This window comes from Idiomarina aquatica (genome assembly GCF_004362895.1).
Classification (GTDB): Bacteria; Pseudomonadota; Gammaproteobacteria; order Enterobacterales; family Alteromonadaceae; genus Idiomarina.
Genome location: NZ_SNXI01000001.1, coordinates 173,015 through 288,357, shown reverse-complemented (window position 1 = coordinate 288,357; position 115,343 = coordinate 173,015). Strand labels below are relative to the sequence as shown.

The 115,343-nt window shown below is 47.9% G+C and carries 118 protein-coding genes and 5 tRNA genes (2 of these 123 running past the window's edge); 52 read left to right on the top strand and 71 right to left on the bottom strand.

The genetic code is table 11. The features are described from left to right. Positions 1-94, bottom strand: partial view of a site-specific integrase gene (locus DEU29_RS01475; protein WP_133538455.1) — the 5' end (the start) only. It extends 1,151 nt beyond the left edge of the window; 94 of the gene's 1,245 nt are visible here — the first part of the coding sequence; the start codon lies at positions 92-94; its stop codon lies off the left edge, out of view. 244 nt (positions 95-338) lie between these two features. Here DEU29_RS01475 and DEU29_RS01470 point away from each other — a divergent pair, with 244 nt between their 5' ends. Continuing rightward, on the top strand, positions 339-1,352 hold the full coding sequence (locus DEU29_RS01470; RefSeq protein WP_133538454.1) for a DNA-binding protein: 1,014 nt from the start codon (positions 339-341) through the stop codon (positions 1,350-1,352). Between the two features lie 103 nt (positions 1,353-1,455). On the opposite strand, the gene DEU29_RS01465 is transcribed toward DEU29_RS01470, so the two are convergent. After that, positions 1,456-2,133 (bottom strand): DUF5623 domain-containing protein, encoded by a 678-nt coding sequence (locus tag DEU29_RS01465; RefSeq protein WP_133538453.1) that lies wholly within the window; start codon positions 2,131-2,133, stop codon positions 1,456-1,458. Between the two features lie 112 nt (positions 2,134-2,245). On the opposite strand from DEU29_RS01465, the gene DEU29_RS01460 reads away from it, so the two are divergent. From DEU29_RS01460 to DEU29_RS01445, 4 genes are all read left to right on the top strand, one after another. Further along, the gene (locus DEU29_RS01460) at positions 2,246-2,731 is read left to right on the top strand and encodes a small multi-drug export protein (protein ID WP_068811893.1); all 486 of its coding nucleotides are present in this window, start codon (positions 2,246-2,248) and stop codon (positions 2,729-2,731) included. A 149-nt stretch (positions 2,732-2,880) separates the two neighbouring features. Beyond that, positions 2,881-3,039 (top strand): DUF3817 domain-containing protein, encoded by a 159-nt coding sequence (locus DEU29_RS14250; RefSeq protein WP_371827787.1) that lies wholly within the window; start codon positions 2,881-2,883, stop codon positions 3,037-3,039. A gap of 104 nt (positions 3,040-3,143) precedes the next feature. Continuing rightward, positions 3,144-3,698, top strand: coding sequence for a TetR/AcrR family transcriptional regulator (locus DEU29_RS01450; RefSeq protein ID WP_068811892.1), 555 nt, complete (start codon positions 3,144-3,146; stop codon positions 3,696-3,698). A 24-nt stretch (positions 3,699-3,722) separates the two neighbouring features. Next, complete coding sequence (locus DEU29_RS01445; RefSeq protein WP_371827786.1) at positions 3,723-4,991, top strand: ISL3 family transposase; 1,269 nt, start codon at positions 3,723-3,725, stop codon at positions 4,989-4,991. Here the strand turns inward: DEU29_RS01445 and DEU29_RS14040 are convergent. Beyond that, positions 4,960-5,712, bottom strand: a complete 753-nt coding sequence (locus DEU29_RS14040; RefSeq protein ID WP_208107590.1) for a hypothetical protein — start codon at positions 5,710-5,712, stop codon at positions 4,960-4,962. The two genes, DEU29_RS01445 and DEU29_RS14040, sit on opposite strands and share 32 nt — an antisense overlap. 334 nt (positions 5,713-6,046) lie before the next feature. Here DEU29_RS14040 and DEU29_RS01435 point away from each other — a divergent pair, with 334 nt between their 5' ends. Together DEU29_RS01435 and DEU29_RS01430 are read left to right on the top strand one after the other, a co-directional pair. Further along, a complete protein-coding gene (locus DEU29_RS01435; RefSeq protein WP_133538452.1) occupies positions 6,047-6,418 on the top strand; it encodes a GNAT family N-acetyltransferase in 372 nt (123 codons plus the stop codon). Positions 6,419-6,571: 153 nt separating this feature from the next. Beyond that, positions 6,572-6,997, top strand: a complete 426-nt coding sequence (locus DEU29_RS01430) for a nitroreductase family protein (protein ID WP_243734411.1) — start codon at positions 6,572-6,574, stop codon at positions 6,995-6,997. Positions 6,998-7,047: 50 nt separating this feature from the next. Here DEU29_RS01430 and asnS read toward each other — a convergent pair whose 3' ends face one another. Further along, complete coding sequence (gene asnS / locus DEU29_RS01425) at positions 7,048-8,448, bottom strand: asparagine--tRNA ligase (RefSeq protein ID WP_133538450.1); 1,401 nt, start codon at positions 8,446-8,448, stop codon at positions 7,048-7,050. 114 nt (positions 8,449-8,562) lie between these two features. Here asnS and DEU29_RS01420 point away from each other — a divergent pair, with 114 nt between their 5' ends. Further along, complete coding sequence (locus tag DEU29_RS01420) at positions 8,563-8,922, top strand: hypothetical protein (RefSeq protein ID WP_133538448.1); 360 nt, start codon at positions 8,563-8,565, stop codon at positions 8,920-8,922. A gap of 9 nt (positions 8,923-8,931) precedes the next feature. On the opposite strand, the gene bioA is transcribed toward DEU29_RS01420, so the two are convergent. Beyond that, positions 8,932-10,236 (bottom strand): adenosylmethionine--8-amino-7-oxononanoate transaminase, encoded by a 1,305-nt coding sequence (bioA, locus tag DEU29_RS01415; RefSeq protein ID WP_133538446.1) that lies wholly within the window; start codon positions 10,234-10,236, stop codon positions 8,932-8,934. Positions 10,237-10,392: 156 nt separating this feature from the next. Here bioA and bioB point away from each other — a divergent pair, with 156 nt between their 5' ends. The 7 genes from bioB to DEU29_RS01380 all read left to right on the top strand — a co-directional run bounded on the left by bioB (position 10,393) and on the right by DEU29_RS01380 (position 17,239). After that, positions 10,393-11,430 (top strand): biotin synthase BioB, encoded by a 1,038-nt coding sequence (gene bioB / locus DEU29_RS01410; RefSeq protein ID WP_133538444.1) that lies wholly within the window; start codon positions 10,393-10,395, stop codon positions 11,428-11,430. Continuing rightward, positions 11,390-12,514, top strand: a complete 1,125-nt coding sequence (locus DEU29_RS01405) for an aminotransferase class I/II-fold pyridoxal phosphate-dependent enzyme (RefSeq protein WP_133538442.1) — start codon at positions 11,390-11,392, stop codon at positions 12,512-12,514. Before bioB ends, DEU29_RS01405 begins: the two co-directional genes overlap by 41 nt. Continuing rightward, positions 12,511-13,305: a methyltransferase domain-containing protein gene (locus DEU29_RS01400; RefSeq protein ID WP_133538440.1), complete on the top strand. Its 795-nt coding sequence runs from the start codon at positions 12,511-12,513 to the stop codon at positions 13,303-13,305. The genes DEU29_RS01405 and DEU29_RS01400 overlap by 4 nt, the downstream gene beginning before the upstream one ends. A 21-nt stretch (positions 13,306-13,326) precedes the next feature. Next, positions 13,327-14,004 carry a dethiobiotin synthase gene (gene bioD, locus DEU29_RS01395; RefSeq protein WP_133538438.1) on the top strand — a complete coding sequence of 226 codons (678 nt, stop codon included), beginning with the start codon at positions 13,327-13,329 and terminating at the stop codon, positions 14,002-14,004. A 65-nt stretch (positions 14,005-14,069) separates the two neighbouring features. After that, complete coding sequence (htpX, locus tag DEU29_RS01390) at positions 14,070-14,948, top strand: protease HtpX (RefSeq protein ID WP_133538436.1); 879 nt, start codon at positions 14,070-14,072, stop codon at positions 14,946-14,948. Positions 14,949-15,044: 96 nt separating this feature from the next. Continuing rightward, positions 15,045-16,403, top strand: coding sequence for a class II 3-deoxy-7-phosphoheptulonate synthase (locus DEU29_RS01385; RefSeq protein WP_133538434.1), 1,359 nt, complete (start codon positions 15,045-15,047; stop codon positions 16,401-16,403). 38 nt (positions 16,404-16,441) lie between these two features. After that, positions 16,442-17,239, top strand: coding sequence for a DUF1338 domain-containing protein (locus DEU29_RS01380; RefSeq protein ID WP_133538432.1), 798 nt, complete (start codon positions 16,442-16,444; stop codon positions 17,237-17,239). Positions 17,240-17,261: 22 nt separating this feature from the next. Here the strand turns inward: DEU29_RS01380 and ppsR are convergent, their stop codons facing one another. Continuing rightward, entirely contained in the window at positions 17,262-18,071 is an 810-nt protein-coding gene (ppsR, locus tag DEU29_RS01375) for a posphoenolpyruvate synthetase regulatory kinase/phosphorylase PpsR (protein ID WP_133538570.1), read from the bottom strand. Between the two features lie 111 nt (positions 18,072-18,182). Between ppsR and ppsA the strand changes: the two genes are divergently transcribed. Further along, the gene (ppsA, locus tag DEU29_RS01370; protein ID WP_133538430.1) at positions 18,183-20,549 is read left to right on the top strand and encodes a phosphoenolpyruvate synthase; all 2,367 of its coding nucleotides are present in this window, start codon (positions 18,183-18,185) and stop codon (positions 20,547-20,549) included. Between the two features lie 41 nt (positions 20,550-20,590). Then, a complete protein-coding gene (gene ydiJ, locus DEU29_RS01365) occupies positions 20,591-23,620 on the top strand; it encodes a D-2-hydroxyglutarate dehydrogenase YdiJ (RefSeq protein ID WP_133538428.1) in 3,030 nt (1,009 codons plus the stop codon). A 4-nt stretch (positions 23,621-23,624) separates the two neighbouring features. Here the strand turns inward: ydiJ and DEU29_RS01360 are convergent, their stop codons facing one another. The 6 genes from DEU29_RS01360 to DEU29_RS01335 all read right to left on the bottom strand — a co-directional run bounded on the left by DEU29_RS01360 (position 23,625) and on the right by DEU29_RS01335 (position 29,751). Next, positions 23,625-24,659, bottom strand: coding sequence for a Glu/Leu/Phe/Val family dehydrogenase (locus DEU29_RS01360; RefSeq protein ID WP_133538427.1), 1,035 nt, complete (start codon positions 24,657-24,659; stop codon positions 23,625-23,627). 137 nt (positions 24,660-24,796) lie between these two features. After that, positions 24,797-25,954 (bottom strand): cupin domain-containing protein, encoded by a 1,158-nt coding sequence (locus DEU29_RS01355; protein ID WP_133538425.1) that lies wholly within the window; start codon positions 25,952-25,954, stop codon positions 24,797-24,799. Continuing rightward, positions 25,951-27,321 carry an adenylosuccinate lyase gene (gene purB, locus DEU29_RS01350; RefSeq protein ID WP_133538569.1) on the bottom strand — a complete coding sequence of 457 codons (1,371 nt, stop codon included), beginning with the start codon at positions 27,319-27,321 and terminating at the stop codon, positions 25,951-25,953. Before purB ends, DEU29_RS01355 begins: the two co-directional genes overlap by 4 nt. 46 nt (positions 27,322-27,367) lie before the next feature. Continuing rightward, complete coding sequence (gene hflD / locus DEU29_RS01345) at positions 27,368-27,988, bottom strand: high frequency lysogenization protein HflD (protein ID WP_133538423.1); 621 nt, start codon at positions 27,986-27,988, stop codon at positions 27,368-27,370. After that, entirely contained in the window at positions 27,985-29,115 is a 1,131-nt protein-coding gene (gene mnmA / locus DEU29_RS01340; RefSeq protein WP_279513203.1) for a tRNA 2-thiouridine(34) synthase MnmA, read from the bottom strand. The genes hflD and mnmA overlap by 4 nt, the downstream gene beginning before the upstream one ends. Positions 29,116-29,157: 42 nt before the next feature. Then, positions 29,158-29,751, bottom strand: coding sequence for a pseudouridine synthase (locus DEU29_RS01335; RefSeq protein WP_133538420.1), 594 nt, complete (start codon positions 29,749-29,751; stop codon positions 29,158-29,160). Positions 29,752-29,829: 78 nt separating this feature from the next. Between DEU29_RS01335 and DEU29_RS01330 the strand changes: the two genes are divergently transcribed. Next, the gene (locus tag DEU29_RS01330) at positions 29,830-30,636 is read left to right on the top strand and encodes a hypothetical protein (protein ID WP_133538418.1); all 807 of its coding nucleotides are present in this window, start codon (positions 29,830-29,832) and stop codon (positions 30,634-30,636) included. 14 nt (positions 30,637-30,650) lie between these two features. Beyond that, positions 30,651-31,478: a glucosaminidase domain-containing protein gene (locus DEU29_RS01325; RefSeq protein WP_133538417.1), complete on the top strand. Its 828-nt coding sequence runs from the start codon at positions 30,651-30,653 to the stop codon at positions 31,476-31,478. On the opposite strand, the gene ttcA is transcribed toward DEU29_RS01325, so the two are convergent. From ttcA to DEU29_RS01270, 11 genes are all read right to left on the bottom strand, one after another. Further along, on the bottom strand, positions 31,475-32,380 hold the full coding sequence (gene ttcA / locus DEU29_RS01320) for a tRNA 2-thiocytidine(32) synthetase TtcA (protein WP_208107594.1): 906 nt from the start codon (positions 32,378-32,380) through the stop codon (positions 31,475-31,477). The genes DEU29_RS01325 and ttcA overlap by 4 nt on opposite strands. A 72-nt stretch (positions 32,381-32,452) precedes the next feature. Next, entirely contained in the window at positions 32,453-33,379 is a 927-nt protein-coding gene (uspE, locus tag DEU29_RS01315; protein WP_133538413.1) for a universal stress protein UspE, read from the bottom strand. Between the two features lie 85 nt (positions 33,380-33,464). Beyond that, positions 33,465-34,118, bottom strand: a complete 654-nt coding sequence (locus DEU29_RS01310; RefSeq protein WP_243734410.1) for a sulfite exporter TauE/SafE family protein — start codon at positions 34,116-34,118, stop codon at positions 33,465-33,467. Beyond that, complete coding sequence (gene ccoS, locus DEU29_RS01305; protein WP_133538411.1) at positions 34,099-34,302, bottom strand: cbb3-type cytochrome oxidase assembly protein CcoS; 204 nt, start codon at positions 34,300-34,302, stop codon at positions 34,099-34,101. Before ccoS ends, DEU29_RS01310 begins: the two co-directional genes overlap by 20 nt. Further along, entirely contained in the window at positions 34,299-36,701 is a 2,403-nt protein-coding gene (locus DEU29_RS01300; RefSeq protein WP_133538410.1) for a heavy metal translocating P-type ATPase, read from the bottom strand. Before DEU29_RS01300 ends, ccoS begins: the two co-directional genes overlap by 4 nt. 18 nt (positions 36,702-36,719) lie before the next feature. Then, positions 36,720-37,217: a FixH family protein gene (locus DEU29_RS01295; RefSeq protein ID WP_133538408.1), complete on the bottom strand. Its 498-nt coding sequence runs from the start codon at positions 37,215-37,217 to the stop codon at positions 36,720-36,722. A gap of 57 nt (positions 37,218-37,274) precedes the next feature. Further along, positions 37,275-38,225 carry a cytochrome-c oxidase, cbb3-type subunit III gene (ccoP, locus tag DEU29_RS01290; RefSeq protein WP_133538406.1) on the bottom strand — a complete coding sequence of 317 codons (951 nt, stop codon included), beginning with the start codon at positions 38,223-38,225 and terminating at the stop codon, positions 37,275-37,277. Further along, positions 38,218-38,412 (bottom strand): cbb3-type cytochrome oxidase subunit 3, encoded by a 195-nt coding sequence (locus DEU29_RS01285; RefSeq protein ID WP_133538404.1) that lies wholly within the window; start codon positions 38,410-38,412, stop codon positions 38,218-38,220. The genes ccoP and DEU29_RS01285 overlap by 8 nt, the downstream gene beginning before the upstream one ends. Beyond that, positions 38,412-39,023 carry a cytochrome-c oxidase, cbb3-type subunit II gene (ccoO, locus tag DEU29_RS01280; protein ID WP_133538403.1) on the bottom strand — a complete coding sequence of 204 codons (612 nt, stop codon included), beginning with the start codon at positions 39,021-39,023 and terminating at the stop codon, positions 38,412-38,414. The genes DEU29_RS01285 and ccoO overlap by 1 nt, the downstream gene beginning before the upstream one ends. Positions 39,024-39,035: 12 nt before the next feature. Then, positions 39,036-40,472, bottom strand: a complete 1,437-nt coding sequence (gene ccoN, locus DEU29_RS01275) for a cytochrome-c oxidase, cbb3-type subunit I (protein ID WP_133538401.1) — start codon at positions 40,470-40,472, stop codon at positions 39,036-39,038. Positions 40,473-40,623: 151 nt separating this feature from the next. Beyond that, on the bottom strand, positions 40,624-42,264 hold the full coding sequence (locus tag DEU29_RS01270; RefSeq protein WP_133538399.1) for a methyl-accepting chemotaxis protein: 1,641 nt from the start codon (positions 42,262-42,264) through the stop codon (positions 40,624-40,626). A gap of 208 nt (positions 42,265-42,472) precedes the next feature. On the opposite strand from DEU29_RS01270, the gene DEU29_RS01265 reads away from it, so the two are divergent. After that, entirely contained in the window at positions 42,473-42,703 is a 231-nt protein-coding gene (locus DEU29_RS01265) for a fasciclin domain-containing protein (protein ID WP_243734408.1), read from the top strand. 384 nt (positions 42,704-43,087) lie between these two features. On the opposite strand, the gene DEU29_RS14090 is transcribed toward DEU29_RS01265, so the two are convergent. From DEU29_RS14090 to DEU29_RS01255, 3 genes are all read right to left on the bottom strand, one after another. Continuing rightward, positions 43,088-43,435, bottom strand: coding sequence for an efflux RND transporter permease subunit (locus DEU29_RS14090; RefSeq protein WP_243734407.1), 348 nt, complete (start codon positions 43,433-43,435; stop codon positions 43,088-43,090). Beyond that, positions 43,395-44,543 (bottom strand): efflux RND transporter permease subunit, encoded by a 1,149-nt coding sequence (locus DEU29_RS01260; RefSeq protein WP_243734405.1) that lies wholly within the window; start codon positions 44,541-44,543, stop codon positions 43,395-43,397. The genes DEU29_RS14090 and DEU29_RS01260 overlap by 41 nt, the downstream gene beginning before the upstream one ends. Positions 44,544-44,823: 280 nt before the next feature. Then, positions 44,824-45,387: an FMN-dependent NADH-azoreductase gene (locus DEU29_RS01255; protein ID WP_133538397.1), complete on the bottom strand. Its 564-nt coding sequence runs from the start codon at positions 45,385-45,387 to the stop codon at positions 44,824-44,826. 120 nt (positions 45,388-45,507) lie between these two features. On the opposite strand from DEU29_RS01255, the gene DEU29_RS01250 reads away from it, so the two are divergent. Further along, a complete protein-coding gene (locus DEU29_RS01250) occupies positions 45,508-46,419 on the top strand; it encodes a LysR substrate-binding domain-containing protein (protein WP_133538395.1) in 912 nt (303 codons plus the stop codon). Positions 46,420-46,463: 44 nt separating this feature from the next. Here the strand turns inward: DEU29_RS01250 and DEU29_RS01245 are convergent, their stop codons facing one another. After that, a complete protein-coding gene (locus tag DEU29_RS01245; RefSeq protein ID WP_133538393.1) occupies positions 46,464-46,796 on the bottom strand; it encodes a DUF3693 domain-containing protein in 333 nt (110 codons plus the stop codon). Positions 46,797-46,954: 158 nt separating this feature from the next. Between DEU29_RS01245 and DEU29_RS01240 the strand changes: the two genes are divergently transcribed. The 12 genes from DEU29_RS01240 (at position 46,955) to fabA (ending at position 56,358) form a co-directional block, all read left to right on the top strand. Beyond that, positions 46,955-47,290: a hypothetical protein gene (locus tag DEU29_RS01240; protein WP_133538391.1), complete on the top strand. Its 336-nt coding sequence runs from the start codon at positions 46,955-46,957 to the stop codon at positions 47,288-47,290. A gap of 8 nt (positions 47,291-47,298) precedes the next feature. Further along, positions 47,299-47,532 (top strand): hypothetical protein, encoded by a 234-nt coding sequence (locus DEU29_RS01235; RefSeq protein WP_133538389.1) that lies wholly within the window; start codon positions 47,299-47,301, stop codon positions 47,530-47,532. Then, a complete protein-coding gene (locus DEU29_RS01230; RefSeq protein WP_133538387.1) occupies positions 47,529-48,614 on the top strand; it encodes a phage/plasmid replication protein, II/X family in 1,086 nt (361 codons plus the stop codon). The genes DEU29_RS01235 and DEU29_RS01230 overlap by 4 nt, the downstream gene beginning before the upstream one ends. Next, a complete protein-coding gene (locus DEU29_RS01225) occupies positions 48,601-48,975 on the top strand; it encodes a DNA-binding protein (RefSeq protein WP_133538386.1) in 375 nt (124 codons plus the stop codon). The genes DEU29_RS01230 and DEU29_RS01225 overlap by 14 nt, the downstream gene beginning before the upstream one ends. 1 nt (position 48,976) lies before the next feature. After that, positions 48,977-49,195 (top strand): hypothetical protein, encoded by a 219-nt coding sequence (locus DEU29_RS01220; RefSeq protein WP_133538384.1) that lies wholly within the window; start codon positions 48,977-48,979, stop codon positions 49,193-49,195. Positions 49,196-49,435: 240 nt separating this feature from the next. Continuing rightward, positions 49,436-49,648 (top strand): hypothetical protein, encoded by a 213-nt coding sequence (locus DEU29_RS01215; RefSeq protein ID WP_133538382.1) that lies wholly within the window; start codon positions 49,436-49,438, stop codon positions 49,646-49,648. A 92-nt stretch (positions 49,649-49,740) separates the two neighbouring features. Further along, positions 49,741-51,240 (top strand): virulence factor TspB C-terminal domain-related protein, encoded by a 1,500-nt coding sequence (locus DEU29_RS01210; RefSeq protein WP_133538380.1) that lies wholly within the window; start codon positions 49,741-49,743, stop codon positions 51,238-51,240. Then, positions 51,240-51,605 (top strand): DUF2523 family protein, encoded by a 366-nt coding sequence (locus tag DEU29_RS01205; RefSeq protein WP_133538378.1) that lies wholly within the window; start codon positions 51,240-51,242, stop codon positions 51,603-51,605. The genes DEU29_RS01210 and DEU29_RS01205 overlap by 1 nt, the downstream gene beginning before the upstream one ends. Before the next feature lie 69 nt (positions 51,606-51,674). Then, positions 51,675-53,018: a zonular occludens toxin domain-containing protein gene (locus tag DEU29_RS01200; protein WP_133538376.1), complete on the top strand. Its 1,344-nt coding sequence runs from the start codon at positions 51,675-51,677 to the stop codon at positions 53,016-53,018. A gap of 282 nt (positions 53,019-53,300) precedes the next feature. Further along, positions 53,301-53,699, top strand: a complete 399-nt coding sequence (locus tag DEU29_RS01195; RefSeq protein ID WP_133538374.1) for a hypothetical protein — start codon at positions 53,301-53,303, stop codon at positions 53,697-53,699. 160 nt (positions 53,700-53,859) lie between these two features. After that, positions 53,860-55,770, top strand: a complete 1,911-nt coding sequence (locus DEU29_RS01190) for an AAA family ATPase (RefSeq protein WP_133538372.1) — start codon at positions 53,860-53,862, stop codon at positions 55,768-55,770. A 75-nt stretch (positions 55,771-55,845) separates the two neighbouring features. Further along, positions 55,846-56,358: a bifunctional 3-hydroxydecanoyl-ACP dehydratase/trans-2-decenoyl-ACP isomerase gene (gene fabA, locus DEU29_RS01185; RefSeq protein ID WP_133538370.1), complete on the top strand. Its 513-nt coding sequence runs from the start codon at positions 55,846-55,848 to the stop codon at positions 56,356-56,358. A gap of 72 nt (positions 56,359-56,430) precedes the next feature. On the opposite strand, the gene rmf is transcribed toward fabA, so the two are convergent. The 5 genes from rmf to rlmKL all read right to left on the bottom strand — a co-directional run bounded on the left by rmf (position 56,431) and on the right by rlmKL (position 62,829). Next, on the bottom strand, positions 56,431-56,607 hold the full coding sequence (gene rmf / locus DEU29_RS01180; protein WP_133538369.1) for a ribosome modulation factor: 177 nt from the start codon (positions 56,605-56,607) through the stop codon (positions 56,431-56,433). Between the two features lie 179 nt (positions 56,608-56,786). Further along, positions 56,787-58,520, bottom strand: coding sequence for a DUF3466 family protein (locus DEU29_RS01175; RefSeq protein WP_243734402.1), 1,734 nt, complete (start codon positions 58,518-58,520; stop codon positions 56,787-56,789). Positions 58,521-58,523: 3 nt separating this feature from the next. Further along, complete coding sequence (gene uup / locus DEU29_RS01170) at positions 58,524-60,467, bottom strand: ATP-binding cassette ATPase Uup (protein WP_133538368.1); 1,944 nt, start codon at positions 60,465-60,467, stop codon at positions 58,524-58,526. Continuing rightward, positions 60,464-60,694 carry a glutaredoxin family protein gene (locus DEU29_RS01165; protein WP_133538366.1) on the bottom strand — a complete coding sequence of 77 codons (231 nt, stop codon included), beginning with the start codon at positions 60,692-60,694 and terminating at the stop codon, positions 60,464-60,466. The genes uup and DEU29_RS01165 overlap by 4 nt, the downstream gene beginning before the upstream one ends. An 11-nt stretch (positions 60,695-60,705) precedes the next feature. Continuing rightward, positions 60,706-62,829 (bottom strand): bifunctional 23S rRNA (guanine(2069)-N(7))-methyltransferase RlmK/23S rRNA (guanine(2445)-N(2))-methyltransferase RlmL, encoded by a 2,124-nt coding sequence (gene rlmKL / locus DEU29_RS01160; RefSeq protein ID WP_133538364.1) that lies wholly within the window; start codon positions 62,827-62,829, stop codon positions 60,706-60,708. A 188-nt stretch (positions 62,830-63,017) separates the two neighbouring features. Here rlmKL and DEU29_RS01155 point away from each other — a divergent pair. Beyond that, positions 63,018-63,094 (top strand) — tRNA-Met (locus DEU29_RS01155). Between the two features lie 50 nt (positions 63,095-63,144). Here the strand turns inward: DEU29_RS01155 and DEU29_RS01150 are convergent. The 16 genes from DEU29_RS01150 to DEU29_RS01075 all read right to left on the bottom strand — a co-directional run bounded on the left by DEU29_RS01150 (position 63,145) and on the right by DEU29_RS01075 (position 84,504). Further along, positions 63,145-63,702 carry a cell division protein ZapC domain-containing protein gene (locus tag DEU29_RS01150; RefSeq protein ID WP_243734400.1) on the bottom strand — a complete coding sequence of 186 codons (558 nt, stop codon included), beginning with the start codon at positions 63,700-63,702 and terminating at the stop codon, positions 63,145-63,147. 90 nt (positions 63,703-63,792) lie between these two features. Then, positions 63,793-64,809 carry a quinone-dependent dihydroorotate dehydrogenase gene (pyrD, locus tag DEU29_RS01145; protein WP_133538363.1) on the bottom strand — a complete coding sequence of 339 codons (1,017 nt, stop codon included), beginning with the start codon at positions 64,807-64,809 and terminating at the stop codon, positions 63,793-63,795. Positions 64,810-64,828: 19 nt separating this feature from the next. Then, positions 64,829-69,673 carry an NAD-glutamate dehydrogenase gene (locus DEU29_RS01140; RefSeq protein WP_133538361.1) on the bottom strand — a complete coding sequence of 1,615 codons (4,845 nt, stop codon included), beginning with the start codon at positions 69,671-69,673 and terminating at the stop codon, positions 64,829-64,831. A gap of 220 nt (positions 69,674-69,893) precedes the next feature. Further along, positions 69,894-70,121, bottom strand: a complete 228-nt coding sequence (locus DEU29_RS01135; RefSeq protein WP_133538360.1) for a DUF2835 family protein — start codon at positions 70,119-70,121, stop codon at positions 69,894-69,896. Positions 70,122-70,168: 47 nt separating this feature from the next. Further along, complete coding sequence (pepN, locus tag DEU29_RS01130; protein WP_133538358.1) at positions 70,169-72,778, bottom strand: aminopeptidase N; 2,610 nt, start codon at positions 72,776-72,778, stop codon at positions 70,169-70,171. Between the two features lie 26 nt (positions 72,779-72,804). Next, the gene (nhaC, locus tag DEU29_RS01125) at positions 72,805-74,271 is read right to left on the bottom strand and encodes a Na+/H+ antiporter NhaC (RefSeq protein WP_133538356.1); all 1,467 of its coding nucleotides are present in this window, start codon (positions 74,269-74,271) and stop codon (positions 72,805-72,807) included. Positions 74,272-74,283: 12 nt separating this feature from the next. Continuing rightward, a complete protein-coding gene (locus tag DEU29_RS01120) occupies positions 74,284-75,666 on the bottom strand; it encodes a sodium-dependent transporter (RefSeq protein WP_133538354.1) in 1,383 nt (460 codons plus the stop codon). Positions 75,667-75,791: 125 nt separating this feature from the next. Next, complete coding sequence (gene prc, locus DEU29_RS01115) at positions 75,792-77,867, bottom strand: carboxy terminal-processing peptidase (protein ID WP_133538352.1); 2,076 nt, start codon at positions 77,865-77,867, stop codon at positions 75,792-75,794. Between the two features lie 30 nt (positions 77,868-77,897). After that, positions 77,898-78,566: an RNA chaperone ProQ gene (gene proQ / locus DEU29_RS01110; RefSeq protein ID WP_133538350.1), complete on the bottom strand. Its 669-nt coding sequence runs from the start codon at positions 78,564-78,566 to the stop codon at positions 77,898-77,900. Continuing rightward, positions 78,559-78,849, bottom strand: coding sequence for a hypothetical protein (locus tag DEU29_RS01105; RefSeq protein WP_133538349.1), 291 nt, complete (start codon positions 78,847-78,849; stop codon positions 78,559-78,561). The genes proQ and DEU29_RS01105 overlap by 8 nt, the downstream gene beginning before the upstream one ends. Before the next feature lie 5 nt (positions 78,850-78,854). After that, positions 78,855-79,325 carry a GAF domain-containing protein gene (locus tag DEU29_RS01100; protein ID WP_133538347.1) on the bottom strand — a complete coding sequence of 157 codons (471 nt, stop codon included), beginning with the start codon at positions 79,323-79,325 and terminating at the stop codon, positions 78,855-78,857. Next, positions 79,325-79,633 carry a YeaC family protein gene (locus DEU29_RS01095; RefSeq protein ID WP_133538345.1) on the bottom strand — a complete coding sequence of 103 codons (309 nt, stop codon included), beginning with the start codon at positions 79,631-79,633 and terminating at the stop codon, positions 79,325-79,327. The genes DEU29_RS01100 and DEU29_RS01095 overlap by 1 nt, the downstream gene beginning before the upstream one ends. A gap of 10 nt (positions 79,634-79,643) precedes the next feature. Continuing rightward, entirely contained in the window at positions 79,644-79,973 is a 330-nt protein-coding gene (locus tag DEU29_RS01090; RefSeq protein WP_133538344.1) for a hypothetical protein, read from the bottom strand. A 138-nt stretch (positions 79,974-80,111) separates the two neighbouring features. Next, on the bottom strand, positions 80,112-81,791 hold the full coding sequence (locus DEU29_RS01085) for an alanine/glycine:cation symporter family protein (protein WP_133538343.1): 1,680 nt from the start codon (positions 81,789-81,791) through the stop codon (positions 80,112-80,114). Between the two features lie 51 nt (positions 81,792-81,842). After that, positions 81,843-82,970, bottom strand: coding sequence for a M14 family metallopeptidase (locus tag DEU29_RS01080; RefSeq protein WP_133538342.1), 1,128 nt, complete (start codon positions 82,968-82,970; stop codon positions 81,843-81,845). Between the two features lie 88 nt (positions 82,971-83,058). Then, on the bottom strand, positions 83,059-84,504 hold the full coding sequence (locus tag DEU29_RS01075; RefSeq protein WP_133538341.1) for a glyceraldehyde-3-phosphate dehydrogenase: 1,446 nt from the start codon (positions 84,502-84,504) through the stop codon (positions 83,059-83,061). A gap of 113 nt (positions 84,505-84,617) precedes the next feature. Between DEU29_RS01075 and DEU29_RS01070 the strand changes: the two genes are divergently transcribed. Continuing rightward, entirely contained in the window at positions 84,618-85,436 is an 819-nt protein-coding gene (locus DEU29_RS01070) for a DUF2989 domain-containing protein (protein ID WP_243734397.1), read from the top strand. On the opposite strand, the gene msrB is transcribed toward DEU29_RS01070, so the two are convergent. After that, complete coding sequence (gene msrB / locus DEU29_RS01065; protein ID WP_133538340.1) at positions 85,411-85,827, bottom strand: peptide-methionine (R)-S-oxide reductase MsrB; 417 nt, start codon at positions 85,825-85,827, stop codon at positions 85,411-85,413. The genes DEU29_RS01070 and msrB overlap by 26 nt on opposite strands. 95 nt (positions 85,828-85,922) lie before the next feature. On the opposite strand from msrB, the gene pyk reads away from it, so the two are divergent. Further along, positions 85,923-87,353 (top strand): pyruvate kinase, encoded by a 1,431-nt coding sequence (pyk, locus tag DEU29_RS01060; RefSeq protein ID WP_133538339.1) that lies wholly within the window; start codon positions 85,923-85,925, stop codon positions 87,351-87,353. Positions 87,354-87,369: 16 nt separating this feature from the next. Here pyk and DEU29_RS01055 read toward each other — a convergent pair whose 3' ends face one another. Genes DEU29_RS01055 through DEU29_RS01040 form a run of 4 tightly spaced genes read right to left on the bottom strand, consistent with a single transcriptional unit; the run spans position 87,370 to position 90,853 of the window. Further along, positions 87,370-88,215, bottom strand: a complete 846-nt coding sequence (locus DEU29_RS01055) for a DUF6279 family lipoprotein (RefSeq protein WP_133538338.1) — start codon at positions 88,213-88,215, stop codon at positions 87,370-87,372. Next, on the bottom strand, positions 88,216-89,043 hold the full coding sequence (locus tag DEU29_RS01050) for a LytR/AlgR family response regulator transcription factor (RefSeq protein ID WP_133538337.1): 828 nt from the start codon (positions 89,041-89,043) through the stop codon (positions 88,216-88,218). Continuing rightward, positions 89,040-90,131: a sensor histidine kinase gene (locus DEU29_RS01045; RefSeq protein WP_133538336.1), complete on the bottom strand. Its 1,092-nt coding sequence runs from the start codon at positions 90,129-90,131 to the stop codon at positions 89,040-89,042. Before DEU29_RS01045 ends, DEU29_RS01050 begins: the two co-directional genes overlap by 4 nt. A 23-nt stretch (positions 90,132-90,154) precedes the next feature. Beyond that, positions 90,155-90,853, bottom strand: a complete 699-nt coding sequence (locus DEU29_RS01040) for a flagellar brake domain-containing protein (protein WP_133538335.1) — start codon at positions 90,851-90,853, stop codon at positions 90,155-90,157. Between the two features lie 78 nt (positions 90,854-90,931). Between DEU29_RS01040 and DEU29_RS01035 the strand changes: the two genes are divergently transcribed. Further along, on the top strand, positions 90,932-92,704 hold the full coding sequence (locus tag DEU29_RS01035) for a M61 family metallopeptidase (RefSeq protein WP_133538334.1): 1,773 nt from the start codon (positions 90,932-90,934) through the stop codon (positions 92,702-92,704). On the opposite strand, the gene DEU29_RS01030 is transcribed toward DEU29_RS01035, so the two are convergent. The 3 genes from DEU29_RS01030 to DEU29_RS01020 are packed head-to-tail and all read right to left on the bottom strand — an operon-like array spanning position 92,701 to position 95,100. Then, on the bottom strand, positions 92,701-93,549 hold the full coding sequence (locus DEU29_RS01030; RefSeq protein WP_133538333.1) for a M23 family metallopeptidase: 849 nt from the start codon (positions 93,547-93,549) through the stop codon (positions 92,701-92,703). The two genes, DEU29_RS01035 and DEU29_RS01030, sit on opposite strands and share 4 nt — an antisense overlap. Next, the gene (locus DEU29_RS01025; protein ID WP_133538332.1) at positions 93,542-94,426 is read right to left on the bottom strand and encodes a 6-carboxytetrahydropterin synthase; all 885 of its coding nucleotides are present in this window, start codon (positions 94,424-94,426) and stop codon (positions 93,542-93,544) included. The genes DEU29_RS01030 and DEU29_RS01025 overlap by 8 nt, the downstream gene beginning before the upstream one ends. A 35-nt stretch (positions 94,427-94,461) precedes the next feature. Then, positions 94,462-95,100, bottom strand: a complete 639-nt coding sequence (locus tag DEU29_RS01020) for a LysE family translocator (protein ID WP_133538331.1) — start codon at positions 95,098-95,100, stop codon at positions 94,462-94,464. 69 nt (positions 95,101-95,169) lie between these two features. On the opposite strand from DEU29_RS01020, the gene DEU29_RS01015 reads away from it, so the two are divergent. The 8 genes from DEU29_RS01015 to DEU29_RS00980 all read left to right on the top strand — a co-directional run bounded on the left by DEU29_RS01015 (position 95,170) and on the right by DEU29_RS00980 (position 102,470). Next, positions 95,170-96,057 (top strand): LysR family transcriptional regulator, encoded by an 888-nt coding sequence (locus DEU29_RS01015; RefSeq protein ID WP_243734395.1) that lies wholly within the window; start codon positions 95,170-95,172, stop codon positions 96,055-96,057. Between the two features lie 21 nt (positions 96,058-96,078). Next, on the top strand, positions 96,079-96,729 hold the full coding sequence (alkB, locus tag DEU29_RS01010) for a DNA oxidative demethylase AlkB (RefSeq protein ID WP_133538330.1): 651 nt from the start codon (positions 96,079-96,081) through the stop codon (positions 96,727-96,729). A gap of 71 nt (positions 96,730-96,800) precedes the next feature. Beyond that, positions 96,801-97,337 carry an acyloxyacyl hydrolase gene (locus tag DEU29_RS01005; RefSeq protein WP_133538329.1) on the top strand — a complete coding sequence of 179 codons (537 nt, stop codon included), beginning with the start codon at positions 96,801-96,803 and terminating at the stop codon, positions 97,335-97,337. Positions 97,338-97,362: 25 nt separating this feature from the next. Further along, positions 97,363-98,154, top strand: a complete 792-nt coding sequence (gene dkgB / locus DEU29_RS01000; RefSeq protein ID WP_133538328.1) for a 2,5-didehydrogluconate reductase DkgB — start codon at positions 97,363-97,365, stop codon at positions 98,152-98,154. 2 nt (positions 98,155-98,156) lie between these two features. Further along, a complete protein-coding gene (locus tag DEU29_RS00995) occupies positions 98,157-100,583 on the top strand; it encodes a YdbH domain-containing protein (protein ID WP_133538327.1) in 2,427 nt (808 codons plus the stop codon). A 26-nt stretch (positions 100,584-100,609) separates the two neighbouring features. After that, positions 100,610-100,804 carry a YnbE family lipoprotein gene (locus DEU29_RS00990; RefSeq protein ID WP_347813144.1) on the top strand — a complete coding sequence of 65 codons (195 nt, stop codon included), beginning with the start codon at positions 100,610-100,612 and terminating at the stop codon, positions 100,802-100,804. 18 nt (positions 100,805-100,822) lie between these two features. After that, positions 100,823-101,188 carry a YdbL family protein gene (locus DEU29_RS00985; RefSeq protein WP_133538326.1) on the top strand — a complete coding sequence of 122 codons (366 nt, stop codon included), beginning with the start codon at positions 100,823-100,825 and terminating at the stop codon, positions 101,186-101,188. A 10-nt stretch (positions 101,189-101,198) separates the two neighbouring features. After that, positions 101,199-102,470: an MFS transporter gene (locus tag DEU29_RS00980; RefSeq protein ID WP_133538325.1), complete on the top strand. Its 1,272-nt coding sequence runs from the start codon at positions 101,199-101,201 to the stop codon at positions 102,468-102,470. Between the two features lie 31 nt (positions 102,471-102,501). Here the strand turns inward: DEU29_RS00980 and DEU29_RS00975 are convergent, their stop codons facing one another. The 5 genes from DEU29_RS00975 to DEU29_RS00955 all read right to left on the bottom strand — a co-directional run bounded on the left by DEU29_RS00975 (position 102,502) and on the right by DEU29_RS00955 (position 106,019). Further along, positions 102,502-102,951 carry an energy transducer TonB gene (locus DEU29_RS00975; RefSeq protein WP_133538324.1) on the bottom strand — a complete coding sequence of 150 codons (450 nt, stop codon included), beginning with the start codon at positions 102,949-102,951 and terminating at the stop codon, positions 102,502-102,504. A 132-nt stretch (positions 102,952-103,083) separates the two neighbouring features. Further along, positions 103,084-103,425 (bottom strand): hypothetical protein, encoded by a 342-nt coding sequence (locus DEU29_RS00970; RefSeq protein ID WP_133538323.1) that lies wholly within the window; start codon positions 103,423-103,425, stop codon positions 103,084-103,086. Between the two features lie 242 nt (positions 103,426-103,667). After that, positions 103,668-104,822, bottom strand: coding sequence for a hypothetical protein (locus DEU29_RS00965; RefSeq protein WP_133538322.1), 1,155 nt, complete (start codon positions 104,820-104,822; stop codon positions 103,668-103,670). An 81-nt stretch (positions 104,823-104,903) separates the two neighbouring features. Beyond that, positions 104,904-105,269, bottom strand: a complete 366-nt coding sequence (locus DEU29_RS00960; RefSeq protein ID WP_133538321.1) for a cupin domain-containing protein — start codon at positions 105,267-105,269, stop codon at positions 104,904-104,906. 81 nt (positions 105,270-105,350) lie between these two features. After that, positions 105,351-106,019: a hypothetical protein gene (locus DEU29_RS00955; protein ID WP_133538320.1), complete on the bottom strand. Its 669-nt coding sequence runs from the start codon at positions 106,017-106,019 to the stop codon at positions 105,351-105,353. A gap of 211 nt (positions 106,020-106,230) precedes the next feature. On the opposite strand from DEU29_RS00955, the gene DEU29_RS00950 reads away from it, so the two are divergent. After that, positions 106,231-106,605 carry a hypothetical protein gene (locus DEU29_RS00950; protein WP_166635856.1) on the top strand — a complete coding sequence of 125 codons (375 nt, stop codon included), beginning with the start codon at positions 106,231-106,233 and terminating at the stop codon, positions 106,603-106,605. 151 nt (positions 106,606-106,756) lie between these two features. Here DEU29_RS00950 and DEU29_RS00945 read toward each other — a convergent pair whose 3' ends face one another. Further along, positions 106,757-107,059: a hypothetical protein gene (locus tag DEU29_RS00945; RefSeq protein ID WP_133538318.1), complete on the bottom strand. Its 303-nt coding sequence runs from the start codon at positions 107,057-107,059 to the stop codon at positions 106,757-106,759. After that, a complete protein-coding gene (locus tag DEU29_RS00940) occupies positions 107,059-107,640 on the bottom strand; it encodes an alpha/beta hydrolase (RefSeq protein ID WP_243734393.1) in 582 nt (193 codons plus the stop codon). Before DEU29_RS00940 ends, DEU29_RS00945 begins: the two co-directional genes overlap by 1 nt. Before the next feature lie 434 nt (positions 107,641-108,074). Here DEU29_RS00940 and DEU29_RS00935 point away from each other — a divergent pair, with 434 nt between their 5' ends. Further along, entirely contained in the window at positions 108,075-108,395 is a 321-nt protein-coding gene (locus tag DEU29_RS00935; RefSeq protein ID WP_133538316.1) for a DUF962 domain-containing protein, read from the top strand. 91 nt (positions 108,396-108,486) lie between these two features. Here DEU29_RS00935 and DEU29_RS00930 read toward each other — a convergent pair. The 8 genes from DEU29_RS00930 to DEU29_RS00895 form a co-directional block, all read right to left on the bottom strand. Continuing rightward, positions 108,487-108,573, bottom strand: a tRNA-Leu gene (locus DEU29_RS00930). A gap of 25 nt (positions 108,574-108,598) precedes the next feature. Beyond that, positions 108,599-108,672, bottom strand: a tRNA-Cys gene (locus tag DEU29_RS00925). A gap of 6 nt (positions 108,673-108,678) precedes the next feature. After that, a tRNA-Gly gene (locus DEU29_RS00920) sits at positions 108,679-108,754 on the bottom strand. A 96-nt stretch (positions 108,755-108,850) separates the two neighbouring features. Then, positions 108,851-109,399, bottom strand: coding sequence for a CDP-diacylglycerol--glycerol-3-phosphate 3-phosphatidyltransferase (pgsA, locus tag DEU29_RS00915; protein ID WP_133538315.1), 549 nt, complete (start codon positions 109,397-109,399; stop codon positions 108,851-108,853). A 26-nt stretch (positions 109,400-109,425) separates the two neighbouring features. Beyond that, on the bottom strand, positions 109,426-111,249 hold the full coding sequence (gene uvrC / locus DEU29_RS00910) for an excinuclease ABC subunit UvrC (RefSeq protein WP_133538314.1): 1,824 nt from the start codon (positions 111,247-111,249) through the stop codon (positions 109,426-109,428). Then, a complete protein-coding gene (locus DEU29_RS00905; RefSeq protein WP_133538313.1) occupies positions 111,233-111,895 on the bottom strand; it encodes a LuxR C-terminal-related transcriptional regulator in 663 nt (220 codons plus the stop codon). Before DEU29_RS00905 ends, uvrC begins: the two co-directional genes overlap by 17 nt. A 198-nt stretch (positions 111,896-112,093) precedes the next feature. Beyond that, a complete protein-coding gene (locus DEU29_RS00900) occupies positions 112,094-112,888 on the bottom strand; it encodes a thioesterase family protein (RefSeq protein WP_133538312.1) in 795 nt (264 codons plus the stop codon). A gap of 234 nt (positions 112,889-113,122) precedes the next feature. Then, positions 113,123-113,214 (bottom strand) — tRNA-Ser (locus DEU29_RS00895). Positions 113,215-113,511: 297 nt separating this feature from the next. Here DEU29_RS00895 and DEU29_RS00890 point away from each other — a divergent pair. From DEU29_RS00890 to DEU29_RS00870, 5 genes are all read left to right on the top strand, one after another. Beyond that, positions 113,512-114,183: a Bax inhibitor-1/YccA family protein gene (locus tag DEU29_RS00890; protein WP_133538311.1), complete on the top strand. Its 672-nt coding sequence runs from the start codon at positions 113,512-113,514 to the stop codon at positions 114,181-114,183. 79 nt (positions 114,184-114,262) lie between these two features. Next, positions 114,263-114,604 carry a DsrE/DsrF/TusD sulfur relay family protein gene (locus DEU29_RS00885; protein ID WP_243734390.1) on the top strand — a complete coding sequence of 114 codons (342 nt, stop codon included), beginning with the start codon at positions 114,263-114,265 and terminating at the stop codon, positions 114,602-114,604. A gap of 12 nt (positions 114,605-114,616) precedes the next feature. After that, positions 114,617-114,928 (top strand): DsrE family protein, encoded by a 312-nt coding sequence (locus tag DEU29_RS00880; RefSeq protein WP_133538309.1) that lies wholly within the window; start codon positions 114,617-114,619, stop codon positions 114,926-114,928. Next, entirely contained in the window at positions 114,925-115,179 is a 255-nt protein-coding gene (locus tag DEU29_RS00875) for a hypothetical protein (protein ID WP_133538308.1), read from the top strand. Before DEU29_RS00880 ends, DEU29_RS00875 begins: the two co-directional genes overlap by 4 nt. A 9-nt stretch (positions 115,180-115,188) precedes the next feature. Continuing rightward, a protein-coding gene (locus DEU29_RS00870) for a TusE/DsrC/DsvC family sulfur relay protein (RefSeq protein WP_133538307.1) crosses the window boundary here: on the top strand, positions 115,189-115,343 show its start. Its footprint extends 175 nt past the window's final position; the window shows 155 of its 330 coding nt (coding positions 1-155); the start codon lies at positions 115,189-115,191; its stop codon lies beyond the right edge, outside the window.

Below are 115,343 nucleotides of genomic sequence, written 5' to 3'. Positions count from 1 at the left end.
CCCAGTGCGCCTCGAAGTGCTCTATGGCCGACTGATAACTGCGCCGGGTATTCTCCCGGGTTGCAGCGTGCAGATAGCGATCCAAATTACTCATGGCGTCCTCATTCGCTCAGTACAGTTGACGGCTCAGTTTGACCATCGGTGCTCTGTACTGCTTAGTCGCTTATTCTCGTTTATTACGTATCAGAATAGCCGATAAATCAATAAGAAACAGTCTAACCCATCATAATTTCAGATTATCTATTCTTAAAAACACTTAAAATTAGACAAAATAAAAATATCGTTTAGTATGTAAATACATAGTACATACTACAGTATGAAATTGCGGGGAAACTATAATGGCCAGAGGCGGTATTACGAAAAAGTCAGTAGAGCAGGCGCGCAATGCGTTAATCGCCCGGGGCGAATCAGTGTCGATTGATGCGGTACGTATTGAACTCGGCAACACCGGCTCAAAAACAACGATCCACCGTTACTTAAAAGAGTTGGAAACCGATGACGACAAAACGGCACTCTCAGCGTCGTTGAGTGATGAACTTATCGCGTTGGTCAACCAACTCTCCAGTCGCCTTAAAGCCGAGGCGAATCAGACACTGGAAGCGCAAGAGGAGCGGCACAGCGAGCAGGTGAATGCCTGGCAGGAGCGATTCGAGCAACAAAGTCAGGAGCTCCTGGCCACGCAAACGCATGTTGAGGAGCTAATGCAAACGTTGCAACAAGCCGAGCAGCACCAGCAGCAACTTCGAGAGATAAACCATCAGCTGGAAGTTGAGAATGAGCGACTCCAATCCGATCTGTCCTCACAGAAACAACGCCTGTCTGAAAAAGATGATCGTATTGCGTCTCTGGAAGAAAAACACACACAAGCCCGGGAAGCATTAAATCACTATCGCGATTCGGTCCGTGAGCAACGAGAGCACGAGCAGCGGCGCTACGAGCGAGACGTTCAGGGGCTGCAAAGTGAGGTCGCTGAGCTGGAGCAAACCTTGACTGCACGGCAGCACAGTTATTCAGAGCTGACGCAACGCAATACTCAACTCGAAACTCAATTGGCGGAGCTTAAGAGACACTACGATGCCGTATACCAGGAAAGTCGAAGTTCGGAAGCTCGGCTATCCGAGTTAAAACAACAGTACGACCGACTGGAAGCCCGGTTTGCAGGCGTAACGAGCGAACTACAAGGTGCCCACGACAAACAGGAGAGCTTACAAACGTCGCTCACGGAGCTCACAAAAGAAAAACAGGCATTAAAGCATGAGTCAGTGCAACTTAACGCGGTTATCGAGACGCAAAAAGCAATGATTGAACAGTGGTTCAATACCAAGACGCCGCAAAAACCGCGCCCGTCATAGCCCGGGTTTTGGAACAATATTGTTGTGAGTTGTCTTCGTAGATAGAGCGCCACCCACGTTTGGTTGTGAGCGGCCTTTAACTAAACCGTTCTGTCGATAATCGTTATTGAAGACTGGAGGTGAGCTTAATGGACGTGTCAATTTTCCCCATCATTTTTCGTAACGGCTCGCAATCAACATAAGACTCCGATAACCTTATTTTCAACGCTTGCAGCAGGTGAATAACCCCTTTCGACGAAGAGGCTTGCAAAACAAGCGGATCATCGTCATCGATACCACTATAGTAGAACAGCTCAAACGTATCAGTTATATCTTGTTCATATTCAGAAAAGAACCAATCTTCCAATTTACTTTTGATCGATGACAGCCGGCGATTAACATCAATGGGCTTTGCAGCAGACTGCTCAATAGCCTTTATCAGTCGTGCAACAAACTGATGAGACTCAATCGGCATAACGGCGTTTGGTCGTCGTTCGTTATGCGACGAGCCCCAACTTACCATGGGTCGCGTTTTACTCCCTGACGCTCGGTATATGGTACCTTTCGCGACGGCTCTTTTCTTATCCTGAGGGGTAATACAAAGGGGGCTGAAAAAGGTCTCATGGCCGTTGGCGGATGTACCGTCCCAATTGTCTTTCGTTAGTGGAGAGGGGATGTTGTCAATTTTCGCCATTAAGGCACTAATATCGTAGCCTGTCGATGCATCTGTTGCGATAAACAGGCTCGACATACCTGGATAATACAGGGTAACCGGAATATCTGGTTGATTTGTCAGGTGCATCGCGGCTCGATCTTGCTCCACACCGGAAGAACTGATTGCTTGAAAGGATTTCCTCTTGCAAACATACCGTCCGTACGGTATTGTTCGTTTTTTTTGACGAGAAAGATCAAATATGAATGAGTTAATGCTGTACTTGGGCGTATTCATAGGAGCTGCGACACCTGTACTTGAAGTATGGCTAGCCGTCCCGTTGGGTGTATTAGCTGGCTTACCTTGGTTGCCTGCGGCGTTAGTTGGCTTTGCGGGCAACCTTATTACCTTGTTGCCAGTGATTTATGCTGGAGAGAAAATAAAATCCTGGATTAAGCGCTGGCGCAAAAAAGCACCATCTGAGGGTGTTGATGATGTCGCGGATGAAAAATCTCGAAAGCGAGTGATTTTTGAGCGATTCGGCGTGCCTGGTTTAGCTTTCCTTGGGCCGTTCTTGATTGGAGTTCACGCTGCTTCGGCTTTTGCTATAGCTTCGGGAGCTAATAGAAGAAATGTTGTTATCTGGTTTTCGGCTTCGATATTAATATGCTCGCTTGTATTTGCCATATTAGCTAACTTGGGGCTTGCAAGTTTCGTCGAAGGTCGAGCATTGCCGTTTGTGAGTTGACACGAAGTTTTTGATTTTTTTAACCCAAAGTTTAAGCCAGAAGTATAGGTAAATCACAAATGAAATCATGTCATCGAATAAAGAAGCTAGAAGGGATAGGACGGCTTTTCGCTATCGTTTGCCTGTTTGAAGGATTGACATAGGCAGGCCTGCTGATCGGAATGTTCCTAAAGTACGCAACTGCGACCACCGAGCTCGGTGTATGGCTATTCGGGCGTTTGCATGGCGCCGCATTCCTGTTCTACGTAGTTATTGCAATCCTTTCTACCCGACGCCTGCTGCATAGACTGCCGCAGCAAACTGTGTAGGCAAGCGATCCCCATGTTTAACCAGCGGACGGGGCACGAGCTCTCCACATTTTCGTTAATTTTCGTATTAAGAAGAAAAAGTTAACAGATACCAAGAGGTGCCAATGGAATCCTATCGCAGGAAAAAACAGCCAGAACTTGTAAAAAAGCAACTTATAGAAGCAGGGGTTTCTATTGCGCTCAAGCGTGGTTTGGCCGCAGTGACAGTCCAGGGTGTATCTGAAATGGCTGGGGTTACAAAGGGCGGGTTCTTGCATCACTTCCCCTGTAAAAAAGATTTAATACTGGCAATGTTCAATGATTTACTTTTTTCAGTTGAAAGAGACTTAGAGCAACACATGGCTGAGGATCCTGAAGAGTACGGATCATTTACACGTGCATATATTGAATTTTCAATGGCTTCAGCGTGGGATGGAATGCATGACAGAAGGACGGCTTTAGCAGTACTTTCTATTGGTGAATCAGAACTTCGTTCGATTTGGGCAAGCTGGTTCAACAAGATGCAAAGAAAACATTTTCAGACAGATGGGGATGATCACTTAGCTATAACAAGATTAACTGTTGATGGATTATGGATGGCAACATTGTCTGATATAAATCTTCCAAATATAGGAAAGATACGAGAAAGTCTGCTCGATGCTACGCGCAAGAGGGGCTGACTGATTGTGATCGGTTCTGCCAACATAATCCACTTGTCAACATACCAAGTACTGGACTGCCGACACACCGACGAAGACATGCACTTCCAAGTGGACGCGCCTGATCCAATCGCCTGCGAGGACTGCGGCGTGATGGGTGAGCTCGTGCGGTTCGGTAAGCGTGATGTTCCTTATCGGGATCTGCCCATTCACGGCAAGCGGGTCACCCTTTGGGTGGTCCGCCGTCGGTACACCTGCCGGGCCTGCAAGACCACCTTCAGGCCCCAGCTACCGGAGATGGTGGATGGCTTCCGCATGACGCTGCGGCTGCATGAGTACGTGGAGAAGGAATCCTTCAACCACCCCTACACCTTCGTGGCGGCGCAGACCGGCTTGGACGAGAAGACGGTACGCGATATCTTTAACGCCCGCGTCGAGTTCCTGGGGCGCTGGCACCGCTTCGAGACGCCTCGCATTCTGGGCATCGATGAGCTGTACCTGAACAAGCGCTACCGCTGCATCCTGACCAACATCGAGGAGCGAACCCTGCTCGACCTGCTGGCCACCCGCCGTCAGGACGCGGTGACCAACTACCTGATGAAGCTCAAAGACCGGCAGAAGGTCGAGATCGTCAGCATGGACATGTGGAACCCCTACCGGGCAGCGGTCAAGGCGGTGCTGCCACAGGCCCGCATCGTGGTCGATAAGTTCCATGTGGTGCGTATGGCCAACGATGCGCTGGAGAAGGTGCGCAAGGGCCTCAGAAAGGAGCTGAAGCCCTCACAGAGCCGAACCCTTAAGGGAGACCGGAAAATCCTGCTGAAACGCGCTCACGAAGTCTCAGACCGGGAGCGCCTCATCATGGAGACCTGGACAGGCGCATTCCCGCAACTGCTGGCCGCCTACGAGCACAAGGAGCGCTTCTACGGCATCTGGAATGCTACCACACGGCCCCAGGCAGAAGCCGCCCTGGACGAATGGATAGCCACCATCCCGAAGGGCCAGAAGGAAGTCTGGAGCGATCTGGTCAGGGCGGTGTGTAACTGGCGCGAAGAGATCATGATCTACTTCGAGACGGATATTCCCGTCACCAACGCTTACACGGAGTCCATCAACCGATTGGCCAAGGACAAGAACCGTGAAGGGCGTGGTTATTCCTTTGAGGTGATGCGGGCACGAATGCTCTACACCACGAAGCACAAGAAGAAGGCCCCGACTGCGAAGGTCTCTCCGTTCTACAAGAAAACCATCGGTTACGGACTGCCGGACTTCGCAGAGGAACTCAACTACGGGGTCGATCTATCAACCATCTGAGGGAGGTATCAGGTTGGTGGGGTGAAGGTGCCCCATCAACCATTAAATCCGTATACCCATAATACATACCTGACCACTTTGAGGCCTTTAGGTACCAATTATGCTCTTTAGCCCATGCGGCTCGTTTACCATCAACGATTGCATCAATATAAGGCTCATCAACCAGGATAAACTGCCCGAGAGCAGGATCATACCAATGAGAGGCGTGATCAGATTGAGGCAGTCGGTTGTTATGCTCTCTATCCGGGTAAGCCGCGGTGTGATCCCTGCTCGGTTTTAACCCCGTGGCTTCGATAAACCTTAACACTCTGACCGCTTTACAAATCAGCTCTATTGCTTCGTCTTGTGAGGAGCAAACATCGTCATGGACAAAAAGATCCGGCGTAGCCAGCCTAAACCTTCCCAGCGAATTGGCAATTTTCAATTCATTTTTAGTGGCTAATTCGAGTAAAGGTATTGAAAGCTCAATTTCTAATACTTCTCGACCCGTTTTGCGGCGTTGCCGATCATACCAATAGCTAGTAAAAAATAATGGGTAGCCCGACTTGAGAGTCGATGAGCTTTCGAGCTGGTTACGTGCATGTGCAAAGTTTTCAAAAAAAGCATTTCGAGCAGCAATATCTAATGCTTCGTGATGAGGTACGCTTTTCGCTTTTTTTATTTGCTTGGCAAGACGCTTGATGCCACCAATGGTTGATGGGCGAATAGTTTCGTTCAACATTTTCTATCTCCCGGCTTGTCTACTAGCGTCGCTCGTCAACCGCTCAACAAGCCCGATATAAAATATTGAGCTAATGTGGTAACAGTAAAAATAAAGTAGTGCTTCATAAGCTTTGCAACGACGAGCGGCTGGCTCCTACCAAGAGCAACCTTTTATTTATAAGCCAAAGACAAAGATAATGCAACACGATCTATAGCCAACGTGTTTGTCAGATTAACGAATCAGAGCACGGTTCTTGGGTGATCAGTTCGCTTTATAGTTACTGCGGCAAACCATATGGTATATTCGTTACTAAGTGAATTTTAGCTGTTAACAAAAAATACAGGCTGATTGCATGCAATACATTGTAAAACATCGAGAGTTTTCAGACCTTCACGGTCGCTTTAATGTACAAACTATCAGCGCGCACGGACCATCAATCAGGCTCGGGTACCTAAACTGGACGATTGAAGACGGGGTTATGCACATTGATGATTTATTTATTAATGAAGCTCACCGTCAATACGGAATTGGGAGTGACCTGGTAGAGACTCTGCTTAATCTAGCTGATTTGAAAGGAGTGCATGAGGTCTGTGGGCTTGCTGATAGAGACAACGCCAGACTACGCAAATTTTATGAGCAGTTTGGTTTCCACTTTGATGAAGCTCCCAATAACCATGGACAATTGCCATTTAGATTGCATTTTGTTGACGCCGATGAAAGTTAGATTAGGCCGTATCTACCGCTTTCATCGCAAAGCATCGCAAAGCATCGCAAAGTGTCTTAAAATTCCCGGCTAATTCCATTTGAGATCGACTAATTTCCAAGAACACACCTTATAAAGTATAAACTCTTTAATTAACAATTAATTAAGCTGGATTTGGCGAATTCTGTACAAATCCCGGCTTACCCTCATATTTATCAACAGGCAGCAAGACTTAATAACTTTTCCAGTGAACGGGTCGAGCAGGCCGGACAAATTCCGTTTCGCGCGCCAATGATTATCGCCACTTGTCTACGTTATGTCGATAACGAAAAAGTACCCCGTCATGAACAATATGCGACTGTTGCCTGTGCCACCATGGCAATGCAGCAGGCATGTTTCGCGATGGGACTGGGTGCAATTTGGCGCACCGGCTGGTTGGCTGAAGATGACTATGTGCGGGAACAACTTGGCTGTGGTGTCGATGACGAGGTGGTTGGCTTTTTATATGTTGGCACGCCAGCTGTGCCAACGCCGGTCAAGCCAGAGCAGCAAGCCGAACCGTTTTTTATTAATGGCGCTGATATCGTACGCAGCGAATAGGTACAAAAAAAGCCGGCGTAGTTGCCGGCTTATAGCGAAAACCCGTGCTGTTAGAACTGTGCAGATTTAGGTGCTCGCGGGAACGGAATGACATCACGAATATTTTGCATTCCCGTTACATATGCTACCAGGCGTTCAAAGCCCAGACCAAAGCCGGCATGAGGGACGGTACCATAGCGACGTAAGTCACGGTAAAAGCCGTATTCCTCTTCTGGCAGATCCATTTCGGCAATGCGCTTATCAAGTACGTCCAGGCGCTCCTCACGTGCACTACCGCCAATAATTTCGCCAATACCCGGCGCTAATACGTCCATTGCGGCGACAGTTTTACCGTCTTCATTTTGGCGCATGTAGAACGCTTTAATATCACGCGGGTAGTTCTTCAGAATAATGGGTGCGCCAACGTGTTCCTCGGCCAGGTAACGTTCATGCTCTGACTGCAAGTCAACTCCCCATTCAACCGGGTACTCAAACTTCTTACCACAGTTTTTAAGGATCTCAATAGCGTCGGTGTAATCCATATGCACGAAGTCAGCATCAACCATCTGTTCCATGCGTTTAACCACGTCAGCGTTAATGCGTTGTTCAAAAAATGCCATGTCGTCAGGACGCTCTGCCAATACCGCTTTAAACACGTACTTCAGCATGTCTTCGGCTAAATGAGCGATATCATTGAGGTCGGCAAATGCAAGCTCGGGTTCAACCATCCAGAATTCAGACAGGTGACGGCTGGTATTTGAGTTTTCGGCACGGAAAGTCGGGCCAAAGGTATACACCTTGCTTAACGAGCAAGCATAAGATTCAACGTTCAGCTGCCCTGATACGGTCAAAAACGCTTCTTTGCCGAAAAAGTCCTGACTAAAATCAACCTCACCTTGCTCTGTTTTCGGCACGTTAAGCATGTCTAAGGTTGATACGCGGAACATTTCACCCGCGCCTTCGCAATCAGAGGTAGTGATGATAGGTGTGCTGACCCAAAGATAACCATTTTCATGGAAAAACCGATGAATAGCCTGCGACAGGGTGTTGCGAACCCGCATCACCGCGCCGGTTACATTAGTGCGCGGGCGCAGGTGCGCGTATTCACGCAGATATTCCATGCTGTGACGCTTCGGCGCCATTGGGTAAGTATCCGGATCATCAACCCAGCCATACACTTTTACACCAGTGGCCTGCAGTTCGTAGGACTGGCCTTTACCCTGTGATTCGACCACAACGCCGGTGATAGCAACCGAACAACCGGTTGTTAACTTCAGCACTTCATCAGTGTAATTGGGCAGTTCAGCAGGGACCACCGCCTGAATGGCGTCAAAACATGAACCATCGTGCAGGTTAATAAACGAAATACCTGCTTTTGAGTCGCGGCGGGTGCGCACCCAACCACGAACGGTTACGGTATCATCCACCGCAACTTTGCCTGCTAAAACGTCAACTACAGAAGCGTACGACATGAGCTACTATTCTCCGAAATACGAATTTTATGATACAAATTTGGCGATAAAGGTTGCTATGTTACCGCGCTTTGGCGCAGACTCAAGAACAACCTGATCTTAAAAGGGGCTGATATGCGCGTTGGTAGCTTACAGGAACTCAAACAGCTGTCGTTCTGGAGCCGGGTTTTAGGCTGGCTCTCGATTATCGGCTGGGCTGTTTTTATTGCTGCGCTAATTGTATATCATTACGCACGCCCCGAACATGACACCATTCTAACAGAAATTTTTGGTATTTCAGTACGCCAGCATTGGCATATCACACTGGGCGACTTATTTGTTTTGCTATTAATGCTTGGCCTGTTAATCAGCCTAGTCACCTTTACCATTAATATCGTGTTATTTAGCCAACACCGGCAGCACCTCTGGATTAACACAATGATCCTGATATGCACCTTCCTGGGTGGTTTGGCCATATACTTCTTTGCCTTTTAAATCGGCACGTTAACCATGCACATACGCGCTAATCGCTGTGGTTAACTGCGTTAGTTGCTCAGGCTCAATAATATAAGGTGGCATAATATACAGCAGCTTGCCGAACGGGCGGATCCAAACTCCGTGCGCAATAAATAATTGTTGTGCTTCGGCGACATTAATCGGCTGCCTCATTTCCACCACGCCAATGGCGCCCAACACCCGCACATCAGCGACTTTTTGATGCTGCGCCAGCGGCAGTAACTGCGTTTTTAACTGTGCCTCAATTGCGGCAACCTGAGCCGGCCAGTGATTTTCAGCGACCAGCCGCAATGACTCCGTGGCAACCGCACAGGCGAGTGGGTTGCCCATAAAGGTGGGGCCGTGCATAAGTGCTCCGCCGGCGTTCTCACTGCTGACGCCCTCGGCCACTTCGGTTGTTGTCACCGCCGCCGCTAATGTCATATAGCCACCGGTTAATGCCTTGCCCAAACACATAATATCAGGGCATACATCGGCGTGCTCTGAGGCAAATAATTTACCGGAACGACCAAATCCCGTGGCAATTTCATCACAAATTAACAACACCCCATAGGCATCGCATAGACGGCGTAATTCGCGCAAGTAATTAGGGTGATACATACGCATGCCACCAGCACCTTGCACAACCGGCTCTATGATAACAGCGGCAAGCTGCGTGTGATGTTGCTCAAATGCGTCACGCAAGCTATCGACCGCGTCATCGCGCCAGTCATCCCAATAACTCAACGCCGGGCGCTCGACAAAGCGCTGGTTGCACAATGCATGCTTGAACAAATGATGCATACCGTTTACCGGATCACACACCGACATCGCCGCAAACGTATCGCCGTGGTAACCACCGCGAACCGTCAGTAGCTGATTTTTTTGCGGCAGTTCGTGGCCAACCCAATATTGCAACGCCATTTTAATCGCGACTTCTACACTTACTGACCCCGAGTCAGCAATAAAAACACGATTTAACGGCCCCGGCGTTAATTCAACCAGCTGCTGAGCCAGCGTTACAGCTGGTTCGTGAGTTAAGCCCCCGAACATCACGTGAGCGACTTTATCGATTTGCTGATGGGCAGCAGCGTTCAGGCGAGGATGATTGTAGCCATGAATAGCTGCCCACCAGGACGACATCCCATCGATGAGATATTCTCCGCTGGATAATTCTATTGATACCCCGGCAGCTGATTTTACGTGATAGCAGGGCAGCGGGTGTGTCATTGACGTGTATGGATGCCATATGTGCTGCTGATCAAAGTCCAGTTGTTGTTGCCATAAAGGTTGTGCGCTGTCAGTGGATGTCATAGATTAATATTTAACCATTAGTAAAGTATAAACCCGTCAAATTAATTGACAGTTTACCTGTCTGAATTAGGCTAGTCGATATTTGTGGCGCACTAATGGCGACTCATGGCGCATTAGCGGCAACAACACGCTAGTAATTAACACCCAGGGCAAAATATGACATCAATAAGAACTGATTGGAGTATCGACGAGGTTGTCTCGTTACTTAAAAAACCACTGAATGACTTACTGTTCGAAGCGCAGCAGGTACATCGGCAACACTTTAATCCCAACCATGTACAAGTTAGCACTTTGCTGTCGATAAAAACCGGAGCTTGTCCGGAAGACTGTAAATATTGTCCACAAAGTGCACACTATCATACCGGTCTGGATCGCGAACGACTGATGGAAGTACAAAAAGTGCTCGCCGAAGCCGAAGCAGCAAAACAAAAAGGCGCGAGTCGTTTTTGTATGGGCGCTGCCTGGCGTAATCCTAAAGATCGCGACATGCCTTACTTAATCGAAATGATTCAAGGGGTAAAAGCATTGGGCTTAGAAACCTGTATGACACTGGGCATGCTGAGTGACGCACAGGCTAAGTTGTTACAACAATCGGGTCTCGATTATTACAATCATAACCTGGACACATCGCCGGAATTTTATGGTGACATTATCACCACGCGAACCTACCAGGATCGGCTGCAGACACTAAAAAATGTTCGGGATGCCGGTATGAAAGTGTGCGCTGGCGGCATCGTTGGCATGGGCGAATCGGTTAATGACCGCGCATCCTTGCTGGTACAGCTAGCTAACCTGCCTAAGCACCCTGAAAGTGTACCTATTAATATGCTGGTAAAAGTAAAAGGGACACCCTTTGAACAACTAGAAGATTTAGACCCAATAGAATTTGTGCGCACTATTGCTGTCGCTCGAATTTTAATGCCGCAATCGCATGTCCGTTTGTCGGCAGGTCGCGAGGATATGAGTGACGAAATGCAGGCAATGTGCTTTTTTGCTGGTGCAAACTCAATATTTTATGGCGAAAAGCTGCTGACCACGGCTAATCCGCAGGCGGATAAGGACTTACGTTTATTTCAGCGCCTGGGCATTGAACCTGAACCCCATCAAGGCTACGACGACGAAGTTCATAGTGCCGTTATCGAAGACGCCATACATGAACAGCAGCAACCGGCACGGTTTTATGACGCGTCTTGACGAGCGGCGTGAATCGTCACGTTTCCGTCGTCGTCAAACGCGTACAGCGACTGCCATAGAACAACAATTTGCCAGTAATGACTACCTCTCGTTAAGTCAGCATCCGCACGTGCTAAAAGCAGCTAAGGATGCGCTGGATCGTTGGGGGTTCGGTAGTGGCGGTTCGCCATTGTTAAGCGGTTACAGCAACGCACACCGTGAGCTGGAAGAAGCGCTGGCCGAGTGGCTGGATGTCGAGGCTGTGGTGCTGTTTAACAGCGGCTTTGCTGCTAACCATGGCACCATCAGCACACTCATTCAGACCGGGACTATTTACTTTGATCGGCTCAGTCATGCCTCGCTGATTGATGGCATACGGTCTACCAAACGACGCTTTAAGCGCTTTGAGCATAATCGTATTGCTGACTTGTCTGCTGAATTGACCCCGACAGCAGAAGACTGGGTTGTTTCTGAAGGTACCTTTAGTATGGATGGCGACCGTATTCCGGAGCAGGAGCTACGCGAACTTCAGCAGCACAGCAAGGTATCTGTTTTGCTGGATGATGCCCATGGCTTGGGCGTTTGGGGCGAGCAGGGGCTGGCAAGTTATGGGGCATTACGCGACAATATCCGTTTGCTGACCGGCACCTTCGGGAAAGCATTTGGCGCCAGTGGGGCGTTTGTTGCCGGCTCAGGCGACGATATTGAAGAGTTAATTCAGTTTTGTCGCGAATACATTTACTCCACTGCGTTTCCGCCCGCGCAAGCAGCTGCAATCCAGGCAGCTCTAACCGTTATCCGTAGCGATGAAGGCGCCGAACTACGAGCTCGGTTAGCGCACAACATTGATAACTTTAAAGGTCAGCTACAACAGCGGCAGTTAAACCTGATTGCATCAGATTCACCCATTCAATCCTGGGTTGTCGGCGATGATCAGCTGGTGATGTTGCTTAAACAACAATTACAGCAGGCTGGCTTTGCTGTTAGTGCAGTGCGCCCGCCGACTGTGCCTGAGGGCAGTGCCCGGATACGCTTTAGCCTGCAAGCGCAACATCAACCTCAGCACATTGACGCGCTGTGCCAACAACTGGATAAGTTGTCATGATGGAGGCTAATAATCTAAGCGCGCAGCGGCGCCACCAAATTGCCCGTCATTTTTCTCGTGCAGCGCATGCCTACACCAGCCACGACGAGATCCAACAGATTCTTGGGCAGCGTTTGATGCAGTATTTATCAGAACCTAGCGGACGCATCGCTGATATTGGTTGTGGTCCGGCGTCTCTGTATCAGCCGTTAAGAGCATTAGGCGATCATTATGTCGGCATTGATGTGGCGACAGAAATGGTCGCGGTTGCACGTCGCAAGTTACAGAGAACGGATACTGTGTTATTAGCCGATGCAGAATCGCTACCATTGCAAACAGCCTGCGTTGACGTCTGTTTTGCCAATATGAGCCTGCAATGGTGCGCAAACCTGATCCAGGCAATAACCGAGATGAAGCGCGTGTTGACACCCCAAGGGCAGGCTGCGTTTAACCTGCCTCTTGAGGGAAGCTTTAACGAGTTACAACAAAGTTGGCGGCAACTCGACGATATGCCACATACCCAACCGTTTAAATCACTCAACACGGTATTAAGTCAGATCGAACAGGCAGGCATTACCGGTTATCACTACGCAGTTATCGAACATACTCAGTGGTTTGCCGATTTAAAGTCGCTGATGCGCAGCATTAAGGGCGTCGGCGCTAACTTCGTTGGCCGCGATAATAATCCGGGCTTAATGACGCCGCGGCGATTCGCACGGCTTTCTGAGAACTACGAGCAATACCGAACAGAAAACGGATTACCATTAACCTGGCAAGTTGGGCAGTTCTATTTTCTAAGTAAAATTAACTAAAAATTAATGTGAATTAACCTTATGAAATCTTTTTTTGTAACCGGAACGGATACTGACGCAGGCAAAACTGTCGCGGCAAAAGCATTATTGGACTATTTTGCCGGGGAACGACTCAGTACCCTGGCAATGAAACCCGTTGCGTCAGGATGCTTTAACCAGCAGGGGCGTTGGGTTAATGACGATGCGTTAGCTTTGCGCGAAGCCATGACAATGGATTGCGATTACTCGTTAACCAATCCTTATTCGTTTGAACAGGCCATCGCACCACATATCGCAGCAACCGAAGAAAATATCGAAATAACCGAGCAGGTGTTAGTCGGGGCTTTTAATGATGTGCGTGCCTTGAAACCCGATGTCGTAGTTATCGAAGGTGCTGGTGGCTGGGAATTACCGCTCTCAGATACCCTGAGCATGCCTGCCTTTGTTAAACAAACCAATGCTGAGGTTGTGCTGGTGGTTGGCCTAAAACTGGGCTGTTTAAACCATGCGGTGATAACAGAACGGGCTATTCGCGCCGACGGTATGCGGGTAGCCGGCTGGGTAGCCGTCGATACGCAGTCTCGTGAAATGCCGTATCGAGAGCAGAATATTGCGACCTTAACTCGCCGCTTGACCTCACCGTGCCTGGGTATTCTGCCATACACGCCTGATTGGCGAGGTCGTGATCTGTCTACCTATATCAATGACTTTTGTCGGTAAATCACTTGTAAACTGAGCGCCAAGAGGGCATATAAGGGTCAGTTAGTTAACTTGATGAGGGTTGTATGCAACGCATCGCATTATTTTTAGCCACTAACCTCGCTATTTTACTGGTGGTTAGTTTTGTCTATAACATTATTAGCCGCGCCACCGGCGTTAGTTTGCAAAATGCCGGTGGATTATTAATTTTTTGTGCCTTGTTTGGTTTTGGTGGCGCCCTGGTGTCGTTATGGATATCTCGTTGGATGGCATTGCGCGCAACGGGCGCCCGTGTCATTGAACAGCCGCGCAACAGCACCGAACAATGGCTATTACAGACCGTAAAACAACAGGCGCAAAGAGCAGGGCTGCCTATGCCTCAAGTCGCTATTTATGCGTCACCTGAACCTAATGCATTTGCTACCGGACGGAGTAAAAAGCAGTCGCTGGTTGCGGTTTCGACCGGATTGATGGACGCCATGAGTCAGGAAGAAGTCGAGGCTGTATTGGCTCACGAGGTTAGCCATATTGCTAATGGTGACATGATTACGATGACGCTGATCCAGGGCGTGGTAAACACCTTTGTGATGTTCTTTGCCCGAATTATAGCGTCGATCATTAACAATGCGCTGCGCGGCAATAATCAACAGGGCGGGGGCCTGGGTCTATTTGCTTATTACGGCGTAGTGATGGTGTTAGAGGTAATATTCGGCATCTTTGCCAGCATTATTGTTATGTGGTTCTCGCGGCAGCGCGAATTTCGTGCCGATGCGGGCTCTGCGTCATTAGTCGGACCACAAAAAATGATTGCAGCGCTGGAGCGACTAAAACGTGCTCAGGAGTCGAAATTAGAGGGTTCGATGCTAGCCTTCGGCATTAACGACAAGCGTAGCGGTTTCAGTAAACTGTTTATGTCACACCCGCCATTGGATGAACGTATCCATGCGTTGCGTCAGCGCCGTTAATTAATTGCTAAGAAAAACCGGGGATGGCGTTGCTTTTAGCGACTATCCCCGTTAGATTTGAGTGTTCCTAATCATTCAACATCTGGGTATGCAGTTATGAGCCAGTGGCATGCACGTAGTTGGCGCGATAAGCCCATCCAACAACAACCGAATTACACCGATCCTGAACAACTTAAACTGGTTGAACAGGAACTCGGCCAATACCCGCCGTTAGTTTTTGCCGAAGAAATACGGGCCTTACGTTCGCAACTTACCGACGTTTGCCATGGCAACGGCTTTTTACTTCAGGGCGGTGATTGCGCCGAGTCATTCAGTGACTTCAATGCGCCGAAGATCCGTGACACCTTCAAAGTTATTTTGCAAATGGCGATTGTCATGACCTTTGCCGGCAACTGCCCGGTAACCAAGGTCGCGCGTATGGCGGGGCAATATGCTAAGCCACGCTCAAGCGACATAGAAACCATCAATGATGTCAGTCTGCCAAGTTACCGTGGCGATATTATTAACGGTATTGATTTTACCGACGCCGCGCGGCAACCGGATCCGCAAAGGATGTTAAAGGCTTACCACCATTCGGCGGCAACGCTTAATTTGCTGCGGGCATTTGCGCAAGGTGGTTTAGCTAACCTGCACAAAGTGCATAAATGGAACCTTGGCTTTTTGGCAGCTAATCCGCTAAAAGACCGCTACCAACAGATTGCCGAACAAATCCAGTCGGCTCTGCAGTTTATGGAAGTGCTGGGTATTAATGCAGACAATAATGCGACCCTGCATGAAACGCAGCTGTTCACCTCACACGAAGCGTTGCTACTGCCTTATGAACAAGCACTGACGCGTACTGACACGTTAACGGGGTTACCTTACGATTGTTCAGCTCACATGATCTGGATTGGCGAGCGCACCCGTCAACTTGACCACGCGCATGTAGAGTTTATGCGGGGCATTCACAACCCCATCGGCGTTAAGGTTGGGCCAACGATGCCGGAAGACGAGCTTATTCAGTTACTGGATGTGCTTAACCCGGATAATGAAGCGGGTCGTATCACCTTAATCTCGAGAATGGGCGCTGATAACCTGGCTAAGAACCTGCCTAAATTGGCACGTCGGGTTAAAGCGGAAGGGCGGCACGTGGTGTGGTCCAGCGATCCGATGCACGGCAATACCACTAAGGCTGACAACGGCTTAAAGACCCGTAATTTCGACGCCATCCATAAAGAGCTACGTCAATTCTTTGCCGTACACCAGGCAGAGGGAACCTATGCCGGCGGTATTCACTTAGAAATGACCGGCGAAGACGTTACTGAGTGTACTGGTGGCGCGTATCAGATAAGCGAAGCTGATTTATCCAGCCGTTACCGCACGCAATGCGACCCAAGACTTAATGCTGATCAAGTGTTAGAATTGGCGTTTTTGGTGGCTGAGTCATTACGTTCAGCGCGTAACGGACACGGCTAACATTTTCTCATTACTATGCAGTAAAGGATTTTATTGTCATGTCTCAGCAAGTTGAGCAGTTATTTGAGCGTTTATGGCAAGATTACATTTCGCGTACGCCATCAGCACCTAAGGTTCACGACGTATTAGGTAAAGGTCACGACATTGTTAATGACCACGTGGCGTTTCGTACTTTTGATATCGCCCCGGTGCGCTTAGAAGCACTGGCCGAGCACTTTTTAGCGCTAGGTTACAAAGAAGGCGGTGATTATCATTTTGAAGCGAAAAAATTACGCGCTAAACACTTCGAGCACGATGATCCGACGCTACCGAAGGTGTTTATCAGCGAATTAATGACGGAAGAGTTTAGTGATTCGCTGCAACAGAAAGTTAAGGCGATGGTTGCACAAGTCGACGCAGCTGCGGTTAAAGCTGATAACTTCCTGTATTCCGGCACACACTGGCAGGTTAGCCATGCTGACTACCTTGAGTTGCTGGAAGAAAGCGAGTATGCAGCGTGGATGGCGGCGTTCGGTTTTTGTGCCAACCACTTTACCGTGAGTGTTAATTATTTACCGGGCTTTGATTCGTTAGAGCAGGTCAATGAAACACTTAAACAGTCTGGTTTCACCTTGAATACATCGGGTGGCGAAATCAAAGGTTCGCCCGAAGTTTATCTGGAACAATCGTCAACGATGGCCAATCGTGTGCCGGTTGAATTTGCCGACCAAACTGTAGAGATTCCATCCTGCTTCTATGAGTTTGCAAAGCGTTATGAACTAGAAGACGGTAAACTTTACACGGGCTTTGTTGCCGCCTCTGCCGACAAGATATTTGAAAGCACTAACGCATCCTAACACTTAACTGCAGCGACGTCGGTTAGAACCGGCGTCGCTGCAGGTTTGTTTTAGCCAAGATTTTGGCTGCAATTTCCTCAACTGAAAAGTGCGTCGAATTAATAAACGGAATGGCTTCGCGCCGATAAAGCTTTTCAACTTCCTGCAATTCAAACCGGCATTGTTGCATCGATGCATAGTGACTGCCCTGGCGTCTGCCACTGCGGATTTCATGCAGGCGTTGTACGTTAAGCGTTAACCCAAACAATTTGTGCCGTTGCAATTTTAACTCGCGGGGTAAGTCCAGGTGTTCAAAGTCATCGTCATCAGTGATCGGGTAATTGGCCGCTTTTATACCGTACTGTAGCGCCAAATACAGGCTGGTGGGGGTTTTACCGGTTCGCGACACGCCAACCAAAATAATATCCGCATCATCCAGCTGATTGAGTTTTTTACCATCATCGTTGTCCAATGCGTAATTAATTGCATCAACGCGGAAATTATAATTTTTATGTGCGCCATGCGTACGGTGCGTTTTTGGCTGAGCCTTAACCTGCAGCTGTTGTTCTACTGAACCTTTAAACTGTTCTAAAAAGTCATAACCAATACCGCCGCAATTAACAATTTTGGACTTAAGCTTTTCGTTAACAAAAGTATGAAATATTAGCGGCGGCTCGCCATCGTCGTTAAGCGCCTGTTTGATTTGACGGCAAACATTTTCGGCTTTTTCCTGGGTATCAATAAAAGGCAATGTTTTGTGGTTTAATTCGACCGGAAACATCGATAACAATGCATGACCGAAGGCTTCAGCAGTCAGGGCGGTGCCGTCGGATATATAAAAGGCGGTGCGCATATTTACAGTTCTTATTTTAATAATATCTCCACAGATATTAACTTGTTGACCGCCAAAGTGTAAAATACTGAGCACTTTCACCTCCATCGACACAACTTTGAGGATAGTGACGTGCAAGAATACGTATTGTGGTATCAGCAATTAGGAATGCAGGACGTCAATCGAGTAGGGGGTAAAAACGCCTCCTTAGGCGAAATGATAAGCAACCTGGCCGGCGCCGGCGTCGAAGTGCCCGGCGGATTTGCCACCACCGCAGATGCTTACAACCAGTTCCTGGAGCAAAGCGGTCTGAACGATAAGATTCACGACTTACTTGATAGCCTTGATGTTGACGATGTGAGTGAGCTGGCTAAGGCGGGCCAGAAAATTCGCCAATGGATAATCGACACCCCGTTTCAGCCTGAATTTGAACAAGCCATCAAAGCGGCGTTTTCAGAACTCAGCGAAGACAATGACGAGTTCAGTTTTGCAGTGCGTAGCTCTGCAACAGCCGAAGATATGCCGGACGCATCTTTCGCCGGGCAACAAGAGACCTTCCTGAACGTACGTGGTTTAGATGCTGTAATGGAGGCAATAAAGCACGTATTTGCCTCGCTATTTAACGACCGTGCTATTTCTTACCGGGTTCACCAGGGGTATGACCATCGTGGTGTTGCCCTGTCAGCCGGTGTACAACGGATGGTGCGCAGTGATATCGCGTCTTCAGGTGTGATGTTTACCATCGATACCGAATCTGGCTTCGAAGATGTGGTGTTTGTGACCTCGTCTTATGGCTTAGGCGAAATGGTCGTGCAGGGCGCAGTCAATCCCGACGAATTCTATGTCCACAAGCCTACGTTGGCGGCAGGTCGTCCTGCAGTATTACGCCGTAATATCGGTAGTAAACAGATACAGATGGTGTTCTCTGAAGACCGTGCACACGGTAAACAGACATTGATCGAAGACATTGATCCGGCGAAATCAATGACCTTTTCGGTAGCCGACGACGAAGTTGAAGAGCTCGCTCGCCAGGCAGTTATTATCGAAAAGCATTACGGCCGCCCGATGGATATCGAATGGGCCAAAGACGGTATTGATGGCAAATTGTACATAGTGCAGGCACGCCCGGAAACCGTCCGCTCTAATCAAAAAGGTCAAGCCATTGAGCGCTTTGCATTAAAAGACAAAAGCGACGTTATCTGCGAAGGCCGGGCGATTGGCCAGCGTATCGGTGCAGGAGTTGCTAAAGTGCTTAATGACATTAGCGAAATGGATAAAGTCCAGCCCGGCGATGTGCTCGTCACCGATATGACCGACCCCGACTGGGAACCCATCATGAAGCGGGCTGCCGCTATTGTCACCAATCGTGGTGGACGTACCTGTCACGCAGCTATCATTGCGCGTGAACTGGGTATCCCTGCCGTGGTTGGCTGTGGCAATGCTGACGAGCTTATTAGTAACGGTCGTAAAGTGACTGTCTCGTGTGCAGAAGGCGATACCGGTTATATTTATGATGGCGAATTGGACTATGACGTCACCTCAACCGCGGTAGACAAGATGCCGCCTTTGCCGATGAAGATCATGATGAATGTGGGTAATCCTGACCGAGCCTTCGATTTCGCCAGCTTACCACATGCAGGTATTGGCCTGGCGCGGCTGGAGTTCATCATTAACCGGATGATTGGCGTGCATCCCAAAGCCTTGCTTAATTTTGACGAGCAAAGTGAGGAATTACAGGCTACCATTCGCGGCATGATTGCCGGCTATTCAAGCCCACGTGAATATTATATCGCTAAATTAGCCGAAGGTATTGCAACGCTGGGCGCTGCCTTCTCGCCGGAACGCGTGATCGTACGCATGAGTGATTTTAAATCTAACGAGTACGCTAACTTAATCGGCGGCAGCCAGTACGAGCCTGATGAAGAGAACCCCATGTTAGGCTTCCGTGGTGCTTCGCGTTATATCTCGGAAGAGTTTCGTGATTGCTTTGCGCTGGAGTGTGAGGCGATCAAGCGGGTACGTAACGATATGGGGCTGACCAACGTCGAAATTATGATCCCATTCGTACGTACTTTAGAAGAAGGCCGCAAAGTTATAGAGCTGCTGGAAGAACAGGGGCTAAAACAGGGCGAACAAGGCCTGCGCGTGATTATGATGTGTGAGCTCCCGTCGAACGCTGTTTTGGCTGACGAATTCCTTGATATTTTTGACGGCTTTTCTATTGGCTCTAATGATTTAACCCAATTGACCCTGGGTCTGGACCGCGATTCGGGTGTTATCGCACACTTGTTTGATGAGCGTAACGAAGCGGTTAAACGGTTGTTAGCGATGGCTATTACAACGGCCAAAAAGCGTGGCAAATATGTCGGAATTTGTGGGCAGGGGCCCTCCGACCATCCGGACTTTGCCGCATGGTTAGTCGAGCACGGTATCGACTCAGTATCGCTGAACCCGGATACCGTTGTGGAAACCTGGATGTATCTTGCCGATAACCTGTAATAACGCCTTTTTATACAATAAGTAAGGAGCGGTAAACCAACATGACACAACTCCCTAAACTGGTCGCCGAAAGCGGCCTACCGCAAGTGACGCGCGATTTTTTACGTGAGCTTAGCGACAGCAGTTACAGCGGAGATGTGGATGTGAGTTACTCGGGGCGGCTGATTGCCGCCACCGATAACAGCGTTTACCAACAAATCCCGCAAGGGGTTCTATACCCACGCAGTGCAGCTGACCTAGAGGTTATTTTAAAACTTGCCGGTCAGTCCCAGTATAATGAGATTCAGTTCTCTCCGCGTGGCGGTGGCACCGGCACCAACGGCCAGTCTTTGACACCGGGCTTAGTCGTCGATATGAGTCGGCACATGAACCAGGTGTTAGAAATCGATCCAGAGCAGGGCTGGGTCAGAGTTCAGGCCGGCGTAATAAAAGATCAGCTGAATGATGCCTTGCGTCCGCTGGGGTATTTCTTCTCGCCGGATCTGTCGACCAGTAACCGCGCAACCCTTGGCGGTATGATCAATACTGATGCGTCAGGGCAGGGTTCATTGGTTTATGGTAAAACCAGTGACCATATTTTAGCGTTATCTACCATCCTTGTTGGCGGTGAACGGCTGGATAGCGGTCCGGTTTCGCTACAGCAGGCACAGACCTTAAGCGAACAGGACAATGCTCGTGGGAGACTTTACAGACAGGCGTTAGATACCTGTATTGGTTATCGTGATGAGATTGAAGCCAAGTTCCCGCCATTGAATCGCTTTTTAACCGGCTATGATTTAAAGCACTGTTATGATCCCGAGCATAATACCCTTGATCTGTCGCGGCTAATTGCGGGCTCGGAAGGAACCCTAGGCTTCGTTGCCGAAGCTAAACTTAACATCACCCCAATCCCCAAGTACCGTACCCTGATTAACGTCAAGTACAGTGACTTTCAGGCGGCATTGCGGAATGCGCCTTTTTTAGTGCAGGCAAATGCCACATCGGTCGAAACCATCGACAGTAAAGTGCTGAACCTTGCCCGACAAGATATTATCTGGCACAGCGTTGAACCCTTGCTTACCGATGTCGAAGGCCAGACCATGGATGGTATTAACATGGTCGAATTTGCCAGCACCGACGAGCAGGACAACCAGACTAAAATCGATGCGCTGTGCAAGCGACTTGATCAGTTAATTAAGAGCAAAGATAACCAAGGGGTGATCGGGTATCAAATTTGCGATGACCTTGCCAGCATTCAGACGATTTACGCCATGCGTAAAAAGTCGGTTGGGCTGTTAGGCGCAACCAAGGGACGCCGCAAACCCGTTGCCTTTGCCGAAGACACCGCCGTGCCGCCGGAAAAACTAGCCGACTTCATTATGGAGTTCCGAGCTATTCTGGATGAAGCGCAACTGCATTACGGCATGTTTGGCCATGCTGATGCCGGTGTTCTGCACGTCCGTCCGGCATTAGACTTAACCGAGCCGGAAGACGAAACACTGTTGCGCCAAATTAGCGACAAGGTAGCTGCGTTGACCGAAAAGTATGGCGGTTTAATGTGGGGCGAACATGGTAAAGGCTATCGTTCCGAATATGCACCGGCATTTTTTGGTGAACAACTATTTACCGAGTTACGGAAGATAAAAACTGCCGTTGATCCATACAACCAGTTAAACCCCGGGAAAATTTGTACGCCGCTGCAGGGCGATCATAATTTAGTCTCGGTGGATGCGACTAAGCGTGGCTATTACGATCGTCAAATCCCGGTAACCACCCGCGACAGTTATCGCAACGCCATGGACTGTAATGGTAATGGCTTGTGTTTTAATTACGATGCCGCAGCGGTTATGTGTCCAAGCTACAAAGTTACCGGCGACCGACGTTATTCGCCTAAGGGACGTTCGTCGCTGATGCGGGAGTGGCTGCGCCTTAACAGCAACGCGGGTTATGATGCCACGCAAACAGCGACACCACTGCCGTGGTTTAAGCGCTGGCTAAATAGTTTTAGCAGCGGCGACGATTTTAGCGCCGAAGTTAAGCAGTCGATGGATAAGTGCCTGGCCTGTAAAGCCTGTACTAATCAATGCCCGGTTAGCGTTGATGTGCCTACATTTAAAGCAAGGTTTTTAGAGCACTACTACAGTCGCTACAGTCGCCCGCTTAAGGACAACTTAGTTAAAACGGTCGAAACCACAGCAAAGTGGGGGGCTAAGCTACCGCGTTTTAGTAACCTGTTGGTCAATAACCCGATAACAAAGTCTGTGTTAGCTAACGCGGTAGGTTATGTGGATACGCCCAGTTTTTCTGCTCCCAACCTGAGCAGCCGCTGGTCGAAAGCCGGCTATCTGCAGCTGACGACGGAACAAATTCTTGCAGCAGATGCACAGCAACGCTCAAATTATGTGGTTATCGTACAGGATCCTTTTACCAGTTTTTACGAAGCCGAGGTCGTCGAGGCATTCGCCCATGTGGTTAAGCGCCTGGGCTATACTCCGGTATTATTGCCGTTTAAAGGGCACGGCAAAGCGCAACACGTTAAAGGCTATTTGCAGGCCTTTGAACAAACAGCGCGACGGGTTGCGGAGCAATTATTGCCTTTGCATGAGGCGAGTGTTGATTTGGTTGGCGTTGACAGCTCTACGGCACTGGTATTTCGCGACGAATATCAACAAGTACTGGGCAGTGATGCCGCGCAGTTATGCGTCAAAACGGTAGTAGAGTGGTTTGATGGCAAGCCTTTGTCACCGATGGCAGAAATATCTAACCGAACCTATGGCTTATTGCTGCATTGTACTGAGCAAAGCTTTATTCCTGAGTCCGCAAAACATTGGCAACGGCTATTCAGTGCCTTCGGTTTAAAGCTGGATGTTGTCAGTGTTGGTTGCTGTGGTATGGCCGGGACCTTTGGTCATGAGAAGAATAATCAGCAAGACAGTAAAGCACTGTACAAAATGGGTTGGGAACAAGCTGTCGATGCCTATGGCAATATGGGCATTGTTGCGACAGGTTTTTCCTGCCGTTCGCAAATAAAACGGATGGAAAAAAAGCGGGTGAGACACCCGCTTGAAGTTATTCTTGCCTGCTTGAGTTAATCGCTTATTTAGCGTTAGCGATAATCTCACGAGCCATTTGGTCGGCCAGTTCACCGGTCGGCCGGTCTTCTTCCTTGGCGCGGGCAAAGAGCTTGTCCAGGGTGTTATAGATATCACGAACACGCTTGTCGGTCTCTTCGAGCGACATATCAGCGGCTTCTGAACAAACGTGAATAACACCACCGGCGTTTATCACGTAATCTGGTGCATACAAAATGCCCATATCCTTAACCACTTTGTCATGCTTAGGATTGGCCAACTGGTTATTGGCACTACCCGCTATGATCTTGCATTTAAGTTGTTTCAAGGTCTCATCGTTAATGGTAGCGCCCAGTGCACAGGGTGCATAGATGTCAGCGTCAACGCCATAGATTTCGTCTAAACCGACAACCGTTGCATCAAGCTCTGATTTTGCCCGCTCCAGCGTTTCTTCATTGATATCAGTAACGATGAGTTCAGCGCCATCGTCACGGCAATATTTGGCGAAAGCGTAACCCACAGCGCCCAGACCCTGCACAGCAATTTTAACACCGCTAAGATCTTCGCTGCCTAAGCGATGTTTAGCTGCGGCTTTAACACCTAAGTAAGTGCCTAACGCAGTATGTGGAGAAGGGTCGCCGGCTTTGTCTGCGGTTCCTGCAACGTGACGTGTTTCCTGCGCAACGATGTCGATATCTGAGGTGCGAATATTAACGTCTTCGGCAGTAATATATTTACCGCCCAGGCTATTAATGAAGCGACCATAAGCACGGAACAGGGCATCGCTTTTGATGCTCTTAGCATCACCAATGATAACCGCTTTACCACCACCGAGCGGCAGGCCTGCCATTGCACTCTTATAGGTCATACCGCGGGATAAACGCAGTACGTCAGTCAGCGCCTCGGCCGAAGAGCTGTAATTCCACAATCGGGTGCCGCCCAGGCTCGGGCCTAAGGTAGTGTCATGAACGGCGATGATAGCCTTTAGACCGGACTCTTCATCATGGCAAAATACGACTTCTTCGTGATGATCAAATTCAGGATGCTCGAACAGAGACATGAATTTCCTTCCTCATTGGTTCTCGAAATTGCGCGCACATTACCACTATGGTTTGGGGCGCGCTACTGTCTTGCATAATTAAAATCAGGATTTCAAACGGGTGTTTAGCAACTTGGGTTTACAGTTGACGTAAACTGCTAATCACTGTCCAAAAAAACCGCAAACGTACCCATATTCAATAATTCCGCAAACATGTCGGCGCAAGCTGCGTTATCACAAAGCTCGGCTATGCCAGATGCCGATTGCTCCTGTTGTATTGCGGCCAACGCCAGCGCAAAGGCTCTGACTTTAGAGTTCATTTCAAAACGCTCGCCATTGCTGTAAAAGCTGTCGGTAACCTTACAATGCAGCCAACGCGCCCCTGGTGCCCGACTAACCACGGCGTCCTGTTGCCTAAGCAGCTCCGGGACTTGTTCCGCCGTATAGGGCAGTTCTGGTTCAACGAGCGGCCGCTTGCTTTGCGAAAACACCCGCATTAGTAGATCATCCGCGGTGTTCGCACTCATGGCATCAGTCAGTAATTGTTTAGCTTGCTGTAGTTGTGCCTCGTCAACAACAAAATGCTTGTTATCAGCTGACAGCTCAGGATCTTGATAACGGCGGGTAAACACGTCGTGCTGTAAGGCTAGGTCTCCTACCTGCAGCAACAACTCCGCCTGAGAGGGCGCTCTGAATCCAACCGAATAGTTCAAGCTTGGCTCCAGCGCAATACCATCGTGCGGGCAACCTGCGGGAATATACAAAATATCGCCGGGCTCAAGCACTTCGTCGATAACCGCGGTAAAGTCCTGCTCAATCAACGTCAGATCAGCACAGGGCTGAAAGCTGTTGATGGCTTCGCGGTCGCCGACACGCCAACGACGGCGCCCCTGACCCTGAATGATAAACACGTCATACTGATCAAGATGAGGGCCAACTCCTCCGTCTTCGCAGGAAAAACTGACCATCACGTCATCAACGCGCCACTCGGGCAAAAAGTTGAACGCCGTCAGTAATTCACCAACATCCGGTAGCCACTCATTAACTGATTGCACCAGTAACGTCCAATGACTTTCGCCCAACGCTTCATAATCACTAAACGGACCATGAGTGACCTTCCAGCCAAGTGGGGCGTCTGGCTGCTGGCACTGAACGACACGCGCATCGACACCTTCTTCCATCGCCAGACCGGCCAGAATTTCCGGCGCTACCGGGTCAACGAAGTCGTCAAATCCCTGTTTTAAAACGACTGGACGTTGTTGCCAGTAAGACGTTAAAAACGCTTGCCGGTTAAAAACTGTCGGATTCAGTTTCACGATAACTCATCCACAAATGCTTCTGCGCGACCAATATAAGTGGCCGGCGATAAGGCTTTCATTTCTTCCTTGGCTTCATTCGGCAGCTCGAGGGCATCGATAAAGTTAGCCAAGTCCTGTGGAGTAATACGTTTTCCACGCGTTAACTCTTTCAATTTCTCATAAGGTTTTTCAATACCATAACGACGCATGACGGTTTGTACCGGCTCAGCCAGCAGCTCCCAGTTGGCATCCAGCTCGCGGGCTAATACCGCCTCGTTAACCTCAAGCTTGCTTAAGCCTTTAAGCGTTGCGTGGTAGGCGATAACAGCATGTGCAATACCAACACCCAGGTTACGCAGTACGGTGGAATCGGTCAGGTCGCGTTGCCAGCGCGAAATCGGTAATTTTTGCGCCAAATGTGACATCACTGCGTTGGCAATACCCAGGTTACCCTCAGAATTTTCAAAATCGATAGGGTTAACTTTATGTGGCATTGTCGAAGAGCCAACTTCACCGGCAATCGTCTTCTGTTTAAAGTGGTTAAGCGCAATATAGCCCCACACATCACGGTCAAAGTCGATTAATACCGTGTTAAAACGGGCAACAGCGTCAAATAGCTCTGCCACATAGTCGTGCGGTTCAATCTGTGTGGTGTAAGCATTCCAGTCCAAACCAAGCGAATTAACAAAACGCTCAGACAGGCCATGCCAGTCGACGTTAGGATAAGCTGCAAGGTGGGCATTATAGTTACCTACAGCACCATTTATTTTACCCATTATGCGAACCGCTTTAAGCTGGTCGAGTTGGCGCTGCAGGCGCACGGCGATATTGGCAAATTCTTTACCCATGGTCGTTGGTGTGGCGGGCTGACCGTGCGTGCGCGCCATCATGGCAACAGATTTATATTCTTTCGCTTTAGCTTTTACGGCATCGACAATCTGCTCCATAACCGGCACTAATACCTGCTCGCGGGCGCTTTCCAGCATCAACCCATGAGACAAATTGTTAATGTCTTCGGAGGTACAGGCAAAGTGAATGAATTCAGTAACTTTGGCCAATTCCGCGTGCGTCGCTACTTTTTCTTTTAACAAATACTCGACCGCTTTAACGTCATGATTCGTGGTGCTCTCAATGGCTTTCACACGCTCAGCATCGGCCACGTTAAATTCGTCTACAATCGCATCCAGCACCTTATTGGCATCGGCGCTTAGCGCCGGAACTTCTTTAATGCCAGCCTCGTTAGCTAACATTTGTAACCAGCGAACCTCTACCGTCACACGGTATTTTATCAGCCCGTACTCACTAAAGATCGGACGCAACGCCTCCACTTTATTGGCGTAGCGGCCATCAACAGGGGATAACGCAGTCAGAGTAGAAAAGGGCAGCATGGTGGGTTCTCCAGTGTTCATAATAAAAGTTCCAGGTAATTAATTAGCTTAGTTTTACCAATTGCTGAGCAGTCTCCAGCATCCGCTTACGCGATAGCAAAAAGTGGCGACGTTTGCCGCCAACCTGCTGCCACAGCACAGCACTGCGCACTCCGGCAAGCAACAGTGCGCGAATATGGTGTTGGTTAGATTCTATTTTTAAATGTACGGGATTGCCGTTGACCTTAATAGGTTGGCCTAACGGACTGATAACCTCGCGATAGATGCCGGCAAGGCTCTCTAAAATACGGTAGCGTTCAAAACCGAACTCGTGATATTGCCTGCTGACCTGTTCAAGACGTTGTCCTAACGTGTTCATGGCGTCATCATTAGCCAATAACCGTCGCGAGAGGTGGATCATGCCCACCATATAGCGCGTCAACTCTAAATCTTTTTGGCGGCTACTGCCCATTTGTTGGATCAGCGTACGTAGCCCGGGACGAACCTCATCAATCGAACCATATACCGCAAGGGTCGAGTCGGGGGTTAAATTTAGTGTGCTATTAAGCAGGGTTTCGGTAACGGTATCGTGCAGTACCTGACCAGAACGCGCCAGTTGTTGCACTGCGGCCGCGCTCAGCGCCATACCGGCAAGCGCTACGACGCGCTGCTGCCAGTCGTTCATAGTTTAACCTCAAAGTCGGTAAGTCGTTGTTCGATAATGCCGCCACCCAGACAAACTTCATCCAGATAAAAGACCGCTGACTGGCCCGGGGTTACTGCTGCGACAGGATTATCAAAGGTAACCTCTACGCTACCGTCGTTACGAGGCGTTAGCAGACACGGAATGTCCTGTTGCCGATAACGCGTTTTAACCGTGCAACGCAAAGGCTCAGCCAGTGATTGCCGATTAACCCAGTGTAATTGACCGGCAATTAAGCCGTTCGAAAAGAGGCGCGGATGTTTTTTGCCCTGCGCAACAATCAATACGTTACGTTCAGTGTCTTTATCGACCACATACCAGGGCTCATCGCTGGCTTCAGCCAGGCCACCGATATGCAGGCCCTTACGCTGGCCAATGGTGTGATACATCAAACCTTCGTGTTGACCCAGCGCATCGCCGTCTACTGATTCGATGGGACCCGGCTGAGCCGGTAAGTACTGCTGCAAAAAGTCTTTAAATTTACGTTCGCCGATAAAACAGATGCCGGTTGAATCTTTTTTATCGGCAGTCACTAAACCTTGCTCTTCAGCAATCCGGCGCACCTCAGGCTTTTCTAGTTCACCAACCGGAAACAATGTCTGCGCGACGTGTTCATGGCTTAGTGTATAGAGGAAATAACTTTGATCCTTGTTATTATCTACACCGCGCAATAACTGCCAGTGTTTGCCATCATAAGCCCGTCGCACATAATGCCCGGTGGCGATATAGTCTGCACCTAACGCATCTGCTGCAAACTCAAGAAACGCCTTAAATTTAATTTCTTTGTTGCACATGATGTCAGGGTTAGGGGTGCGGCCCGCCTTGTATTCTTCCAGGAAGTGTTCAAATACGTTATCCCAGTACTCGGCTGCGAAATTGACTGTGTGCAGCTCAATACCCAGTGTCTGACAAACTTTTTCAGCATCCGCTAAGTCATCAGCGGCCGCACAATACTCGTCAGAGTCATCTTCTTCCCAGTTTTTCATAAACAGACCCTCGACCTGGTAGCCTTGCTGAAGCAGCAGGTAAGCAGAAACTGAGGAATCTACACCGCCGGACATACCGACAATGACTTTTTTATTGGCGTTGGCTGTTACGTCTGTCATCAAAACACCGCATAAGTTAATTACATCATTAAATTGGCGCGTATTCTACCACACCGGTGGCTCTTCGCGCCATTCTCCCGGCTGTAATCGGGCCAGTTTGTAGGGACCAATTTGAGCCCGGATTAAACGCAATGTTGGTAAACCTACGTGTGCGGTCATACGCCGCACCTGACGATTTTTTCCCTCCCGGATCTTAATGCACAGCCAGGTGTCAGGTACTGATTTGCGTTCTCGTACCGGTGGGTTACGGGGCCACAGGTTCATTGGTTCGGCCATCACAAAAGCTTCAGCGGGGCGCGTCATGCCATCATTAAGTTCGACGCCTTGCTGAAGTTGCGTTAATTGCTCGCTGGTTGGCTCTCCCTCGACTTGAGCCCAGTAGGTTTTCCATACCTTATATTTAGGGTTAGACAGTCGCGCCTGATAAACGCCATCGTTGGTCAGTAGCATTAAACCCTCGCTGTCTTTGTCCAGGCGGCCGGCAGGATAAACATCGTTAAAAGGCACCCAGTCTTTTAGTGTGGCGTCACCGGGCTCGCCCGTAAACTGAGACAGAACCCCAAAAGGCTTGTTTAGTAACACCAGCTTGGGATTTGCCGGGCGGGGCCGCGAACTGTGATTTTTACGTTTTCGCTGCATGAATACGTCCTTTTGATTGTTAAGCAGGGGGCAGATCCTCTACTATATAGCGCTATCGTTTTAAGCCTATGGTAACTCATGCAAGAACATAATGACGAACAACAACCAATGATTATTGGCGGAAACCTAACAGAGGCGCTGGCTGGCAAATATCATTTAAGTTTAGGCGAGGTCTTTAAACAAACATTTACTGTCACCAAGAGTCATTGGGCACCCTTGTTTTTGGGGTTTTTAGCATTTTTTGGCATTTTATTGATTCTGACATTAGTCGCATTCAACCTACTGCCGGAAGCCTGGGTCAATCAGGTTATACCGACTGAATCCAACCCGCAGGTCGGGCAAAACGGACTATTAGTTTTATCATTGATAGGTTCAGCGGTTGGAGCCCCGTTCTGGGGTGGCTTAGTGCTTATGGGAATTCGTCATAGTGTTGATATTCCCACCAAAGCGGCTGACGTTTTTGATGGCTTTTCGCGAGCAGGTGCTTTAATTGTAACGCTGCTGACGACCAGTGTTATCACCCAACTGGCATTATTGCTTACCGGGCAGATACATTGGCTTATCAGCGTGCTAGCGCAAATCTACTTTAGCGTTATTTTTGCATTTGCATTACCCTTAGTTATCGAACGCGCTATTACGCCGCTTAATGCTATTTATTACTCAGTGCGGATCGTTCACTACAAATTACCGCTATTTGTGATCTTGTTATTCGTGGTTACAGGGCTGATTATCATTAGTTCGTTTGCCTTCTTTTTGCCGTTGATCATTGTCGTACCACTGATCTTTAACCTGGTGGGCGTCGTTTACAAAGAGGTTGTCGGGGTGACAATAAAACTCGACAAAACGCAATCTCTCGACGATGATCAAACTCCCTGGTCTGCATAATATTGAGGCTGACTATGCGCATTGCATTTATTGTATTTTTTATCATTGTAAGCTTGCTCGCTTTACTTCTGCCATTTACAACAGAGTTCGAACGACCTGAAGCCGGGCAAATTAGGGTTGAAGGACTACCGCCCGTGCCAAAGCTGGGCGTCTATGACGAGCTACCGGACTTTTCGCAATACACCGACGTGCAACAGAAAAAATCGGAATTCTTCGGCTATTTATTGCCGCTGATAGAGGCGGAAAACCTACGCATTTTACACATGCGCGCAAAGCTGTTTGAAATCGAAGAGAACTACAAGGCAAATATGATCTCGGACGCTGATCGTGCGCAGTTGGCGCAAATGGTGGGCTACTACGAAGTTGACCCGAGCTTGCCGGCCGAGGAACAGTTTGCGTTGCTTAAACGCCGTGTCGATATTGTGCCAGAAATGATGGTGTTAGTGCAGGCAGCCAATGAGTCTGCCTGGGGAACGTCACGCTTCGCCCAACAAGGATTAAATTTGTTTGGCCAATGGTGCTACCGCGAAGGCTGTGGGATTATTCCTGCTCAACGACCGGAAGACCAAATTTATGAAGTAGCAAAGTTTGACTCGGTAAATCAGTCAGTGCGCAGCTACATGCGTAACATTAACACCCATCCGCCTTACGCTGACCTGCGTCTATTACGCGAGCGTAAGCGACTTCGCGATCAAGAGCTAAGAGCGATTGAACTGGTTGAAGGCTTGGGCAGTTACTCTGAGCGCGGTGACGAATACATTGACGAACTACAGGCAATGATCCGTGTTAACCGACCCATCGTTAACGCGGTAAAACAAAGCCAGGAGCAAACCGCCAACTAGGCGATTTGCGTAATCTTAATGGTATTAACGGGGTCGCTTTGCGGCCCTTTTTTTGTTTCAGTAAATGGCGGCGCATCAAACGCCGTATCTCCATTCTCATCCGCCACGCCGGTTGCTTCCACTGCTTTAAAGTCAAATAGCGAGGCATCGGCTAGATGTGATGGAGTCACGTTTTGCATCGCTGTAAACAGGCTTTCGATGCGACCGGGAAAACGCTTGTCCCAGTCATTCAACATTTGCTTGATGTGTTTGCGCTGTAAATTTTCCTGTGAACCACAGAGGTTGCAGGGAATAATCGGAAAGGCCATGGCATCGGCATAGCGAGCAATGTCTTTTTCCCGGCAAAACGCCAGTGGTCGAATCACCACGTGTTCGCCATTGTCACTAACTAATTTCGGTGGCATCGACTTGAGCTTGCCACCATGAAACATATTTAAAAACAGTGTTTCGATCATGTCATCCCGGTGATGGCCTAGTGCTATCTTGGTTGCGCCTAAGCGTTTCGCGGTTTTGTATAGGATCCCGCGACGCAATCGCGAACACAACGAACAGGTGGTTTTGCCTTCCGGGATTTTGTCCTTAACAATGCTGTAGGTGTCTTCCTCAACGATTTCGTAGGCTACACCTAAGTCCTTTAAGTATTCCGGTAACACGTGTTCCGGAAAGCCAGGCTGTTTTTGATCAAGATTAACCGCCACCAGCTCAAATTGAATTGGCGCAACGCGTTGCAAATAGAGGAGGGTATCGAGCAGCGTGTAGCTATCTTTGCCGCCGGACAAACAAACCATGATTTTGTCACCGGCTTCAATCATGCCAAACTGCTCTATCGCTTTGCCGGTCTCCCGTCGAATACGTTTTTGCAGTTTATTAAATGCGTATTTTTGCTCTGCCGTTGCCGCCATCATTAACCCATTCGTTTGCTAATTGTTACTCACCTATAAAACAGCGCGGGATTATACCTGACAGCAAGCAGCTTAGGCTAGCGGACTAACAAAATCTTCCGGCTTAACGGCCAGCACATCGCAATTTAATTGCTCTAATACGTGCTCGGCGGTATTGCCCAGCAGTGCGGCGCTAATGCCGGTGCGTCCAATGGTTCCCATAACAACCAGTTCTGCATCCAGCTTTTCCGAGAACTCCGGAATAACTTGCTCCGGCAGGCCCTGCGCGACATGTTGTTGCTTTTCGCCGATTTGATAACGGCGCCCCAGCTCACGCATTTTATGTTGATGGTGATGCTGTAGCTCTTCGGTATATTGGGTAACGTCGAATTCGGGGATTTCGACTGCCACGTTAACGGGCGCGCCCGGATAGGCGTTGACCAAATGCACGCTGGCCTTTAATACGTGACTCATGGCTTCTGCATGTTCGATAACACGTTGGTTCAAACTTTCGTGATGAACTTCGTCAGAGCCGCTGTGTACCGCAGCAATAATCTGACCATGCTGGGGCCAGGCATGCTCTTTTACCAGTAATACTGCACAGGGCGCTTTGCGTAATAGATGCCAGTCCGTGGGTGTAAATAACAAATTTTGTAGACTGGACTTAACTTGCGACGCTTTAATGATAAGGTCGTGACCGTGTCTTATGACGGTTTCTATAATGGCTTCGAATGGACGATTATGCCAGACCACTTCAATGTCCATTCTCACTTCAGTGGTATCGTAGTCAGCAAGCACATCGGTGAGCCAGGCTTTTCGGTCTGCGATAAGATTAGCGCGCATGGTATCGCGCTCCTCCCGTGACAGCATGGTTGTCATTTCGTAAGAGAAATCGTAAATCGATAAAAACAAGGTCAGCCGCGCATCACTCAGGCGCGCCATATGCAGCGCACGATTAATGGCTTTGTGTTGCTCATCAGCGGGATCAACAACCACCAGAATATGACGGAAAGCATCCATAACGGTTACCTTTTACGATTAAGAGTCTAACCTAAAGATTAGCTTAGATAATGCGGACTACCTAGTGATCGCCGACAAAAAATCGTTAAAAATGAGGTCGGATTAGTGTAAGCGCGGTCCACAGCGCGTAAATCAACAATAAGACACCAATAGCCGTACGAAAACCCTGAGCTTGCAGTATCGTGCGTAATGAGTGGCTAAAATAACCGGCACCGATCATAGCGGGGAAGGTACCAATAGCAAAAGCGGCCATCAACAAGCCTCCCTGCACAGCGCTACCACTAACCGCGGCATAACTTAATGCACTATAAACCAGTCCGCACGGTAACCAGCCCCATACCGCGCCGGCAAAAAATACGCTCAGGGTGCCGCCGCGCTGCTGCGGTGCTAGTTTTTTAATGACTTGCCAAAGGGGTTTTGCTGCGCGCTCCAGTTGGCTTAATACCGGCCACCAACCGGTAAAGTAAAGCCCCAGCGCGAACAAAAACGCGACCGCAAGCCAGCGCAGGATGATTGTAGTATGCGGTGAGTCCGGGGCTATTAATGCAATCGCACCACCGACAATCACGCCCAACAGAATATAGGATGACATGCGGCCGAGGTTATACAGCACAATATTAAGCCCGCGCTGCTGCACACCAATGGCACTGGCAATACCGCCGCACATTGCCAAACAGTGGCCGGCTCCCGCCAATCCCATAATAAAGGCAGTTATTACGTCAATGTTTTGATTCATCATCCGCTTTTTTATTAGCTGATTGTTGCTGTTGCTGAGTTTGTTCTTCGTCGTCATCGAGCAGAATGCGCATGCCTTCGCGCTCAATATCTTCGAATTGATTGGACTTGACCGCCCAAAAGAAAATAACGACGGCCAGAATCACAAATAGAATTGCAACCGGAATTAATGCGTAAATTACACTCATTCGCGATATAACCTCAACGAGTTAGCAATGACCAACAGCGAACTTAATGACATGCCTAATGCTGCAGCCCAGGGCGCGATTAGACCTAATGCGGCGACCGGCAAAACCGATACATTGTAAAGTAACGCCCAACTAAAATTTTGCCGCATGATAACACGAGACTTTTGCGCACTTTCAATGACATCGTAAACGCTACCCAGTTTATTGGACAGTATGACCACATCGGCGGCGGTTTTCGCTAAATCAGAGGCGTTGGCAAAGGTCATCGACAAATGTGCCTGGGCCAGCACCGGACCATCATTTAAGCCATCACCAACCATCCACACGGTTTTGCCTTGTTGCTGCAACTGCTTGATTAAAGTCAGCTTGTCGTCGGGCTTTTGTTGCCCGTAATACTCGTGTATTCCGAGTTGTTCAGCAACCAGTTTGACCCGCGACATATCGTCGCCGCTAATCAATTGAGTTTGAACGCCAAGCCGATGAAGCTTGTTAATGGTCGCGGCCGCATCTTCGCGTAATTCATCTTCAACTTTAAGTTGTGCCAGTACCTGCGACTGGCTCGCTAAAATAACATTATAGCCGGGCTCAATGTCAGCCTCAGGCAACCACTGTCGGATAAACTCGGCGCTACCCAAGCGTAAATGTTCACCTTTATTGGTGACTGCTTCCAATCCCATTCCGGCTACCAGTTGTATTTGCTGCTCAAAACCGTAGGGCCGGTCACTAAGATGTTTAAGCGGTAACGCCAGAGGGTGTTCAGAAAATGCCTCCATGCCCGAGATCAACGCGTTGGTGTATTCAATATCAGCAACATCAATGCGATCAACCAATTTGAACTTGCCCTCGGTTAAGGTACCGGTTTTATCAAAGCAAACTACATCCAGTGATTTAACCGATTCAAGCACCTGCGCGCCTTTTACCAAAATACCCTGACGATTAAGCCGATGTATGGTGCCGGTAATCGCCGTCGGCGCAGCCAGTGACAGTGCACAAGGGCAGGTCGCAACCAACACCGCCAAGGTTACCCAAAGCGCGTGTTCGGGTTGAATCCACCACCAACTTAAAAAGGTGAGGGTGGCAATAACTAAGATACCACTGACAAAGTAACCAGCGACTTTATCAATGACTTGTTGCACCTGAGGCTTTTCGGCCAGTGCTGAGTCCTGCATGGCAACGATGCCGGCAAGTACCGTTTGTTGTGCCGCCGCAGTTACTCTTATTCGAATTGCTGATTGTTGATTGATACTACCGGCAACCACGGTCTGGCCTTTTATGCGCCGGTTAGGCAGACTTTCACCACTTAGCAGACTCTCGTCAACCCAGGCTTCTGCGGACAATAGTTCGCCGTCCGCTGCGATCGTTTCACCCGGATTAACGACAATAACATCGCCTTGCTGTAACTGCTTAACAGCAATTGATTCGTTACCTTGCTCGGTTTCACGCGTTGCTAACTGCGGCATTAAGGTAAGTCGGTTGGTGGCAAAACGCAGTGCCCGTTCTTTTGCTAACAGCTCAAGGTAGCGACCTGAAAGCAGGAAAAACGTAAACATCGATATGGATTCAAAGTATACCTCGCCGGTACCCTTAAATACCGCATAAACGCTGGCGGTATATGCGCCAAGCAGGGCAATGCTCACCGGCACGTCCATATTCAGCTGCTTGGCCTGCAGTGCACGCAATGCCCCCATATAAAAAGGCTGGGCACTGTATAAAATTACCGGTGTTGCAAATACCAGGCTTACCGCCCAGATATAATCGCGGGTCGTTTCGTCTAAGTCACTGACCACGCCAAAATAGAGCGCAAATGCCAGCATCATAACTTGCATCGTCGCCAGGCCGGCTAAACCAAGGCGTCGAATAAAACCTTTGCGCTGGCGGCTAAACTGTTGTTCTTGCTGGTTTGGCTGAAAGGGTAACGCCTGATATCCGATCCCGGCCAGGCGCTTGATCATTTCGCTCACCGATACCTGATTCGGGTCCCAGGTGACCTGTAGCCGTTGGCTGGATAAATTAACTACCGCTTTATCAACACCGGTAATTGCCTGTAACTCTCGTTCAATCAGCCAGGCACAAGCTGAGCAGGTGATATTGGATACGGTAAGCGCGGCCTGTTGCATGTCACCGTCGAGTACCCGCACAAACTCACGTTGTACATCGGGGTGATCATAAACATCAAGGTTGTTCAGTTCATCCGGGAGTATCGGTGTTTGCTGTGGCTTATCCAGATCACGGTGTTTGTAATAAGCGCTCAGGCCATGTTCAATAATCGTTTCGGCAACGGCCTGACAGCCAGCGCAGCATACCCGCCGGGGCTGCTGCTCATAATCAACGGTTAGCTCGACGCCACGCGGAATGGGCTGCAGACAATGAAAACATGCGTCTTTAGGGAGTTCCTGCATTAGTACAACCGAACCTTATTAAACGCCATACAGGAGGGGTTCTACCAGCGTCCAGTCTATCGCCGGTAAGGTATACTTCTGGCTCACTTTCCATTGTCTGTCGAAAGGTTCAATTGTAACCGTCCAACGACCATCGATGTTGGCCGGAATATCGGTACGATAAATGCCGTCCGCCGCTACCGTAACCCGTCGACTAAAATCTTTTGCAGCATCTGTTGCGTGCACGAATTTAACACTAAGTGCTGCTAACTGCTCGGGTGCACCACTTTTATAACGCAGTGCCAGTTGCTCATCATCAGCTTTAAATTCAAACGAAATATTCAGTTCCTGAGCTCGCTCAACGTGCTCAATAACGGCGTTAATGGTTTTACCCTTTTTATAGTAATCGTCAACAACCATCGAGAAGTTGCCTTGCGTCACCGCCAGGTAAATGATGATCGCGCATACAATCATTACTACCACCGGCACTGATATTAAAAACCACGGCCAAAACTGCTTATACCAAGGCTTCACCATAATAACTACCTCATACAAAAAACCCCGCCGTAGCGGGGTTTACACAACAATGAACAGTTAGTCGTTTGACAAGCTGTAAATGTAAGCCGATACCACATGGATTTTATCCTCTCCGAGAATATCTTTCCATGCCGGCATCACGCCATTTCGACCATGCTGCAGAGTTTCTTCAATTTTATTAATTGAACCACCATACAACCAGATATTATCGGTAAGGTTTGGTGCGCCCAATTGTTGGTTACCTTTACCATTCTGACCATGGCATGCCGCACATACGGCATAGTTCTGTTGTCCGGCTTCAGCAAGTGCAGGATCCACGTTGCGACCACTCAAGCTAGCTACGTAGTGTGCTAACTCGGTGATTTGCTGATCAGTGAATTGCTCGCCAAACGCCGGCATAGCACCTTGACGGCCCTGCAACAGACTCGTTTTGATATCGTTGGGTTCACCACCATATAACCAATCATCGTCGGTCAGGTTAGGGAAGCCCGGACCACCCATGGCATTAGAGCCATGACACTGAGCACAGTTTTGCAGGAATAAACGCTGACCTACGTCTAGTGCATCTTCGTTTTTAGCCAGTTGTGGAATTGGTTGCTCCGCAAAAGCTTCAAAGATAGGTCCGTACTTTTCTTCTGCATCGCGGACCGCACGGTCGTATTCGACCAGCATGCCGTCTTCATGCGCTTGCTGCATCGCCTGACGAGACTCTTCCAGTGAGCGCACGTCCTGGTTAGAGCTCTTCCAGCCCAACAAGCCTTGAAAATTACCTAAGCCAGGGTAGAGCGCTAAATACAGAAAGCCCCAGGCAAAGCAAGCCCAGAATAAATAGGTCCACCACTTAGGTAATGGGTTATTAATCTCTACAATTCCATCGAATTCATGGTCCATTTCCTGACCTTCTTCGATGTGGGTGTAGTTCTTCATGTTCCAGCGTAACAACCAGATCAATACGACCAGGGTTGCTAATGTCAGAACGATTATCCATGCACTCCAGAAGCTACTCATCTTTCTTCGACTCCGGTTTGTCGCTGTCCTTTACTGATGATTCTGCGTTTTCTTCTTCAAATATTGAATTAGCAGCTTCATCAAATTGTTTTTTTGCGCGGCGGCTAAAGAACGACCATCCTACAATGGCCAAAAATAAGACCAGTATGATAACCGTCCAAATGCCGTGCCATTCACCAAAACCCATTACTTATCAGCCTTTGATAACGCAGTACCTAATGATTGCAGGTAAGCAATGAGCGCTTCCATTTCAGTTTTGCCTTGTACTGCCTGTTTAGCGCCAGCAATGTCTTCTTCAGTGTAAGGAACACCAAGTCGTTTCATCACTTGAATCTTTTTAGCAGTATCTTCACCGGTTAGCGTGTTTTCCGCTAACCACGGAAAGGCCGGCATATTTGATTCCGGCACCACGTTACGCGGGTTCATTAAGTGTACGTAATGCCATTCGTCACTATAACGACCGCCAACACGAGCCAAATCAGGTCCGGTGCGCTTAGACCCCCAAAGGAACGGGAATTCCCAAACGTGCTCACCAGCTAACGAGTAATGACCATAACGCTCGGTTTCTGCCCGGAAAGGACGAATCATTTGACTATGGCACTGTACACAGCCTTCGCGGATGTAAATATCACGACCTTCCAGTTCGAGTGCTGTATAAGGCTCAAGACCCTTAATCGGCTCCTGAACCTGGCTTTGGAACAGCAGCGGCGTGATTTGTACGATACCACCGATGGATACCGCCAAAATCATCAAAACAGACAACCAACCCAGGTGCTTTTCGACAAATTCGTGTTTCATCTGTTAGTCTCCTTAGGCCGTTTGAATGACGTTACCGGCAGCAGTCTCGCGACGACCCGCCTGAATAGTTTGATAACAGTTGTACGCCATAAGCAACATACCAACCACGATGAATACACCACCGACGAAGCGTCCTGCCCAAAACGGGTAAGAAGCCTGTACACTCTCGACAAAACTGTACGTGAGCGTACCGTCGGCGTTGGTTGCACGCCACATCAAACCTTGCATAACACCCGAAATCCACATTGAGACGATATAGAAAACCACGCCAATGGTGTGCAACCAGAAGTGCACGTTGACGAGTTTAACGCTGTGGATCTGTTTTTGGTTGAACAAACGCGGTACTAGATAGTACATCGAACCAATGGTGATCATCGCAACCCAACCTAATGCGCCAGAGTGAACGTGACCCACAGTCCAGTCGGTGTAGTGCGAAAGCGCGTTAACCGATTTGATTGCCATCATCGGACCTTCGAAGGTCGACATACCGTAGAACGACAGCGACACAATCAGGAAGCGCAGAATCGGGTCGGTGCGCAGTTTATGCCAAGCACCAGACAGCGTCATGATACCGTTGATCATGCCGCCCCATGAAGGAACAAACAAGATAACTGACATCACCATACCCAGTGACTGAGTCCAGTCAGGCAGAGCAGTGTAGTGTAGATGGTGAGGACCAGCCCAGATGTAGAGCGAAATCAACGCCCAGAAATGCACCACTGATAGACGGTAAGAATAGACCGGACGCTCAGCTTGTTTCGGTACAAAGTAATACATCATACCCAGGAACCCAGCTGTCAGCAGGAAGCCAACCGCGTTGTGACCATACCACCATTGAATCATCGCATCGACGGCACCGGAGTACATCGAGTATGACTTGGTAAAAGTTACTGGCACGGCCATGCTGTTAACAATGTGCAGCATCGCGATAACCACGATAAAGCCACCATAGAACCAGTTCGCTACGTAGATGTGAGACGTTTTGCGAATAGCCAGCGTGCCAAAGAAAACAATGGCGTAGGCGATCCAGGTCACCGCAATCAAAATATCGATAGGCCACTCTAACTCAGCGTATTCTTTAGTGCTGGTCAGACCTAAGGGTAACGTAATGACTGCTGCGACGATAACAGCCTGCCAACCCCAGAAGGTAAACGAGGCTAATTTGTCCGAAAATAGACGTGTGCGACAGGTTTTTTGTACCACGTAGTAAGAGGTAGCAAAAAGGGCGCTGGTACCAAATGCGAATATTACTGCATTGGTATGCAACGGACGCAGCCGAGAGTACGTAAGCCAGGGCGTGTTGAAGTTTAATTCCGGCCAGACCAGCTGGGCCGCAATCAAAACACCCAACGCCATGCCGACGATACCCCAAATAATGGTCATGACAGTAAACTGTCGCACGACCTTCATATTATATTCGATCGGTTGTTGTGGAATTGTTTGACTCATCTTTTTATTCCGCGGTGATTGAGATCAGGAAAATGGTGACTTTTACCCGCTTAACTAAAAGTCAGCTTCCTTGTAAAAGTACTCGAATTTTACACCTTAAGTACGCAAAGGTACAGAGGGGATAATACTAATATCCCCATAATAATAAAGGCTATTCTGTCTTGAATCGCGACACCAATTGACCTAAATCAACACTGTTTTTAGTCAATTGCTGACTTACCTGAGCCACTTGTTGGTTGGCGTTTTGGTTTTCGTTAGAGAGGTCACTGATACCGGTGACGTTCTCACTTAAGTCACGAGTAACGCGGCTTTGCTCGTCAGTTGCCGAAGCAATTTGTACGTTCATGGAGGAAATGTTCGCCACCGATTCCTGAATTTGACTAATCGCTTGTTCAGCTTTTAGTGCACCGTCATTAGTGGTTTTAGAGCGATCTTCAACTCCCGCAATAATTTGTGTCACGTCTTTAATTGCACCCTGAATACTATCAACAATCGACGAAATTTCGTCCGTTGACTGCTGTGTCCGGGTAGCCAGTGTGCGCACTTCATCCGCGACAACTGCAAACCCGCGACCGGCTTCGCCTGCACGTGCCGCCTCAATGGCTGCGTTTAATGCCAGCAGATTAGTCTGTTCGGCGATAGCCACGATAACACCCAGAATGTTGCCGATTTTATCTGAACCATCCTGCAGCAAACGCGCTTGATCACCGGCTTTACGCAGCTCTTGCGTAAGCGCATCAATATTATTCACCGCTTCGCGCACGATAACGGCTGAACGTCCTGATTCCTCGTCAGCTGTGTTTGCCGACTCAGCAGCCTTGCGGGCGTGATCTGCAACTTCACCTGCTGACGAAGACAACTCATTAATAGCCGTAGCAACAGATTCGGTTTGCGCTCGTAGTTCATCACTTTGCGCACTACTTTGATTACTCAGTGATGACAAACGTTCAGCAGCAACTTCTTCCTCACGGGCGCTGTTTTGAACGCTTCTCACTAATTGCTGAATTTTACTGACAAATTCGTTAAATGACGTGGCCAGGCGCGACAATTCATCAGAACCCTCAGCACTTAAGCGACGCGTCAGATCGCCTTCGCCCTGGGCAATATCAACCATCGCCGCATTAATACGCTTAAGCGGGTGGGTGATGCTACGAATAATCAACACAAATAAAAGTAACAACGGAACCGAAAGTACCAGCGCCAGACCCGCCAGTTTAAAAAACTCCTGCCACAGCATGGCCTGAATATTATCGGTGTATTGACCCGTACCCATAATAATATTCCATGGCTCGAATACGCGGATACGACTAATCTTGGGCACTAAATTGTTACTATCGCTGCCTTTTTGCCAAATATATTCAACCGTAGCCCGATCACTGCTGCGCGCTTTAGTGACCATTTGCTGGAACAGTCGTGTGCCTTCCGGATCTTCATAGGACAGCACGTTTTTGCCAACCAACGACTTGGTAAACGGGTGTTGCACCATCACGCCATCGCGGTTCAGGGTAAACAGATACTCAGAACCCTCGTAGCGGATCTCATCCAACCGCGCAAAAGCTTGCTCCAGCGCTTGCTCCTCGTTCAACACGCCATCTTGTGCCTGCTGATAGTAATAATCGACTATGGTATGAGCCGAGTCCAGCACCGCATCCAGCTTGCGTTTTTCTTCGTCGACTAACAGTCCGTTAAGAATAAACATCATAAACGCAACCATCAGTGCCGTGCCGAACGCAGCAATTCCTAACAAAGCGATAAGTCGCTGAGTAATACTAAAACGCTGAATAACCCCCATCGTGTTCCCTTAAAGATGTCTGTTTTCTATTTTATCGTCCTAATTTACGCATTATTTACACTTTTAAAAGTAGACCATAGTCAAACTCCCTGCGTAATAGTTGATGCCCTAACATTATGAGGAGGCATTTTTATGTTTCGCAAACTAGCATTAAGCATGCACTAACGCGGCCTTTGACGCACTCCCTGAAGGCACGCTGGAAAGCCTGTTGGCAGAAAAAGAGCAGCTAAGTGCAGTACTGACGTATCACGTACTACCCGGCAAAGTAATGAGCGGTGACATTGCCGGCAAAACCCTGATGCCAGAAACCGTCCAGGGCAGCACCGTCAGCATCGACGCCACTGATGGCGTAACCATCGACGGCGCCACCGTGATCAAAGCTGACATCAATGCCAGCAACGGCGTAATTCACGTCATCGATCAAGTAATTACCCCGTAAACTAAAGAAGCTAATAGACGGGGATTGGGCTAAACGATTGGCTGGTGATTGACACTCCTTAGCCAAGGGACGCCCGCAAGTACATCCCTGTAGGGCTTGTCTAAGGAGCTGCTCAATCACTTAGCGCCAATCCTTTAACCCAATCCCTTTTTCTCACCTTTTATCAGTTCCACTCTTTAAGTCATCACTTTTATAAAGGCAGCACGTTAAGACAATCGGTCGTTACCCTTGGGGTGCAGTGGTATTAGGTATTGGGGTGGCTTGTCAAAGGGTGTTGGAGGCCATGGATGGCCGGAAACAAGCGTACAGGGATGTATTTACAGCGTCCCTTTGGCAAGCCACCCCAGTGCCTAATAAACCACTGCATCCCTTGGGTAAGGAGTGTCAATCACCCGCCATATGTTTATTGCCGAGCCGCGGTTTCAGCACCAGGGCGCTTAGGGCGGGTAGGGTTAGGATGGTGACGAGGGCGGCGCCGATTAGGCCGAACATGACGATAATGCCAACGCCACGATAGAGTTCGGTACCTTCGCCGGGGATAAACACCAGTGGGGCGATCCCGCACAAGGTGGTTAGTGTCGTGATAGTGATAGGGCGGACGCGTGAACGCAGACCTTCTTTTATAGCCTCTATTAATTCGTAGCCCTCTTTGTCGCGAAGATATACCGCACGTTCGACAACTAATATTGGGTTATTGATAACCGTACCCATTAAGATGAGAAAACCCAGCATCGTTACTACTGATAATCGAGCCTTTAGTCGCAAAAGCACGCATGCCCGGATACCGTTCGTATACGGTTGTTATGGCATCCATTAACTCTTCAATGCGATTAGGAACGCGTGTTTCAGCAATAATACGCATGTTACTGGGCGATACACTATAGCTAATGTAGCCTGACAATAACGGCACCAATGTGACTGATACCGCCATTGAGGCGATAATCGCAGAAGAGATGGCAATGGCAATGTCTGAATAAAACTGGCCGGCTTCCTGCACGATAAAGAGAATAGGCAAGAACACCATCACCGTCGTTAGTGTTGACGCCAACACTGCCGTCCATACTCGTTGCACGCCTAACACCGCGGCTCGCTTGGGGTCTGCACCTTTTTGTCGTTCTAACGCAATGCTCTCTAACACCACAATGGTATTGTCCAGCGTCATACCAATGGCGAATGCAATGCCGGCCAGTGTACAAATAGGAATACCGATCACCGCAATCATGGTAGCGCGCCCAGAGCGCATCAACCCGTACATGACTAAGGTCGCAAAAACGGCACCCAACGATAAATTGAATAACACATTGGAGATTGACGCTTCGACGTAACGGACATCATCGGAATTTAGTATAATTTGCATGCCAGCCGGTTTCAGCAAATCTTCATTGATCCGCTCAACCTCTTGCAGCATTGCATATTTAATGTCGATAACATTTGAACCGGACTCACGCTTTACCTGCAAGCTCAGTACCTGTTCGTCTTTAAACCAGGATTCGCTATTGGTTTCAAAATGGTCTAAATCGATCTCAGCTATATCATTAAGCCGAACAATGCGATCGCCATCACGTTTAATGATGGTGTTTTGCATTTGCTCCAGGCTGTCGTAGCGACCAACGGTGACGCCGGCCACCGATGACATACGTGGCCGAACGTTGTCCTCGATGTAGTCACGCATACGCACCATGTCGATATTCTTTGGATTATCGGGCAGGGGAGCGACCCGAAAATACATAAACGCGTTACTCGAGAAAGAAGCTGCAAATATTCTTGGCTGATCGACATTGTCTACGTAATTAGGAACTTGACTTAACGCATTGTTAACCAGAATTGATGTTTCGGTCACGTCAATTCCGAATGGTAAGTCCAGTTCGATAGCGGGTAACAGGTACCACGTCTACTTTGGTTGCCTCTGCCGACGAACTTTGTGCAGCCGCAGGAAATGACAAAGCCACTGTGGTAAACAGAACAAACAAAGCGACGGTGTAAAATAGCGTAATAAGCGACGTTCGTTTCATAAATAGACAGGTTAGTTGGGCACTTGTCTATCCACTACGTAATAACTATCGCGAAGGATTAAGGCGGGTTGTTATATACCCGCCTTAATAAAAAGTATAACCGGACTTTTAACTGAGTTCAGCAATGCGATCTTTGGCTTTGGACAAACCTTCGCTGCGCGCTTCGTCGCCCATGTTTAAGCCTTCTGCACGAACGATTTCGACATCCGTTATACCAATAAAGGCTAAAGCTGTTTTAAGATAGGCTTCCTGGTGGTCGAGTGCCGCGGCATCACCGACGGAGTAAACACCACCGCGGCCCGACGCAATAATGGCTTTTTTACCTTCCAGTAGACCAACCGGACCATTATCTGTATAGCGGAAGGTAACACCGGCTTGTAAGACGCGATCAAACCATGCCTTTAATTGGGTCGGAATTGTAAAATTATACATCGGTGCACCGATGACGATAACATCAGCGTCTTGCAACTCGGCAACCAATTCGTTAATTAGTGGCTTGTCTTCTGCCAATAACTCATCTGCCTGCAAATGTGGAATAGGGTCAACGACCAGATCCCGGTGAGTGACGCTTGCAGCCTTATCCTGACTGAGCTTTGCGACAACGTCTTTGCTGAGCTGACGACTAACAGAGCCATCGACAAAAATGCCTGAATCTAAATGTAATACCTTCATATTAACCTCCTGATTAATTCATTGAGGCTATTCTATTCGTTCCGCATTAAGCAAAAAAGTGTCTATAATGGGATTTATGGTTCCATATTTGGAACATAATTAATTTTAACCAGAGGCGTTATGGCATTACCTGACATCGCAAATTATTATCTCTTTGCTAAAGCCGTGCGCTGCGGCAGTATTAATGCGGCATCACGAGAGCTGGAGCTACCCAAATCAACGATTAGTCGACGTATAAGCCAGTTAGAAACAGAGCAGGGTGTTCGTCTGGTTCACCGGGGGCGACAGGGACTGCGACTGACCGATGTTGGCGAAGCATTTTTAGTGCATTGTGACGCATTGGTCGATGCAGCAGATTCTGCCACCCAGGTAACCCAGCATTTATTAGCCAAACCCAGAGGGCGCGTTAACGTCAGTTCGCCTTATGCTATTAGCCAAAGTTTGCTGACGCAGGTGCTACCCGAGTTTATGACGCGCTATCCCGAGATACAGCTAAACCTGATGGTCACCAATCGACCGGTCAATTTACTGGATGAGAATATTGACCTGGCACTGCGGGTAAGGCCCAGCATTGAAGACTCGTCGTTAATTGCACGACCGATAAGCGATGCACCGCAAACGCTATTTGCAGCCCCCAAACTGATCGGCGATTCCATCATAGCGGAGCCGACGGATTTACTGCATTACCCACAACTCAGTCTGCACTATACCAGTGGCCGTTACGGCTACGTGTTAACACATCAATCCGGCAACCGCACCCAACTCCAGTTTGAGCCTCGCCTTATCAGCGACGACATGATTTTGCTGCGCGAGGCAGCAATCGAAGGTCAGGGTGTGGTCGCATTACCTAACTATTTATGCCAACAGGCGGTTGCCGAAGGTCGTTTACAGCAACTACTACCGGACTGGAACTTGCCCGTCGGCATCATGCACATGACGTATCCACATCGACGCGGATTAAAGCCAGCTGTGCGTGTATTAATAGATTATCTGGCGGAAAAACTCCCAAAAGTAGCAGAGCGCGCATTTTAAATAGTTAGTACTAGCCGTTCTCTAATATCATTTATATAGCGCATTTAACATAATATACATTCTACGCAATTGGTGATTACTGCCTTTGCAGACGCTGACACGAACGCGCTAGTCGCTATCAGCGTGTTTAATAACTTTACCCAAATAGCCCGTTCTTTTTCTGTCTTTGCTGTTTCAATCTGTAGCTTTATCAGTTCTCGATCTGTATCCAGCCCAAGTTGTTCAGCTAGCTTGATTACCTGTTCTTCTGTAAGCCTTTTATTTTCTCGTTTTACTCTCGATACCCAAGGCTGACTACTTCCTATTATTTCGGCAATTTCTATTATTTTTAAGCCGCTTTTTTGGGCTTGTTCTATTAACTCTTGGCTGTAACTCATGGCGCTTATTCCTTTTAGTGATCAATAACAAAGTTTATATGTGAAATGATCATTTGCAAATTATAACCAGCTTGTTATATTTATAACTGTTAGGTAATATGACATTTTGTCATGTACCCGCAAAAAGCAACATCAACCAAACGTCAGGGGTAAATGTTATGTTTGTATCAGTTCCGTTTGCATACTCGAACCGCGAACCCGAAAAGAATACTTTTTGTGCTGATATTCTTTATCGTGTCGGCTATAACCGCATAGCCCGCCAATGTGCTAATGCTAAAAAACAACAGTTTTTAGTGTCGCTGACTTGGGGCGCAAAATGCGCCTTTACTCCTGAATCATCAGTTTTAGACTCGCGGGCGGTTCGCAATCTGTCCAGTGTTGTTGTTCCTGACGTACAACAGCGCAAAGTCCCGCGGGTCGCTTCTCTCTCTGGTATTACTGCCGCTGCACCGTCAATGGTTCAACCCTCTAGCGCTGGCATGGGCTTGTTTTAGGGGGTCACATGAGCGGCATTTCATCGGTGTTAATTGATCGCGCAATTCATGGTTTGGAAGAAAAACCCATGATTTCACTGCAAGGCTGTAAGGAAGATTTAGCCTATCATCGCTCCGTTGTTACCAAGCTATCAGCCGCCCGCCCTCTTACCGCTTCACAATCGGAGCGGTTAGTTCACCACAAGGCGCAAATTAACCGCCTGCAATCTATCGCTTCTTATTGGTTCGCGGTGACTTTATGAGCGTTATGATTGATTGGATCACGGCGGTTATTCCGATGAAGCATAAAATCATCAACTCTGGTCATTTCATCGAATTAACTCCTGATGGTGAGTGCCTTAATGAGTTCGCCAAGCGCAAGCGCGTTAAAGGTTCTTTTTGCTCGTCAATTTCAATTAAAACAAACAACGTTCGTTTCAATAAAGACGGTATCCACGAATACGGCGAGCAACTCTATATTGATGGTAACCCCGCCAAGTTCTTACAGGGTCATAACTGCTTTGGCTCGAATGATGTTTCTTTTTTACTATCTGAAATGGTCAGACAGGCGTTTAGCTCGCTTGATGTTGAGTTAACAGATATGGCGCTTGCTTCCATTTTACACGGTAATTTTGAAGTTAAACGCATCGACATAACCGCTATGTATGAGTTACCCAGCGCTTCTGATGTTGACGCCTGGATATATGCGTTATCCAACAGTGCAAAAAGTCGTCACGGCCTGCCCGAACTGACTGATAGAACCCTTTATTTCGGCAAGCGCTCACGCCGCTATGCCACAAAAATTTATTCCAAGTTTCGCGAACTGCAATCAGGTCGCAAGGAACACGCATTACCCAACCACTTAGTTAACACGCCACTACTCGGCTGGACTGCAAATAAAGTCCGAATTGAACACGTTTTACGAGCGCCGGAATTAAAAAAACAGGCGCAAAATTTATTTAATCGCGATGCATTATTTGGCAAGGATTTAAAGCCCGACCTTATCAATAAACTTTTTACTGAATACCTGGGGCGCATTGAAATGAGCGGACAAATGACAGCTACAGACAAGCAATTACACAGCATTGATACCAAACTACGCGGCACTTATGAACTATGGCGCCAAGGCTTAGACATCCGTTCTATGATGTCAAAGGCCACGTTTTACCGCCACCGCGCCGAACTTAAAGAGCAATTAAACATTGATATTGCGCTACCGCCCAAGCAAGCACAAAGCAACGTTATTCCACTACTCCGCCCACTAGAAGCAAAACCCGCTTCCGTACCAGCGGAATTATCACAATACCAACTAACCAACGAGGTTAAACAATATGCAACAGGGTAATAATCAATCACAAGTAAACAACGAGGGTTTATTTTTGCAAGGCCGTTTCGCGGGCTTTATTGAAAATCACCGCACCGGTAATGATGGCTCCCCCTGGGTACAACATTTCGCAGGCGTTGAAATGGTCAAGCCCAACGGGTTCCCCGGCGAAACAATCGTTGAGCGCTTACAGGTTCCGAAAGATTTAATATCCCAAGGCATTACAGGCAAGTTTAACGACCTGATGGGTAAACCCGTAAAAATTGAGTGCTGGATTCGTGCTTACTCTACCCGCGGCGGCGCTTCCTATTCCCTGCAACTAGCAAACCACATGGACGCTATCCGCTCTGCTGGCTCTGCTGAACTTAAAAAGGCGGTGTAGTGTGAAACTTATTCTACGTGTAAGCCCTGAACAATTATCTCTCTTGCGTGATTCTGTTTCCGAATCAATTTTAGCATTAGAGCGTTTATGTGAAGAATTTGAGGGTTCAGATGATCGCGCTCATGGCCTTATCGGATTTGAAGCGGAAAGTAAGTTGGCCGCATTTGAACATTTGGAACAAAATCTTTTGGTTCCCACGGCATTCGAGGGTCTAGCCTAATGCTCTTTATTCTTGCTCTCATTCTCAGGTTGCTACTTCCATGAATTTCGTTCAGGTCTGCCCCGTTGAAATTGTTAACGGTTCATGTCCTGAGCCAATGGTTTGGCGTGAAGTTGCTTCAACGTTACCACTTACGTTTGAGCAATTTTCGTCAATGGTTCCCGCGTTCGTTGCTGTCCTGCTTACGGCGTGGGGTTTTAAAAAGCTATTACAGCTATTCATTAAATAATAGGTGATTTTATGATTACTAAACTTCGTAATGTTGCGCTTGTCGCTTCTGTTCTCGTTGCTGGTCCAGTGATGGCTCAAACTGACCCGACCGCAATTGAAGCCGCGGCGACTGGTTTCCAGACTGATTTCGGTGCGGCTGCAACTGCTATCGGTGGCGCTTTATTGGCCGCTGGTTTCGGTGCGTTGGTCTTTAAATGGGCTAAAGGTATGTTGTTCTCATAAGGGGGCATCATGTTTACGGCCGACGATGTTCAAATCATTGTCGGCCTTATGACTCTGTACGTTTTGTTTGACTCATAAGGCTGATTCCTACCATGTTTACACGCTCAAAAGGTTTTTTACTCTCTCTTGTTGCCCTTTTGGGCGTTTTTTCTTCTTACGCTTCTGCTGATTCTCCGTATATTCTCGTTTATAAAAATTCTACTTCTATTTTTATTCCCGATTTCGATGGTCGTGATCGTTATGGTAATCTTGATGCTTACTGTGCGGCGGCTGGTTGGCCTTATACTGGCTCTACTTGGACTTCGTCTTCTACTGTTTGGAAAGAGATTTCGTGCGGTGGTGCTGGTCGCCTTGAATATCGTCAGACCTTACAGCCGAACGGTGATTTTCCTGTCGCACCTTATGACATTGATGAAAAATGCATTAATCCTGACTCGTCAGATTTTCAACTAGCATTTACTCCTTCCGAGTGTGCATTAGACGCTGACGAGGATTCGGACGGTACACCCAATGTCTTGGATTCGGATTCAAATTTATATGATCCCGACTATTGCACTGATAATCCCACTGCGTCTATTTGTCCTGATGATTCAGGCGGCGGCGATACTGGCGGCGGTGATGGTTCTGGCGGTGGCGATACTGGCGGCGGTGGTTCAGGTGGCGGCGGTTTACCTAGTTCCTGTGAGGGTTCGCCAACCTTTTCCGAATCCTGTTGCTTTGACCATGCCGAAGCCCAGTGTTTAGACGAGGGCGGGTTATATGATTGGGGTTATGTATCAGTTGGTACGCCTGCCTGTAACTTTACCTGTAATGATACCGTTAACCCGCCTGATAATGGCGGCGGTGATGGTTCTGGCGGCGATTCTGGCGGTTCAGGTGATGGTGGTTCAGGCTCGGACGATACGCCCACTGACAATACCGATTTAATCACTGCTGTTAATACCCTACAAACGGCCAATCAGACCGAATTTAACGCCATTCAGGACGATTTAAACACCTTAAATCAGACTAATCAGGCGGGTTTTAATGATGTCCGTTCGGCCATTGAAAATATACAAAATCCTGATTTAACGGCTTTAGAAAACAGCAATAATCAGATAGCTACAAATACTGCTCAAACAGCTAGCAATGCGGCTGATATTGCCACCAACCTTAACGCTCTTAACACCGCTAACCAGCAAGGTTTATCCTCTGTTAACGATGCTTTGACCCAGCTACGCTCTGATTTTAACGCTGTCGTTGATTCTGACTTTAATTCAGCGAATTTTGAGTCCCAACTTGATGGAACTGGAACACCTGACGACATTGTCAATGCTGGAATGGGTGATTTTGAAGCGGCCAACGGTATAGATAAGGACGGTGAATTAGAAACCGAAATTATTAATCTCGGTGATGAAATTAACAAGTATGACCCTATGCTGGGTGGTTCTTCCAGCGAATGCCCATCCGATTACTCGTTAACCGTTGCAGGTGCTCAATACAGTATTTCTTGGACGCCTGTTTGTGATGCGTTTGGCATTCTCTCTATTTTCGTTCAGGCGGCGGCGTGGTTCGCCGTTCCCTTTATTGTTCTTGGTGTGGGTAAAAAATAATGCCTTGGTTAATATCTCTTGTCGCTAACGCGCTTCGTTACTCCCTTACTTGGCTTGGCTCTTCTATTTTTAAAGCCTTTAGTTCTATTTGGGCGTGGATTCTTTTTTACTTGCCTGCTATTGCGGTTCACTTACTCAAGGCTTTAGGCGTTGGATTTATTGCATTCTCTCTTGGCGATTTTTCCATAGATTATATTTACAACACTGTTTCAACTGAGCTAGCTGGCCTGCCTACCCTTGCTATGGATTTTCTACGTTTATCGGGTTTCCTTGATGCCATTACTATTATTTTCGGCGCGTTATCTGCTCGCGTAACTTATGCCTTATCAGTTAACGGCTCCAAAAAAATGGCATTTCTCGCTTAAAAACAATCAGCCACACGCAGACGAGCGCAAGCCGGCTGTGTGGGGCTGTAAATCTTCAGGGGTTTTATTATGCTTTACTTACGTACTGGTTTACCTGGAGCCAGCAAAACGCTAAATACACTTAAAGAGATTTGCGAAGATAAGGCCACTAAAGGCCGCGATATTTTTTATAACAACATTAAATTACTTTTACTTGATTTAAACGTTGTTCAGTCCTTCCAAGGCTTTTTTTATGGTTATGTTTTACCGAGTTTCGATAAAAAAGACCGCGAGAAATACAATAAAATTTTGCTACGTGTACACGGTCAAGGTGAATTAATCTCTGAAACTGATGTCCCGCATTTACGGGTACACTTCGAACAATGGTTAGAATCTGGCGGCGCTGTTAACCTTTTTGTTGATTGGTGTCGGCGTGTTTACCCCTCCTCTAAATTGGTCGAGTTAGAGGATTATTTAAAAGTTGTCGATACACCCGGGGTTGATGATATACGGCAATTTAAACTTGATTGGAAAGACTTTCCCGACCCTACCCAATGGCCGCATCTGCCCCCGCATTCGATTATTGTTGTCGATGAGTGCCAGCGCTGGTTCCCGCCTCGCCCTGTTGGTGCAAAAGTTCCTAATCATGTGTCACAGTTTGAAACTCACAGGCACAAAGGCTTAGATATTCATCTGGTGACCCAAGATGCAAAACTATTGGATTCACACGTTCGGCGCTTGGTTGGCCGACATATTCATTTTCATAACCCGCTAGCTAGCAAACGTATTTCCCGCATGGAAAACGACAAGGCATTTGACCCTGCCGATTTCCATCAACGCAAGAACGCCACCAAGTCAGTTAAAAAACGGGATTCTTCTTTTTATGGTCTTTATTGGTCTGCTGATGTGCACACCCACAAACGCCGTTTTCCTAAGATTTTACTTCTTTTGATACCGACTATCGGTTTCCCGATTTATACCGCTTATTTTCTCGCTACGATGGGCGAACCTGATTCAAATGCTGAGGTTTTAAACAATGCCAGAACGCCACAACAAAAAACCGTTAATGTTTCTTCAACGACTGCTGAACAAAGCTCTGAATCGACTACGCAAGCAATTAAACATTTCGATGCTTTGGTTAGTTCTTCTAGTCCTTTGGCTGGCTTTTGTGATCGCGTTACCTATGCAGGAAACGAAATTATCCAATCAGATGGAAAAGTTGAGCAGCGTTTTTATTTACAGTGCATTAGAAATGTAAAATCAGAGTCTGACTCTGATTCGGATAATGGTGATGATGACTCTCAAGCTACCGCCAGCCGTGGTTATTTGCTTGATTCTCAATTTTTGGCCGCTCTCGGTTATGAATTATCTGTTTTACGTGGTATGCCTGTTTTAAAGTATGAAAATCAGGTTTTTGTTTTTCCTAAGCTTTAAAATAAAAAATCGAAAATTAGTAACTCTCACCGCTCGGCGCAGACTTTATTGAGCGCGGAGCGTAGCGAGCACTCAATCAAGTTGAGCAAGCGGAACGACTACCCAACCAGAAAAAACTGAGTACACACCGGACCAGAAAAAACAGAACCCAACGGGCGAAAGTGCAAGTAATACTGCACTTTTGTCTCATTTTGAGACTACCCTTTAACTATATATTCCTTTTTTATTGCTGTAAGCTATTGATTATTAACGGTTTAGTAGCAAATAAGGGAGTTTTGCACCGTGGATCACGATTTTCAGCTAGATTTTGTCACCGTTTTTGGCTTCAACTGGAACAAAGGAGCCGCCTTTTTTGGTGTTCATCGCCGTACTGTTTTTCGTTGGTATGAGGGCAACCCGCCGTTAGTCGTAAAACGTTTTATGTCGGTTGTTGCTCGTGGTTATCTTCCTGAATACGCACCTTTCGATACGTGGAAAATTGACGGCCAGTTGATTTATACCCCACAGGGTAAAATTACTGCAACTGATGTTGAACTGGCTAGGGCTTATAAATGGCAGGCTAGAGAATTACAACGGCGTTTTGATAATCGGTCAACAAATCAACGTGAACTTTTACAATCCATTGAGCGCATTTTACACGAATCTGAAAACCTTAAATCACGAGTTAAGAACGTGGTGTAACGCTCGCGTATTCACCCGCTGAATATGTTTAATAACTATACATTATACGCAATTCAATATTTAAGGCTTTTAGCGGGCTTTTTAGCAAATTCTGTTAGAATGCCTGCATTAGCACTTACTGCGCTTATCAAGGCGTTTTCGGTTTAAGGAACAAACAACGATGAAGTTATCGTCGCAGGCTCTTCGCCCCGACACCGGTGTTTGGTTGCAGCAGCGACCCAACGAATGTCAGGAGAAACTTTTAGTCGGCCAACAACGTGCGGTTAATGCCTTGACGCAATCGATGCGTCAGCGTGGCCGCTATTCAAATTCGTTTGCCATTATTCCCACCGGTTTACAAAAACATCAGGTTTTAAAGGCTTATTTTGCTGATAACCAATGGCATCACAGCCAGTGGTTTGATTGGTTGTACCTGGCAGATCCTGATGATGCGCTCCGGCCATTATGCGTTAACGTACCGTCGGGAACCGCAACGGATATAATGCAGGCGCTGTTACAGTTTATTCAGTCTGATAAGGACGCACGCCCGCAATTACAGCAGCAAATGATTGAACGCTTTGATACGCCGGCTCTACGTGATTATGTACAGCGGATTATGACGAAAACCGTTGATGACTTTGCCAGCGACCAATTAGCAACGGTTATCGTTGGACACGAGCACCCTGCACCTTATTATTTATGTGATCGGGTGACAGAAAACCGTTTGTTCGGCCAAATTGGTGTGCAATCAGTTGAAGGCACTGTGCGTTCAGACCTGCACTTAATAGAAGCCGGCTTAATTCATAAAGCCAATGGTGGCGTGTTAGCACTCGAAGTTAACCAGTTACTAGAGCAAATCGAGCTGTGGAAACGCCTTAAAGATACTTTGTTGAGTGGCCAATTCGAATGGCCTCAGCCATCGCCAGATAGCGGCGCCGCCTACTTTTACCGGCCACAACCGGTGCCAATTGATATCAAAATTGTGTTAGTTGGCAACCGCAACGAATACAGCCAGCTACGTGAATACGACGAAGATTTTGATCATTTGTTTCCGTTTTTGGCTGATTTTCACCGTGATTTTCCGCTTTACCGCGAACCTATCGCTGACTACTTTCATTATTTACAGCACGTCTGGCAACGCGCTGACGTATTACCACTGGATGACTCAGGGTACAGCGCCCTACTTTGCGCTAGCGCGCGGCGCACTGAGTTTCAACAGGAGCTCAGCCTGGATAGCGTGTTTTTATTGCAGCTGTTAAAAGAAGCACATGATATTGCGACGACTGCCTCTAAAACGTTAATTGATGGTGACTCGGTTGAGTTGGCGATTGCACAACAACGTAATCGTGAGGGCCAGATCGCTGAGCTGAGTCGTCGCAGCATCATCGAGAATCAGGTACGAATAGACACTACTGGCGAAGTCATTGGCCAACTTAATGGTTTAACCGTGATTACCATCGGCGGCGCAGAGTTTGGTGAACCCTCACGGATAACGGCCACGATCCACTATGGTGACGGCGACATTATTGATATCGAACGCAAATCAGAAATGTCAGGCAACATTCATACTAAAGGCGTAATGATCTTAAGTGCGTACCTTGCCAATCAGTTTGCCCGCCATGAACCCATGTCGGTATCAGCCACCGTGGTATTTGAGCAATCGTATTTTGAAGTTGATGGTGACAGCGCTTCAATGGCTGAATTGTGCTGTTTGATTTCGGCTTTGGCTGAAGAGCCGCTTAAGCAATCATTAGCCATAACCGGTGCGATGGATCAGTTTGGTAATGTGCAGGCCATTGGTGCTGTTAATGAGAAAATCGAAGGCTATTTTGAGCTCTGTCGGGAACGCGGTTTAGATGGTTCTCATGGGGTTATTATCCCTGCCGCCAATCAACCCCAGCTTAATTTAGCACCGGTTGTTATTGACGCAGTTGACCAGGGTTTGTTTCACATCCACACGGTTGAACACGTTGAAGAAGCATTAACACTACTTACTGACTTACCCAAGCAGCAGTTATTTGATGCTGTCAGGCAACGTATTCATGACGATATTGAACCGCACAAAAGCTGGTGGAAGCGTCTGTTCGACTAATCGGAGTTGTTTAGCGTACAGCTGTACGCTAAACTCGCCAACATCCTATTTTTTCACATAAATCTAAAGGTTGTTATGAATCAATCCAGTTTTTCGCGCCAGGATCTTCTTGACTGTAGTGAAGGTAAACTTTTCGGCGAAGGCAATAGCCGCTTGCCTGCCCCCAACATGCTAATGATGGACAGGATCGTTGAGATTAATGCCGATGGCGGCGAACACGGTAAAGGATTTATCCATGCCGAACTCGACATAAACCCTGACTTATGGTTTTTTGACTGCCATTTTAAAGGCGATCCGGTAATGCCTGGTTGTTTAGGTCTGGATGCTATGTGGCAATTAGTCGGCTTTTACCTGGGTTGGTCAGGTGGTCCGGGACGCGGTCGTGCTCTGGGTGTTGGCGAAGTTAAGTTTACCGGGCAGATTTTGCCGGAACACAAAAAGGTCAGCTACTACATCGACATGACTCGCGTCATCAAGCGCAAGTTATTTATGGGCGTTGGTAATGGCCGTGTAGAGGTTGATGGCCGCCCTATTTACACTGCCAAAGATCTTAAAGTTGGTTTATTTACCGATACCACAACTTTTTAGTCGTCGATAAAACGAAAAACGCCGACAGCGATTGCTGTCGGCGTCGTGTTCTAAAATTGTGTCAGAGACAAATTAGCGGAACAAGCCGGTATTTCTCGCCTCCATTGCGTCACGCCATCCACCTAGCCACTGCGAACGAATATCATCCTGCGTTTGATACGGACAATTCTCTTTTGAACGTCCAGATAATCCGGCTTTATAGCCTTGAGTATGGGCTCTTTCAAAGCGATCTCGCTTTTGTCTTTTCATAGAACTACCCCTTGTGCCTGTTTTCACAGATTGTTTTTAAAGATTATCGGAGGACATTACTAGCGTCCTCACTATTATTGATAGTCTTTATTGGTGATAGTTCAATGGTAAAAAGTAACACAGTGAACTTGCAAAACGATAACAAGTTGAATCTGTGTTACTTTTTGATGACGTTTTCTTTATGATTTTTTGATATTTTGACGACGATTGCGACGCACAAAAGTTATAAGTGAACCCAGCAGGGCTAGTCCAGCTAAGCCCCCTGAGCCAAATGCCGCGCCACTGCGCTCGACGCGATTTTCTTCTTCACGACAGCTATTAACTTCACCGTCTATCGGATTCATTTTAATCGCAACCGCCACCTCACGGGTTTGAGTATCGCCATTACTATCGACGTACTCCTGAGTTTTAAGCGCAGTCGCTAACACTTCACCGGACTCGGTAACGTCATTAGCTTCGACAATAAAATACGGGCTGTCACAGGAAACCGCGTCATTCAAATTAATGAACTCGGGCGTCTCGGCTGTTGTGTCGTACCAAAAACCGACCCGACGGCGGACTGACGATAAGGTTGCTTCGATTTCACCAGTACCGACAACAATGCCGTTTTCGTTAATCGCATTAGGCACGGTTGATGAACCAGAGAAGAACCCGGGTAACAAGGTTAACGGTTGTTCGTCAGATGTCGCATCAACATCATAGATAAAAGCTGTATTGCGAAGGTTACCGGCACGGCTCTCCACTAAATAACCAACAGCCTGATTGTTATCGTTAATATCCGTTGCTGCGCCCCAGAAAAAGTCTTCATTTTCCGTCACTGGTATAGCGTCAGCATTTTGGAAAATTGCCGGCATACGAATGGCACCGCGTTCAGGATGGTAAGTCCAGCTTTGACCGGCAGCAATACCATTGTTATTAACCGCGAAGGCATAACTGGAAAAGTCCCGATCATCCTCTTCGTTGCGCTCCTGCAATGTGCCTAATTCAGTCGTACTGATGACCTCACCATTACTATCCAGCTGCCATAAATGACCGCGAATGTCGTAGATTGAACGACGGGCTGCATAATCACTGCGAGAAAAGAAACTTGGCGCGATATTTGACGCTCGTTGGTTATAAAGCTCTAACCAGACACCATAGACACAGACTTCGTCAGGGCGCGTCACAATAGCATCAGGATCATCGCTGCTACAGGCGTCAATGCGCTCTTGCGCAAACGGGCTAAGTGCGGTGCTGGCGTAACCTGCCGCCAAACCTGAGTCGTTTACGTCCATAATCGCACTCTCACCGCCCAAAACAGCTGTTTCTGCCGGTTCAACCATGGTAGTGGTGCCATCGCGATGCCATACGCCGCGTGTTATATAGTCACGCACGTAAAACGTCTGGGTAACTTCTTCGTCATCAGAGTTAGTGTAGGTGTATTCGGTCGGATAAAACGGACCGGTGGTAACCCCTACCGCTGAATTGGCGTTGTTAATACTGTATAAAAAGCTATCAGCAGTTATAACCGGTGTATCGCCCAGCAAAGGAACCGACTGTGTCAATCCGTCATACAAAAACGCGGTATTTAAACCGATTTGGATTTGTTGCACATTATTGTTTGCGTTAATCGCAACGTTGTTCAGTATGAATTCATACTGTTCAGGCGTCAGCTCATCAACTTCTTCTATGTCGGTAATACCGGCATTGGCTAAAATTGTCGGCGACACCTGACTCAAATCGATATCAATATTTGTCGGAAACCGTGAGATACCGACTACAAATCCGCTTTCATTTATCGCTTTAGGAAAGCTATTGCGGTAATTTTCTGCTGTTGGTAGTTCTTCGATTTCGAAAATATCGGCCGTTGCAGTCAAACTTACCGACGCCAATATTGCTGCGCTTAACCCTTTAAGTGCAAATTGTTTCATCATTAACTAACTACTCTGTTTTGATAAATTTTCGAGTTCTTCCCAGCGTTCCAGCAGCATCATCAACGCTTCATCTAATTCTGCTGCCTGTTGCATCACTGGTTCTGTCACCTCTAAAGGCTGACTAAAAAACTCCGGCTCATTAAGTTGTTGCTGAATCTGTTCCAGCTGGTGTTCTTTTTCTTCTATCGCTGCGGGTAACCCGTCAAGCTCACGCTGTAACTTGTAGGATAACTTTTTCTGACGTTGTGCAGAACCCTTATCCGACAAACTTGTGCTATGTGACCGTTGCGTCTCAGTTTTGGTTCCCTGAGTGCTTGATTTATCCTGACTCGGCGCTGTTGCCGACTTCATGGATAAATAGTGTTCGAGTTCGCTAAAGCCACCGATAATTTCAGTGATAACGCCGTCACCTTCAAAGTACAACACCGCGGTCGCCGTATTATCGACAAACTCCCGATCGTGGCTTACCAGCAACACAGTCCCTTGGTACTCAGCTATTATTTGCTCAAGCAGTTCCAGCGTTTCGATATCAAGATCATTGGTCGGCTCATCCAGTACCAGTAGATTACTGGGCTTTAACAGTATTTTGGCCAGCAATGCACGGTTCCGCTCGCCGCCCGACAAAGCCAACACTGGCGTACGCGCTTGTTTAGGCGAAAACAAAAAGTCTTGTAAGTAACTCAGAATGTGGCGTGGACGCCCCTGGAAAACAATGTCTTGTTTGCCGTCACCGACGTTGTCCATCACACTTTTTTGCGGATCAAGTTGCGAACGGTGTTGATCAAAATACGCCACTTCCAGGTTCGTGCCGAGCTTGACCTTGCCGCCGTCAACGTCCTGCTCACCCAGAATCACTTTAATCAGGGTACTTTTTCCGCACCCATTCGGGCCCACAAAAGCAACCTTGTCTCCGCGCTGCAATAACAGATCAAGATCGCGAATGATCGGTTTATCGTCAAATTGCAGCTGTAACTGTTCGCCCTCAAACACGCGCTTGCCTGAGCGGCTCGCCTCGTTAACCCGTAAGTTGGCTTTACCCTGCAGTTCACGCCGTTGCTGACGCTGTTTACGTAAATCCTGTAGCGCCCTCACCCGACCTTCGTTGCGGGTACGCCGAGCCTTAATGCCCTGGCGGATCCAGACTTCTTCGGCCGCCAATTTCTTATCAAATTCGGCATTTTGTGCGGTTTCTACTTCCAGGAGTTCCTGCTTTTTAGCCAGGTAGCGGTCATAATCACCGGGGTAACTAGTTAACTGCCCGCGGTCTAGGTCCACTATTCGCGTGGCCAGGTGGCGAATAAAAGCACGGTCATGACTAATAAACAGCACTGCCCCTTTGAATTCTTTAATTTGTTCTTCTAACCAACGTACCATGCTGATGTCCAGGTGGTTGGTCGGCTCGTCCAGCAGCAATACATCGGGATCAACCACCAATGCACGCGCGAGAGCCACACGCCGTAACCAGCCCCCCGATAGCTCTGCCATCGACGTATCCGCCGGCAGATTTAAACGGGTAAGTACCTGTTCAATGCGGGTTTCCATTTGCCAGCCATTAAGTGCGTCAATTTTCGCTTGTAACGAATCCATTTCGGTCAACAGTCCGCTACTGGCATCGCCTGCTGCCATCTTCTCGGACAATAAATGGTAGCGTGTCAGTAACTCACCGCTTTCTGCCAACGCCTCTGCGACGTAATCGTAAACCCGTTGCGGTGATTGTGCCGGGGGATCCTGAGGTAGCCGCGTGACCACCGTATCACCAACGTATTGTACCTGACCGTCGTCAAGCACTACTTGTTGATCAATAACTTTTAGCAGCGTTGACTTGCCGGCACCGTTACGGCCGACCAGACAAACCCGTTCACCCGGCTCCAGCACAAAGTTTACGTGGTCTAAAATTGCATCGGCACCGAAGGCCAGTTGTGCATCCTGAACTCTCAATAAATTCATGCCGTGACAAACTCCAGCAACTGCGACTGGTCAAAGGGCCAGCGCAGTTCGTTATCGTGTGAATCTTTTAGTACCGGTACCAGCCACCCGTACTCTTCTTGTAAAGCAGCATCGGCAGCAATATCGACGACGTTCAGATCGATCGGCTCATCAAGGTCAAGCGCATAAAGCAACTGCAACGCCTGGGTACATAAAGGACAGTTCGATTTGGTCAATAAGTAATACATGATAAATTCGACTAAATACGAGAAATAATAAAGTAATGATGTATACCTTTATGGCGTTTAAAGTCTTCCGGGATCGATGCCTGGGTCTGGTCATTAACGCTAAATCCGGCTTTATCGAGGCCATCTACGTCGATTTCAAACTTGCGGCGATTATTAGAAAACAAAATAACCCCGTCATCAGTCAGCAAACGAGCCGCAGTTTTTATTAACCCGACATGGTCACGCTGAATATCCAGCGTGCCGTCCATGCGTTTGGAGTTACTAAAGGTCGGCGGATCAAGGAAGATAACATCGAATGGCGCGCTGTCGCGATTTTCTCTTAACCAGTTAAAGCAATCGGCCTGAATGAATTCGTATTGCGGCCCATGTAAGTCGTTTAGCGCAAAATTTCGTTTACCCCACTGCAGGTACGTCTTTGACATATCAACCGAAACGACTCGATTAGCACCACCGAGAGCCGCCTGAACGGAGGCCGAACAGGTATAAGCAAATAAATTCAGAACATCAAGCCCGTCACACTTATCAAATAGCTCTTTGCGAACTAGCCGGTGATCAAGAAACAAACCGGTATCCAGGTAATCAGTTAAGTTTACCTCAAACAACCCACGGTACTCTCGCACGTTAAGGCATACGCTTTCAGCCCGCTGTTGCCGCTTCTGATACTGTTGCGTGCCTGACTGGCGCTGGCGTACTTTTAATATGATGTTCTCTTCGGCAAATGGTAAAACATCACTAATGGTCTCGAGCAAGTGCCAAAGGCGATCGCGGGCAACACCTTCCGGGATCGTTTTCGGCGGTGCGTATTCCTGCACGACTAAATAGTCTGCATAAACATCAATAGCCGCGTTGTAGTCGGGTAAATCGGCATCGTACAGGCGCCATGCTTCCAGACCTTCTTTGGCCGCCCATTTAGACAGCTTTTGATGGTTCTTTTTTAAACGGTTAGCAATGTCATCGCCTTTACTTTCTGTAAATACGGGCTGTTCTTTAGTTAAGTCATAGCACGCCAACGTCACGTCTAGCGCACCATTAAGAAACTTATATTTTTTGTCACTGCGCAATTTCAGGCGTTTTAACAAACTTTCATCGCCGGCCAGAATGCCGAGCTTCCAGCCCTGAAATTGGGCGCTTAACTGGCGTCCGAAGCGACGGTACAACAGCAAAGTCTCGACTTCTTCACCCAGTCGCTCGCCATAAGGCGGGTTGGTTACTAATAGCCCGTCAGATGCAGGCGCCTGTGTTTGCAGCGCATCGGCAACATCAAAACTGACAATGTCTTTAAGTAACGCGCGTTTTGCGTTGCTGCGTGCAGCATCAATTAAGTGCGGATTAGTATCTGACCCGGTAATAGAACCGTTGAATTGCGCCCGCCCTTTCTTAAAGCGGGCTTCAGCCTGCTCCAACAGCTCGTGCCAGACGCCAGGTTGGTGACCTTGCCAGGACAAAAATCCCCAATTAGCTCGACCCAGCCCAGGTGCACAGTCGGTTGCCATTAATGCAGCCTCAATAACCAGTGTGCCGGAGCCACAGAAAGGGTCGAAAAAGTTAAAACACGGCTGACTTAACGCATCACTGATTCCTGCCCGCTGTAATACAGCTGCCGCAAGGTTTTCGCGCAAAGGCGCTTCGCCTTGTTGTTGCCGGTAACCGCGCCGATGCAAACTTTCGCCGGAAAAATCCAGTGACCAAACCAGCTGCCCTTTTGCCAGGCGCGCAGCGATGCGAATGTCCGGATCTTGTTTATCGACATTGGGGCGGGCAAAACCCCGCGCGGTAAAGTAATCAACAATGCCATCTTTAATGATTTGCGCACCAAATTGACTATGCCGGATCTCATCACTACGACCGTTAAAATCGACGATAAGTGTGTTATCCGCACGCATCACCTGCTGCCAGTCAAATTGGGTAATAACCGCCTGTATGTCGGCAGCGGTAGTAACATCCGCCCTACCCAACTGCAGCAGAACCCGGCTGGCCAGACGTGACCATAACGCGACAGTGTAGGCTTGTTGCAATGACGCGGTAATCTGACAACCGGCCATGGTTTGCTTTACATCGTCAATGCCCAGCTGTTTAAGCTCTTCAAACAATAACGGCTCGATACCTTTAGCACAGGCAATGAAGTAGGTTTGCATCAAAATGGAAGTTTCTCTTAGCTGACGTTAAAACTGCGATGATTATACAGAATGCGAGGCAAGGTGTCTGTAGCTAAGCCAACTGAATGATTTAACAGCAATTTGATGACTTATTAGCCGAACAAATAAAAATACCAAAATAACGCTTGCGTTGGCGTCACATAATCACTACTATGCATCGCATCGGACGCGGGGTGGAGCAGTCTGGTAGCTCGTCGGGCTCATAACCCGAAGGTCGTAGGTTCAAATCCTGCCCCCGCAACCAATTCTTTCCTGATTACTCAATGCTTTTCATCGAATATCTCAAATAATCTTTTAGGCTAATTTCATCGACCAAGCAGTTTGTGCTGTCTTAGCTAAATCGATCGTTGCCGGTAATAAGCGATTGTTCAATACCTTCATCACCTGATATTGACGTAAAGTCTTGATCGCTGAAACCTGCATAGACGGGCTTAGTAACATGCAGCTTGCAAATTCGTCATCGATATCGAGAATTAAGAAAATCCCCTGATCAAAGCCTGAATTAAGCTCACACAGTGTGCGTTCCGCCGGCCATTGTTCTAAATCAGATTTTTGAAAGTGCCAGCTTTGTGGCATTTGAGGGCAACCAAAACGAATAAAGGCAACCGCACACAAGGCGGCCGAGTGGGCATCAACCGGCAAGGTATCATAGCCATAATGTTGCAAGGCTTCTAACCAGGTCTGGTAAGCATTGGCATCATCAATATCGAATGGCTGCTCCGCAAACGAAATATTAACCAGTTGCTGCGGCTTGTAGGGAAGACAATAAATACCAGCATCGCCGTCACCCGTATCGATAGCGAGTTGCTGCTGCTCATTATAGAGCCAGCGCCATTGCATTGCGTCTTGCAAAATCAATCCTTTATGGTTTTGTTTTTTAGAATTGCGCAAATAAAATACTAAAACCTGCCCTCGCTTACAAGGGCAAAGTTTTATTATTCGTTATAACGCCTGAACAATGTTCTTAACAAACTTTGGACCTTGATAGATAAAGCCCGTGTAAACCTGCACCAAACTTGCGCCTGCGGATAGCTTTTCCTGAGCGCTCTCGGCTGAGTCGATACCGCCAACGCCTATAATTGGAATGTGCTGGTCTAAATGTTGACGCAGCGTTTTAATCACCTTTGTACTTGGCAATCGCACCGGATGACCACTTAGACCCCCTGCTTCGCCCGCCAGCGTTTGATCTTGCAAACCGTCGCGCGATAACGTGGTGTTGGTAGCAATCACACCATCGATCCCGGTGCGGTTAAACGCCGCAGCCATGGTGCTGATCTCTGATGCTGATAAATCGGGTGCAATTTTAACCACTAATGGCACGTACTGACCGTGCTGTTCAGTTAGCTCCGCCTGGCGTTGCTTTAAGCCACTAAGCAAGTTGTCCAGAGCATCACCATGCTGAAAGTTACGCAACCCCGGTGTGTTGGGTGACGAGATGTTAATCGTCACGTAATCTGCCCACGGGTAGACTTTATCCAGGCACTGGCAGTAATCGTCCAGCGCATCAGCTTCCTCAGTGGTTTTGTTTTTACCGATATTAATGCCCAGTACACCACCAAACCCCTTACTGCGGGTAGCTTTTACCTGCTCGACCAAGGCCTCAACGCCGTCGTTATTAAAACCCATGCGGTTAATAATCGCCTGATCCCGGGTTAATCGAAATAATCGCGGCTTTGCATTGCCTGGCTGCGGCTTTGGGGTAACAGTGCCAACTTCGATAAAACCAAAGCCCATTTGTGAAAATGCATGAATACAACGGGCATTCTTATCTAAACCGGCAGCCAACCCAACCGGGTTGTCAAAGGTTATACCCATCACAGTGACAGGCCTGGAAGGCACCCGCTGACGCCAAAACAGCGCCAACGGCGTACGCGAAAAGCGTTGCAGCATACCCAGCGCTAGATCGTGCGAGCGCTCGGCATCCTGTTTAAACAGCCAGCTTTTGACTAATGAATACACTGTTATCAGTTCCTATTCATTAACCAACAATCTTAGGCGCACAGTTGTGGCTAAGCAGCATGAGCTCTCGTAAAGCGACTGAGAATTTCGCAAACTCGTGGCTCTTAGTCGTACGGAAGTCAGACAACATGCTCTGCCAACGCTGCAGTAACACCTCGTTTTGTTCCATCCACTCCTGCAAGCGTGCTTCTGGCTTACTGCTATCCTCGGTTGACTTCAGCACCACTAGCGTCAACGACCGCTGCTGCCAGTCCAGCTCCTCACGGAACGCCGCGCGAGCCAAGGCCTGCCAGTGGTTAGCGACCGGCTGTCCGTTAATCTGATTCAGGAACCAGTGCAGGTTAAGCTTAGCGCCAAGGAAGAAGTACAAACGCCCAACGGTATTAAAGTCCTGCTGGGTATTATGAGCAATTTCAGCAACATCCATTGCCGAGAATACGGTACTCAAACACGCAATGCGTTTAGCCAGCGATTCCGGATAACCCAACTGCTCGTATTTAGTCGCATTATCACGAAGCACGGTTGCCTCGTCTTCGGTCATGTAATCCAGACAGTTGTCACGGAGATCATCAAAAGCCGGCATATAAAAGTCCAGGTGCTCCTGGATTCCGTTCAACGACGGGTTACGATGGCGCAGGAACCAACGTGTTGCGCGACGTACCATGCGACGCAGCTGGAATAAAATTTCGTTCTGTGACTCGGCCGGCACCTTGTTATTAAGCGCTTCAATCTCTTCATTCAGCTCTTCTACACGGAAGCACTCACGCGCAATAACATAGGCCGTTGCAATTTCGGCTTCAGTCGCACCAGTCGCTTCCCGCTTACGTAAGACGAAGTTCGGCCCCATGTCGTTGACAATATTATTCGCCAATTTAGTGGCAATAATTTGTCCCTTCAGCGGGTGCGACTCCATAGCCTCTGCAAAGCGTTTACGCAACGGTTTCGGGAACGAGTCAAACAGTTCGCGGGCATGGTAAGGGTCTTCGGTAATTTCATCAGAAATCAGCTGTTCCTTTAATACCATTTTGCCGTACGCCGAAATAACCGACAGTTCCGGACGTGTCAGCCCTTTATTGGCGGCCTGACGCTCGGCTAACTCGTCATCACTGGGCAAAAACTCCAGCGCGCGGTTAAGCGAGCCTTCACGCTCAAGCTCATGAATAAAGCGTTGTAACTCTTTAATTTGATCGGCACCGCGCAGCGCAGTAACCGAGATAGACTGCGTTTGACGGTTACAGTCATCAAGAACGATTTCTGCCACCTCGTCAGTCATGTCATACAATAACTGATCACGCTGCTTCTTAGTCAGATCACCGCTGTTAACCAGCCCGTTTAACAGGATCTTGATATTGACTTCGTTATCTGAACAGTCAACGCCACCCACGTTATCAACAAAGTCGGTATTAATACGCCCGCCTTTTTGGGCAAACTCGATACGTCCCAATTGGGTAAAGCCGAGGTTTCCGCCTTCGCCGACAATCTTAGCGTTTAATTCGCTGCCGTTAACACGCAAGGCGTCGTTAGCACGATCACCAACATCAGAATCGGTTTCCTGCTTGCCTTTAACGTAAGTACCGATACCACCGTTCCAGATCAGATCGACCTTCATGGTTAAGCAGGCTTTGATCAATTCGTTAGGTGTCATTGATTTTTTCTGTGAACCTAACATCTGCTTCATTTCCGGCGTCAGTTCAATCGCCTTAGCGCTGCGCTTGAATACACCACCGCCTTTAGAAATTAATTCAGCATTGTAGTCTTCCCAGCTCGAACGCGGCAGTTTAAACAAGCGATCGCGTTCTTCCCACGAACTGGCAGCATCCGGGTTCGGGTCGATAAAGATATGCATGTGGTTAAACGCTGCCTGCAAGCGAGTGTGCTTAGACAACAACATACCATTACCAAACACGTCCCCGCCCATGTCGCCAACCGCCACACAGGTGAAATCGGTTGTTTGGCAATCTATGCCCATCTCACGGAAGTGGCGTTTAACTGACTCCCACGCGCCGCGGGCAGTAATACCCATTTTTTTATGGTCATAACCGACCGAGCCACCGGACGCAAACGCATCTCCAAGCCAGAACTTATATTCTGCTGAGATGCCGTTAGCAATATCGGAGAAGGTTGCAGTACCCTTATCCGCTGCGACCACCAGGTACGGGTCATCTTCATCATGGCGAACCACGTTTTCAGGCGGGATAATCTCGCCTTCAATGATATTGTCGGTGATGTCCAGTAACGCCCGAATAAAGGTTTTATAACAAGCCTGGCCTTCGGCCATCATGCCTTCACGGTCATCCGGTAAGGCTTTACAAATAAACCCGCCTTTTGCACCCACCGGCACAATAACGGTATTTTTAACTTGTTGTGCTTTAACCAAGCCCAGAACTTCGGTACGGAAATCTTCGCGACGATCTGACCAACGCAGACCACCCCGGGCAACTTTCCCACCCCGCAGATGGATACCCTCTACCCGTGGCGAATACACAAAGATTTCGAATTTTGGCAGTGGTAACGGCATTTCCGGTACCAGTTCAGGCAGGAATTTAACTGAAATATAAGGTTTATCGTTACCCTGCTCGTCTTGCTGGAAGAAGTTGGTGCGCAGCGCGGCATCAATCAACTCGACATAACGACGGATGATGCGGTCGTCATCCAGGTTGGCGACGTTATCCAACTCGGTGTTGATACGCGTATGTAGAGCATCCAGCTTCTTGTCGCTGTCCTTGGTGCCGGGTTCGAAGCGAGTGAAGAACATTTTTACCACAAGCTTCGCCAGCAGCGGATATTTGCTGAACGTGCTTTCGATATAGTTTTGGCTAAAGGTGGTGCCAATTTGACGCATATATTTAGCAAACATGCGTAAAATGGTTACCTGCCGTCCGGTCATTCCGGCGCCCAGTACCAAACGGTTAAAGCCGTCGTCCTCAAGTTCGCCATTCCACACCTTGGCAAAGGCTGCCTGAAATAGCTCACGCGTTTCGTCCAGCACCAATGGGCCGCCTGTATGGATCATCTGAAAGTCCAGCACCCAGTAAACCACGCCATCAGCAGTCTTTATGGGGTAAGGGCTTTCACCAATCACCCGTAAACCGAAATTTTCAAGCATGGGTAGCACATCGGACAGATGAATCGGCTCGTCTTTGTGGAATAACTTAAGCCGCAGATGAACGCTGTCATCTTTCTCTTCCTGCGCCCGATACAACACCATGCCCAGCTTGTGGTCATCGTCGAGTGACTCTAACTGTTTTAAGTCAGAAATAGCCACCGATGGTAAAACTTCTTCTTTATAGGAGCGCGGGAACGCAGAACCGTAACGTTTTAAAAGCTGTGTTGCTTTCGCTTCGCCAAAAGTTGAATAAACGATACGCTCAAAGTTATCTTCCCATGTGCGGGCGGCTTCAATTAAATTCTGTTCTAGTTCTTTCACGTTCACGTCCTGTTGTTCATCGCGCAAGCGAACGGTGTAATGTGTGCGGGCCAACGAGCTTTCCGAAAAATACGTGGTAAAGTCGACATCGTAATCTGTCTGTAACGTACGTTGCAGAATCTGTTGTGTGCGTTGGCGAAGAATGGTGTTGTAACGCTCTTTTGGTACATACACCATAATTGACATAAAACGACCGAAAATATCACGGCGGACGAAGGCACGGGTCATATCGCGTTCCTGCATTTGCAGAACACCTAAACCGACGTCTAGCAAATCTTCTTCGTCTGCTTGCACAATTTCATCGCGCGGGTACGTTTCCAGAATATTTAACAAGGCTTTAGCTGCATGCGACTGATGCGCAAAGCCCGACAATTCGAGCACGCGTTGAATCTTCTCGCTAACCAGCGGAATATCACGGGCACTATCGTTGTAGAAGTGCGCAGAATACAAACCGATAAAGCGTTCTTCGCCGATAACCTCGCCCTGCTCGTTAAAACGCTTTATACCGATATAATCAAAATAGGCCGGACGGTGAACGCGTGATTTATTGTTGGTTTTGGTCAGCAATAATATGCGGTCGTCGTGACTGATTTCACGACCGTCTTCCGGCAATGTCGAAATTAAGCGACCTTTATCGCTAACGGAGTTACGCATCAATCCCAACGAGCTATCTTTGACTTGTTTCAGCTCGTAATCGCCTTTAACTGGCTTAAGGTCATAGGATCGACAGCCAATTAACGTGAAATTATCGTCGGTCAGCCAGCTTAAGAAACGTTCAATTTCCTCCTTATAAGCCTTAGTGCCGGGATAGCTATCGGCACTTACCTGCCCGGCAGCCGTTTTTAACCGTTCGCGCATCGGCTGCCAGTCGCTAACCGCGAGGCTGATCTCTTCCATCACCGAGATTAATTCTTTGCGAATGGCTTTAATGTCGTCTTTGCTGGTTTGACGGTCAATCTCAATCAGGAACACCGTATCGACGTGATTATCACCGCGCGTGCCCGGCTTTAACATCGACGATATTTGATTGTCGTTATCGCGTTCGTGACTAATCGGCATATGTAACAACAAATGCGTAGTAATGCCCAGTCGCTGCAGCGCCATACGCACCGAGTCCACCATAAACGGCATATCGCTTTGGATAATCTCGATAATGGTATGTGGTGATTCCCAGCCGTCGTTTGGCACATCCGGGTTATAGACTTTTATTAACGCCTTATCGCCGGGTTTATATTCATTAAAACTGTGCCATAAACCGAGTACAGCACCATACATATCGCTGTCGTTGCGGTGACTGAGGTCGTCAGAGGCAATGTTGCGATACAGACGTTTAGCAAACTCCTGTACCAATTGAGATTGAGAAGAAGGGACTTTGTTCTTGATTAAATCAACAACTTTCTCCAGTAAAACTGGAGTTTGACCATCGACCAACGACATAATTGCAGTGTCCTTGAGCTTTATTAGTGAAACGTCGTAGGTAAGCCGAACAGCGACCCACGGCCCGATAATCTATGATGGATGTTATTGTCGGACATTTAGCCTAGGCTTTCAACGCTATTTGACGTAATACTTCACTCTTTAGACCAGCCAATTTTAAAGGATATGAGCTTTATTGACATAATTAACCCATAAACTCATAACGGCGCTGAAAACTTGTTCAACGCAAACGTTCCAGCCCCTTGAATTTATTCTGGCTATCAACGGTAAGCCTGAACAACCCCCGAACGCCGGAAGAATCCACAAACGGCACCATGCGCCCTGCCGGAATAGCAACGCGCATGCCGTTTGTAGCGGTAACGACTAATTGTTGTGCGCCACCGCCGTAGTATATTTCGGTGAACTCCTGGTAAGTCATCGACACCGAAAACTCATAGCTTAGGGTCATTATTACGCCTCTTAGAACACCCTAATGGCCAGCATTGACTGTAATAGTTATGCAGCCAGACTATTTTCCACTTTTTCCTGCAAATCACTGGCTAAATTCGGTAACGCGCTTAATTCTTCCAGCTGTTGCTTCATTAACGCCTGCCTGTGCGCATCATAGCGTTTCCAGGACATAAACGCGCTAAGTAGGCGCGAGGCAACCTGTGGGTTGCTGTCATTCAGCGTTTGAATAACACCACCAATTAAGCGATAACCAGCGCCGTCGGCACGATGGAACTGTGCAAGGTTTTGAGTAAATGCAGCTAATAGTGAATACACCCGGTTAGGGTTATCCAAACTAAAATCAGCATGCTGCATCAATGTTTCTATGCGTGCGACAGTAGCATCATTATCTGCCAGAGCCTGGGTCTGGAACCATTTATCCATCACCAGTTTTTCGCCCTGCCATTGCTGATCAAAGCGGTTTAAAAGCTCTTCAGCGACGCTATGCTCAGTCCAGGTTACCGCTTGCAGAACAGCCAGCGTATCAGTCATGTTGTCTGCTTGCTCATAGACTGACTCGAACCATGCCGCGTCATCGTTAATTTCAGCTAAATAACTTAGCAAGGTATTGCGTAACTGGCGTTGCGAGATGTCATCGCCCTGCAGCTGATAGTCATGCGCTTTTAATGTTGCAGTTAACTGCTGATAACGCGCCATGACATCATCCTTCAGCGCCTGCGCTAACTGTTTCTTTAACTGTTTAAGATTATGACGCAGTTGCTCTACCGGAATTTCGTCATAGTTATCAGCCAGTGTGGCTGCACCCGGAGGCGTCAAAGCCAATGCGATCAGAGCAGGATCTGCATCACTAGTTAATAGTTGCCGACATGCCGAGATGGTTTGTTGGTCTAACTTAACCGTCGTTTGTTGCGCTATTGCCTGATGAATTAATTCGCCAAACAATTGTTGTGATGCATCCCAACGGCTCACCGGATCCGGCGCGTGTGCCATCAGTGTTCGTAAATCATTTGCGCTTATCTTACGCGATACCTTCACCGGCGCCGAAAAATTATCAAACAGTGACACCACGGGCTGTTCGCCGGCTTGCAGTTTTGCGCTAAAGTCGCCATTAATGACAAACTGTTGTTGCTCCTTTTGAAGGTGCAACAAGCCCTCATTCAAGGTGATGACCTGACCCGACGGGGTTACAGCAGAAATCTTAACCGGTATATGAAACGGCAACTTTTCACTTTGCCCGGGCGTGGCAGGCGTAGTCTGTCGCAACGCAATGTTGAGCTGTTGTTTATCCTGATCAAAGTCCACATCGGCCTCTACCTGCGGCGTTCCCGCCTGCGAGTACCAACGGCGGAACTGACTGAAGTCCTGCTCGTTCGCAGCTTCCATCGCAGCGACAAAATCTTCACAGGTAACCGCCTGACCGTCATGGCGCTCGACATACAATTGCATACCGCGCTGAAAGCCTGCTTCACCCAGCAATGTGTGTAGCATACGTATAACTTCCGCCCCCTTGTTATAAACGGTGACAGTATAGAAGTTATTCATCTCCAACACTTTGTCGGGGCGTATCGGGTGAGCCATCGGTCCGGCATCTTCAGTGAATTGATGCGAGCGGATAATTTTAACGTCCTGAATACGATTGACTGCACGAGAGCCTAAATCGGAACTAAACTCTTGATCGCGGAATACCGTCAGGCCTTCCTTTAAACTTAACTGAAACCAGTCGCGACAAGTAATACGGTTGCCGGTCCAGTTATGAAAGTATTCGTGGCCAATCACCGATTCAATATTTAGAAAGTCCTGGTCAGTTGCTGTAGCTGGATTGGCTAACACGTATTTAGCGTTAAATACGTTTAAGCCTTTGTTCTCCATCGCGCCCATGTTGAAAAAATCAACCGCCACAACCATGTAGATATCGAGGTCATAAACCAGGCCAAAACGCTCTTCGTCCCACTTCATCGCATTCTTTAGCGACGTCATGGCATGCTCTGAACGGTCAAGGTTACCCTTATCGACGAACAGCTCTAGCTTAACATCACGCCCTTCGCGGGTTGTAAAGCTGTCGCGTAATACGTCAAAGTCACCGGCGACGAGTGCAAACAGGTAACTTGGTTTAGGGTAAGGGTCCTGCCACACCGCAACATGCTTGTCACCGCACTGCTCGGTTTTTATCAGGTTGCCATTTGATAATAAATAAGGGTACTGCGATTTATCGCCAATAATAGTGGTGGTAAAACGCGCCAACACATCGGGACGATCAAGATAGAAGGTTATGCGCCGAAATCCTTCTGCCTCGCATTGCGTACAGTAAGTATTTTCCGCCAAATAGAGTCCTTCGAGGGCTTTATTCTGACTCGGGTTAATATCGTTAATAATGGTCAGTGTGAAACGGTCTTTATCGGTTGAAACTACCAATTGCTGATCGTTCACCGAATAATCATCGCCGTTTAATGTTTTGTCATCCAAACTGACCTGTATCAACTGCAAGCCTTCGCCATCAAGCACCAACGGCCGTTGGTGGCTACCCTGACGTTCAACCACCATGGTGTTGGTCACACGCGTTTGGCTGGGGTCCAGCTCAAAGGTCAAATCGACCGAATGAATAGTAAAATCGGGCGCTTGATAATCCTTACGATATTTTGCCGTTTTTTGTGACATAACCTTCCAATATTAGTTAAAGATGACTAGGCGTTTTGCGTTTGCGTTTGCGTATGAGACTCTGGTTTAAGATACAAAATTGTCCAACCGGTGTAGGCAAATACAATCGCTATCAGCGGTGTTAAATAGTTAAAGAACGCATAGATGCCATACTCGAACGGACTGACCGCCAACACGCTAAACATATACGCACCACAGGTATTCCACGGAATTAATGCAGACGTTATGGTGCCGCTATCTTCTAACGTTCGGGACAGTACCCTTGGATCAAGGTTACGGCGCGCATACTCTTCTTTAAACATACGTCCGGGCAGCACAATAGCCATGTATTGATCAGCGGTTAACACGTTAGCGCCAAAACAGGTGAAGATGGTACCTGTAATTAGTGAGCCAACGCTTTTGGATGCTTTCAGCATGCCTTGAATGAAACGCTTAAGCAGTCCCAGTTTTTCCATAATAGCGCCAAAGGTCATGGCGCTTAAAATCAGCCACAGGGTATTGAGCATGCTGACCATGCCGCCGCCGCTTAATAACGAATCCAGGTTGGTGCTGCCGGTACTGACGGTGGTGCCGTCGGACATAGCCAGCCACACCACTTTGATACCCGCTAATAACCCTGTTTCTCCGGCCATTTGCTCAACCATATCGGGCTGAAAAATTAATGCCCATACGCCACCTAAAAGTGCACCAAAGAATACCGTTGGCAGCGCAGGCTTACGGGTTGCGGCTAAATACAGTAACACAGCTAAAGGCACGAGCATTTCCCAGCCAATGTTAAAGGTGCTGCCCAACTGTGATTGCATTTCTTGCAATCTTACCAGGCTGACATTGGTGTCGGCATTGAGTCCCAAAAACAGAAAAATAACTACAGAGATAACAAATGCCGGAATGGCGGTATAGCCCATGTAGCGGATGTGTGAGAACAAGTCGGTACCGGCTACCGCAGGAGCGAGGTTGGTGGTATCCGATAAGGGCGACATTTTGTCACCAAAATAAGCACCGGAAACAATGGCACCAGCTGCAATCGCTGGCTCAAGACCCATCCCTGATGCAACACCCATCAAGGCGACACCGATGGTGGCTGCTGTGGTCCAGGAACTACCGATAGACAGTGCTACCACGCCACAGATTATGCAGCTAGCCGCATAAAATAGACTGGGGTTAAGAAGTTCCAGGCCATAATAAATGAGGGTTGGTACCGTACCCGATAGCAACCAGGTACCAATTAATGAACCAACCGCCAGAATAATTAGCATGGCGCCAAGCGCGACAGAAATCCCGTCAGTGATTCCTTCTTCGATTTGGGCCCAGCTAAAGCCATTCTTAAAGCCAATGATCAGCGCAATACCGGAGGCGACCCATAGCGCAATTTGGTTTGGTCCATAAGAGGAGTCCTCACCAAAAAAGTACACCGATGAAGCCAGCATAATAATAAGCGCTAATAACGGAATGAGCGCTTGCAAAAGTGACGGTTGTTTAGTTGATTGCGTCATTAGATAAGTGACCTACAGTTGAATTACACCGATTAATTGCAAAAAGATGATGATGATAGCAATAGGCGCTACATATTTCAGGCACAGTAGCCATACATCATAGAGACCGCGAGTGCTGTCCAGCTCGTCTTCCGAGTATTGACGTTGCATAACCCAGCCTGCCAGTAACGCGAGTAATAAACCACCAAGCGGCAGCAGTAAACTGGACGTTAACGCATCTATAAGATCGAATATGCTGGCCAATGGCTTACCAAAGAATGACATATCCAGTTGCGTCCAGCTGGCGCCGGCAAATGAATGTACCGTTAATTGCCCTAATCCCCAAAGTACTGTGCCCGATATGATGGTGGCAGGCCAGCGGCCGACTTTAAATTTTTCCGAAACAAAGGCAACCGAGGACTCGATCATTGCGATAGCCGAGGTAAATGCCGCGATAACCAGCATCAAAAAGAATAGCGTGCCGACCAACGCACCACCGGTCATTTCGCTAAAGGCAATGGGTAAGGTGGTAAAAATAAGACCGGGTCCTTCGCTTGGCGTTAAGCCAAAGCCAAACACCAATGGGAATATTGCCAAGCCTGCCAATAACGCGACAAAGGTATCCAGCACCGCGATCCAGATACTGGTTTGCACAATCGACGTTTCTTTAGGTAAATAAGCGCCGTACATAATAACGACACCCGATGCCAGCCCCAGAGTGAAAAACGAATGGCCCAGTGCAATCATGACGCCGTTAACGGATAACTTGCTAAAGTCCGGGTCAAACATAAAGTGGAATGCCTGCCAAAAGTCACCAATGGCGCCGGAATAAACAGCAATACCGAGTAATAAAGCAATCATCGCCGGTAATAAAAACCTCACCGCACGCTCTAATCCTTTATTAACCCCCTTGCCCACCACTAATATGGTGGCCACGATAATCAACGTATGCCACGCGGTAAGCTCCAACGGCGACGACAGTAACTGACCAAAGGTATTGCCGATTTGTTCGGCGTCCGCGCCAGTAAACACACCTTGTGCCGCCTTTGCGACGTAAGCAGCGCCCCAGCCGGCGATGACTGCATAAAAGCTGAGTACCAGATAGCCGGTTAGCATCCCCAACCAGCCGGCCAGCTGCCAGGCAGATGATTTACCGGATTCTTGCGCTACTGATTTAGCCGCATACCCCGGCGAATGGCGGCCACGTCGACCAATAACCACCTCGGCCATCATAATCGGCAAACCAATAAAGGCGATACACAGCAGGTAAACCAGAACGAAAGCTCCGCCGCCGTTCTCACCCATCACGTACGGGAATTTCCAGATGTTGCCGAGGCCAACTGCGGCTGCGGCAGAGGCCAGCACAAAAGATAGTCTACTTGACCAACGGCTTGATATTGTATTTGTTGTTGTCATTGTTGCTTTAGGTCAATTTTTAATAACGGAATAGTTGACCACAAAATGCCTTTGTTTGCCATTCAAACAACAAAAAACCGCCGTGAGTGGCGGTTTTTTAAACGATTTAAGCAGCGTCAATTTGGCTAACTCGCTTTATTACTTGCCAGTTTGGTCTCGTCAATATAATCAAAGCCAATTGCCATTGCTTGCTCCAGATACGGATCGACTTCTAGTATTTCCTCATCCAGCTCATCGATTGCATCGACTGAATCCAACGGTTCTTTGCCTAAGCGCGTTAAGCGGTCATTGATACGTTTTAACCGCAATGCCTTTTGCTCTTCCTGCTCAGCTTTGCGCGCATTAATATCCAGACTAACCCAAGTCTTATCCTGCTCAGCGCGAATTCGTTCGATATCATCAAAGATGTAGTCAAACTCCGGATCGTTCTCTATGCGCTCATTAGCTGCACGTTGCAGTTGCGGGAGTTCCTCCTCAGCAACTTGATTTACCGGCTTGTAAGGCGCTTTATCTATTTGGTCCCAGGGCAGCGCATTCTCTTCCTTGCTCTCGCCCCACTCTGAGGCCTCGACATAAGACGGTAACACGATGTCCGGCTGTACGCCTTTTAACTGGGTGCTACCGCCGTTTATGCGGTAAAACTTGGCAATAGTGTACTGCACACTACCGAGCGGCTCATCGAAAAAGTCAAAACGACGTGCCAGCCCGCGGTGCTGCTGAACAGTACCCTTGCCAAAGGTATTTTCACCTACAACGAGTGCACGCTCGTAATCCTGCATAGCGGCAGCAAAAATCTCCGAAGCCGAGGCACTGTAACGATCGACCATAACCACTAAAGGTCCATCGTAGTAAGTTTTGCCATCCCGATCTGAACTCACATCGACCTGACCGCGGCCATCACTGACCTGAACCACGGGACCTTGATCAATAAACAAACCCGTGAGATTAATCGACTCAGCCAGCGACCCCCCGCCGTTGCCGCGCAAGTCCACCATCACGCCTTCGACGTTTTCATCTTTGACTTGCTCAAGTAGTTCGCGGACATCGGCGGTTAAATTGTTATAGAAGCCCGGGATCTCGATAACTCCCATAGTACGACCTTGATAAGGCCCGTCATCCATGGTTTTAATATCAAGTTTTGCCTGACGGTCTTCCAATTTAACTTTATCGCGGGTTATTTCGACCACTTTCGGTGTGCCACCAGCGCCCTGCGATGCTTCCAGAATTTGCAGACGAACTTGTGTCCCTTTAGGTCCCTTGATCATATCGACTACGTCATCCAGTCGCATACCAATGACATCAACAAAATCTTCGGCGTCTTCACCAACGCCTTGCCCAACACCAATGATTTTATCTTCTGGTGAAAGCTCGTCAGTTTTATCCGCCGGACCACCAGGTACTAAACTGCGAATAACGGTGTAGTCATATTCTGACTGTAATACCGCACCGATACCCTCAAGTTCCAGGTTCATATTCTGACGGAATCGTTCAGAGTTTTGCGGTGACAAATAGCTGGTATGGGCTTCAACCGAGCGAGCGAAAGCATTTAACAGGGTTTGAAAAACATCTTCGCTTTTTGACTTGGTCAGACGATTCAATGCACTGTTGTAGCGTTTGCCCAGAGTTTCGACAATTTCCGGCCACTCTTTACCCGCTAGCTTTAAATTCAGTGCATCATATTTTACCCGCGCATACCATAGGTCGTTGAGCTCTTCTGTAGAGCTTGCCCATGGCTGTTCTTCGCGGTCGTAATAATACTTATCATCTGCGACGGTAAAATCCATCGGTTGTTCTTCATCAAGTAAAGATAGCGCGTATTCGTAGCGCTGAAAACGACGTTTGAGGCTGGTTTGGTAGAGGTCATAAGCCACATCCAACTCACCACTGCTTAACATGTCATCATAAAGCGTGGCATATTCTTGAGACGCTTCAATATCCGACTGCAACAAGAACATCTTGTTGTAATCGAGTAATTTTAAATAGCGCTCATGGATTTGCTCAGACAACGCATCGTTTAACGAAGGCTGCGAAAAATGATAGCGCGTAAAATACGCGGTTGCCCGCTCTGCGGCTGTATCGTGATGACTTTCTTGTTCTAGCTCCGGTAGCTCGCTGACTTGGTGAGCCGGAGGAATCGCCAACAGTGATGGTGATACCAGCATCAACGCCAGGGCGCTCTTTTTAAAAACCGAATACTTCACAGGCGACTCCTACCTCAAACTATTAAGTTACTACTCGGCAGCGACAAACACGTTTGCAATCTTAACTTTCATGCTCAAACCATTGTCTAACTGAACCTGAATATCGTCTTTGTCAATTTCAGTGACGGTAGCCGGCATTGGACTATTACCCGCCTTAACCTGAACCTGTTGACCTACACTCAGGCTATTAAGTTCCACATCGTTTAGTTTTGGGCTTGCTGCTGCTTTTGGCTTACTAGAAGGTTTACGTGCTTTTTTAGCAGACGGTTTATTACTCTTCGCAGGAACTTTAGCGCGTTGCACACGTTTTTCTTTTGCTGCATCGCTATCGGTTGCTTGTTCTTGTTTACGTGCTTTATTGCGTTCTGCAACTTTCGCTTTAGACTCTTTTAGCGATTCCTGCGCGTGTTGCTGATGCTCTTCAGTCACGGGCTCAACAGCACTGCCATCAAGGTCGATGCGTTGTTCGCCCTGCTTCACACTGTGTAAATAGCGCCAACTGTTGGTGTAATGGCGCAGCGCAGTGCGCAACCGCGTTTTGCTAACCATCGGGTCGTCTTCCAGACGTTTGGCTAAATCATCAAAGATGCCGATTTTTAGCGGTTTTGCATCACCTTTTACTGAAAAGCACTGAGGGAACTGTTCCGCTAAATAGGCGATAACATCTTTGCTTTTGGTTAGCTTAGCCGGTTCATTCATTCCAATCTTCTTCCTGTTCTCTAACAACTTTTAAAACGGATTTTACGTAATCGTCCATTTCTTCGAATTCTAAATCCAGTAACGCAGGTTCCTCAATCCAATCATACAGGGTTCTGCGTACCGCTTCTTCTAATTGCTCTAAACTATCAGATTCGTCCCGATAGTGGTTAATTAAATGCAGCATTTCATTGATATTGTCAGCCGCGTGTTCTTCATGGTCCTCAAAAAACCAAGTGTCCGTATGGCTGACCAAATACAAATGAATATCGAAGGACTCAAGCATAGATTTTACAACTGTGACCAATCAAGCTGCTGACAATATTCAGCTATCGCTGCGATTTGTGCAGCGTCCTGCTCAGAAAAACGCGCAATTTTCGGGCTATCAATATCTAAAACTGCAACCACCTTATCGTTAACGATAATTGGCGCCACGACTTCGCTATTAGACGCCGCGTCACACGCTATATGACCGCTAAACTGGTGCACGTCATCAACATGTTGCAATTGCTTTGTTGCTGCTGCTACGCCACACACACCTTTACCAAAGGCAATTCGCACGCAGGCAACCTTGCCTTGAAAAGGTCCCAGTACGAGCTCATCGTCGCTACGGCTAAAGTAAAACCCAGCCCAATTAATATCGGCCATACCATCAAAGATAATAGCACTGATGTTCGCTAAGTTGGCAATCAGGTCGGGTTCGTCTTCGGTAACTGCTTTGCACTGCAGTAATAAATCGCTGTGGCTATTTAGATCAAACATTAACTATCCCGGGTGTTGGATTGTTCATCATTCAGCGAAAAGCGCGCGATCGACTGCTCTGGCTTATCACTGTACTGCTGTTTCAATTCACGTTTTGACTTCATCAGCATCTGGCCGTCCGCGCCTATGCTCATGTGCTGATCGGAAGGAATATAACGAGCCTGGTAGGCCATCACCAATTGTAACGAATTCTCGCGTTGCTCCGCCGTTAATTTATTACCATCAGGCCAGCGTCCGGTCTCTACCGCAGCGACCAGACGGTCGTAGGTGTCACGGCTCATAGAGGCAACTAAATCGTCAAACTGCATGATGTCTCACTTACTTGCGTTTACGCTTAACAAATAATAACTGCACCCGGTTCACTACAAACCATAGCAGACCTGCCACCAATACGCCGACGGCGACGTTATACTGCCAGGTCTCAGGCATTGGTTGCTGCAAAAATAAATAAACAAAGCCGGCGATAGCTATCAGCAAAGCCAACATCGACCGCGATACCAGTTTATCCCGTTTCTCTTGCTGAATACGAATAAACTCACGCTCTAAATCCTGCTCAGAATGTCCGGCAAAGACAAACTGACAATGCGGACATTCTGTCGCTTTCGACGAGACACGTTTGCGACACGACGGGCACTGAGCTAAAGCCATAACATGCGGTTTCCTGCTTTCTGAAGGTCATCAATTTTGCGCAATCCCTGCAATATAAGGCTTTTAGCCATAATTTCAAGGGTAGTGCAGAATTAAAAACGGCCGGTCAACCGACCAGCCGTTTGCTTATTCCCTACCTTACTTCTTAGGTGGGTTTTCCTTATTAAAGTCCTGCCAGTACGATTTAACCGTACTCTTCATCTCTTTATGCAACAGGATCATGCCCAACAAGTTCGGCAGTGTCATTAATACAATCGCTACTGCGGATGCTGTCCAGACTAGGGTCGTATCGGCAAACGAAGCCCAGAAGAAACCGGCAACATAAATGATCCGATATGGCATAACGCCCTTCTGGCCAACCAGATAAACGACCGCCCTATCGCCGTAATAGGACCAGGCAATGGCTGTCGAGAACGCGAACATCAATAGCGTCAGCGGAATAATATACTGGCCATAGTCACCAAAGTAACCATTCGCAAAGGCTAGTGAAGTCAGCGCGGCAGAGTGAACCAACGACTTACCGACTACCTCAATGTCGTCTTTAATCAAATCACCGTTTTTGACATTAACGACACCCGTGTAAGCATCCTCACCGGCTACGATGAATCGCACATCCTCAGCTACTGAACGAGCATGCAGGATAGTAAACTCACCGTTGCTTTGCGCTTCACCGTCAATAACCTGAACCTGGCCATTGTAACGTTCGATAGTATTGTCAGATGTGTCATTGAGGTAGGCATAAAGCGCTTCGCGGTCCGCCTGTTCTTTATCGTTGTAATCACCAACAATAAATTCCAGATCGCTGCGGGCAAAGTTATTTTCAAACTTCTCAGTCCATACACCAGACGACAGGATAACCAGGCCGGTTAGCGTACAAATTAAGATGGTATCCAGAAATGGTTCCAAAATAGAAACCAAACCTTCTGATACGGGGTCTTTAGCACGTGCTGAGGCGTGCGCGATAGGCGCCGAACCCTGACCTGCTTCGTTCGAGAACAAGCCCCGGTTAACACCGCGGTTAAAGGCGTAGGCAAAGCTAGCACCCAAAAAGCCCCCTGCCGCTGCAGAGCCGGTGAATGCGTCACGGAATATCGACACGAACGATTCACCAATATTGTCAATATTGAAGAAGATGACACTTAGTGAACCGATCACATACAGCAAACCCATAATCGGTACGATCTTTGAGGTTACTGCTGCAATGCGTTTAATACCACCGATTATGACCATCGCCAACAGAATCGACAAGATTGCGCCGGTCCAGACCGGATCAATCTGAAACGTCTGTTCCATCGACTGTGCTATGTTGTTGATTTGCGGCATGTTGCCGGTACCAAATGAACTAACAATGGTTGCGATAGCAAAAATTACTGCCAGCCACTTCATATTCAAACGGCGATCCATGTAGTACATGGGGCCGCCCGCCATAGTGCCGTCTTCGGTCTTAACCCGGTATTTATGCGATAAGGTGACCTCCACAAACTTGGTGGTCATCCCCATAAACGCCGTCATCCACATCCAGAAGATAGCCGCTGGACCACCCAAAAATATGGCCAGCGCAACGCCACCGATATTACCGGTGCCTACAGTGCCCGATAACGCAGTTGACAAGGCCTGGAAGTGACTGGTATCACCCTCGGTACCCTTTTTGTCAAACTTACCGCCTAACACCTTCCAGGCATGGCGGAAGTAACGTACCTGAGGAAAACCAAGATACAATGTGAAAAACAAACCCACACCGAGTAAAAGAAACGGGAAATAAGCTGCAGAGCCTAAAAACCCGTCAATCCAGAGTAGAAAATTATTGAGCGCTTCCAACGTTAGCTCCCCTAGTTATTGTTATTGTTGCTGTTGGTTGTCTATCTATTATTAACGCAATTTAGGTGATACTGCCAACATTGCTGTTAAAACATCTTCACCTAAACGTTGGCAACGGGCTGTTGACCAACCAAAATCTTCGTCCGGTAAGTCCGCGTTATCCTTAAACGGCATTTCCAGCGTATAGGACAAACACTTAAAGCGCTCGCCAACCGCAGAATTAGCCACTGTCATATTAGCTTTACCGGGTTCGTCGCGTTCATAACCGTATTGTGTTTGAAATTCAGGCGTCGCAGCTAGTAACGCGGCCTTAAACGTGTCTTCCAGATCTTCGTGACGTTTATCGTACGAAGGAATACCTTCGCAACCGGCGACAAAGTTGTATGGTAATGCCTCATCACCATGTACATCCAGAAACATATCAACGCCTGTTTCCTGCATACGCTTGAGCACATAGAAAACTTCCGGGCTTTGTTCCAGGCTCGGCTCAGCCCATTCCCGGTTTAGATTGGTACCAACCGCATTGGTGCGCAAATGGCCACGAGCGCTGCCGTCGGGGTTCATATTCGGTACTACATAGAATACGTTTTGTTCCAGCAGCTTACGCGCGACACCGTCTTCGTCATCCAGCAAGCGCGCGATAAAGCCTTCCATAAACCATTCAGCCATGGTCTCGCCCGGATGTTGTCTTGCAGTGACCCAAATCGTGTTTTTATGCGCCGCCGGCTCACCGATAACCAGTAAGTTTAACTCACGTCCATCCAGCGTCTCGCCCAGTAGCTCATGATAGCAATCCACCGACTGCTGTGCTGACTGGATAAGGTCCTGGTGACGCTCGTAAGAATACGGAATAAAATACGCGTAGAATACAGACTCTTGCTCAGGCGTATGACGGATGGTCAAGTGCTTGCCGTCATAGTCGGTTGGCACGCGAAACCAGGTTTCACGGTCGTAAGATGCCAGTGCCTGGTAGCCTTTCCACCCGTCAGGGTAAGCAGCACCCGCCGCATTTTCTATGGTCATAACATGTTCTTCGCCTGCTTCACCGAATAACTTAAAGTGAAACCATTGATAGAAGTCTGATTGATGGTCTTTACGAATTGCTAGTCGGATGTCATCGGCTGAATCAGCTTTAATGACGTCAATATTACCGCTATCAAAATTAGCGTTAATGCGCATAAATGAATCCTTTAGTTAGTTCTAAATACTGCCTGGCGCAGAATAGAGACATGTAAAAAAGCGCCGTTTTAACGGCGCTTTTTTTGAATTATCGAGGTAAGCTGGGCACTTTTAGACCTGCCATCGCTTCTGCGACACGCACGACCTGACAGCTATAACCAAATTCATTGTCATACCACACATACAGCACCGCGCGGTCGTCTTCAACGATAGTAGCCTGAGAGTCGACAATGCCGGCGTAACGTGAACCGACCAGATCTGAAGATACGATTTCGGTCGATGCGGTATAATCGATCTGATTTTCTAGCTCTGAGTGGAGCGCAGTATCGCGAAGATACGCGTTTAGCTCGTCACGGCTAGTCGGCTTAGCCAAATTCAAATTCATAATGGCCATGGATACGTTCGGGGTCGGCACTCGAATGGCATTACCCGTTAACTTACCTTTAAGTTCCGGTAACGCTTTCGCTACGGCTTTAGCTGCGCCGGTAGAGGTAATAACCATGTTCAGAGGCGCAGAACGACCGCGACGCTCGGCTTTATGATAGTTATCAATCAAGTTCTGGTCATTCGTGTACGAATGCACGGTTTCGACATGGCCGTTATTAATACCAAACTCATCGTTCAGAGCCTTTAATACCGGCGTAATTGCGTTGGTGGTGCAAGATGCGGCGGACACGATACGGTCGCCATCAGTGATGTCTTTGTCATTAACACCAAATACGATGTTTTTGATATCGCCCTTCGACGGCGCTGTTAGCAAAACTTTGGCTACGCCTTTTGATTTTAGGTGCAAGCCGAGGCCATCTTCGTCTTTCCAGATACCCGTATTATCAATAACGATGGCGTTATCGATACCGTATTGCGTGTAATCAACTTGATCAGGGCCGTCTGAATAAATAACCCGAATACTGGTGCCATTGGCTTTTATGCTGTTGTTTTCTTTATCAACAGTAATCGAGCCGTTAAACTGACCATGAATCGAGTCACGGCGCAGCAAACTGGCGCGTTTTTCCAAATCACCTTCACGTCCACCACGTACAACGATTGCACGCAGACGCATTTTGTTATTAGCCCCGTTGCGCTCAATCAGTAACCGTGCCAATAACCGACCGATACGGCCAAAGCCATACAAAACCACATCACGAGGTTCAATGCTATCGGCAACATCGACAATGTCGCTCAATTCACGACGAATGTAATCTTCAACCGACAAACCATCGTCTTTGCCGGCAAACAAATAACCATAAGCTAATTTACCCAAGTCCACACGACCCGGCGCTAATTGCATTTTCGCCATCGCTTCTAAAAACGGGAAACTCTCGCGCAAACGGACCTTCTGGCCTTCATAACGACGGATCAGGCGATGTGCCTTAATGATATTAATGGTATCGACGTTCAATAATGAACGGCCATAAACCAAGATCTCGACACCAAAATTGCGGTATAATTTGCCAATCAATGGCTGCATTAACTCGGCATATTCCTGGCGTTCTTGCCAGCTCGACAGCGTTGGATCTTGCTGAGTTGAGTTCATTAGCTCTGTCCTCGTTCTGTGGTAAGCTTAGGAAAATTCGGCGCTATTGTACTGAAAAGCTGGCTCTATAGCCAATCCAAACGAAGTAAAAGTTCGATTAGATGAGTAGCAACATGCAAAGATGGATGAACAAATTAGCGCTGTTAAGCTTAACCGCGCTGCTGGGACTAACTGCCTGCGGAGAACGGATGCCCACTGTCCGCGAGATGTGTGACCAGGACCCAGGCTTGTGCGCTGATCTTAACGAGGACAACTGGTGTCGTGCGGAACGGCGTCAGCTGATCATCTCCCGCTATGCCAACAAGCTGCAAGAGATTCCGGAAAATCAGTATTATTTACTCAAAGATTTGCAAAAATACTCGCAATGCATTGAGTTGGCGTCGGGCATCGAGCACCGTAAACTCAAGTCAAAACAGTCTCATCGTATCGAGGCTTATTTAAATAGCCTGGACGCAATTAAGGCTTTGGCGGATAAAACGGCAACCAGCGATGCACCTTTGTTACTGTATTGGCACTGGGCTAACCGCAGCGATACCGACGCTTTAGAGCAACTGTTAGCGCTGGAAAACACCAAAGCAATGCAATCTCACGAGTTGCAATTTGCGCTGGCGACGTACTATGCCAAGCAAGATCAAGACAAAGTACTGTCGCATCTATACAACGCCTTGCGTCTATACACGCCCGAGCAACGCTTTAACGTTGAAATACCCGAGTCACTGGTAACCTACTATTTATCGCGGGAAGACGTTAAAAATGCTTACATCTGGGCTCGAGTAGCCATCGCATTCGGTTCTGAAACAATGAACGAACAGCAGATGCGAACCATCGTTAACGCCTCCGATGATCAGTACGACGACTGGCAGGATTTGGCCGAAAACATCGTAGATGAGATCGAGGACGGCGAGTTTAAACGTCGTCCTGATGCGTCATAGCGACTGAATTAATACAGTAACGCTGTCCGGTGTCGGTTGGTCCGTCATCAAACACATGGCCCAGATGGCCGCCGCACCGACTGCAAACAATTTCTGTTCGCACCATACCGTGGCTCATGTCGCGGCGATGCTCAACCGCACCCTCTATCGCTTGATCAAAGCTGGGCCAGCCGCAATGTGCATCAAATTGGTGATCGGCCTTAAAAATTGGCTGTCCGCAGCCGGCGCATAAATAATTGCCTTGTTTATCCAGACTTAAGTATTTGCCGCTACCGGGCCGCTCAGTACCCTGCTGTCGCAGTATGTAATAAGCTTCATCGGACAAACGTTCACGCCACTGTTCATCACTCAACTGTTGCCATTCGGGATCTTTGTTATCACTTTTCGACATAAACACTCCTTTAGACTTACTTCTGACATCACCGCTATGCTAGACTTTTTATACAACAATAAAACACTTTCACCTAATTGCTTGCTGGAGTTCGCATGCTACGCCGCACAAAAATTGTTACGACACTAGGTCCCGCGACCGATCAATCCGACGTTCTGGAACAACTCATTTTGGCTGGTGCCAATGTTGTACGACTGAATTTTTCTCATGGTAGCGCAGATGAGCAAAAGCAACGCGCCGCTAATGTGCGCAAAATTGCCAAGAAGTTAAATGCTCACGTTGCGATACTCGGCGACTTGCAGGGTCCAAAAATTCGCATCGCACGGTTTAAAAACGACAAAGTCGAATTAAAACTGGGACAGGAGTTTACCCTGGATGCAGAATTTGATCCCAAGGGCGGCGACAACAACATCGTTGGTCTTGATTACAAAGAACTACCGCAGGATGTTAGCAGCGGCGATATTTTATTGCTGGACGATGGTCGCATCCGCCTTAAAGTGGATTATATCGACGGCAGTGCTGTGCACACCAAAGTTACCGTAGCCGGTACTTTATCTAATAACAAAGGCATCAACCGTCTGGGTGGCGGCCTGTCGGCAAAAGCGTTGACAGAAAAAGATTATAGCGATATTAAAACCGCAGCCGAGATCGGTGTTGATTATCTCGCGGTATCGTTCCCGCGTTGTGGCGAAGACCTTAACGAGGCTCGTCAATTACTACGCCAGGCCGGCGGTAAGGGCGTTATCTGTGCCAAAATCGAACGAGCCGAGGCTGTTGCCAGTGAACATGCGCTGGACGACGTCATTCGGGCATCTGATGCTGTAATGGTCGCCCGCGGCGACTTAGGTGTCGAAATTGGTGATGCGCAATTGGTTGGTAAGCAAAAACAAATCATTTCGCGCGCTCGCCAGTTAAATAAAGTAGTCATCACCGCGACGCAGATGATGGAGTCGATGATCGAAAATCCGATGCCGACTCGGGCAGAAGTTATGGACGTTGCAAATGCCGTACTCGACGGCACTGACGCTGTCATGTTGTCTGCCGAAACGGCTGCCGGTAAATTCCCGGTAGAAACGGTCAAAGCCATGGCGGAAATCTGTCTGGGCGCCGAAGAGCATCCGAGTGCACAGTTACGCCACGATGATTTAGAAGAGAGTTTTAGCAGTATTTCAGAAGCTGCAGCAATGTCAGCTATGTATGCTGCAACCCACTTAACCGGCGTTAAGGCCATTATCGCACTGACTGAGTCAGGCTTTACGGCTAAATTGATGTCACGTATTACCTCGCACTTACCGGTGTTTTCGCTATCCCGTCACCCGGATAGCCGCAATAAATGTGCGCTGTATCGCGGCGTTTACCCGGTCAACTTCGATTCGACCAGCAGCAAACAACCTATTTTGGATGCCGTTGAGCTGATCAAATCGCTGGGCCATGTCAATAAAGGTGATTTAGTCATCCTGACACACGGCGACGTAATGGAAACCGTTGGTTCCAGCAACACCTGCAAGATCATCGAAGTTCGCTAACGCACTCCCTGTTAACTTACTTATCAGCAAAATCCGCAATCAGGTCGTCGAGCAACGCTAAGTACTCGTCGGCCTTTTCAAGTAACCGTTGCCGCTGTTGATCCGTTAATGATTGATGCAGTTTCCACAAATACTTGTGCCGCACCGCCGTGCGCACTTCAGTGTAGTCTTTGTGTGCTTGCGAACGCAGTTGTCGTGGCTCTACTATCAATGCATTAATCGCGTCCATATCCATGGGTTCAGACAATAGCGCATCAGCAAACTCATCATTCCACCGCGCTCGATAATTCAGCCAGTAACCGCCCGTGGGACGTTCACGCACCCATTGCCGAACAATCGTTTGCTGCTGTTCGGTAATACTGCCGGTCCAATCTTTAATGCGCTCCTCGCGACGGCTGACGCGATCAATCTGTTCTAACAATTCACTCTGTGCTTCTTCCTGCTCTTCCTCGCGCTGTTCTTCCAGCTTGCTTTGCATAGCGTCGATTAACGCCTCACGCTGGCTCACCGACAGCTGCTGCAGCAAGTCGGCATGCTCAGCCACTCGCTGTTGAACCGTCGCCCAAAAGCCCCATAATTTATTTTCAACCCGATCAATATCGTCATAAACTAAGGTGTTTTCGGCTATTTTGGTGCGTAATTGAGCCAGTTCCTCGCGGTATTTAGGCAGTTCATTTTGCGCATGCCAGACGTGAAGCTCGTCAATAATGGTGCTAACCTGCTGTTGCTGGTCATCGTTTAACTCAACATAATCGTCCAGTTGCCACTCAACAAAGGTATCAGCAAACCGATAGCCCAGCTGGGCAGTACAGCCGGTTAGCAGCAGTGTTATGGTAATGCAGGTAATCAGCAGTCGTTTCATCTAGCTCAATATCAGTTGTTTTATACGGTCCTTATAACTACGGCTGACTTTTAGATTTTGACCATTTTTTAATACCAGGTGATATTCACCATTGTGACGGGTACAGAGTTTTTCGACCTGATCAATATTGACGATGGCCGAGCGATGCACTCGCTGAAAACGATTTGGATTGAGCTCCTGCTCTAATTCTTTCATGGTGCGACGCAGAATAAAGGTCTCTCCGGCAGCATGAATGCACATATAGTCGCCGGCTGCATCAACCCACTCGATACTATTAACCGGTACCCGGGTAATTTCGCCGCTATCTTTAATAGCGATATGCTCCGGATATCGATTCAACTCCGAAATATCCGCCCCACGGGCAAGTTGCTCAAGAATCGCGTCGCCCTGTTGCCCGGTCACCTCAGAAACTAAATTAACCAGCTTTTGCTGTGTTTTTTGGTAGCTGTTAGGCGCTAGCTCTTGTTGCACCCGTTCCAGCGTCTCCGCCAACCGTTCCTCATCTACGGGCTTCAGCAAATAGTCCAGTGCACGAACCTCAAATGCGCGAATAGCGTAGTGGTCAAAGGCAGTAACAAAAACCACCGCGGGCAGATTATCGACTCTTTGTTGTAATTCACGTAACAATTCAAAGCCATTGAGACCGGGCATTTGAATATCAACAAAAACGACATCCGGCGATAGCTCAACAATTTGTTCAAGTGCGTCGCGACTATTACCCGACTCACCAATTAGCTGCACTTGCTCAAACGGCTCTAAGCGCAAAGCAAGCCCTTTACGTGCCAACGATTCATCGTCAACAATAAACGCTTTTAGTGGCGGCTTCATGGATTCTCCAAGGTTTCGTAAGGCAGTTTAATTTCGACACAAAGGCCCTGCGGCTGATTGCGCTTCATGGTCAGGTTAAACCGTTTACCATAAAGTGCATGTAGACGGTCGCGTGTATTCTGCAGACCGACACCTGAATTTTTTAATAATAATTCGGGATGCTCCGGCGCTTCCGGGCCATTATCACATAGCCGAATAAGGAGTTCGTTTTGGTGTTGCCAGGCTTGCAATTGCAATACGCCCACGGTTTCGACTTTGGCAATGGCATACTTTATCGCATTTTCAATCAACGGCTGTAACAATAAACTTGGTACCAGCGCGACCTTTGCCTCATCAGATAACTCAACCTGTATATCAAGCCGCTCGTCAAACCGGACCTTCTCGATATCCAGGTACAACATCAACGCATCCACTTCTTTTTGTAGCGTGATTTTCTTGATGGGGTCGTTATCCAATGAAAAGCGCAAAAAGTGGCTTAAGCGGTTGACCATCTTATTCGCGACATCGTTTTCTTTAACCATGATCAATGTCGAAATGGCATTTAAGCTATTGAATAAAAAATGCGGGTTAAGCTGATAACGCAACATTTTAAGTTGCGCCTGATGCGCACGCGATGATGCCAATAACGCCTTTTGGCGCTCACTCTGCAGCATTTGGTAATACTTAATACCAAAATACAGACCGCTCCAGCTTAAAATAATATAAAACTTAGCCAGATTATTTTTAAAGTAGAAAAAACTGCTGTCAGGCCGAAAGCCAAATTTATAGATTTCCCAGTAAGTCGCATTGTCAATAACTGCCCACACGGAGGCACAGACATAGGACGTGCTGATAACCACCAACATCAGCCAGATAGGATGCAGTTCCCAGATACGTTGATAAAGATAGCGCAGTGGAATGGTCAGTAAAAAACCGGCGTAAGCGCCCAATAACAAGACGATGGTATAGATATCGCGCATCTCGTGCATTAACGAGCCGATATAATTGACTAGCGCATAACCTGCCCAGCCGCCAATTTGCAGCACCCAAAACGACCGGTTGCGGTGTTCAAACAACGAGCCAGCCAAAAACCGATCGATAACTGCCATAATACCTCTGATTTACTAACCCGCTATTCGCCCGAGCGGGCCAGTGCATTAATATCCACTAAACTTCCGGAAAACAGCGCGTTAATTGCGTCTTTCTGGTTGCCGTTAAACTGCATGCCCAGCTCGCACTCGCCTTCTTTGCACTTTATTTGCCGCACTATACAGCCGAGTTTTACTTCGCCATTGCCTTTTTGCTGGACAGTGAGTTGCACACGCTGGCCGCTTTCCCAATCAGGTTTTTGCGGCTCGCCTTCTTCATCAGTACTGTATTTATGTTTTAACCGGCAACCCGTTTCAGAAACATCCAAAATGACACCGTTATCGGTAAGGTCGCTACCATTATCCTCAGTCAAACGGTTAATTTCGGCTGGCAAAAATGCATCGAACCGACGCCCTTGCCTGATGACACGACTCTCGACCTGCCCCGGCCAATCCAAAAACAGCATTTTAGTCGGGTGGTTTACGACAAAGTCTATATCGGTTCTGAAGGCGCAGATTTCGCCGTTATCATTTTCCAATACAAACCTTACAATGAGCGGCACGCCTTCATGCAAATGTTCCCTCAACTCGCCATAGCGCTTGGCATCAGGCATCGCGACAATAAACCAGCGACCCTTGATAACGCCGACAAAATCGGTTTGAAACCGGGCCGGAACATTCAAGCCTGAAATCTGAATTTCGACCCGCTGTCCCACGGTTAATTGCTGTATTTTTCCCGTCATGAAGTCCTCTTATCGGGCTTTCTACGTATGCTATTATGATCGCCAGATGTCAGCATGTGTCAAGAAAAGGAGTAAACTTTGATCCATTACCATGTACGCCCGTTAGATTTAAACGGTCACTTATTTGAAGTATCACTCACGATCAAAGCCCCCGACCAGCAACAACGCTTATGGTTACCTAACTGGATACCCGGAAGTTACCTTATACGCGACTTTAGCAAACATATCATCGGGTTATATGCCGAACGCGGTAAAACGCCCGTCAAGGCCGACCAAATTAGTAAACACGAGTGGCAACTCGATACAAAAACAAATGACGAGCCCGTTACCGTTCATTATCAAGTTTACGCCTGGGATTTGTCAGTACGTTCTGCGTACCTTGACCAGCAACAAGGCTTTTTCAATAACACCAGTCTGTGTCTGGCAGTCGCCGGACAGGAGCATCAGCCAATATCACTTACCGTTAGTGCGCCAGATCAACAGCCACAATGGAAGCTTGCTACCGGTATGCCGCGAACCTCGGGCACTGCGCATGGGTTTGGTAGTTTTGAAGCGGAAAATTACGACGAACTTATCGATTATCCGTTTTTAATGGGCGATTTAACCATCGAAGAATTTATTGCCCATGGCATTAAGCACGCGCTGGTACTGAGTGGCCGTCATTACGCTGATATGTCCAGAATTACCTCTGATCTGGCACGTATCTGCGAGCACCAGATACAATTGTTCGGCGAGGCTCCGTTCAAACAATATTCCTTTTTAACAATGGTCGTCGGCGACGGTTTTGGCGGCCTGGAACACCGTAATTCAACCGCCCTGCTGTGCAGTCGTAAGAGCTTAATCAGCGCAACGCAGAACGGCATGCATGATGATTACCAAACCTTTTTAAGCCTGTGTAGCCACGAGTACTTCCACAGTTGGAATGTTAAGACATTAAAACCACAGGTATTTTTACCGTATCAGCTGGATAAAGAGTCTTACACCGAGCAACTTTGGTTCTACGAAGGCATGACATCCTATTTTGACGACTATATAACTCATGCCAGTGGTGTCATCGATAGCGAACGTTATTTAAAAGTACTGGGCGATACAATTGCCAGAGTTGAGCGAGGCGTCGGGCAATACCAGCAATCAGTGACTGAATCGAGTTATCTGGCATGGACCAAGTTTTATCAGCAGAACGAAAACGCGCCTAACAGTATTGTCAGTTATTACGCCAAAGGTGCATTGATCGCGCTAAGCCTTGACCTTACCTTACGGTTGCAAAGTGATCATCAGTTAACCCTGGCGCATGTCATGAAAGATTTATGGCATGCGTTTGGCAAAACAAGCGTGGGCACGGCTGATGATACGGTCATTGAATTTTTAAAACAGTATGACGGTATTGACGTCACTGACATGCTGCACAGTGCGTTATACGATAAAGAGTCATTACCGCTGGATACACTACTGCAAAACTTTGGGGTCAGCGTGCGGCGCCAGGTGCCGGCAGACGACAACAGCAGCAATGGTAAAACGGTTGATAAAGCGGCCTCTGTGCAGCTGGGCGCCCGTTTTAAAGGCGCAGCCACAGGCGCGGAGTTGCTAGCTGTGTATCACGATGAAGCAGCGTACCGTGCCGGACTAGCGGCCGGCGACAGAATTATTGCGATAGACCATTTGCAAGTCAGTGAAAATAACGTTACATCGCTGCTTAATCGCTTTAAGCCGGGCGATAGTGTTACCGTGCATGCATTCAGACGAGATGAGTTGTTAACGCTGACGCTAACTTTTGATGAGCCGAAGAAAACCAGTTACCACTTAAGCGTTCAACATCCCGAGCACTTAAATGGCTGGCTTGAGTGGAATTAATCCAGCGCTAACGGCTGCTGGTAAAGTGCGGGCAACAGGCTGGGATCCAGCCGCTCGTTGCCCCAGTTTACGCGCCAGTCAAGATGTGGACCGGTGGCTCGACCGGTAGCGCCGATAGTGCCGATGACATCGCCTTGTTCTATGGTGTCGCCAACGCTGACATCGACCGAGTTCAAGTGTAAATAGGTGGTATTAACCCGATAGCCGTGATCAATAATGATAGTACCACCAGAGTAAAATAAATCCGGCTCGGCCAGGGTAACAACACCCGACCAAGGTGCTTTAACCGGCGTACCCGTTGGCGCCGCAATATCCTCGCCGTAATGCGGGTTGCGTGGCTCACCATTTAAAATACGCTGCGAGCCATAATAACCACTAATACGCCCTTCTGCCGGCTTAACCAGCGGGGTTAGAAAATCATTGCGCTGCGACTTTGTCTGGCGGGCCTTCCACACTTTTGCCGCTTCGCGCTTGGTGCGTTTAACTTGTTCCGGATCCGGCGTGACCGTACGCTGAGGAACCCCATCAACACGTTCAATATTGTACTCGCGTTCGCTAAGCTGCAACGTCTGGGTGCGAGTCGCACCTTTTAATGTCACAGTGAGCTGTTGTTCCAGCTCTGCTTTGCGGGCAAAACCAATAACAAAATGGCCTTCCGGTGTTACTGTCACTGCATCGCCGTTTAGCTCAACCTTTGCCGTTGGTGCGGTTTTACCCAGCAATAAAGCCCCTTGAGTCAGCTTACCTTTTAACTGTAGCGGTACATCAGTAGTGGTTTCACCAATCGCATGGGTGGTGGCCAGCAATAAACCTGCAACCAGTGCTGTTTTTATAAACTTAAGCATAGGCAATTGCTCCCTTTCCAACGCCCTCGTAGGCACGAACCTGCACAGCTTGTTCCGCTACCGATGTTTTGATGGTATCGGCTAAATATTGCGCAATACACTCTACCGTAGAGTCTGTATCGATTAAGTAGTTCTCAGCTTTGGGTACACACAATTCAAATAAGCCTTGATCTGCCGTATAGCTGTAGCCGATATGTGTCGCCGCCGTTGCCGCCTGTTTAGCGTTGGCCGAACGCAATAATGATTTGAGGTCGGCCTGATCATCAGTTGAGCCCAGATAAATATCAGCCCAGCGATCAGACCACTGTTTTTCCAGCACCGGCTGGCGAATGTTATCAAGAAAAATCTGGATCTTAGAGCGGTGCCCGTGTGCAATACGCTGGCAATTACCGTCGTGTTTTTTTAAACCGTGGGTGTAATGGTAGTAAAAACCATCAATAGATTCGGGGCGCAGCATCAGTTTTAGCCCTTCAACATTACCGGGTAATTCGCGTTTGATCACGGCGCGCAGGTAATCCGTAACGGTTAACTCATTAACTTGCTCAGCATCAATATAGGCAAAGGCGTCAGCCGGGCAATATAAATGGATTGATTTGCCGTTAGGTCGCATAAAATCAACCCACTGCGAGCTCTCGTCGTCGTTGTAGGTAACGCTGGTGTATGCGTGCTCTGCCGGCACCACCAATTTGTGGTCGACAGAATCATCGATAATACGTTTGATTTGCTTTTTAACTCGGCCAAAATCCAGCACCATCGACTGCTCATTTAAGGCGCCATCCAGCACGATATCGACGATCCAACTCTCGCCGACAATACCGCGCTCTGGGCACAAATAGGAACAATCAATAACAGTTAAATCGTTAACAAATAATTGCATTACAACAGCTACCTACGGTCTTTTATTGCGGCGCATTATAGCACTAACTGCAGCCACTCCCATAACAAACTCAGTGATAAAGCGATTAAAATCGCTCCCATCAAACGATCAATCCAGTGGCTGAACGGCCAGAGCTTTTTGAATACTTTAGGTTGCGTCAGTAACCAGGTCAAAAACACAAACCAAGCCCCCGTAGCCAACGTTAAATACACGCCATAGCCAAGTTTAATGCTAAACGGTGTGGTTGGGCTAATCACCGTGGTAAACAAGGTTAAAAAGAACAGCGTTGCTTTTACATTAAGTCCATTGGTTAAAAAACCGACCCAGAATGCCCTACGTTTGCGCGGTAGTTTTACCGCATCAACATCATCTCCGACATTTGCGCGTGGCTTTGCGGTGATCGCACCCAAACCAATATAGCCAAGATACAGCGCCCCAATTGCCAGCAGTGTTAAATAAACCCAGTCATTCTGATGAATGATTACTGCGACCCCAACCAACGAGTAAGCCACATGAATAATGATGCCGGTGGCGATGCCCGCCGCAACCGAATAGCCAGCTTTGCGCCCAAAACTCAGCGCGTAACGCGACACCACGGCAAAGTCAGGACCCGGGCTTGCGACGGCAAACAAATGCACCAGGGCAATGGTTAAAAACTCTGTCCAGTATGACAAGACTTGCGACTCCGTATCAGTTGGTTTACTTTAAGTTAATACTGATTAGTTTTTAATAAAGAGAAAATGATGTCCAGAAAAGCCGCTCCCTCGCTTAATGCACTGCGCGTGTTCGATGTTGCAGCGCGTTGCCAAAGCTTTAAACAAGCAGCTCAACAACTGGGGGTAACCCAGGCCGCCGTGACTCGACAAATTCAGGCATTGGAAAAACAGCTGGAAATGACGCTATTCCATCGCGATAATCGCGTCCATGCGCTGACACCGGCCGGATTAGAGCTTGCTCCGCAACTGGAATCAATTTTTAAGCAGCTCGACCAAACTCTCGAGCGAGCCAAACATTTGAGTGATAATAACACGACCACCCTGACTGTCGCTATTGCCACTGCACGCATACGGTTTTGGCTAAATCAGCAGTTGGACGACTTTCAGTCACTCTACCCACACGTACAACTTAATTTTGTTACCTGCAGCGATGTGCCTGATGCAGAACAAACAGCGCAATTAGCAGCGCGCCTCAGCCACGACAGTGTCGATTTAGTTATTGCAGCAGCCACGTTGCGTGACAAAAATATCAGCTCACAAACTCTGGGTGAAGTCGAGCTGGTTCCCGTTTCTGCAGAGGCCGAGCCCACACGACTATGGCAACTACCCTGGTTAATTAACAAAGATAACGTTAGCCACCAACGTTTTTTGAAAGAGCACACAACAGAGCTCAAACAAACCCACTTAGTGCACTGTGATGACACCTTGATGGCACTGGAATTGCTACAGTCACAGCCGCGCGTCACCCTCATCGACAAGCGATATGCGCAATCTCCGCAATTTCCGGCGCTACAGGTATTTAACGCGTTTGCACAACCGGTAAAACCCAATTTAGCCGTCTTTTATCGTAAACGCCGTCAACAGTCGGTTGCGTTGGTTGCCTTTACGCAATGGCTGCAATTGATCAGCAAATAAGCCTTTCGCGTAGTTTTTGTTATGCAGCATGATTTATTTTCACAAACTGTTGATGATGCTCGTGAACCTTTTCAGTTCAGTGAGGCCGGATTCCACCTGCCGGCATGGTTAGCCGCCGATGCTCCACGATTGATTGACAGCGTGCGTCAGTGCGTGCGGGTATCGCCGTTACGGCATTTCACCACTCCCGGTGGCAAGTCGATGTCAGTGCTGAGTAGTAACTGCGGTGATTATGGTTGGGTAGCTGACACGCGGGGTTACCGCTATGCCCAAGTCGATCCGGTCACAGAAAAACCTTGGCCGGCAATGCCCAATGAATTAAGGCAGCGTGCGATTAGTGCAGCTAGACACTGTGGTTTTACCGACTTTAGGCCGGATGTGTGTCTGATAAATGTCTACAAACCCGGAGCCGCCATGGGTCTCCATCAAGATAAAGACGAAAGCGACTTCGGCCAGCCTATCGTTTCATTCTCGTTTGGTTTACCCGTAACCTTTTTTTGGGGCGGTTTAAAACGTGGCGGCAGCCCTCTAAAAATTCCTCTGCAACACGGTGATGTATTGGTTTGGGGTCGAGAGGATCGGTTGCGCTATCATGGCATTAAAAAGCTCGCTGACGGGCACCATCCACTCACCGGAAATGTCCGGATAAATCTAACTTTTAGAATGAGTTAATCGAAAAACCCTCATTTACATACATTCACACATGTATGATAATTCGTTTTTTCAAGATTATGGAGTACTTGATGAAACGTTCATTGTTAACCGTAAGCTTGGTATCGCTGATACCAATGCTCACCACTAGTCAGCCCGCTTTGAGCAGCGAAATACACATTGGCGCAGCCTATTCGGCGGACCAACTGCGCGGTGCGCGAATTGGTTATCGTACCGAAGCCAAAAACTACGACTGGCTAGACTGGGCGGGCTCTCCGACATTAGCCTTTGAAGGTGCGCTAAATCAATGGCAGAACAGCAACGACACTGCTGATAATATCTTTGCGATGACGCTGTCACCTATCGTCAGTTGGCAACTCACCGAATCGTCACAGCCCCTTTTTATTGAAGCAGGCATTGGCGGTAGCTATATTGATCAAACACACATCGGCAATCGTCGTCTATCGACACGGTTTCAGTTCGAAGATCGTATTGGGTTGTCGTGGCAGTACAATGCCGAATCTGATGCACGGGTATCGATACAATACACGCATTATTCGAACGCTGACATTGAGCAACCCAATGATGGATTGGACTTTTTTTCGATTTATTGGGTACTACCCTTATGACATGGAACGAAAATAAGGAGTTTTTATGATCCCGAATTTTGGTATGGGAACCTTTCGTTTAAGTGGTTCTTCGTTGACTGACTTAGTCAGCGAAGCCATTGAGATGGGTTATTCGCAAATCGATACAGCACAGTTTTACGATAACGAGGCCGATGTCGGTAAGGCGCTCAGCCAGACGCAATCTGACAATGTGTTTGTGACCACCAAAGTCTGGTACGAAAGTTTAAAATATCAGCAGGTTCTGGACAGTTTGAAAACAAGTTCTGACAAGTTACAGCGTGATTGCATTGATTTAGCGCTTATACACTGGCCTTCTCCTAATGACGAGGTGCCGCTGGAAGAAACTCTGGATGCATTGGCAGAGGCGCGTGAACGCGGCCTGATTAAACATTTTGGTGTATCCAACTTCACCGTAGACTTGTTGCAGCGAGCCGTCGATCACGCGGGCGCCGAGAACATCATGACCAACCAGATAGAAGTGCATCCGTTTATGCAAAACCGCAAGGTCACTGAAGCTTGCGAAAAACTGGGGGTAAAGGTAACCGCCTATTTGCCTCTGGCCAAGGGGGCTGTGATGGATAACAGTACGCTAAAACGTATTGCGGTTGAACATGATGCTAGCGCCGCACAGGTCGCGTTAGCATGGGAGCTGCATAAAGGCTATGTAGCGATACCGTCAACCACCAAGGTCTCGCATTTGCGCAGTAATTACGAAGCGCAAAAATTGCGTTTAACCGACGAGAATATGGCGGATATCGATGCGCTCGATGAGCGTGACCGCCTGATTGATCCTGACTTTGCCCCCCACTGGGATTAATCATGCACCGCTGGCGTCATATTTGGCGTCCGCTTACCGACATCGGCAGCGCTTTACTGACGCTGTCGATGTTTATACTGTTGGCTCTGTGGTTGGCGCCAACCTTTGCGGATAAATGGCTCGCCAATAATGGCGTAACTGACTGGCACATTAAGGTCGGCCACATTAGTGCCGAGCAACTCCTTATCGATGAGTTGCAATTGACCTATCAACAAGACGCCACATCGAGTAATACGTCCGATACGCACGAATTGACCATTAGCGATATAGCCAATTACAAACTACCCTCCTGGTTACCCTCACAGATAGTCATTAATCAATTTGAAGTAACGCTTAACAATATTGACGGCGTTGAACAAATTGTCGGTGGTTTACGCATTGATACGCGTGAGCCTGCAGTCACGGTATCACTTAAACGCCCTGCTAACGCCACGCTTGAGGTATCGCGAAAAGCTGAAAGCATTAGTGCAAAGCTTTCACATGCCATCACTAATGCCCAGTTAAACTACGATTCAGTTACCGGCGATTTCGATTTAAACGCCAGCGTTCTATTAAGCAAAGAGCATGTTAACCGCTGGAGCAAAGGGTATGTGAGCCACAGCTTGTCTGTACTTGCTTCTGTTAACGGTAGCCTACCTGCAAAAACTCCGGTTGACGATCCGCGGGCGCTGTTACGACAAGTCAATGCCGATACAAAGATACAACTAGACGAACCACTGTCAATTAAACACCCGAAATTAGCCGCAGCAGTAATGGGTAGCGCAACATTTGCAGTCGATAGCGGCATTCTGAACCATTATCGACTCGACCTATCCGGGCTGCTTACCCCAACGCAGGACATTCCCATGGAGCTCGGCGATATCAACTGGCAACTGCAAAGCTCTGATCGCCTGGCAGTAGATATATTAATGCCGAGCAAGGCTCTGCAGAAAACCCGTTGGCCTTTGGTGGTCAATGTTAACGCAGGCGAGAATAGCGATGATATTGATAAGTTGAGCGTAAAAGTTGACGGTAGCGTCCGCCAACAAGCCGGTCATTTTTTAGCAGCGGAGTTTCCCAACACAGACATTCGCTATGATCGAATTCAATTGCCACAATTCAGTGAAAAGCAGCCGAAAATCACAGCAAAAGAAGGCTATTTTAACGCTGACATAGCCTTTTACGGCGGTACAGCTGAGTTAAAGTTAAATAATGAATTTTCGTCACATTTAACAACTCAAATGGTATCTTTTGATGCATATATAGGCAACTTCAATGCTATTATCGACACCAGTAAACCACTAAGTTCCAATATCGATTTTTCGCTTAATATTAGAGAACTTAGCGCAAATAAAAGACTTTTTGCCGATATTGATAACATTTACCATCCAGTTTTAAGTCAGCAAGTTAGTTATAACGATTGGCACGCCACTATCGACGGCGACATTCTCTTTGGTGATGGTATTTCAGTTAGTCACAACACCCAAATTGATGAAAATTTGCAGCTGTCATCGACCATTTCAGCCAACGTTGAAAGCCTGGCCGCAAGTTCTACGCAACGCCGGTTAAAACCTATTCTCAGCCAGTTTGCACCGCTACTGACTTTATCTAACGGCAACATCCAGAGTCAGGCGGTTATGCACGCGGATCTTAAAACATCGGATTGGGGAGTGACGGATGGGAAGCTAACCATCAAGGATGTGGACGGGATATACGACACGCTAGCAATTGCAGACCTGGATATTGATGCGAATTTTAGCCTGACGCCTGCTAACTTATCATTAACGCAAGCATCGCTTGAGTTAGGCAGTATTCAGCAAGGTTTTAGTGTCGGCCCTATGGGCGCCAATTTTACGGCACAAATTCCGTTAGATAATATTGCAGGAAGTCAGGTAACGCTCCAGCAGCACCGTATTAGAGCCTTTGGTGGCAACGTCACCCTACCCAATCAGTCCTATCAATTGAGCCAGGATTTACCTATACCCATTGTGTTTGAGCGGTTAAATCTCGGGGAACTGATGCGCCAATATCCAACTGATAAAATCGCTATTGATGGCGAGGTGTCCGGAACTATTCCGCTAGGCTGGAACTCAGAACGATTAACGGTTGAGCGTGGCTATGTAAATGCGGTAGCGCCCGGTGGCAAGTTACAGGTCGACTCCTCCGCCCTGCGGTCAGCGGTCGGCGGCAATCCCAGCTTGCAAACACTCGCCAGCGTGTTAGAAAACTTCTATTATCAAGAGCTTGCCAGTGTTATTGATTACGATGAGAATGGCGACCTGACGCTGGGGTTAGAATTAACCGGTTACAACCCGGCAGTGGAAAATGGACGTACCGTTAAACTGAATATTACCTTGCAAGAGGACTTGCCCGCTCTAATCCAGGGGCTACAGTTAAGTAATAGTGTGAGTGACGTCATTCGTCAGCGAATACAACAGCGTGTTAATTAGCATGCACCGCAACATCAGGGGATGATATGAAATATCTAGCGCCTATCAGTATGGCATTTACAGCGCTTCTGCTGTTATCTGCTTGCACACCAACGGTTCAGGTTGCCGCTCCAAAAGAGCCAATCACCATTAACCTTAACGTTAAAATCGAGCATGAAATTTACGTCAAAGTCGACAGAGCGCTCGACGATGTGATTTCTGAATCCAGCGGTCTGTTTTAATTAACAAAGGATTGTCTTATGAAAAAGTTCTTAGTCAGCACATTTATCGCCCTACTTACGTTATCAAGCGTCACTATATCGACAGCCAGCCATGCGCAGCAAATGACCTTGCAGCAGGCCATGGACCAATTACAACAAGCCAAAGCTAACGGCTGGGTAGGCGAGCAGCCAAATGGCTATCTGGGCGTTGTTGAACAAACCGCGACCGCACAACAGATCGCCGAAAGAATTAATGAGGCACGTCGTCAGGAATATACTCGCATAGCCGAAGAAAACGATATTGCCGTTGCCGATGTTGAATTACTGGCAGGCAAACGCGCTATCGAACGCAGCGCATCCGGTCATTTCATTAAAGTTGATGGTCAGTGGCGGAAAAAGCCGTAGAGGGCCATCAATGACCCAGATATCAGGCATGCGCTTTGCCACCGTCGGTGCCATATTGATTGCTATCAGTTTTGGCTTGGCGCGTTTTGCCTTTGGCTTGTTCGTGCCGCAAATTCGGGATGCGTTGGAACTTAGTGCAAATCTTATTGGTATTATCGCAGCGCTGCCGCTCATCAGCTTTGTCATCGTAAGTCTTGTTGCACCGCTAATTACTAAATACTTTGGCGCACGCAATACCACGGTGTTATCCGCTGCTTTTGCGGCCTTTGGGTTGGTTCTAATCAGTCAGGCCATTGGCCCTATTTCACTTGGCTTAGGCGCCCTCGCCTGCGGTATCTCGACCGGTCTGATGATGCCGGCGTTAACCTCAGCCATGCAGGCACTTGTTGATCGCTCGATTCATGGCCGCGTTAGCTCGGTAATGAATGCCGGCACCAGTATTGGTGTCGCCCTGTCAGGCCCAGCCGTATTGTTCTTTATGAATTCCTGGCGTTATGCTTACTTTGCATTCGCGTTATTAGCCATTGTTGGTGTTTTTCTAGCCTGGTTTCTAATCCCGTCAGTTTCTCGAGTCACCCCATCTAATGCCGCACCGCCGGGAAAAATTACGGCACAACGAGCAGTGCGCCTGTTCAAACTATTTGTTTTTGCTTTTGCGATGGGATTTGTGGCCGCCGCATACTGGACGTTTGGTCCGGATCTAGTCACCCAATTAGGCGCGTTAGCGCCGGGACAAAGTGGCTGGCTATGGTTGGCCGTCGGTGTGGCTGGTTTAGGCGGCGCGATTATCAGCGACATCGCAGATCGCAATAACCCGGCAATTACACATGCATTGATGTTGATGATGTTAACCACTAGCCTGACGCTACTAGCTGCTAGTCCCGATCAAATTTATCTTGCCGTGTTTTCGGCGTTAGTGTTTGGCTTAGCCTATATGAGTTTGACCGGCCTTTACTTAATGACGGGCATTCGGTTACTACCCGGGCGGCTGTCATTGGGACCGGTCTTACCCTTCGTGGCCTGTGCGCTTGGTCAGGCAATAGGTTCGCCGGTTATCGGTTTTCTAGTGAGTGAATTTGGCTACGCTGCAAGTTTTTCGATATTTGCCACCATCGGTATTTTTGCCAGCTTGTTATCGCCGTTTTACCCAGTCCATATCAAAGACGATACGCAAGTGCCAGAGGAAGAAACCGGCCTGCAAGCCGCCTTCGATTATCAGCTACGGGATGATGAGGGGGAGCCTCTGCCAACGCGGGCAGAGGCCAGTGAGTTAGATCGGTAGCAGCTAACTCCCCGTTATTTTAACGTGAGTATCAGGAGTTTTCTTCGTCTTTGCAGTTGGCGTCATATTTAGGGTCCGGTCCACTGTCTTCTACAGTAAAGTAAAGCTGAACATGGGTTAATACCGGTATGCGTTCGCTGTTTTCCGGTGCCGCTTCATAAGTCCACTTCATCAACGCAGCTGCGGCATAATCGTCGAACACACCCTGCGGGTAAGAGGACTCAACCCTATAGCCTTCAACTGTTCCATCCGAACCAATACCAAAAATTAAATCGACACAGCCGTTAACGCGATTTCTTGCTGCTTCCGGCGGATACATTGGCCCAACACGATTTTTGACTTGCCAATATTGTTCGACTTCATCAGCGTCTTCTTCTGCGGTCAAGTTTAGAAACTGGTTAGCGGGAATCGTTTCTTCTTCGGTCGATGCGCAGCTCACAATAAAAAACGACAGTGTAGCTGCTATAAGGGCTTGTTTCATAGGATGCTGTTAGCCTTTTTAACGTCTGTATATGCAATTCATACTATGCACGAAGTTTGTGGTGTGTTGCAAATAAATTAGACAACCTGCAATCAGCGTCCGTATAAGTGAGCGACAAAAATAGCCAGTTGTCTAACGCCCAGTTCGGTTATCGAATATTCGCCTGGTCTGCATAACCCTTTGCCGCCCCGGAAACAATTTGGATGCAATCACATCAGCCCATAGTGTAATAACAGCCAATAACACCGGCACAGCCACGTCAAAAATACTGTCTAACGGCCCCGACGTGCTTTCTTTGTCGTTGGCATATGAACTAATAAGCTCTATTCCGAAATAAAAAAGACAAAATACAGCAATGCAAGAGAGCGCTCCCAGAGGGTATTTAAGCCCAATAAGCCGATTGGCCAGGACAACACTGCCAATAAGTGCGATGGGCGCAACGATACGAAGCATATCTGTAAAAAGTTCTGACATTGTCCAATCCTTAGCTTGTCTAAACTTACCTCTTATTAGCTATATCAGCTTGCTACGGATAAGCAAAAGATAAAAAAACGTATAAATGATCTGTTCAAGCTGCCTGATATCGCTGGTGCATGACAACCACCTCCTGGCCCCGGCTATTACCGTTTTTGCTCTCGTTCGAAGTGCTAGCAATCAGTTGGGCAGGTGCCCAGTCAAATAATCAAAAAAAGCAGTACAGGCCGCTATATACGACGTTATTTCTTCCTTAAATTAATGCGTTTGTCCCACAGCAAGTTTCCGTCAAGATCGTGCAGTGTGACGTGGTAACTGCCGCTATTAAGATACAACGGTAACTTTTGTCCTGCTTCGGACAACACCCGATCGGCAGGAAACTCCGTCTCAGGATGGTAAGCCTGTAAAATGACACTCGCATTTTCAGGCCATTTATCGATATTTGGTAAATACGGTTCGCCCAATAATTGACGAAAGTAACTGGGGTCATCGGCAGGAGCCATAGGAAGACGCAGTTGAATATCGACATTCTGCACCGATCCCACATTGATGATATTGTCATCATGCCGGTACGCATAGGTGGCCAGAGGATCTTTGTTCCTCCCCTCAAACGAGCAGGCTGTGGTATCAATGCTCAAAGTCTCATAGCCATAACGGTTATTAAGAAAATCCCCCATAACACGGTAAGGCTCTAGGTTAGGACCGGTTAACGGCGCTTCTGCGATGTGCCCCCACCCCGCAAAGATCAAAAACCTGGCATCGGCTGGCGCATCATCAATGCGGGAGACAATGTTTTCCGCTTGCTGTTTATCACGAAATTCAAAGCGTTCTACGAAACCTGCACCTTTCGGCGCCGGTGTCTCTGCCTCATAACCAAACACATTTAAACCAAGCTTCGTCGCCTCTTGAACCAAATTCGACATCATAGGTTCTTGAATGTAGAAAGCTTCCGTTTGTTTTGCATCGGGTTCAAAAGCCTCAAAACCAACGTGAGTGATTCCCTGCGCCTTGAGCCATGGCAGCCAACTTAGCGCAACTGCGCGCGCGGCGGGGTTAAAATGGTTCTCGTTAATCATCACAATCTTTTGATCCGCCAACAATTCTTCCGCCAATCCCTTGCCTGACACTTTTTCAAACTCAGGCTCAACGTTACAATAACCTGCCTTTGAGAAACGCTGGATCATATTGTGAGCTTTATCCGGACGTCCCATATTCACATAAATCTGAGCCAGTGTTTGCGGTTGGTCAGAAAACTCAGCAAGTATTGTACTAACCTCACCATTTCGTAACATTTTGGGAATGGCATCAAACATGTTTTCCTGAGCTTGCAAAGTGCTTACCGATAATGACAGCGCCAGACTTAAAAATGGGATTATTTTTTTAATTGTTAGCTCCATCGTTAACCTTTGCAGAAACTTAAAAGCAAACACTCAGTGAGCGTCTCGTTTTAATGAATCGATTGATTACTATACCCTACATCAAATCCAAACGTCATTCTCCGCCGTCTTGCTGTCATTTTCATCACCGGTATTGACCACACCCCGGGGTTCAATCAGCAGCACCTGGGCTTCTTCCTTCGCATACGGCTTATGTTCAACCCCCTTCGGCACGACGTACATTTCACCTTCGCACAGCTCGACATAACCATCTCTGAAATCGATGCGCAACCGCCCCGCCAGAACAATAAACGTTTCATCGGTGTCCTTATGGTCATGCCAAACAAAATCACCCTGCAGTTTAACCACTTTAAACTGATAATCGTTCATCTCGGCAATCACTTTCGGCGACCATTGTTCGCTAAACAGGCTCAGTTTCTCTTTGAAGTTTATCGGTTTATGCGGCATGGGGTTCCTTTTGTATTTAGGCGGGTTTGTGCCAAGACCGGACGTTCGGTTAACTGAATAGAGGAGACACAGTCAAAGGGTTTATTTTGCGCTTTCATTGATAGGTTCATAATTTATCGTAACTACGTCATTAGCTTTAACCTTTAGTGTTTCTAAAACTTCATGAGCTATTTGGCAAATACACGCCATTATAGGTGGGGGAAATGGCTTACCTGCCTCACCATCTCCAATAATCCAGCCTAACGAATTATTACGAGATAAATCCATATATTGCTCATCAAGTTCAGGATCGACGTGTGCACCACCGTCGGTGTCGGCGACATGAAGGACTAATTCTCTCCGGTTAAAAAAACGCCCCTTCTCATCTCTTATAACTTTATTATTCCACCACTTTTCAAAAGGTAGCCACCGTGCTGGAATTGGGCTGCCGCCAACAGCGCAAGTGGGCAAATACTGATTATTTGCCCCTATTCGCATTACACATAAAGGATTTTCAGTCAAAAGGTTTCTTGTGTTCAAGTCTCCAGCGGTGTCTAGATGCCTTTTTGAGCGAAGCCCAAGTTGTTCAAGTAGAGCCTTTGATTGACGATGGTGGTGGAGAAGTTTACGCAAACTTAGTGCGATGTGTTTACCAATAGGCTGTAAGCCATTATCAAAAGCCTCGCAGGCATGAATCAACAGCTCAATCTGTTCTTTGAGCTCATTTACTATATCAGCTCTGGGGCGCTTTACTCGTTTTTTCCGTGCCATTTAATATCTCCTTGTTAAAGAGAATACTACCATGCAAAACGGTGTTCGGGTTTAGTCTGTCACCAAACCCAGAGGTAAGTTTGCAATGACTGGCGGCAATTCACTTCCTAATAAAAGGGAGGTAATTCGCTTTACGCCACATATTTTAGTATAAAAGATGTCGAGAGGTCTCAGGCCTTACCAGTTATTTGCAAAAGGGATATTTAGCGGAATGAAAAGGAAGTTATTAGCCTTTGTTTTTCTTATCATCGGTCTTCAATATGCTGCTCTGGCATCCGAGGCAGCAACCCAACCAAACATTTCAGAGTTGGAGCAAAAAGTTAGTATTCTTCAGTCAAAAGTGAGAAGTTTGGAATATGCACAAAACAAAACTGAGACAGCCGTCTCAAAGCTACAAAAGGCTATAAATAAAAATGGCCTTGCCATCTTATTATTTGCCTTTTTCTGTGCATGGTGGGCAAAAACAACTGGGCGGAGTGCTTTGGGATGGTTTTTATTAGGGCTACTTTTTCACGTGTTTACAGGAATCGCACTTTTAATAAAAACCGAGCGCAACACATTGCAAAATAAGGCAGCCGATCACTAACATGTGGGTTCCCGTCACCTCGTTCCGTATTTTGCCCGTTTTTTTTGGGGCGTTGAACTTCTGATGTTTGTCGCAAGCTTAACTTTAAAGGTAGACAAACCAATGTCTGGCTATCGCTCATAGCGGACTAGCGGCTTCATTATCAATAGTCCTAGGTAGCACGAAGTAGCTTCTTAGCAAGACCAACACACAGCATTGCCATGGCCGTAACGACAAAGAACTGCCCAAACATTTGAAGCGCGAACTTGGGCCAAAAATTAATTTCTTCGGTGAAAAGAGGATGCCAAACGTATATCAACGTTAAGCTCCCCGGGAAGAGCAGCACCTTGGTGCCGGGCATAGGGCCACCGAGAACGTCGTATAAATTCCAACTCAACGCAAAGGTTACTGCGCCAATAATGACTGAGATTAATCCTGCCCATACAGCAATAGTTCGCGTTTTAGTCTTCATCATTAATCACCTCGACAGCCGGTGCCATTCAGAAAATTAGCGATTGCGTGAGCAATTTCTTCTTTAAGCCATTTGGGGCCATAATCCGTCATGTCGTTGTGACGAGACTCTGGTATTTCTGTGACGCAAATACCGTATTCTTTTGCCTCACTCCTTGTGGGCAATACGCCGTCGTCAGCCGGGAAATCGCTACCTCGAATTGAGAGGACACTGACATCGTTTCTTCGCGGAAGCGGAACGCGCCGATGATCAAGTGTGATCACGGTGTCGATGTAGTCCTTGCCGTCATTTGCAAGCCAGGAAGAAATATCCCCACCATTTGAGTGACCAATAAGCAGCACATCATTGAAGTTATATCTCTTATAAGTAGATGCCAAATTGTGTCTAACAAAGTCGAGTGTTTCGGCGCCTCTCATCCAGTTCTCGCTTCGCGTTTCGTACAAATTACCCGATACGGACAGCGGAGGATCGCTCTCTAACTCATGCCCAATAGCAACCACCATGTAACCGAGATCGTTTAGTTGCTTGGACAGAAAGGTGTATTGTGTATGTGACACGCCATAGCCTGCGCTAAGTAATGCCACCGGGCATTTCTGAGTCTCATCGCAATTTTGTTTGAGGTTAGGGTACGAGGCCTCTATCGGAATATATCGGTCCCTCGATTTATCGTAAATCTTGTCGCCTGCGAAGCTAAAAGTACTAAACAGTAAACTTGCGAATAATATGACGCGTTTCAAAGTTATCATCCTTTATGATTTGATTCTGGCGATTATCGACTGTACGGTTGCTGACTTTACTACGGCTGGTTAAAAAGATCTTCGCTTCGCTAATAACTAACAGACTTCTTCCCGGTTAAAATATTGAATCGAACCCGTAAATTCGAAGGCGTATTTGTTTGAGTCATGCTGCCTCATCTTCTGCGAGTTATCGATAATAGTTCAGGACTCAGCAATTTATGTGTCTTCTCATTGAATAAATTGCTAGGCTAACGAATAAACTGTGTCGATGAGGGGCTAAAATGGGTAGCGTAGCCGATAAAAAGTCATTTAATAGTTTTAAGGAATTTTACCCTTATTACTTGCAAGAGCATAAAAACAAAATCTGCCGCCGCTTGCATTTTGCCGGCAGTTTAGTGGTTCTCGCGATTCTGTTTTATGCCCTGTTCAGCGGCAACTATGTTTACCTCTGGCTCATGCCGGTGGCGGGCTATGGCTTTGCCTGGGTCGGCCACTACTTTTTTGAACATAACCGTCCAGCAACCTTCACCCATCCTTTTTACAGCTTGCTGGGCGACTGGGTGATGTTTAAAGATATTTTGCTTCGGAAGGTGCCATGGTAGTAGGTTTTACTTGCGTCACGACGCAAGCTATTGATTTTGAAATAATCGGAGCTTACTCTTGCGCTGAAAGCGCAAGCTACTGATTCGGAATTGGTGCCCGGGGCCGGACTTGAACCGGCACGAAGTTACCTTCGAGGGATTTTAAATCCCTTGTGTCTACCAATTCCACCACCCGGGCACTACATAGAAGTGTTCTCGAATAATGGAGGCGGGTCCCGGAGTCGAACCGAGATCCACGGATTTGCAATCCGCTGCATAGCCATTCTGCCAACCCGCCGATGTTTGGAGCGGGAAACGAGATTCGAACTCGCGACCCCAACCTTGGCAAGGTTGTGCTCTACCAGCTGAGCTATTCCCGCACCGTCATCTGCCGTGGCATTCTACTGTCTATTCGGTTTCAGTCAACGACTTTTTGCTATTTTTGTGACTGTTTGGCTAAATTTACGACAAAGCAGTTAATTCTTAGTCAATTCACTGCCGGCTGAGCGTAAATATTCCCACATTGACCACACCGTTAACACAAACGAAACGATGAATAAGAACAGCGCAAGCCAAAAGATATAAATATTTGCGTTCCAAAGCAACCCGATCAACGCCACCATTTGCGCAATTGTTTTTAATTTACCCAAATTGGATACGGCCACTTTGCCGCGACTGCCCCGTTGTGCCATCCACTCGCGCAATGCACTAACAATTAATTCGCGACAAATCATGGTCAGCGCCGGGATGGTAATATACCAGGCATTAAAATCTTCCACGACAACGACTAGCGCGGCAACCACCATGGCTTTATCGGCAACCGGGTCTAAAAACTCGCCAAACTCGGTATATTGATTAAATTGGCGTGCTACAAAACCATCCAGTGCATCGGTTACCGCAGCCAGCAAAAAAATAAACGCTGACCAGAAGCGGGCTTCTTCAAACGGTAAATAAAAGATGATCAAGAAGACCGGGATCAGGACAATTCTAAAACTGGTTAAAATGTTCGGGATATTCCACTTCATTATCCGCCATTTCCTTTTAGGCTGTATCACTCATCTCTAAATGAATAATAGATCTTTTCTGCTAACGCCCGACTGATTCCCGGTACATTGGCGATTTGTTCAATACTAGCGTTTTTCACCTCGTGTAATCCACCCAGATTTTGCAAAATCTTTTGCCGACGCTTAGCGCCGATGCCTTCGATCTGCTCCAGGCTTGAAGTGCGCTTAACTTTACCACGCTTTTGGCGGTGGCCGGTAATGGCAAAACGATGTGACTCATCGCGTATATGCTGAATTAAGTGCAACGCACTTGCGTCCTTACTCAGCGGTATGGTCTCGTGGCTGCCGGCCATAATCAGCGTTTCTAAACCCGGCTTGCGCGACTCTCCTTTGGCCACACCGATTAGCATGGGGGCATCTTTACCCCAGTCCGCAAAATATTTTTCTGCCTGTGCCAGCTGCCCTTTCCCCCCGTCGATAAACAGGATGTCCGGAATATTCCCGGCGTCTTTGGCATTGTCGTAGCGCTTGGCCAACGCTTTAGACATGGCTGCATAATCGTCGCCTGGGGTAATACCGTCGATATTATAGCGCCGGTAATCGGATTTCTTGGGGCCATTCTGGTCGAATACCACACAGGATGCGACAGTCTGCTGACCCATGGTATGGCTGATATCGAAACACTCCATACGTTGAATCGGTATACCAAGCTCCAGCACCTGCTGCAATGCGTGAGTTCGGCGGTTCATGGTGCTTTGTTGGTTTAACTTGCTTTCCAGCGCATTTACGGCATTTTTGTGTGCTAGCTGTTGGTACTGTTTTCGTTCGCCGCGTACGTTTTGCAATAGACGTACTTTTTTATTCAGCGCTTGTCCCATGACCTCAGCCAGTACTTCGTCACGCTCAACTTCGGTCGGCAGGACGATTTCGGCCGGCGCTTTGCGACCCGCTGTATCAGATAGATAAAATTGCAGTAAAAACGCGCGCAGTACTTCTTCATCTGCGGTATCTGCCGGCACTTTCGGGAAGTAGCTGCGACTGCCCTGTAAGTGGTTATCACGAATAAACAGCATTTGAACCGTGACCATGCCGTTGCCCCGCGTCAGGCCGATAACATCGAGCTCTTGCTGAGAGCCAGTGACTGAGTTGCGTTCCTGGGTACGTCGCAACATCGCAATCTGATCTCGATAACGCGCTGCCCTTTCAAAATCCAGCGCCTCGCTCGCCTGCTCCATTTTGCTCACCAGCTCGTCAATTACCTGCTGATTTTTGCCCTGTAGAAAGCGTTTAGCAAAGCGTACTTGCTCGTCATATTCTTCATCGGTGCACACATTCACACAGGGCGCCAGGCAACGTTGCAACTGATATTGCAAACATGGCCTGCTGCGCGCTCTATAGTATGAGTCCTCACACTGACGCACCGGAAAAATCTTTTGCATCAGGCGCAGACTCTCGCGTACCGCTGCGCCATTGGGGAATGGTCCGAAATACTCACCTTTAGTGCGGCGCGCGCCGCGGTGAAAGCCCAGCCGCGGATGCTGATGATCGGTCATGATAATATAAGGGTACGACTTATCATCGCGTAACAGCACGTTATAACGCGGGCGATATTTTTTAATGAAGGTGTTTTCGAGGATTAGCGCTTCGGCTTCGGTGTTAGTTACCGTGACGTCCATATCGCAAATTTGCTTCACCAGAACTTGCGTTTTGACGCGATCAACTTTGTCACGGAAGTAACTAGAAACGCGCTTTTTTAGATCTTTGGCTTTGCCTACATAAATAACGTCACCTGCCTCATCATACATGCGATAAACGCCTGGCTGATGAGTCAGGTGACGAAGGAAGTTTTCAGCGTCAAATGCGTGCGTCATAATCCCTTTGTTGCTTGACCTCGACAAGGCCATTACTAATGGCAAGATGGGTCAATTGTACATCACCTTGCACGCCGAGTTTAGAGAAGATTCGGTAGCGGAAGGTATTAATGGTTTTACTGCTGATATTAAGGTGATCAGCAATCTCCGACACTTTAACGCCACGACTGATCATCTGCGCGACTTGTAATTCCCGTTCACTGAGCTTATCAACCATGGGCGTCGAGCGATCCAAGTGCGGATTTTTCGCCAGATAACAGGCAACCGGAGCAGCAACATAAACACCGCCATGTTTTATCGCTAATACGGCTTCTTTTAGTTCCTGGCCGGTGCTTGATTCCAGCAAATAGCCATCCACATGCGGAACGCTACACTGAAAATCCAATACATCCTGGTAAGTTTTGCCCCACACAATTAAACGAAGCTCCTTAAAACGGCGTACTAACCGCCGCCAAACCTCTACCGTCGAATCCTTACCGAGTTGACTGCACAGCACAACGATGGCGTCATCGTGTTTGTGACATGCAGTACGTAGTTGCATCATGGAGGTAACAGTTTCGATGCTATGGCTAAGGCCATCTTCAAGAATAGAGGCCATTCCGGCACTGGTGAATGGGTTAGATATTGCTAAAATAATATGATGCACAGTGGCTATCCTTTTACAGTAATTAAACAAAACGTCCGTGTAAATCGATGCCTGCGACCACAGTAATCATATTACGTCTTTCTACCCTGCGACATCAGCATTAAACTTTGTTAATAATCGCCATTATCGCAACCGTTTTATCGCTGTTTAGTTATGATGGGTTCATTTTTGCCTGGCGGCAGGTTCATATTGAACCCATCACGCGAACACAGTAAAGGACTGGCGACTAATTGCCAGTAATTCGCCTTGCTCAGACCATAACCCTGCCCGACTATGACCATAGCCATCAGCGGCGTGCTCGATAAATGCCTCGTACTGAAACCAGTCATGGGTATTGAATGGGCTCAAATCGCGGTCAGGAAACTCGATTGTCCAGGTAAGTGATGACGCCGGTGCGGGTTTATTGAGGTGAGGCAATACCGCCGGCGGCCAGGCATCAACTAAAGAAATAATAGCGGCGGTTGTTAGTTGCTGCTGTTCGTGCCTAAACCGTACCCAGCCACCAAAGGTTCTGCCCGGCTGTCCACTAAACGGCATACCACCGGAGGTTATGCGGTAGTCATAGTGCTTGGCGAATTCAGGCACAATCTCCGCATCGGGAAGTCCCGGCCCGTCGTTGACCGTTTTTAGATCCGGCGCCGTTTCGCCACTAACATTAACCATCGACGACCGTGCTTTACCCATACTGGCAAGTCCGGCGAGCATGACCTGATCATTCTGCAGCAGTTCCACCGCAACCTGCAGCACCGAAGACCCCTGCCGTAGTACCCGGTAACTCAGTGTTGCTGCCCCCGGAGCGGCGGGTGCCACAAACGAGATTGCAAAGCTGCGTAGGTGGTAATCCGCCGGAAGTTGCTGCAATAAAAACTGGGCAGCTAACGCCGCGCTAAAGCCACCAAAAAATGCACGACCTTGTGCCCAGCCTTCAGGCAACTCGATGGTCTGATTGTTTTTGTTGTCTTCGATTAACGCTAAAGTTTGATGAAGCTGCATGGACTTTCCCTATTAAACACCTGTTTGAATTAGGCATTAAGAATACCAATAATCACCATAATGACAAAGGATGTTGTCAGCAATATAGCACACACCACAGCGTTTCGGTCGGAGGGGACAGGCTTCACGGGTGGGATTGACTCGTGCTATCCGTGGGGTTCTCATCGAGCCGCCCTTTCCTCAAACGCAAAAAGAAAAGCCCTACTCGATGAGTAGGGCTTTTCTTTTTAAATTTGGCGGAGAGGGAGGGATTCGAACCCCCGGTAGGGATGAACCTACGCCTGATTTCAAGTCAGGTGCATTAAACCGAGCTCTGCCACCTCTCCAAATTTTGGTCTGTGGGGCTGTTGCCTCAAGACGAAGCGAATATTAAAGGGCTGAGATTCTCTTGTAAAGTAAAAATTGAAACAAAATTGCAGTTTTTGGTTCGTTTGGTGACTAATTAGTCAAACCGATCGATATTCCATCAATCTACGTATTGAACGCTACGAAAAGGCATTGATTTGGCTACCCAACGCCCCCATTTATACGGTAGTATCGAACACAGTAAATTCATGCACTGGTATAGAAACTTTTTAACGTATAAAAAGTCTTATAAATAGTCGTTAACCACGGAGACAACTATGAACGATCGCAGTCAGATGTATGTCGGTCAAGAAGCATCGACACTGGCCGTCAACAAGGTACTACGTAACACTTATTCGCTGTTGGCGATGACACTGGCATTCAGTGCCGTCACCGCAACCATCAGCACCATGATGAACTTGCCATACCCTGGCTTCTTCATCACCATAATTGCTTACTTTGGCCTGCTGTTTGGTATTCACAAAACCAAAGACAGCGGTATGGGCATTGTATTAACCTTCGCGCTGACCGGATTTTTAGGTTACACCTTAGGGCCATTGCTTAATATGGCGTTGTCCATGCCAGGTGGTGGCGAGATGGTTGCTACAGCGCTTGGTGGCACCGCATTAACGTTCTTTGCAACGTCAGCTTATGTGTTGACCACTAAAAAGGATATGTCGAAGTTAGGCGGCGTAATTACCGCCGGCATCATCATGGTATTTGTTGCTATGATTGCTAATTTCTTCTTCCAGTTACCTGCGCTGCAGCTTGCATTGTCAGCCTTGATGATTCCATTGATGGCAATGTTAATCATGTGGCAAACCAGTGACATCATTCACGGTGGCGAGCGCAACTACATCATGGCAACCGTCACATTGTATGTTTCGCTTTATAACTTGTTTGTAAACTTGCTAACATTGTTAATGGCGTTTGGTGGCGGCGACGAATAGAACCGCTGCACAGTAAATTGTAATCAAACGCCCCGCACTGCGGGGCGTTTTTGTTTGAGCCAGTTAGTAGGACATGCCGGTGCAACTTTGTTTAATCCTTCAAAAGAGTATTAGTGAGCATCTTTACAGCGAGCGTGCCCTGCGTTTTGCACAGCAGGCCGTTGCCGCAGGCCATCAGATTAACTGCGTGTTTTTTTACCGCTCTGCCGTTAACCATGCCAAAACTGAGTTGTCTGGCTCAGCACAAGCCCTGCAACAAAAATGGCAGAGTTGGTCTACGCAACAGCAAGTGCCATTGATCGTCTGTCATACTGTAGCTGAACGTATGGGTTTAAGTGATTTTGCCCCAGGCTACCAGGACGCTGGATTAACGGCGCTGGTGCAAGCGATGGCTAGCGCAGACCGAACCTTACAGTTTTAAGAGCAACAGACCATGACGCGAAGAACGGCCATTTTACAAACATCCGCTAACGCTAATACCGCAACCGAAGCACTGGATATGGCGCTGGCACTGGCTAGTATGGATCAGCCAGTACAGCTAGTTTTATCGGGCGATGCCGTTAAGGTTCTGCAGCAAAATCCATCTAAACGCTATGCCATGCTGGAGTTACTCGATGCTGAGCCGATTGGGCTGGTTAGCGATAACGACCTCAACATCGATCCTGGTCTAGATACGCAAATTATCGCAACCGCGAAGCTGCGTGAGCTACTTGATTCATTTGACGAGGTGTTGCAGTTCTCATGACATTACATTGGATTAGAGCCACTTCATTAAGCCAGTGGCTTGAGCAAAACCGTTCATTATTAGACGTTAACGCCGCCTTGTTGCTGAGCGATAAAGGGCTCGAGAATTTGCCTCGCAGTGCGCCCCTAAACAACACCTGTTATGCACTGAGTCAAGAAATAACGACAGCCCTGCCCGATTACGTCACGCTAATTGACGATCCGCAATGGCTCGAATTGGTGTTAAACTTTCCCCATCAAATCACCTGGTAGAATCATCACATGCTGGAATTTAACGGTCACCAATACCAAACCGATAAACACGAGTATTTAGCCAATATTGAGGATTGGAATGAAGACCTGGCCTTGCATATAGCACAATTGGAAAACATTGAGATGAGTGACGCGCATTGGGAAGTCGTCTACTTTGTGCAGAA

Excerpts from the sequence above, each read along its gene's own strand:
- DEU29_RS01225 (WP_133538386.1), top strand. The coding sequence starts at position 48,601 with ATGCAACAGGGTAATAATCAATCACAAGTAAACAACGAGGGTTTATTT.
- DEU29_RS01075 (WP_133538341.1), bottom strand. The coding sequence starts at position 84,504 with ATGAACTCAACTCAGCAAGATCCAACGCTGTCGAGCTGGCAAGAACGC.
- DEU29_RS01255 (WP_133538397.1), bottom strand. The coding sequence starts at position 45,387 with ATGAAGGTATTACATTTAGATTCAGGCATTTTTGTCGATGGCTCTGTT.
- DEU29_RS01045 (WP_133538336.1), bottom strand. The coding sequence starts at position 90,131 with ATGGCAGTTATCGATCGGTTTTTGGCTGGCTCGTTGTTTGAACACCGC.
- DEU29_RS00955 (WP_133538320.1), bottom strand. The coding sequence starts at position 106,019 with ATGGCACGGAAAAAACGAGTAAAGCGCCCCAGAGCTGATATAGTAAAT.
- DEU29_RS01100 (WP_133538347.1), bottom strand. The coding sequence starts at position 79,325 with ATGTTTGATCTAAATAGCCACAGCGATTTATTACTGCAGTGCAAAGCA.
- DEU29_RS01380 (WP_133538432.1), top strand. The coding sequence starts at position 16,442 with ATGTCTCAGCAAGTTGAGCAGTTATTTGAGCGTTTATGGCAAGATTAC.
- DEU29_RS00965 (WP_133538322.1), bottom strand. The coding sequence starts at position 104,822 with ATGGAGCTAACAATTAAAAAAATAATCCCATTTTTAAGTCTGGCGCTG.
- DEU29_RS01140 (WP_133538361.1), bottom strand. The coding sequence starts at position 69,673 with ATGTCGTTGGTCGATGGTCAAACTCCAGTTTTACTGGAGAAAGTTGTT.
- ppsR (WP_133538570.1), bottom strand. The coding sequence starts at position 18,071 with ATGCGCACCGCCTTTTATATATCCGACGGCACCGCCCTGACTGCTGAA.
- DEU29_RS01400 (WP_133538440.1), top strand. The coding sequence starts at position 12,511 with ATGATGGAGGCTAATAATCTAAGCGCGCAGCGGCGCCACCAAATTGCC.
- DEU29_RS00975 (WP_133538324.1), bottom strand. The coding sequence starts at position 102,951 with ATGAAACAAGCCCTTATAGCAGCTACACTGTCGTTTTTTATTGTGAGC.
- uvrC (WP_133538314.1), bottom strand. The coding sequence starts at position 111,249 with ATGACGCACGCATTTGACGCTGAAAACTTCCTTCGTCACCTGACTCAT.
- DEU29_RS01245 (WP_133538393.1), bottom strand. The coding sequence starts at position 46,796 with ATGAGTTACAGCCAAGAGTTAATAGAACAAGCCCAAAAAAGCGGCTTA.
- DEU29_RS01230 (WP_133538387.1), top strand. The coding sequence starts at position 47,529 with ATGAGCGTTATGATTGATTGGATCACGGCGGTTATTCCGATGAAGCAT.
- DEU29_RS01450 (WP_068811892.1), top strand. The coding sequence starts at position 3,144 with ATGGAATCCTATCGCAGGAAAAAACAGCCAGAACTTGTAAAAAAGCAA.
- DEU29_RS01330 (WP_133538418.1), top strand. The coding sequence starts at position 29,830 with ATGCAAGAACATAATGACGAACAACAACCAATGATTATTGGCGGAAAC.
- ccoO (WP_133538403.1), bottom strand. The coding sequence starts at position 39,023 with ATGAAACACGAATTTGTCGAAAAGCACCTGGGTTGGTTGTCTGTTTTG.
- DEU29_RS01210 (WP_133538380.1), top strand. The coding sequence starts at position 49,741 with ATGTTTACACGCTCAAAAGGTTTTTTACTCTCTCTTGTTGCCCTTTTG.
- DEU29_RS01080 (WP_133538342.1), bottom strand. The coding sequence starts at position 82,970 with ATGCGCATTAACGCTAATTTTGATAGCGGTAATATTGACGTCATTAAA.
- DEU29_RS00880 (WP_133538309.1), top strand. The coding sequence starts at position 114,617 with ATGACGCGAAGAACGGCCATTTTACAAACATCCGCTAACGCTAATACC.
- bioD (WP_133538438.1), top strand. The coding sequence starts at position 13,327 with ATGAAATCTTTTTTTGTAACCGGAACGGATACTGACGCAGGCAAAACT.
- fabA (WP_133538370.1), top strand. The coding sequence starts at position 55,846 with ATGAATCAATCCAGTTTTTCGCGCCAGGATCTTCTTGACTGTAGTGAA.
- DEU29_RS14090 (WP_243734407.1), bottom strand. The coding sequence starts at position 43,435 with ATGCTGGGTTTTCTCATCTTAATGGGTACGGTTATCAATAACCCAATA.
- hflD (WP_133538423.1), bottom strand. The coding sequence starts at position 27,988 with ATGAACGACTGGCAGCAGCGCGTCGTAGCGCTTGCCGGTATGGCGCTG.
- DEU29_RS01040 (WP_133538335.1), bottom strand. The coding sequence starts at position 90,853 with ATGACGGGAAAAATACAGCAATTAACCGTGGGACAGCGGGTCGAAATT.
- DEU29_RS01030 (WP_133538333.1), bottom strand. The coding sequence starts at position 93,549 with ATGCTTAAGTTTATAAAAACAGCACTGGTTGCAGGTTTATTGCTGGCC.
- ccoS (WP_133538411.1), bottom strand. The coding sequence starts at position 34,302 with ATGAGTGTAATTTACGCATTAATTCCGGTTGCAATTCTATTTGTGATT.
- DEU29_RS01295 (WP_133538408.1), bottom strand. The coding sequence starts at position 37,217 with ATGGTGAAGCCTTGGTATAAGCAGTTTTGGCCGTGGTTTTTAATATCA.
- DEU29_RS01135 (WP_133538360.1), bottom strand. The coding sequence starts at position 70,121 with ATGACCCTAAGCTATGAGTTTTCGGTGTCGATGACTTACCAGGAGTTC.
- DEU29_RS01235 (WP_133538389.1), top strand. The coding sequence starts at position 47,299 with ATGAGCGGCATTTCATCGGTGTTAATTGATCGCGCAATTCATGGTTTG.
- bioB (WP_133538444.1), top strand. The coding sequence starts at position 10,393 with ATGACATCAATAAGAACTGATTGGAGTATCGACGAGGTTGTCTCGTTA.
- DEU29_RS01015 (WP_243734395.1), top strand. The coding sequence starts at position 95,170 with ATGTCCAGAAAAGCCGCTCCCTCGCTTAATGCACTGCGCGTGTTCGAT.
- uspE (WP_133538413.1), bottom strand. The coding sequence starts at position 33,379 with ATGGATGCTTTCCGTCATATTCTGGTGGTTGTTGATCCCGCTGATGAG.
- DEU29_RS00875 (WP_133538308.1), top strand. The coding sequence starts at position 114,925 with ATGACATTACATTGGATTAGAGCCACTTCATTAAGCCAGTGGCTTGAG.
- pepN (WP_133538358.1), bottom strand. The coding sequence starts at position 72,778 with ATGTCACAAAAAACGGCAAAATATCGTAAGGATTATCAAGCGCCCGAT.
- DEU29_RS01435 (WP_133538452.1), top strand. The coding sequence starts at position 6,047 with ATGCAATACATTGTAAAACATCGAGAGTTTTCAGACCTTCACGGTCGC.
- ttcA (WP_208107594.1), bottom strand. The coding sequence starts at position 32,380 with ATGGCGGCAACGGCAGAGCAAAAATACGCATTTAATAAACTGCAAAAA.
- DEU29_RS01310 (WP_243734410.1), bottom strand. The coding sequence starts at position 34,118 with ATGATGAATCAAAACATTGACGTAATAACTGCCTTTATTATGGGATTG.
- pyk (WP_133538339.1), top strand. The coding sequence starts at position 85,923 with ATGCTACGCCGCACAAAAATTGTTACGACACTAGGTCCCGCGACCGAT.
- DEU29_RS01205 (WP_133538378.1), top strand. The coding sequence starts at position 51,240 with ATGCCTTGGTTAATATCTCTTGTCGCTAACGCGCTTCGTTACTCCCTT.
- DEU29_RS01335 (WP_133538420.1), bottom strand. The coding sequence starts at position 29,751 with ATGCAGCGAAAACGTAAAAATCACAGTTCGCGGCCCCGCCCGGCAAAT.
- DEU29_RS01285 (WP_133538404.1), bottom strand. The coding sequence starts at position 38,412 with ATGGGTTTTGGTGAATGGCACGGCATTTGGACGGTTATCATACTGGTC.
- DEU29_RS01200 (WP_133538376.1), top strand. The coding sequence starts at position 51,675 with ATGCTTTACTTACGTACTGGTTTACCTGGAGCCAGCAAAACGCTAAAT.
- DEU29_RS01270 (WP_133538399.1), bottom strand. The coding sequence starts at position 42,264 with ATGGGGGTTATTCAGCGTTTTAGTATTACTCAGCGACTTATCGCTTTG.
- DEU29_RS00900 (WP_133538312.1), bottom strand. The coding sequence starts at position 112,888 with ATGCAGCTTCATCAAACTTTAGCGTTAATCGAAGACAACAAAAACAAT.
- DEU29_RS00890 (WP_133538311.1), top strand. The coding sequence starts at position 113,512 with ATGAACGATCGCAGTCAGATGTATGTCGGTCAAGAAGCATCGACACTG.
- DEU29_RS01105 (WP_133538349.1), bottom strand. The coding sequence starts at position 78,849 with ATGCTTGAGTCCTTCGATATTCATTTGTATTTGGTCAGCCATACGGAC.
- DEU29_RS01005 (WP_133538329.1), top strand. The coding sequence starts at position 96,801 with ATGAAACGTTCATTGTTAACCGTAAGCTTGGTATCGCTGATACCAATG.
- DEU29_RS01165 (WP_133538366.1), bottom strand. The coding sequence starts at position 60,694 with ATGTATTACTTATTGACCAAATCGAACTGTCCTTTATGTACCCAGGCG.
- DEU29_RS00960 (WP_133538321.1), bottom strand. The coding sequence starts at position 105,269 with ATGCCGCATAAACCGATAAACTTCAAAGAGAAACTGAGCCTGTTTAGC.
- proQ (WP_133538350.1), bottom strand. The coding sequence starts at position 78,566 with ATGAATGAACCGGCTAAGCTAACCAAAAGCAAAGATGTTATCGCCTAT.
- DEU29_RS01090 (WP_133538344.1), bottom strand. The coding sequence starts at position 79,973 with ATGGCTTTAGCTCAGTGCCCGTCGTGTCGCAAACGTGTCTCGTCGAAA.
- asnS (WP_133538450.1), bottom strand. The coding sequence starts at position 8,448 with ATGTCGTACGCTTCTGTAGTTGACGTTTTAGCAGGCAAAGTTGCGGTG.
- DEU29_RS01120 (WP_133538354.1), bottom strand. The coding sequence starts at position 75,666 with ATGACAACAACAAATACAATATCAAGCCGTTGGTCAAGTAGACTATCT.
- htpX (WP_133538436.1), top strand. The coding sequence starts at position 14,070 with ATGCAACGCATCGCATTATTTTTAGCCACTAACCTCGCTATTTTACTG.
- DEU29_RS01325 (WP_133538417.1), top strand. The coding sequence starts at position 30,651 with ATGCGCATTGCATTTATTGTATTTTTTATCATTGTAAGCTTGCTCGCT.
- ydiJ (WP_133538428.1), top strand. The coding sequence starts at position 20,591 with ATGACACAACTCCCTAAACTGGTCGCCGAAAGCGGCCTACCGCAAGTG.
- DEU29_RS01055 (WP_133538338.1), bottom strand. The coding sequence starts at position 88,215 with ATGAAACGACTGCTGATTACCTGCATTACCATAACACTGCTGCTAACC.
- uup (WP_133538368.1), bottom strand. The coding sequence starts at position 60,467 with ATGAATTTATTGAGAGTTCAGGATGCACAACTGGCCTTCGGTGCCGAT.
- DEU29_RS00985 (WP_133538326.1), top strand. The coding sequence starts at position 100,823 with ATGAAAAAGTTCTTAGTCAGCACATTTATCGCCCTACTTACGTTATCA.
- DEU29_RS01250 (WP_133538395.1), top strand. The coding sequence starts at position 45,508 with ATGGCATTACCTGACATCGCAAATTATTATCTCTTTGCTAAAGCCGTG.
- DEU29_RS01095 (WP_133538345.1), bottom strand. The coding sequence starts at position 79,633 with ATGCAGTTTGACGATTTAGTTGCCTCTATGAGCCGTGACACCTACGAC.
- rmf (WP_133538369.1), bottom strand. The coding sequence starts at position 56,607 with ATGAAAAGACAAAAGCGAGATCGCTTTGAAAGAGCCCATACTCAAGGC.
- DEU29_RS00995 (WP_133538327.1), top strand. The coding sequence starts at position 98,157 with ATGCACCGCTGGCGTCATATTTGGCGTCCGCTTACCGACATCGGCAGC.
- DEU29_RS01240 (WP_133538391.1), top strand. The coding sequence starts at position 46,955 with ATGTTTGTATCAGTTCCGTTTGCATACTCGAACCGCGAACCCGAAAAG.
- DEU29_RS14040 (WP_208107590.1), bottom strand. The coding sequence starts at position 5,712 with ATGTTGAACGAAACTATTCGCCCATCAACCATTGGTGGCATCAAGCGT.
- DEU29_RS01300 (WP_133538410.1), bottom strand. The coding sequence starts at position 36,701 with ATGCAGGAACTCCCTAAAGACGCATGTTTTCATTGTCTGCAGCCCATT.
- DEU29_RS00945 (WP_133538318.1), bottom strand. The coding sequence starts at position 107,059 with ATGATGAAGACTAAAACGCGAACTATTGCTGTATGGGCAGGATTAATC.
- DEU29_RS00950 (WP_166635856.1), top strand. The coding sequence starts at position 106,231 with ATGAAAAGGAAGTTATTAGCCTTTGTTTTTCTTATCATCGGTCTTCAA.
- DEU29_RS00935 (WP_133538316.1), top strand. The coding sequence starts at position 108,075 with ATGGGTAGCGTAGCCGATAAAAAGTCATTTAATAGTTTTAAGGAATTT.
- DEU29_RS01070 (WP_243734397.1), top strand. The coding sequence starts at position 84,618 with ATGCAAAGATGGATGAACAAATTAGCGCTGTTAAGCTTAACCGCGCTG.
- ccoP (WP_133538406.1), bottom strand. The coding sequence starts at position 38,225 with ATGAGTAGCTTCTGGAGTGCATGGATAATCGTTCTGACATTAGCAACC.
- ccoN (WP_133538401.1), bottom strand. The coding sequence starts at position 40,472 with ATGAGTCAAACAATTCCACAACAACCGATCGAATATAATATGAAGGTC.
- DEU29_RS00990 (WP_347813144.1), top strand. The coding sequence starts at position 100,610 with ATGAAATATCTAGCGCCTATCAGTATGGCATTTACAGCGCTTCTGCTG.
- pgsA (WP_133538315.1), bottom strand. The coding sequence starts at position 109,399 with ATGAAGTGGAATATCCCGAACATTTTAACCAGTTTTAGAATTGTCCTG.
- DEU29_RS01405 (WP_133538442.1), top strand. The coding sequence starts at position 11,390 with ATGAACAGCAGCAACCGGCACGGTTTTATGACGCGTCTTGACGAGCGG.
- DEU29_RS01420 (WP_133538448.1), top strand. The coding sequence starts at position 8,563 with ATGCGCGTTGGTAGCTTACAGGAACTCAAACAGCTGTCGTTCTGGAGC.
- DEU29_RS01460 (WP_068811893.1), top strand. The coding sequence starts at position 2,246 with ATGAATGAGTTAATGCTGTACTTGGGCGTATTCATAGGAGCTGCGACA.
- DEU29_RS01175 (WP_243734402.1), bottom strand. The coding sequence starts at position 58,520 with ATGATGAAACAATTTGCACTTAAAGGGTTAAGCGCAGCAATATTGGCG.
- rlmKL (WP_133538364.1), bottom strand. The coding sequence starts at position 62,829 with ATGCAAACCTACTTCATTGCCTGTGCTAAAGGTATCGAGCCGTTATTG.
- DEU29_RS00980 (WP_133538325.1), top strand. The coding sequence starts at position 101,199 with ATGACCCAGATATCAGGCATGCGCTTTGCCACCGTCGGTGCCATATTG.
- alkB (WP_133538330.1), top strand. The coding sequence starts at position 96,079 with ATGCAGCATGATTTATTTTCACAAACTGTTGATGATGCTCGTGAACCT.
- DEU29_RS01215 (WP_133538382.1), top strand. The coding sequence starts at position 49,436 with ATGATTACTAAACTTCGTAATGTTGCGCTTGTCGCTTCTGTTCTCGTT.
- nhaC (WP_133538356.1), bottom strand. The coding sequence starts at position 74,271 with ATGACGCAATCAACTAAACAACCGTCACTTTTGCAAGCGCTCATTCCG.
- dkgB (WP_133538328.1), top strand. The coding sequence starts at position 97,363 with ATGATCCCGAATTTTGGTATGGGAACCTTTCGTTTAAGTGGTTCTTCG.
- bioA (WP_133538446.1), bottom strand. The coding sequence starts at position 10,236 with ATGACATCCACTGACAGCGCACAACCTTTATGGCAACAACAACTGGAC.
- DEU29_RS00970 (WP_133538323.1), bottom strand. The coding sequence starts at position 103,425 with ATGTCAGAACTTTTTACAGATATGCTTCGTATCGTTGCGCCCATCGCA.
- DEU29_RS01465 (WP_133538453.1), bottom strand. The coding sequence starts at position 2,133 with ATGCACCTGACAAATCAACCAGATATTCCGGTTACCCTGTATTATCCA.
- DEU29_RS01025 (WP_133538332.1), bottom strand. The coding sequence starts at position 94,426 with ATGCAATTATTTGTTAACGATTTAACTGTTATTGATTGTTCCTATTTG.
- DEU29_RS01050 (WP_133538337.1), bottom strand. The coding sequence starts at position 89,043 with ATGAAGCCGCCACTAAAAGCGTTTATTGTTGACGATGAATCGTTGGCA.
- DEU29_RS01470 (WP_133538454.1), top strand. The coding sequence starts at position 339 with ATGGCCAGAGGCGGTATTACGAAAAAGTCAGTAGAGCAGGCGCGCAAT.
- DEU29_RS01385 (WP_133538434.1), top strand. The coding sequence starts at position 15,045 with ATGAGCCAGTGGCATGCACGTAGTTGGCGCGATAAGCCCATCCAACAA.
- msrB (WP_133538340.1), bottom strand. The coding sequence starts at position 85,827 with ATGTCGAAAAGTGATAACAAAGATCCCGAATGGCAACAGTTGAGTGAT.
- DEU29_RS01190 (WP_133538372.1), top strand. The coding sequence starts at position 53,860 with ATGAAGTTATCGTCGCAGGCTCTTCGCCCCGACACCGGTGTTTGGTTG.
- DEU29_RS01360 (WP_133538427.1), bottom strand. The coding sequence starts at position 24,659 with ATGTCTCTGTTCGAGCATCCTGAATTTGATCATCACGAAGAAGTCGTA.